At 73.1% G+C, this 94263-nt stretch carries 82 protein-coding genes and 2 pseudogenes; 48 read left to right on the top strand and 36 right to left on the bottom strand.

What is annotated here, in order from left to right; genetic code table 11:
- Window positions 1–146 precede the first annotated feature (146 nt).
- Complete coding sequence (locus JHAT_RS18425; RefSeq protein WP_077799298.1) at window positions 147–542, top strand: ATP-binding protein; 396 nt, start codon at window positions 147–149, stop codon at window positions 540–542.
- A 7-nt stretch (window positions 543–549) separates the two neighbouring features.
- Here JHAT_RS18425 and JHAT_RS34680 read toward each other — a convergent pair whose 3' ends face one another.
- The 4 genes from JHAT_RS34680 to JHAT_RS18450 form a co-directional block, all read right to left on the bottom strand.
- Complete coding sequence (locus JHAT_RS34680) at window positions 550–1524, bottom strand: sensor histidine kinase (RefSeq protein ID WP_171990961.1); 975 nt, start codon at window positions 1522–1524, stop codon at window positions 550–552.
- Window positions 1521–2414: an MEDS domain-containing protein gene (locus JHAT_RS18440; protein WP_077799299.1), complete on the bottom strand. Its 894-nt coding sequence runs from the start codon at window positions 2412–2414 to the stop codon at window positions 1521–1523. The genes JHAT_RS34680 and JHAT_RS18440 overlap by 4 nt, the downstream gene beginning before the upstream one ends.
- A gap of 160 nt (window positions 2415–2574) precedes the next feature.
- Window positions 2575–2934 carry an STAS domain-containing protein gene (locus tag JHAT_RS18445; protein ID WP_077799300.1) on the bottom strand — a complete coding sequence of 120 codons (360 nt, stop codon included), beginning with the start codon at window positions 2932–2934 and terminating at the stop codon, window positions 2575–2577.
- Window positions 2931–4256 carry a PP2C family protein-serine/threonine phosphatase gene (locus tag JHAT_RS18450; RefSeq protein WP_253195540.1) on the bottom strand — a complete coding sequence of 442 codons (1326 nt, stop codon included), beginning with the start codon at window positions 4254–4256 and terminating at the stop codon, window positions 2931–2933. The genes JHAT_RS18445 and JHAT_RS18450 overlap by 4 nt, the downstream gene beginning before the upstream one ends.
- A gap of 213 nt (window positions 4257–4469) precedes the next feature.
- On the opposite strand from JHAT_RS18450, the pseudogene JHAT_RS18455 reads away from it, so the two are divergent.
- The 4 genes and pseudogenes from JHAT_RS18455 (at window position 4470) to ggt (ending at window position 11529) form a co-directional block, all read left to right on the top strand.
- Window positions 4470–8577, top strand: a pseudogene (locus JHAT_RS18455) (SpoIIE family protein phosphatase).
- Window positions 8577–8873, top strand: coding sequence for an STAS domain-containing protein (locus JHAT_RS18460; protein WP_077799301.1), 297 nt, complete (start codon window positions 8577–8579; stop codon window positions 8871–8873). Before JHAT_RS18455 ends, JHAT_RS18460 begins: the two are co-directional and overlap by 1 nt.
- 104 nt (window positions 8874–8977) lie before the next feature.
- Complete coding sequence (locus JHAT_RS18465; protein ID WP_077799302.1) at window positions 8978–9466, top strand: hemerythrin domain-containing protein; 489 nt, start codon at window positions 8978–8980, stop codon at window positions 9464–9466.
- 260 nt (window positions 9467–9726) lie between these two features.
- Window positions 9727–11529 (top strand): gamma-glutamyltransferase, encoded by a 1803-nt coding sequence (ggt, locus tag JHAT_RS18470; RefSeq protein ID WP_077799303.1) that lies wholly within the window; start codon window positions 9727–9729, stop codon window positions 11527–11529.
- 6 nt (window positions 11530–11535) lie between these two features.
- On the opposite strand, the gene JHAT_RS18475 is transcribed toward ggt, so the two are convergent.
- Both JHAT_RS18475 and map read right to left on the bottom strand, forming a co-directional pair.
- On the bottom strand, window positions 11536–14064 hold the full coding sequence (locus tag JHAT_RS18475) for an ATP-dependent Clp protease ATP-binding subunit (protein WP_077799304.1): 2529 nt from the start codon (window positions 14062–14064) through the stop codon (window positions 11536–11538).
- Between the two features lie 326 nt (window positions 14065–14390).
- Window positions 14391–15167 (bottom strand): type I methionyl aminopeptidase, encoded by a 777-nt coding sequence (gene map / locus JHAT_RS18480; protein WP_077799305.1) that lies wholly within the window; start codon window positions 15165–15167, stop codon window positions 14391–14393.
- Window positions 15168–15230: 63 nt separating this feature from the next.
- Here map and JHAT_RS18485 point away from each other — a divergent pair, with 63 nt between their 5' ends.
- The 5 genes from JHAT_RS18485 (at window position 15231) to JHAT_RS18505 (ending at window position 20330) form a co-directional block, all read left to right on the top strand.
- On the top strand, window positions 15231–15482 hold the full coding sequence (locus JHAT_RS18485) for a helix-turn-helix domain-containing protein (RefSeq protein WP_077799306.1): 252 nt from the start codon (window positions 15231–15233) through the stop codon (window positions 15480–15482).
- A 178-nt stretch (window positions 15483–15660) separates the two neighbouring features.
- The gene (locus JHAT_RS18490) at window positions 15661–16503 is read left to right on the top strand and encodes a nitrilase-related carbon-nitrogen hydrolase (protein ID WP_077799307.1); all 843 of its coding nucleotides are present in this window, start codon (window positions 15661–15663) and stop codon (window positions 16501–16503) included.
- Window positions 16500–17783 carry an aspartate aminotransferase family protein gene (locus tag JHAT_RS18495; RefSeq protein WP_077799308.1) on the top strand — a complete coding sequence of 428 codons (1284 nt, stop codon included), beginning with the start codon at window positions 16500–16502 and terminating at the stop codon, window positions 17781–17783. Before JHAT_RS18490 ends, JHAT_RS18495 begins: the two co-directional genes overlap by 4 nt.
- A gap of 130 nt (window positions 17784–17913) precedes the next feature.
- Window positions 17914–19317, top strand: a complete 1404-nt coding sequence (gene hydA / locus JHAT_RS18500) for a dihydropyrimidinase (RefSeq protein ID WP_077799309.1) — start codon at window positions 17914–17916, stop codon at window positions 19315–19317.
- Window positions 19318–19328: 11 nt separating this feature from the next.
- Window positions 19329–20330, top strand: a complete 1002-nt coding sequence (locus JHAT_RS18505) for a TIGR03842 family LLM class F420-dependent oxidoreductase (RefSeq protein ID WP_077799310.1) — start codon at window positions 19329–19331, stop codon at window positions 20328–20330.
- A gap of 52 nt (window positions 20331–20382) precedes the next feature.
- Here the strand turns inward: JHAT_RS18505 and JHAT_RS18510 are convergent, their stop codons facing one another.
- Complete coding sequence (locus tag JHAT_RS18510; RefSeq protein ID WP_077799311.1) at window positions 20383–21279, bottom strand: CAP domain-containing protein; 897 nt, start codon at window positions 21277–21279, stop codon at window positions 20383–20385.
- Window positions 21280–21726: 447 nt separating this feature from the next.
- Here JHAT_RS18510 and JHAT_RS18515 point away from each other — a divergent pair, with 447 nt between their 5' ends.
- Window positions 21727–23253 carry an NCS1 family nucleobase:cation symporter-1 gene (locus tag JHAT_RS18515; RefSeq protein ID WP_077799312.1) on the top strand — a complete coding sequence of 509 codons (1527 nt, stop codon included), beginning with the start codon at window positions 21727–21729 and terminating at the stop codon, window positions 23251–23253.
- 16 nt (window positions 23254–23269) lie between these two features.
- Here JHAT_RS18515 and JHAT_RS18520 read toward each other — a convergent pair whose 3' ends face one another.
- A complete protein-coding gene (locus JHAT_RS18520; protein WP_077799313.1) occupies window positions 23270–23935 on the bottom strand; it encodes a hypothetical protein in 666 nt (221 codons plus the stop codon).
- Between the two features lie 131 nt (window positions 23936–24066).
- Window positions 24067–25131 carry a biotin/lipoate A/B protein ligase family protein gene (locus JHAT_RS18525; RefSeq protein WP_077799314.1) on the bottom strand — a complete coding sequence of 355 codons (1065 nt, stop codon included), beginning with the start codon at window positions 25129–25131 and terminating at the stop codon, window positions 24067–24069.
- A 218-nt stretch (window positions 25132–25349) separates the two neighbouring features.
- On the opposite strand from JHAT_RS18525, the gene JHAT_RS18530 reads away from it, so the two are divergent.
- The 7 genes from JHAT_RS18530 (at window position 25350) to JHAT_RS18560 (ending at window position 38257) form a co-directional block, all read left to right on the top strand.
- Window positions 25350–28058: a SpoIIE family protein phosphatase gene (locus tag JHAT_RS18530; RefSeq protein WP_077799315.1), complete on the top strand. Its 2709-nt coding sequence runs from the start codon at window positions 25350–25352 to the stop codon at window positions 28056–28058.
- 342 nt (window positions 28059–28400) lie between these two features.
- Window positions 28401–30239 carry a gamma-glutamyltransferase family protein gene (locus JHAT_RS18535; RefSeq protein ID WP_077799316.1) on the top strand — a complete coding sequence of 613 codons (1839 nt, stop codon included), beginning with the start codon at window positions 28401–28403 and terminating at the stop codon, window positions 30237–30239.
- A gap of 83 nt (window positions 30240–30322) precedes the next feature.
- Window positions 30323–31171, top strand: a complete 849-nt coding sequence (locus JHAT_RS18540; protein ID WP_077799317.1) for an inositol monophosphatase family protein — start codon at window positions 30323–30325, stop codon at window positions 31169–31171.
- Between the two features lie 116 nt (window positions 31172–31287).
- The gene (locus tag JHAT_RS18545; protein WP_077799372.1) at window positions 31288–32697 is read left to right on the top strand and encodes an NAD(P)/FAD-dependent oxidoreductase; all 1410 of its coding nucleotides are present in this window, start codon (window positions 31288–31290) and stop codon (window positions 32695–32697) included.
- A complete protein-coding gene (locus tag JHAT_RS18550) occupies window positions 32694–33203 on the top strand; it encodes an O-acetyl-ADP-ribose deacetylase (RefSeq protein WP_077799318.1) in 510 nt (169 codons plus the stop codon). Before JHAT_RS18545 ends, JHAT_RS18550 begins: the two co-directional genes overlap by 4 nt.
- Window positions 33204–33421: 218 nt before the next feature.
- Window positions 33422–37336 (top strand): glycoside hydrolase family 2 TIM barrel-domain containing protein, encoded by a 3915-nt coding sequence (locus JHAT_RS18555; RefSeq protein ID WP_077799319.1) that lies wholly within the window; start codon window positions 33422–33424, stop codon window positions 37334–37336.
- Window positions 37337–37375: 39 nt separating this feature from the next.
- Window positions 37376–38257 (top strand): DUF72 domain-containing protein, encoded by an 882-nt coding sequence (locus JHAT_RS18560; RefSeq protein WP_077799320.1) that lies wholly within the window; start codon window positions 37376–37378, stop codon window positions 38255–38257.
- Here the strand turns inward: JHAT_RS18560 and JHAT_RS18565 are convergent.
- A complete protein-coding gene (locus JHAT_RS18565; RefSeq protein WP_077799373.1) occupies window positions 38238–38600 on the bottom strand; it encodes a metalloregulator ArsR/SmtB family transcription factor in 363 nt (120 codons plus the stop codon). The genes JHAT_RS18560 and JHAT_RS18565 overlap by 20 nt on opposite strands.
- 83 nt (window positions 38601–38683) lie before the next feature.
- Here JHAT_RS18565 and JHAT_RS18570 point away from each other — a divergent pair, with 83 nt between their 5' ends.
- The 4 genes from JHAT_RS18570 to JHAT_RS18585 all read left to right on the top strand — a co-directional run bounded on the left by JHAT_RS18570 (window position 38684) and on the right by JHAT_RS18585 (window position 43686).
- A complete protein-coding gene (locus JHAT_RS18570; protein ID WP_077799321.1) occupies window positions 38684–40597 on the top strand; it encodes a heavy metal translocating P-type ATPase in 1914 nt (637 codons plus the stop codon).
- 67 nt (window positions 40598–40664) lie between these two features.
- Entirely contained in the window at window positions 40665–42140 is a 1476-nt protein-coding gene (locus JHAT_RS18575) for an AlkA N-terminal domain-containing protein (RefSeq protein WP_077799374.1), read from the top strand.
- Between the two features lie 19 nt (window positions 42141–42159).
- Window positions 42160–42651 (top strand): methylated-DNA--[protein]-cysteine S-methyltransferase, encoded by a 492-nt coding sequence (locus tag JHAT_RS18580; RefSeq protein ID WP_077799322.1) that lies wholly within the window; start codon window positions 42160–42162, stop codon window positions 42649–42651.
- Between the two features lie 183 nt (window positions 42652–42834).
- Window positions 42835–43686 carry an LLM class flavin-dependent oxidoreductase gene (locus tag JHAT_RS18585; protein WP_077799323.1) on the top strand — a complete coding sequence of 284 codons (852 nt, stop codon included), beginning with the start codon at window positions 42835–42837 and terminating at the stop codon, window positions 43684–43686.
- Here the strand turns inward: JHAT_RS18585 and JHAT_RS18590 are convergent.
- A complete protein-coding gene (locus JHAT_RS18590) occupies window positions 43629–44192 on the bottom strand; it encodes an NUDIX hydrolase (protein WP_077799324.1) in 564 nt (187 codons plus the stop codon). The genes JHAT_RS18585 and JHAT_RS18590 overlap by 58 nt on opposite strands.
- A gap of 152 nt (window positions 44193–44344) precedes the next feature.
- Between JHAT_RS18590 and JHAT_RS18595 the strand changes: the two genes are divergently transcribed.
- On the top strand, window positions 44345–45481 hold the full coding sequence (locus tag JHAT_RS18595) for a glycerate kinase (protein WP_077799325.1): 1137 nt from the start codon (window positions 44345–44347) through the stop codon (window positions 45479–45481).
- A 246-nt stretch (window positions 45482–45727) separates the two neighbouring features.
- Here the strand turns inward: JHAT_RS18595 and pssA are convergent, their stop codons facing one another.
- The 9 genes from pssA to JHAT_RS18640 all read right to left on the bottom strand — a co-directional run bounded on the left by pssA (window position 45728) and on the right by JHAT_RS18640 (window position 56566).
- Complete coding sequence (gene pssA / locus JHAT_RS18600; RefSeq protein ID WP_077799326.1) at window positions 45728–46546, bottom strand: CDP-diacylglycerol--serine O-phosphatidyltransferase; 819 nt, start codon at window positions 46544–46546, stop codon at window positions 45728–45730.
- A gap of 22 nt (window positions 46547–46568) precedes the next feature.
- Window positions 46569–47225 carry a phosphatidylserine decarboxylase gene (locus tag JHAT_RS18605; RefSeq protein WP_077799327.1) on the bottom strand — a complete coding sequence of 219 codons (657 nt, stop codon included), beginning with the start codon at window positions 47223–47225 and terminating at the stop codon, window positions 46569–46571.
- Between the two features lie 170 nt (window positions 47226–47395).
- Complete coding sequence (locus JHAT_RS18610) at window positions 47396–48601, bottom strand: acyl-CoA dehydrogenase family protein (protein ID WP_077799328.1); 1206 nt, start codon at window positions 48599–48601, stop codon at window positions 47396–47398.
- A complete protein-coding gene (locus tag JHAT_RS18615) occupies window positions 48602–49114 on the bottom strand; it encodes a MaoC family dehydratase (protein ID WP_073730559.1) in 513 nt (170 codons plus the stop codon). It abuts the gene before it with no gap.
- Between the two features lie 5 nt (window positions 49115–49119).
- On the bottom strand, window positions 49120–50085 hold the full coding sequence (locus tag JHAT_RS18620; RefSeq protein ID WP_077799329.1) for a CoA ester lyase: 966 nt from the start codon (window positions 50083–50085) through the stop codon (window positions 49120–49122).
- Window positions 50082–52109 carry a protein meaA gene (locus JHAT_RS18625; RefSeq protein WP_077799330.1) on the bottom strand — a complete coding sequence of 676 codons (2028 nt, stop codon included), beginning with the start codon at window positions 52107–52109 and terminating at the stop codon, window positions 50082–50084. Before JHAT_RS18625 ends, JHAT_RS18620 begins: the two co-directional genes overlap by 4 nt.
- 10 nt (window positions 52110–52119) lie before the next feature.
- Window positions 52120–53457: a crotonyl-CoA carboxylase/reductase gene (gene ccrA, locus JHAT_RS18630; RefSeq protein ID WP_171990964.1), complete on the bottom strand. Its 1338-nt coding sequence runs from the start codon at window positions 53455–53457 to the stop codon at window positions 52120–52122.
- Between the two features lie 351 nt (window positions 53458–53808).
- On the bottom strand, window positions 53809–54621 hold the full coding sequence (locus JHAT_RS18635) for a TetR family transcriptional regulator (protein ID WP_077799375.1): 813 nt from the start codon (window positions 54619–54621) through the stop codon (window positions 53809–53811).
- A gap of 139 nt (window positions 54622–54760) precedes the next feature.
- Window positions 54761–56566 carry a 3-hydroxyacyl-CoA dehydrogenase family protein gene (locus JHAT_RS18640; protein ID WP_077799332.1) on the bottom strand — a complete coding sequence of 602 codons (1806 nt, stop codon included), beginning with the start codon at window positions 56564–56566 and terminating at the stop codon, window positions 54761–54763.
- Window positions 56567–56950: 384 nt separating this feature from the next.
- Between JHAT_RS18640 and JHAT_RS18645 the strand changes: the two genes are divergently transcribed.
- On the top strand, window positions 56951–57544 hold the full coding sequence (locus JHAT_RS18645) for an adenylosuccinate lyase (protein WP_077799333.1): 594 nt from the start codon (window positions 56951–56953) through the stop codon (window positions 57542–57544).
- 21 nt (window positions 57545–57565) lie between these two features.
- On the opposite strand, the gene JHAT_RS18650 is transcribed toward JHAT_RS18645, so the two are convergent.
- The 3 genes from JHAT_RS18650 to JHAT_RS18660 all read right to left on the bottom strand — a co-directional run bounded on the left by JHAT_RS18650 (window position 57566) and on the right by JHAT_RS18660 (window position 60145).
- Window positions 57566–58093 (bottom strand): GNAT family N-acetyltransferase, encoded by a 528-nt coding sequence (locus JHAT_RS18650; RefSeq protein ID WP_077799334.1) that lies wholly within the window; start codon window positions 58091–58093, stop codon window positions 57566–57568.
- Complete coding sequence (locus tag JHAT_RS18655) at window positions 58090–58488, bottom strand: RidA family protein (RefSeq protein ID WP_077799335.1); 399 nt, start codon at window positions 58486–58488, stop codon at window positions 58090–58092. Before JHAT_RS18655 ends, JHAT_RS18650 begins: the two co-directional genes overlap by 4 nt.
- Before the next feature lie 79 nt (window positions 58489–58567).
- Complete coding sequence (locus tag JHAT_RS18660; protein WP_077799376.1) at window positions 58568–60145, bottom strand: alpha/beta hydrolase; 1578 nt, start codon at window positions 60143–60145, stop codon at window positions 58568–58570.
- A 251-nt stretch (window positions 60146–60396) separates the two neighbouring features.
- On the opposite strand from JHAT_RS18660, the pseudogene JHAT_RS35325 reads away from it, so the two are divergent.
- Window positions 60397–60552 (top strand): annotated as a pseudogene (locus JHAT_RS35325) (RidA family protein); the annotation flags it as partial.
- Between the two features lies 1 nt (window position 60553).
- Here JHAT_RS35325 and JHAT_RS18670 read toward each other — a convergent pair.
- Window positions 60554–61390: a helix-turn-helix transcriptional regulator gene (locus JHAT_RS18670; protein WP_171990963.1), complete on the bottom strand. Its 837-nt coding sequence runs from the start codon at window positions 61388–61390 to the stop codon at window positions 60554–60556.
- Window positions 61391–61715: 325 nt separating this feature from the next.
- Between JHAT_RS18670 and JHAT_RS18675 the strand changes: the two genes are divergently transcribed.
- Complete coding sequence (locus JHAT_RS18675) at window positions 61716–62885, top strand: MFS transporter (protein ID WP_253195542.1); 1170 nt, start codon at window positions 61716–61718, stop codon at window positions 62883–62885.
- A gap of 312 nt (window positions 62886–63197) precedes the next feature.
- On the opposite strand, the gene JHAT_RS18680 is transcribed toward JHAT_RS18675, so the two are convergent.
- Complete coding sequence (locus JHAT_RS18680; protein WP_077799338.1) at window positions 63198–64238, bottom strand: Rv2578c family radical SAM protein; 1041 nt, start codon at window positions 64236–64238, stop codon at window positions 63198–63200.
- A gap of 157 nt (window positions 64239–64395) precedes the next feature.
- Here JHAT_RS18680 and JHAT_RS18685 point away from each other — a divergent pair, with 157 nt between their 5' ends.
- The 7 genes from JHAT_RS18685 (at window position 64396) to JHAT_RS18715 (ending at window position 73327) form a co-directional block, all read left to right on the top strand.
- On the top strand, window positions 64396–64839 hold the full coding sequence (locus JHAT_RS18685; RefSeq protein WP_077799339.1) for an SRPBCC family protein: 444 nt from the start codon (window positions 64396–64398) through the stop codon (window positions 64837–64839).
- 149 nt (window positions 64840–64988) lie between these two features.
- Entirely contained in the window at window positions 64989–67391 is a 2403-nt protein-coding gene (locus JHAT_RS18690) for an MFS transporter (RefSeq protein ID WP_077799340.1), read from the top strand.
- Window positions 67392–67649: 258 nt separating this feature from the next.
- Complete coding sequence (locus tag JHAT_RS18695) at window positions 67650–68483, top strand: M55 family metallopeptidase (RefSeq protein WP_077799341.1); 834 nt, start codon at window positions 67650–67652, stop codon at window positions 68481–68483.
- Window positions 68476–69810, top strand: coding sequence for a M20/M25/M40 family metallo-hydrolase (locus tag JHAT_RS18700; protein ID WP_077799342.1), 1335 nt, complete (start codon window positions 68476–68478; stop codon window positions 69808–69810). Before JHAT_RS18695 ends, JHAT_RS18700 begins: the two co-directional genes overlap by 8 nt.
- A 49-nt stretch (window positions 69811–69859) precedes the next feature.
- Window positions 69860–71815 (top strand): prolyl oligopeptidase family serine peptidase, encoded by a 1956-nt coding sequence (locus JHAT_RS18705; protein WP_375603572.1) that lies wholly within the window; start codon window positions 69860–69862, stop codon window positions 71813–71815.
- Window positions 71812–72738 carry an LD-carboxypeptidase gene (locus tag JHAT_RS18710; RefSeq protein ID WP_077799344.1) on the top strand — a complete coding sequence of 309 codons (927 nt, stop codon included), beginning with the start codon at window positions 71812–71814 and terminating at the stop codon, window positions 72736–72738. The genes JHAT_RS18705 and JHAT_RS18710 overlap by 4 nt, the downstream gene beginning before the upstream one ends.
- A gap of 37 nt (window positions 72739–72775) precedes the next feature.
- Window positions 72776–73327, top strand: coding sequence for a GNAT family N-acetyltransferase (locus JHAT_RS18715; protein WP_077799345.1), 552 nt, complete (start codon window positions 72776–72778; stop codon window positions 73325–73327).
- On the opposite strand, the gene JHAT_RS18720 is transcribed toward JHAT_RS18715, so the two are convergent.
- The 3 genes from JHAT_RS18720 to JHAT_RS18730 all read right to left on the bottom strand — a co-directional run bounded on the left by JHAT_RS18720 (window position 73299) and on the right by JHAT_RS18730 (window position 75319).
- Window positions 73299–73646 (bottom strand): DUF6204 family protein, encoded by a 348-nt coding sequence (locus tag JHAT_RS18720; RefSeq protein WP_077799346.1) that lies wholly within the window; start codon window positions 73644–73646, stop codon window positions 73299–73301. The genes JHAT_RS18715 and JHAT_RS18720 overlap by 29 nt on opposite strands.
- A 279-nt stretch (window positions 73647–73925) precedes the next feature.
- The gene (locus tag JHAT_RS18725) at window positions 73926–74273 is read right to left on the bottom strand and encodes a VOC family protein (protein ID WP_077799347.1); all 348 of its coding nucleotides are present in this window, start codon (window positions 74271–74273) and stop codon (window positions 73926–73928) included.
- Window positions 74274–74356: 83 nt separating this feature from the next.
- Window positions 74357–75319 (bottom strand): LLM class F420-dependent oxidoreductase, encoded by a 963-nt coding sequence (locus JHAT_RS18730; RefSeq protein ID WP_077799348.1) that lies wholly within the window; start codon window positions 75317–75319, stop codon window positions 74357–74359.
- Between the two features lie 156 nt (window positions 75320–75475).
- On the opposite strand from JHAT_RS18730, the gene JHAT_RS18735 reads away from it, so the two are divergent.
- From JHAT_RS18735 to JHAT_RS18795, 13 genes are all read left to right on the top strand, one after another.
- The gene (locus JHAT_RS18735; RefSeq protein ID WP_077799349.1) at window positions 75476–77197 is read left to right on the top strand and encodes an NAD(P)/FAD-dependent oxidoreductase; all 1722 of its coding nucleotides are present in this window, start codon (window positions 75476–75478) and stop codon (window positions 77195–77197) included.
- Window positions 77194–79041 (top strand): transketolase, encoded by a 1848-nt coding sequence (locus JHAT_RS18740; RefSeq protein WP_077799350.1) that lies wholly within the window; start codon window positions 77194–77196, stop codon window positions 79039–79041. The genes JHAT_RS18735 and JHAT_RS18740 overlap by 4 nt, the downstream gene beginning before the upstream one ends.
- On the top strand, window positions 79038–79979 hold the full coding sequence (ligD, locus tag JHAT_RS18745) for a non-homologous end-joining DNA ligase (RefSeq protein WP_077799351.1): 942 nt from the start codon (window positions 79038–79040) through the stop codon (window positions 79977–79979). The genes JHAT_RS18740 and ligD overlap by 4 nt, the downstream gene beginning before the upstream one ends.
- 114 nt (window positions 79980–80093) lie before the next feature.
- On the top strand, window positions 80094–80501 hold the full coding sequence (locus JHAT_RS18750; RefSeq protein ID WP_077799352.1) for a gas vesicle protein: 408 nt from the start codon (window positions 80094–80096) through the stop codon (window positions 80499–80501).
- A gap of 49 nt (window positions 80502–80550) precedes the next feature.
- On the top strand, window positions 80551–80985 hold the full coding sequence (locus JHAT_RS18755) for a gas vesicle structural protein GvpA (protein ID WP_077799353.1): 435 nt from the start codon (window positions 80551–80553) through the stop codon (window positions 80983–80985).
- Window positions 80982–81755 carry a GvpL/GvpF family gas vesicle protein gene (locus JHAT_RS18760; RefSeq protein WP_077799354.1) on the top strand — a complete coding sequence of 258 codons (774 nt, stop codon included), beginning with the start codon at window positions 80982–80984 and terminating at the stop codon, window positions 81753–81755. The genes JHAT_RS18755 and JHAT_RS18760 overlap by 4 nt, the downstream gene beginning before the upstream one ends.
- Before the next feature lie 5 nt (window positions 81756–81760).
- Window positions 81761–82024, top strand: coding sequence for a gas vesicle protein GvpG (locus JHAT_RS18765; RefSeq protein WP_077799377.1), 264 nt, complete (start codon window positions 81761–81763; stop codon window positions 82022–82024).
- Window positions 82021–82662, top strand: coding sequence for a DNA primase (locus tag JHAT_RS18770; protein ID WP_077799355.1), 642 nt, complete (start codon window positions 82021–82023; stop codon window positions 82660–82662). The genes JHAT_RS18765 and JHAT_RS18770 overlap by 4 nt, the downstream gene beginning before the upstream one ends.
- Window positions 82662–83891: an SRPBCC family protein gene (locus tag JHAT_RS18775; RefSeq protein WP_077799356.1), complete on the top strand. Its 1230-nt coding sequence runs from the start codon at window positions 82662–82664 to the stop codon at window positions 83889–83891. The genes JHAT_RS18770 and JHAT_RS18775 overlap by 1 nt, the downstream gene beginning before the upstream one ends.
- Entirely contained in the window at window positions 83888–84214 is a 327-nt protein-coding gene (locus JHAT_RS18780; protein ID WP_077799357.1) for a gas vesicle protein, read from the top strand. Before JHAT_RS18775 ends, JHAT_RS18780 begins: the two co-directional genes overlap by 4 nt.
- Window positions 84211–85065, top strand: a complete 855-nt coding sequence (locus JHAT_RS18785) for a GvpL/GvpF family gas vesicle protein (protein ID WP_077799358.1) — start codon at window positions 84211–84213, stop codon at window positions 85063–85065. The genes JHAT_RS18780 and JHAT_RS18785 overlap by 4 nt, the downstream gene beginning before the upstream one ends.
- Complete coding sequence (locus tag JHAT_RS18790; RefSeq protein ID WP_077799359.1) at window positions 85062–85244, top strand: gas vesicle protein; 183 nt, start codon at window positions 85062–85064, stop codon at window positions 85242–85244. Before JHAT_RS18785 ends, JHAT_RS18790 begins: the two co-directional genes overlap by 4 nt.
- Before the next feature lies 1 nt (window position 85245).
- Window positions 85246–85539 (top strand): gas vesicle protein K, encoded by a 294-nt coding sequence (locus tag JHAT_RS18795; protein WP_077799360.1) that lies wholly within the window; start codon window positions 85246–85248, stop codon window positions 85537–85539.
- Between the two features lie 33 nt (window positions 85540–85572).
- Here the strand turns inward: JHAT_RS18795 and JHAT_RS18800 are convergent, their stop codons facing one another.
- The 3 genes from JHAT_RS18800 to JHAT_RS18810 all read right to left on the bottom strand — a co-directional run bounded on the left by JHAT_RS18800 (window position 85573) and on the right by JHAT_RS18810 (window position 88287).
- Entirely contained in the window at window positions 85573–85743 is a 171-nt protein-coding gene (locus tag JHAT_RS18800; protein ID WP_077799361.1) for a hydrophobic protein, read from the bottom strand.
- 53 nt (window positions 85744–85796) lie between these two features.
- Window positions 85797–86618 (bottom strand): class I SAM-dependent methyltransferase, encoded by an 822-nt coding sequence (locus JHAT_RS18805; RefSeq protein ID WP_077799362.1) that lies wholly within the window; start codon window positions 86616–86618, stop codon window positions 85797–85799.
- A gap of 154 nt (window positions 86619–86772) precedes the next feature.
- Window positions 86773–88287 (bottom strand): bifunctional phosphatase PAP2/diacylglycerol kinase family protein, encoded by a 1515-nt coding sequence (locus JHAT_RS18810; protein ID WP_077799363.1) that lies wholly within the window; start codon window positions 88285–88287, stop codon window positions 86773–86775.
- A gap of 123 nt (window positions 88288–88410) precedes the next feature.
- On the opposite strand from JHAT_RS18810, the gene JHAT_RS18815 reads away from it, so the two are divergent.
- A complete protein-coding gene (locus JHAT_RS18815; protein ID WP_077799364.1) occupies window positions 88411–90030 on the top strand; it encodes an ATP-binding cassette domain-containing protein in 1620 nt (539 codons plus the stop codon).
- 39 nt (window positions 90031–90069) lie between these two features.
- Here the strand turns inward: JHAT_RS18815 and JHAT_RS18820 are convergent, their stop codons facing one another.
- Window positions 90070–91191, bottom strand: a complete 1122-nt coding sequence (locus JHAT_RS18820) for a Vms1/Ankzf1 family peptidyl-tRNA hydrolase (RefSeq protein WP_077799365.1) — start codon at window positions 91189–91191, stop codon at window positions 90070–90072.
- Between the two features lie 60 nt (window positions 91192–91251).
- Between JHAT_RS18820 and JHAT_RS18825 the strand changes: the two genes are divergently transcribed.
- Entirely contained in the window at window positions 91252–91530 is a 279-nt protein-coding gene (locus tag JHAT_RS18825; RefSeq protein ID WP_077799366.1) for a DUF6158 family protein, read from the top strand.
- A 137-nt stretch (window positions 91531–91667) separates the two neighbouring features.
- Here JHAT_RS18825 and JHAT_RS18830 read toward each other — a convergent pair whose 3' ends face one another.
- From JHAT_RS18830 to JHAT_RS18845, 4 genes are all read right to left on the bottom strand, one after another.
- Window positions 91668–92210, bottom strand: coding sequence for a type 1 glutamine amidotransferase domain-containing protein (locus tag JHAT_RS18830; protein ID WP_077799367.1), 543 nt, complete (start codon window positions 92208–92210; stop codon window positions 91668–91670).
- Window positions 92211–92325: 115 nt separating this feature from the next.
- Window positions 92326–92766, bottom strand: coding sequence for a CBS domain-containing protein (locus JHAT_RS18835; protein ID WP_077799368.1), 441 nt, complete (start codon window positions 92764–92766; stop codon window positions 92326–92328).
- Window positions 92767–92786: 20 nt separating this feature from the next.
- The gene (locus JHAT_RS18840) at window positions 92787–93194 is read right to left on the bottom strand and encodes a DUF2795 domain-containing protein (RefSeq protein ID WP_077799369.1); all 408 of its coding nucleotides are present in this window, start codon (window positions 93192–93194) and stop codon (window positions 92787–92789) included.
- Between the two features lie 133 nt (window positions 93195–93327).
- Window positions 93328–94263 (bottom strand): VWA domain-containing protein (locus tag JHAT_RS18845; RefSeq protein ID WP_143660452.1); only part of this gene is annotated, 936 nt, incomplete at its 5' end.

Here is a 94263-nt window from a genome sequence, read left to right on the forward strand (position 1 = left end):
GATGAGCGGTCCTGTCGGTTCTGCGTCACAGGGACGGGTCGGCGTTCCGTGCTCCACGGGGGAGTCACGCGACGGACGTGCGGGATGGTGAGTTCGAACTGAACGGTCCACGGTTCCGGCAGACACCTGCCGGCGACGGTTCGCGGATGTCCTCCGTGACCTTCGAGCGGCACACCTTCCGCGTCGCCGACGCACGGAACTTCACGCTCCGGTTCCTTGGCGAGACGCGGACCGCCGGTGGACCGGCGCTGTCCGCACGCGGGGTGGAGGCGGCGCAGCTCGTGGTGAGCGAGCTGGTCACCAACGCGGTCAAGTACGGTTCCGGGCCCATAGGGTTGTCGTTGGCCCTGGCCGAGGACGTGTTGTCCGTCACCGTCCGGGACGGTGAGACGACGCTGCCGAGGGCCCGGCCCGCCGACCCGCGACGCGTCGGCCAGCACGGTCTGGAGATCGTCGCGGCGTTGAGCCGGGACGTCGAGGTGGTGCAGGAGGAGAGCGGCAAGCGCGTGACCGCGCGCATCGCACTGGACGAGCGTCGGTGACCGCCGTTCAGGCGAGGCTGATGTGGAGGCGCACCGTCGTGCTGTCCTGGTCCGTGTGGACCTCGAGCAGGTCGCACAACTGACGCACCACCCACATGCCGTGTCCGCGTCGCTGCCGCGGGTCGGGCGGGAGATACCCCAGGTACCAGTCCGGCCTGCCGGTTCCGGTGCTGGTGACGTCGCACACGATGCGCCGGCCCGCGCGACGGACCGTCAGGTGCCCCGTGCCCCCGCCGTGCTGGACGGCGTTGGTGGCGACCTCGTTGACCGCGAACACGAGACGCCGGGTGCCGTCGGGGGACAGGCCCATCCCGGCCGCGGCCTCGGCGACCGTGGAACGCACTGCCGAAAGGTCGGCTCCGAAGCGCATGGCGGCTTCCTCTCCTTCCCCGGACACGGGTGCCGGGGGCCAGTGCCAGCCGTCGTCGGTGGTGGGGTCCGCGTAGCGGCCGCTGGGACGGGAGGACGCCGCCACGGCCAGGTGCGGGTGTGTGCGCCGGGCGCCGGCCACGACGTCCTCCGGCAGGACCCGGGTGTCGTACGGGCAGATGATCCAGGCCGGGCAGGGGGCGAAGGCGACGTTGATCGCGGCTTCGTAGCGGCCCCACTCAACCGTCTCCAGCGAGTCCCTGCCGTGCCAGACCGGCTCGCCGATGACCCGGACCCGCTGGTGCCGCCCCGTGCGGGTGTGCCGGTCGACGTACCGGTGGTAGGCGCCGAGCGTGCGTCCGGGCGTCCGGTACCACGCGTCGGCGTCGACGAACTCGACCCGTTCGGACGCCTTCCCGAGCGCCCGGCGCAGCAGGTCGATGTTGGCGGGGGTGGTCACCGCCAGTACGGCGTCCCGCCGCTCGAGTCCCTCGAGGCAGAAGGGCACCGTGGTGGCCAGGAACTCCTGGTCGCTGCCGTACACCAGCGCCTGGTGGGTCAGGCCGCCGTCCCGGTGCGGCCGGGCCGGCGGTGCGGTCGGGCCGGCGGTCACGCGAGGGTCTCCCGTGCGGTGACGACCAGGGCGGGGGTCTCGTCGAAACCGACCATGCCGATCACCTGGCAGAGCAGGGGCGCCAGTTCCACGACGCGCAGGCGTCGGCCGTCCTCCAGCCGGGCGGCGGCGTGGGCCAGTGCCCGTACGCCGCCCAGGTCGATGAACTCCAGCTCCCGCATGTCCACCTGGACGTCGCCCGGCCAGGACATCGCCGTCTCCAGGGCGTCCGCCAGGGCCCGCGTGGTGCGGTGGTCCACACTGCCCACCACGCGCAGGCTGCGGCGCCCGTGCCGGAAGGAGGGCACGAGCCGCAGCGTGCCGTCGTGGTGGAGCGGCTCGGCCTCGACCTCTCCCGGATGGCAGCCGTGCAGGCGGTCCAGCTGCTCGGGAGTGAAGCGGCGGGCGTCGTACTGGCAGACGGCCGAGGCCGGACGGCCGGCGAACACCTCGTTGACCTTGGTCTCGTAGTCGGCGAGCCGCTCGGCCCCGGGCACCGGGCGGAGCGCCCAGCTCATCTCGCCGCTGACGCGGAACCCGGCGTAACCGGCCCGCAGGGACTCCTCGACCTCCCGCTGCAGGGCGGCCACCATGTCGTCGGGGTCGAACGAGCCCGCCGCCAGATAGCTGTCCTCCGCCGTCGTCACCACGAGCCGGCCCTCCTCCAGGGCCGGGCGGGGGTCCGTGCCCGATGCGGTCAGCCAGGAGAGGACCTCCCGGGGAGCACACTGGTCGGCGAAGTACACGACCCGTTCACCGCGGTCCAGACCGGCCGTCAGGTAGGACGTCACCACGCGGCGTTGCTCGGCGTCGTCGGCGAACGCCAGGCACAAGTGATCGCCGTGGTCCATGTCCTGGACCTGTCGGTCCGCACGCTCGTACGTGATCACCCCGGCCTCCCACTCTCCCCTGCCGAACCGGCCTGCCCCACCCGGACCGTGTGCCCCCGCCCGGCCGGGCGACCGTGCACCGGACACTGTATCCACGGCTGGGACCGCGGCGACACGGCGGTCGCCGGCCGACCGGAAACCGGGCGTGGTTTCTAGCCGTTCAGGGGCGCAGGGCGGAGACGGCCTCCTCGGCGGTGGCGTGGAAGGTGAAGACCTGGTCGAGTCCGACCACCTGGAAGACGCGCATCTGGTCGGGCCGGACGCCGACCAGGCTGAGCGGTGAGCCGGTCGTCTGCGACCGCTGGTAGGCGGTGATGAGCACCGTGATGCCGGTCGAGTCGCAGTACGTCAGCCCGGACAGGTCGATGATCACGCCGACGTCGTCGAAGGGGGCCTCCTTGACGGCCTGCGTGAGGATGGGGGAGCTGTGGTGGTCCAGTTCTCCGGTCACCTGGAGGACGTACGGACCGGCCGGGGTGGGTCGCGGGGTGACGGTCAGCAGGCGTTCGGGCTCGGTCACCGTTTCTCCTGGGAGGGTTCGGGCGGTGCGGGTACGGACAGGGCGAGCAGGGCGGTGTCGTCGCTGACGCCGTCGCCCAGGCGGTGCAGGAGTGCTTCGACGGACGCCAGTAACCCGTCGGCGGAGCGGTCCTCGGCGCGGGCGTACGTCGAGAGCAGGTACCGGGTGAGTCCGCTCTCGTCGAGCATGCTGCCGTCCGCGGTGCGCGCCTCGGTGAGACCGTCCGTGTAGAGCAGCAGGCTCTCGCCCGGCGACAACCGCGTGGTGGTCTGCACGAACTGGGGGTCGGGCAGCATGCCGACCAGCTGGCCGCCGACGGTGGAGATCGGCTCCACCGCCCCGTCGGCGCGCACCGCGAGGGCCGAGGGGTGCCCGCCACCCGCGAGGGCGACGGAGAACGAGCCGTCGGCCAGGGGCTGGAGCACGCCGAAGACCGCCGTGCAGTAGCGGGGGTCGCTGCCCTGGTACTCGCCCTTGAGGACACTGTCGAGGTTGGACAGTGCGGCGCACGGGTCCGGGTCGTAGATGGCGGCGGCGCGCAGGGTGTAGCGGGTCAGCGAGGTCAGAGCGGCCGCCTCGGCGCCCTTGCCGCACACGTCCCCGAGGAAGAACGCCCAGCGGCCGTCGTCGAGCGGGAACAGGTCGTAGAAGTCGCCGCCGACCTCGTGCGAGGAGGCCGTGTGGTAGGCGGCCGCCGCCTCGAGACCGGGGACCGTCGGCAGGGCCGGGGGCAGGAGGGTGCGCTGCAAGGTCCGGGCGAGGCGTTCGGCCTCGGTGCGCCGCTCACGTTCGGCGGCGACCGTGCGGATGGCCGAGAGACGCAGCTCCAGCTCGTCCATCACCAGCGCGGCCAGGTCCTGCAGGGCGTCGAGCTGGGCGTCGGTCGGGGTGCGCGGTCGGGTGTCGAGGACGTCCACCGTGCCCAGACGCTGCCCGTCGGCCGTGGTGATCGGCGCGGCGGCGTAGAAACGGACGCCGATGTCGCCCCGGACGAGGGGGTGGGCGTGCGTGCGGGCGTCCGTCGTGGCGTCGGTGACCACATAGGGCTCGCCGTGCAGGATGGCGGAGGAGCAGAGGCCGGGGTCGCGGCGCAGCTGCGTGACCCCGGTCAGTCCGTGGGCGGCCTTGAGCCACACCCGGTCGGTGTCCACGATCGACACGGTGGCCATGGGCGCGTCGAAGATCCGGGCGGCCAGCCCCGCGATCCTGTCGAACGCGCCGTCCGGCGGCGTGTCGAGGACCCGGTAGCGCCGGACCGCGTCGAGACGTCTCGCCTCGTCGGACGCCCGGGGCAGGGGAACCCGCAGCGGACTCGTCGTCACCCTTACCGCTCCCTGCTGTGCGTCCGTCGTGTGCACCGCCTGCCGGTGAGTCCCAGGGGCGGTCTGGCTTATCCTACGAAGCTGCCAGCGTTTCTGGGCAAGTCCAGCGGCGGCGACCTCGGTGAACGGTGCGACAGGGGGAAGAGTGGGAGGCGTCCGGTGACGCGTGCGCGAGAGGGCAGGAACGGGCCGGCGGTGACGGCCGGTTCGGACGTGTTCGCCGCCGATGCGGAGGTCGGCGGGGACCTCGCCCGGGTGGGCTGGGCGTCGACCCCCCTGGGCCCGCCGCGGCAGTGGCCCCAGAGCCTGCGGACGGCGGTCAGCATCCTGTTGTCGTCGCGGTTCCCCATGTGGATGGCGTGGGGCCCGGAGCTGACGTTCTTCTGCAACGCGGCCTACCGGCGGGACACGCTGGGCCGCAAGTACCCCTGGGCGCTGGGCCGGCCGGCGCGCGAGGTGTGGGCGGAGATCTGGGACGACATCGGCCCCCGGATCGACACCGTGATGACCACGGGACAGGCGACCTGGGACCAGGGCCTGTTGCTGTTCCTGGAACGGTCCGGCTACACCGAGGAGAGCTACCACACCTTCTCCTACAGTCCGCTGCGCGACGACGACGGCGCCGTGGTCGGCATGCTGTGCGTGGTCAGCGAGGAGACCGAACGCGTCCTCGGCGAGCGGCGGATGGCCACCCTGCGCGACCTGGGGTCGGACCTCAGCGTGGTCCGCACCGAGCAGGAGATGCTGACCTCGTGGACCAGCAGCTCGGCCGCAACACGCGCGACCTGCCGTTCACGCTGACGTACCTGTTCGAGCCCGACGGCTCCGCGGTGCTCGCCGGCGCGACCGGGATGCCCGCCGGGCACCCGGCCGCCCCCGCCGTCCTGCCCGCGTCCGGCGGCGTCTGGCCGCTGGAGGAGGCGGCTCGCGGCGAGTCCGCGCCCGTGCCGCTCGACGGCGCCCCGTTCACCGGCCTGCCGACCGGAGGCTGGCCGGAGCCGCCCGAGCAGGCCCTGGTGGTGCCGCTGCTCCGGTCGGGCAGCACGCCGTACGGATTCCTGGTGGCCGGACTGAACCGGTACCGCGCCCTGGACGAGGGCTACCGCGGCTTCCTCGAGCTGGTCGCGGGCCACCTCTCGTCCGGTGTCGCCAGTGCGCGCGACTACCAGAAGCAGCAGCGGCGGGCGGAGGAACTGGCCGAGCTGGACCGGGCCAAGACCACCTTCTTCTCCAACATCAGCCACGAGTTCCGCACCCCGCTCACCCTGATCACGGGGCCGCTGGAGGAGCTGCGCGCCCGCCTGGCGGACGCCGACGCGCCGGTGCGCGAGGAACTGGACGCCATCCACCGCAACGCACTGCGGCTGGGCAAGCTCGTCAACTCGCTGCTGGACTTCTCCCGCATCGAGGCCGGCCGGATGCGGGCGCACTACGAACCGGTCGACCTGGCCGCCGTCACGGCCGAACTGGCCAGCGTGTTCCGCTCCGCCGTCGACAAGGCCGGCCTGGACTTCGACATCGTGTGCCCGCCGCTGGCCGGCGAGGTGTACGTCGACCGCGGCATGTGGGAGAAGGTGATCCTCAACCTGCTGAGCAACGCGCTGAAGTTCACCTTCGACGGCGCGATCCGCGTCACGGTCCGCGGCGAGGACACCCACGCCGTCGTGGAGGTCGCCGACACGGGCGTCGGCGTGCCCGCGGCCGAGATGCCCCGGCTGTTCGAGCGGTTCCACCGGATCGAGACCGCCCGCTCCCGCTCCACCGAGGGCAGCGGCATCGGGCTCGCCCTGGTCAGGGAACTCGTCGCCCTGCACGGCGGCACGATCACCGCCGACAGCACCGAGGGCGAGGGCACCCGCTTCACGATCCGCGTGCCGTTCGGCTCGGCCCACCTCCCGCCCCAGGCCCTCGTGCCGGCCGACGACAGCCGCGCGGGGACCGCCGCCGACCCCTACCTCGTGGAGGCCCTGCGCTGGCTGCCGGACGAAGCGGACGACGCCGGGGAACGGACGGCCGCGGCGGTGGACGGGACCGGAGCACCGGCCCGGGCGTCCGCCCCGGCCGCGCAGGCGCGGATCCTGATCGCCGACGACAACGCCGACATGCGCGGGTACCTCGCCCGGCTCCTGCGCGGCGTCGGGTACCGGGTCGACGCCGTCGACGACGGCCCGGCGGCCTCCGGGCCGTGCGGGCGGACGCCCCGGACCTGGTGATCAGCGACGTCATGATGCCGGGCCTCGACGGCCTCGCCCTGGTCTCGGCGCTGCGCACCGACCCCCGGACCGCCTCCGTGCCGGTGCTGCTGCTGTCGGCCAGGGCCGGGCAGGAGGCGTCCGTCGAAGGGCTCCGGGCGGGCGCCGACGACTACCTCGTCAAGCCGTTCGCCGCGGCCGAACTCCTCGCCCGGGTACGGGCCACCATCGAGCTGGCGCGGCTGCGCAACCACCAGGCCCGCTGGCGCGACGCCCTGATCGACTCCCTCCAGGAGGCCTTCTTCGTCTGCGACGAGGACGGCGCCGTCATCGAGATCAACGCGGCCTTCACCGACATCCTCGGGTACGAGCCCGAGGGCCTGCCCTACCGTCCGGTCCACCCCTGGTGGCCGGACGCCGACACCGACCCCGAGGCGCACCGGCAGGTCCACGACGCCTTCGAGCAACTGCTGGGCGATCCCAAGGGCTCCTACACCATCCCCGTCAGCCATCGCGACGGGCACCGGCTGTGGGTGACGGCCACCTTCAACCAGGCCCGGGACCCCGACACCGGACGCCAGGTCACCGTCGGCACCTTCCGCGACGTCACCGCCGAGCACCACGCGATCCAGCGCAAGAGCGCCCAGGCCGCCCTGGGCATGCGGCTCACCCAGGCCACCAGCCTGCCGGAGGCGCTGGCGGGGGCGCTGGACGAACTGAAGCAGCTGTGGCGGGCCGAGCGCGTCCTGGCGACCGTCGTCGCACCCGGCCGGGAACCGGCGGTGACCGCGACCGACGCGCCCCTGCGCTGGGACGACCTGACCGCCGAACGCCGGGACGAGCTCACCGCCTGGCTCGAGCAGCCCCCGCTCACTCCGGTCGACGACGACACGGGGGCCGGCATCACCGTCAACCACCCCGAGGGCACGATGGTGCTCCGGATCGACCTCGGGGACCACCGGCCCTTCACCGACGAGGACCGGCTGCTGCTGTCCCTGCTGGCCGGTCAGCTCGCCCAGGGACTGGCCCGCGCCCACCAGATCGACCAGCAGCGCGAGACGGCCATCGCCCTCCAGCGGTCCATCCTCGGCCCGTCCGACCTGCCCGACGGCTTCGCCGTCCGCTACGAGCCCGCCACCCAGCCCCTGGAGGTCGGCGGCGACTGGTACGACACCGTACGGCTCCAGGACGGACGCATAGGCATCGTCGTCGGAGACTGCGTGGGACGCGGTCTCGAGGCCGCCACCGTCATGGGCCAACTGCGCAGCGCCTGCCGCGCCCTGCTCCTCCAGGACGCGAACCCCGCGCGGACCCTGATGGCGCTCGACCGCTTCGCCGCCGGCATCCCCGGCGCGGCGTGCACCACCGTCTTCTGCGGGGTCCTCGACCCCGACACCGGCCACCTCACCTACTCCAGCGCCGGGCACCCGCCCGGCATCCTCACCCACCCCGACGGCACCACCCGACTCCTCGACGAGGGACGCTCCGTCCCCCTGGCCGTGCGCCCCGGCACGCACCGCCCCGAGGGCTCCTGCACCGTGCCCGCGCGCGCCACGCTCCTGCTGTACACCGACGGCCTCGTGGAACGCCGGCGCCGCCCGCTGACCGCCGGCATCGACCAGGCCAGCGAGGCCGTCCAGGACGGCCGCAACGCCGCCGTCGACGACCTCGCCACCCAGGTCATGACACGCCTGGCGCCCACCAACGGCTACGACGACGACGTGGCCCTCCTGCTGTACCGGCACCCGGCGCCGCTGGACGTGGCCTTCCCGGCGGAGTCGTCCCAACTGGCACCGGTCCGCAAGGCCCTGCGCAGCTGGCTCGACCAGTGCGAACTGCCACCCCACACCGTCCAGAACGTCCTGGTGGCCGCGGGAGAGGCCTGCGCCAACGCCATCGAGCACGGGCACCGCGACGCCCCCGGGGACACGGTCCGGCTACGGGCCGAGGCCCTCGTCGACGACCTCCACCTGACCGTCGCCGACACCGGCCGGTGGAAGACCCCCCAGCCTGACCTCAACACCCACCGTGGGCGAGGCGTGGCCCTGATGCGCGCGCTGATGCACCAGGTCACCATCACCTCCGGCGCGGCCGGGACCACCGTCGACATGCACACGAGGATCGCCTGATGACCACCCCGCTCACCCTCACCCCCGGCCGGCGTCCCGACGGCGCGGCGCTGCTGACGGTCGTCGGCGAGATCGACATGAGCAACACCGACGCCCTGGCCGCGGCCATCGAGACGACCGACGGTCCCCTCGTCATCGACCTCACGGCCGTCGAGTACCTGGACAGCGCGGGCCTGAGCGTGCTGTTCACGCACACCGACCGCATCGAACTCATCGCCACGCCGCTGCTGGCCCCGGTGCTGAACATCTCGGGGCTCGCCGGCCTGACCACCGTGCACGGCCTCGACACGCCCTGAGAACGCGGGCGGCGCCGGACGGAGGCGATCGTCCAGGTCTCACCCGGGGGAACGGGGGTAATCGCGAGACCGGAACGCCCACCGCCCACAGACGAGGAGTCACCGTGTCGTCCCATGACGTCGTCGAGCTCATCCTGCGCGACCACCGCCGCATGGAGGACCTCTTCCGCACCATGCGCAACGTGGAAGCCGACCGTGCCGCCGCTCTCGCGGAGTTCGCGAACCTGCTGATCGCCCACGCCTCGGCCGAGGAGGACGAGGTCTATCCGGCCCTGCGGCGCTACAAGAACGTCGACGACGACGACGTCGACCACAGCGTGCACGAGCACCAGGAGGGCAACGAGGCGCTGCTCGCGCTGCTGGAGGTGGAGGACACCGCTTCGCAGGAGTGGGAGGACAAGCTCGAGGAGCTGGTCACGGCGGTCAACCACCACGCGGACGAGGAGGAGCGGACCCTGCTCAACGACGCCCGCGAGAACGTCGCCGACGAGCGCCGGGCCGAGTTGGGGCAGGCGTTCCGCGAAGCCCGTGCGAAGTACCTGGACTCCGACTGCGGCAGCGTGGAGAACGTGCGCAAGCTGGTGGCCGGGTAGCGGCCGGCCCCTCGGCGCGGTCACCGGGCGTGCCGAGGCGCCGGGCCCGGTACCGCCCCGATCCCGCAGGGACGCGTACGGGCGAGCCGGCCCAGCGTGGCGCCGGTGCCCGCCGCGGTCCCACCCCGCACGATGGTGCCCACGTCGTCGGTCACGGGCGCGCGTGCCGGCGGGCGTCGGCGTACCGGTGCTCCACGGACTCCTGACGCGGCCATGACGATGACTTAAGCTGCCCGAACGGCCCTTCCCTGGAGGTGCGGATGCGTCGCCCTGTCGCACGGAATCTGACGGTCCTGGCGGTCTCGGCCGCCGTGGTGTCGGTGGGAGCGGCGGCGCCACCCGCCGCGCAGCACAGACCGGCCTCCCCGAAGACCCCGGTCGCCGCCGGCTACGGCGGGGCCGTCGCCAGCGTCGACCGGGACGCCTCCGCCGCCGGCATCGAGGTACTGCGCAAGGGCGGCAACGCCGTCGACGCGGCCGTCGCCACCGCCGCCGCGCTCGGTGTCACCGAGCCCTACTCCGCCGGCATCGGCGGGGGCGGTTACTTCGTCTACTACGACGCCAAGTCCCGTACGGTGCACACCATCGACGGCCGCGAGACCGCGCCGCTGACCGCCGACGAGACCCTGTTCACCGAGAACGGCAAGCCGCTCGCCTTCGCCGACGCCGTCACCAGCGGCCTCGCCGTCGGCACCCCCGGCACGCCCGCGACCTGGCAGACGGCCCTCGACAAGTGGGGCAGCAGGAAGCTCGCCACCGTGCTGGAGCCCGCCGAACGCCTGGCCCGGGGCGGCTTCACCGTCGACGCCACCTTCCGCTCCCAGACCGCCGCCAACGAACAGCGGTTCCGCTACTTCCCGGACACCGCCGAGCTGTTCCTGCCGGGCGGCGAACTCCCGGTCGTCGGCTCCACCTTCAAGAACCCCGACCTGGCCCGCACCTACAAGGAGCTGGGCCGCAAGGGCGTCGACACGCTCTACCACGGCGAGTTGGGCGAGGACGTCGTCGCCACCGTCGACAAGCCGCCCGTCGACCCGGACTCCGGCTGGAACGCCCGCCCCGGCGACCTGTCCGCCAAGGACCTCGCGGCGTACGAGGCCGAGCTCCGGGCGCCCACCAGGACCACCTACCGGGGCCTGGACGTCTACTCGATCGCCCCCTCCTCCTCCGGCGGCACCACGGTCGGCGAGGCCCTGAACATCCTGGAGCGCACCGACCTGTCGAAGGCGAGCGAGGCCCGCTACCTGCACCGCTTCATCGAGGCCAGCCGCATCGCCTTCGCCGACCGCGGACGCTGGGTGGGCGACCCCGCCTTCGAGGACGTACCGGCGAAGGAACTGCTCTCGCAGCGGTACGCCGACTCGCGCGCGTGCCTGATCCGGGACGACGCGGTGCTCACCAGCCCGCTCGCGCCCGGCGACCCGAGGCACCCGGCCCCCTGCGCGGACGGCGGCACGGCGGCGCCGACGACGTACGAGGGCGAGAACACCACGCACCTGACGGTCGCCGACAAGTGGGGCAACGTCGTCGCCTACACGCTCACCATCGAGCAGACCGGCGGCAGCGGCATCACCGTGCCCGGCCGGGGCTTCCTGCTCAACAACGAGCTGACCGACTTCTCCTTCGCCCCCGCCGACCCGGCGGTCCACGACCCGAACCTGCCCGGCCCCGGCAAGCGGCCGCGCTCGTCCATCGCGCCGACGATCGTGCTGGACCGGCACCACGAGCCGGTCGTGGCGGTCGGGTCGCCCGGCGGCGCGACCATCATCACCACCGTGCTCCAGACCCTGACCGGCTTCCTCGACCGCGGCCTGCCGCTGGTCGACGCGATCGCCGCACCGCGCGCCAGCCAGCGCAACGCCGACCGGACCGAGCTCGAACCCGGCCTGTACGACAGCGGGGTGCGGGCGGAACTGGAGGCGCTCGGGCACGCGTTCAAGCCCAACCCGGAGATCGGCGCGGCGACCGGTGTGCAGCGGCTGCCGGACGGCAGGTGGCTGGCCGCCGCCGAGAAGGTACGGCGCGGCGGCGGCTCGGCCATGGTGGTCAGGCCCGCGCGGTAGCGCGCGTCACTGTTCGGGGGCGGGCCGCTCCGGCGTCCGGAACGCCAGCCGCCCGTCCTCGACGTCCACCGTGACCCGGCCGCCCTCCCGGACGCGGCCGTCGAGCAGCAGCCGGGAGAGCTGGTTGTCCACCTCGCGCTGGATGGTGCGGCGCAGCGGCCGGGCGCCGTACTCGGGCTGGTAGCCGCGCTCGGCGATCCAGTCCACGGCCGTGTCGGTGAAGTCGACGGTGATGTCCTGCGCCCGCACCATGCGCCGGGTCTGCTCCAGCAGCAGGCTGGTGATCTGCCGCAGCTGCTCGCCGCTGAGCTGGCGGAAGACGACGATCTCGTCGATGCGGTTGAGGAACTCCGGCCGGAAGTGCTCGCGCAGCGGGCGCAGCACCTGCTCGCGCCGGGCCTCCTCGTCCGCCTCCGTGCCGCCCGGGCCGAAGCCCAGGGTGGCGCCGCGCCGGTTGATCACGTCGGAGCCCAGGTTGCTGGTCATCACGACGACCGTGTTGGTGAAGTCCACCGTGCGGCCCTGCGAGTCGGTCAGGCGGCCGTCGTCCAGGACCTGGAGCAGGATGTTGAAGACGTCCGGGTGCGCCTTCTCCACCTCGTCCAGCAGCAGCAGCGAGTACGGGTGCCGGCGCACCACCTCGGTGAGCTGACCGGCCTCCTCGTGCCCGACGTAGCCGGGCGGGGCGCCGACCAGGCGGCTGACGGTGTGCCGTTCCTGGTACTCGCTCATGTCGAGGCGCACCATGCGGTCCTCGCTGCCGAACAGGGCCTCCGCCAGGGCCCGGGCCAGCTCGGTCTTGCCGACGCCCGTCGGGCCGAGGAAGAGGAAGGAGCCGATGGGCCGGTCGGGACTGGCGAGCCCGGCGCGGGAACGCAGCACGGCGTCGGACACCACCCGCACGGCCTCGTCCTGGCCGACCACCCGCTCGTGCAGGTGGGCCTCCAGGCCCAGCAGGCGGTCCTTCTCCTCCTGGGTGAGGCTGCTGACCGGGATGCCGGTCTGCCGGGACACCACCTCGGCGATGGACTCGGTGTCGACCACCAGGTTCAGGCCCTCGTCGGCCTGACCACCGCCGTCCGCCCGGGCGATCCGCTCCTTCAGCTCGGTGATCCGGTCGCGCAGCTGCATGGCCTGCTCGTACTGCTCGTCCGCGACGGCCTGGTCCTTGTCCCGGATCAGCTGGTCGACCTCGCGCTCCATGGCCCGTACGTCCGTGCCCTTGGTGCGCGCCTGCAACCGCACGCGGGCACCGGCCTGGTCGATCAGGTCGATCGCCTTGTCCGGCAGCCGCCGGTCGGTGAGGTAGCGGTCGGACATCTCCACGGCCGCCACCAGCGCCTCGTCGGTGTAGCGGACCTGGTGGTGCGCCTCGTAGCGGTCGCGCAGACCGCGCAGGATCTCGATGGCGTCCGCCGGGGTGGGCTCGGGCACCAGGATCGGCTGGAACCGGCGGGCGAGCGCCGCGTCCTTCTCGATCCGGCGGTACTCCTCCAGCGTGGTGGCACCCACGATGTGCAGCTCGCCGCGGGCCAGGGCCGGCTTGAGGATGTTCCCGGCGTCCATCGACCCGCCCTCGCCGCCACCGCCCGCGCCGACCACCGTGTGCAGCTCGTCGATGAAGATGATCAACTGGTCGGAGTGGGCGCGGATCTCGCCCACGATGTTGTTCATCCGTTCCTCGAAGTCGCCCCGGTAACGCGTGCCCGCGACCACACCGGTCAGGTCCAGGGCGACCACCCGGCGCCCGATCAGCACGTCGGGCACGTCGCCGTCGGCGATGCGCTGGGCCAGCCCCTCCACGACGGCGGTCTTGCCGACGCCCGCGTCACCGATGAGCACCGGGTTGTTCTTGCCGCGCCGGGAGAGCACCTCGACGGTCTGCTCGATCTCCTGCTCGCGCCCGATCACCGGGTCGATCCGGCCCTGCTGGGCCAGGTCGGTGAGGTCGCGGCCGTACTTGTCCAGCGTCGGCGTGTTGGTGGACCGGGGGGTCTCCGCCCGGCCCTTGGCGGCCTCCGGCGTCTCCGTCGGCAGGCCCGAGGGGGCGAACCGGGCCGCGTTCAGGATGTGCCCCGCGGCCGAGTCCGGGTTGGCGGCCAGGGCGCTGAGCACGTGCTCCGGGCCGATGTAGCCGGTGCCGGTCGACCGGGCCAGCTCGTGCGCGTCCAGCAGGGCGCGCTTGACGGCCGGGGTCAGGGAGAGCGAGGTGGGCGGCGGGACCTCGCCCGGCGGGTGCTGCACCGGTCCGGTCCGCTCGTCGATCTGCGACGCCAGCGCGTCGGGATCGGCGCCGGCCCGGCTGAGCAGGCCGCGGGTCGGCTCGGTGGCGAGCGCGGCCCGCAGCAGGTGCTCGGTGTCCAGGTCCCGGCTGCCGTGCTCGGCGGCGTACTGGGCGGCGCCGCGCACCAGCTCCCGGGCGGGCTGGCTGAGCAGCCGCCCGATGTCGATCTGCCTCGGCCTGGGCCCGCCGAAGAAGCGCGCCAGGAATTCCGCGAACGGGTCGCCCTCCGGGCCCATGAAGCCGCTGCTCATCGTGTACGGACCTCCGCTGCATCGCTGATCGACGTGCCGGGGCCGGGTAACCCGGTCGGGGCACGGTCATGCCCAACATGACACGTTCTGTTCCACCGGGCATGTCCGGACCCCGAGCGGGCGGACGGCTCCGGGGGAGTCCCCGGACGCGGAGTGGGGGGTACCGGGGGTGTCCCCGGGTGCGGGGACGGGGCGTACCGGACGCCCCCGGACATGAGGGCGGGGCGCACCCGGACCGTCCCCCGGTGTGCGGACGCGTCGCGACGGGGACGGGCCCTCCCCCGGACGGGGCTCCGGGCCGCTCGCCCCGTGTCACGCCCCCGGAGTCACAGGCCCTCCCGCGACGTCAGGACGCGCGGTCCCGCCTCCGTGATCGCCACCGTGTGTTCCACGTGGGCGGCCCGGGAGCCGTCGTTCGTGCGCAGGGTCCAGCCGTCCGGGGCGGGGTGGTAGTCGTCCCGGCCGCTGCCGATCAGCATGGGCTCGATGGCGAGGACCATGCCGTGCCGCAGGGGGAGTCCGCGGCCCGGCCGGCCCTCGTTGGGCACCCCCGGGTCCTCGTGCATGTGCCGGCCGATGCCGTGGCCGCCGAAGTCCTCCATGATCCCGTAGCCGGCGGCCCGGCACACCGTGCCGATGGCGTGCGCGATGTCGCCGATGCGGTTGCCGACGACGGCCGCCCCGATGCCCGCCGCGAGGGCCCGCTCGGCGGTCTCGACGAGCGTGACGTCCGCCGCCCGCGGGGTGCCCACGACGAAGCTGATCGCCGAGTCGCCGGCCCAGCCGTCCAGCGTCGCGCCGCAGTCGATGGAGACGAGGTCGCCGTCGCGCAGCCGGTAGCCGTCGGGGATGCCGTGCACGATCGCGTCGTTCACCGACGCGCAGATCACTCCCGGGAAGGGCGTCGGCGCGAAGGAGGGCCGGTAGCCGAGGAACGGCGAGCCCGCACCGGCCTCCCGCAGCACCCCGCGTGCCACCGCGTCCAGCTCCAGCAGGGACACGCCCACGTCGGCGGCCTGCCGTACGGCGGTCAGGGCGCGTGCGACGACCTGGCCGGCCGCGTGCATGGCGTCGATCGATGTGTCCGTCTTCAGTTCCACCATGACAATTACTATACCGGTATTTTAATTGGGTCCGATGTGGGGGACCGGTATTAGAATGACGCCATGGTGCGCACACCCCTGACCCCCGAAGAGCGCGAGCGCGGCGAGCGGCTCGGGCTGCTGCTGCGCGCCGCGCGCGGCGAGCGGAGCATGACCGAGGTCGCGGCCGAGGCCGGCATCTCCGCCGAGACCCTCCGCAAGATCGAGACCGGCCGCGCGCCGACCCCGGCGTTCTTCACGGTGGCGGCGCTGGCCCGCGCGCTGGGACTGTCCATGGACGAGCTGGCGGGACGGTGCACGCCGATCGCGATCTGAGGAGCGCACCAGCCGCCCCGTGAGCCCCACCGCTCACCCAGCGGAGTGCGAATGGCGCTCGACACCGCGTCGTGGCGACGATGCTCTTGGCAAGCCCCTCCGGCCGGGCATACCTTCGTCCCTCTACGTCCTGCTCTACGGGCGTAGAGGCTCTGACGTCGCGTCGAAGGAGCAGCTCATGGCCCACGTCGTACGTGCCGCTCTGGTCCAGGCCACCTGGACCGGCGACACCGAGTCCATGGTGGCGAAGCACGAGGAGCACGCCCGCGAGGCCGCCCGGCAGGGTGCCCAGGTCATCGGCTTCCAGGAAGTCTTCAACGCCCCCTACTTCTGCCAGGTCCAGGACCCCGAGCACTACCGCTGGGCCGAGCCCGTGCCCGACGGCCCCACCACCCGCCGCATGCAGGCCCTCGCCCGCGAGACCGGCATGGTGATCGTCGTCCCCGTCTTCGAGATCGAGCAGTCCGGCTTCTACTACAACACCGCGGCCGTGATCGACGCCGACGGCACCGTCCTCGGCACCTACCGCAAGCACCACATCCCCCAGGTCGAGGGCTTCTGGGAGAAGTTCTACTTCCGCCCCGGCAACCTCGGCTGGCCCGTCTTCGACACGGCCGTCGGCAAGATCGGCGTCTACATCTGCTACGACCGGCACTTCCCCGAGGGCTGGCGCCAACTCGGCCTCGGCGGCGCCCAGCTGGTCTACAACCCCTCCGCCACCCACCGCGGCCTCTCCGCCCACCTGTGGCAGCTCGAACAGCCCGCGGCGGCCGTCGCCAACGAGTACTTCGTCGCCGCGATCAACCGGGTCGGGCAGGAGGAGTACGGCGACAACGACTTCTACGGGACGTCGTACTTCGTCGACCCGCGCGGCCGGTTCGTCGGCGACGTGGCCAGCGACACCAAGGAGGAACTCGTCGTCCGCGACCTGGACTTCGACCTCATCGAGCAGGTGCGGCAGCAGTGGGCCTTCTACCGCGACCGCCGCCCCGACGCCTACGAAGGGCTGGTGCGGCCGTGACCAAGGACCTCTTCGCCCGTCACCGCGCCGTCCTGCCCGACTGGCTCGCCCTCTACTACGAGGACCCGCTGGAGATCACCCACGGTGAGGGCCGGCACGTCTGGGACTCCGCCGGCAACAAGTACCTCGACTTCTTCGGCGGCATCCTCACCACGATGACCGCGCACGCCCTGCCCGAGGTGACCAAGGCGGTGAGCGAGCAGGCCGGGCGGATCATCCACTCGTCCACGCTCTACCTCGACCGGCCCATGGTCGAACTCGCCGAACGCGTCGCCCAGGTGTCCGGCATCCCCGACCCGCGCGTCTTCTTCACCACCTCCGGTACCGAGGCCAACGACACCGCCCTGCTCCTCGCCACCACCTACCGGCGCAGCAACACGATCCTGGCGATGCGCAACAGCTACCACGGCCGCTCCTTCAGCGCCGTCGGCGTCACCGGCAACCGCGGCTGGTCCCCGACCTCGCTGTCCCCGCTCCAGACGCTGTACGTGCACGGCGGCGTGCGCACCCGAGGACCCTACGCCCACCTGGACGACCGCGACTTCATCGACGCCTGCGTCGCCGACCTGAAGGACGTCCTCGGCCACACCCGCCCGCCGGCCGCGCTGATCGCCGAACCCGTCCAGGGCGTCGGCGGCTTCACCTCCCCGCCCGACGGCCTGTACGCCGCCTTCCGCGAGGTGCTGCACGAACGGGGCGTCCTGTGGATCGCCGACGAGGTGCAGACCGGCTGGGGCCGCACCGGCGAGCACTTCTGGGGCTGGCAGGCCCACGGACGCAGCGGCCCGCCCGACATCGTGACCTTCGCCAAGGGCATCGGCAACGGCATGTCGATCGGCGGCGTCATCGCCCGCGCCGAGATCATGAACTGCCTGGACGCCAACAGCATCTCCACCTTCGGCGGCACCCAGGTCACCATGGCGGCCGGCCTCTCCAACCTCACCTACCTGCTGGAGCACGACCTCCAGGGCAACGCCCGCCGCGTCGGCGGCATGCTCATCCAACGGCTGCGGGCCGCCGCCGCCCAGGTGCCGCACGTGCGGGAGGTGCGCGGGCGCGGGCTGATGATCGGCGTCGAGCTGACCCGGCCCGGCACCGACGAGGCCGCCCCCGAGGCGGCGTCCGCCGTCCTGGAGGAGGCCCGCGCGGGCGGACTGCTCATCGGCAAGGGCGGCGGCCACGACACCAGCGTCCTGCGCATCGCCCCGCCGATGTCCCTCACCGTCGCGGAGGCCGAGGAGGGCGCCGCGATCCTCGAACGCGCCCTGCGCAGCCTGTGACGGCCGCGAGCCGGACCGGACGGGCCGCCTGAGGCCCGCCGACCGCCGACGGTCCTCCCGCGACCGGACACCGGGCTCCCGCCCCAGCTGACCGTGCCGTGACCGACCGCTCCTGACAGGAGGGACCAGCATGAGCAGCCGTACCGTCATCCGCGGTGGCCTCGTCGTCACCGCGTCCGACGAGACGCACGCCGACGTCCTGATCGAGGACGGGCGCGTCGCCGCCCTCGCCGCGACCGGCACCCCGGCCGCCGGGGCCTTCACCGCCGAGAGGGTGATCGACGCGAGCGGCAAGTACGTGATCCCGGGCGGCGTCGACGGCCACACCCACATGGAGATGCCCTTCGGCGGCACCTACGCCGCGGACACCTTCGAGACCGGCACCCGGGCCGCCGCCTGGGGCGGCACGACCACGATCGTCGACTTCGCGATCCAGAGCACCGGCCGCTCCCTGCGCGAGGGCCTGGACGCCTGGCACGCCAAGGCCGAGGGCAACTGCGCGATCGACTACGGCTTCCACATGATCGTCTCCGACGTGAACCAGGAGACGCTCAAGGAGATGGACCTGCTGGTGGAGGAGGGGGTGACCTCCTTCAAGCAGTTCATGGCCTACCCGGGCGTCTTCTACTCCGACGACGGCCAGATCCTGCGCGCCATGCAGCGCTGCGCCGAGAACGGCGGCCTGATCATGATGCACGCCGAGAACGGCATCGCGATCGACGTGCTGGTGGAGCAGGCCCTCGCACGCGGCGAGACCGACCCCCGCTATCACGGGGAGGTGCGCAAGGCCCTGCTGGAGGCCGAGGCCACCCACCGCGCCATCAGGCTCGCGCAGGTCGCGGGCGCCCCGCTCTACGTCGTGCACGTCTCCGCGATCGAGGCGGTCGCCGAGCTGGCCCGGGCGCGCGACGAGGGGCTGCCCGTCTTCGGCGAGACCTGCCCGCAGTACCTGTTCCTGTCCACCGACAACCTCGCCGAACCGGACTTCGAGGGCGCCAAGTACGTGTGCAGCACGCCGCTGCGCCCGCGCGAGCACCAGGCGGCCCTGTGGAGGGGCCTGCGGACCAACGACCTCCAGGTGGTCTCCACCGACCACTGCCCCTTCTGCTTCACCGGCCAGAAGGAACTGGGCCGCGGCGACTTCTCCAAGATCCCCAACGGCATGCCGGGCGTCGAGAACCGCATGGACCTGCTCCACCAGGCCGTCGTCGACGGGCACATCAGCCGGCGCCGCTGGATCGAGATCGCCTGCGCCACCCCGGCCCGCATGTTCGGCCTGTACCCGAAGAAGGGCACCCTCGCGCCCGGCGCCGACGCCGACGTCGTCGTCTACGACCCGCACGCCGAACAGGTCCTGTCCGCCGAGACCCACCACATGAACGTCGACTACTCGGCCTACGAGGGCAAGCGGATCACCGGCCGCGTCGAGACCGTCCTCTCGCGCGGCGAACCGGTCGTCACCGCGCGGGAGTACACCGGACGCAAGGGCCACGGCGTCTACACCCCGCGCTCCACCTGCCAGTACCTGAACTAGGAGCGGTGCCCATGGACTTCGGACTCGTCCTGCAGACCGACCCGCCGGCCTCCCGCGTCGTCGACCTGATGCAACGCGCCGAACGCAACGGGTTCACGCACGGCTGGACCTTCGACTCCGCCGTGCTGTGGCAGGAGCCGTTCGTGATCTACAGCCAGATCCTGGCCCGCACCACGAAGCTGAGGATCGGCACGATGGTCACCAACCCGGGCACCCGCACCTGGGAGGTGACCGCGTCCACCTTCGCCACCCTCAACGACATGTACGGCAACCGCACCGTCTGCGGCATCGGCCGCGGCGACTCCGCGATGCGGGTGGCCGGACGCAGACCCGGCACCCTGGCCCGCCTGGGCGAGGCGATCGACGTGATCCGCGACCTCGCCGAGGGACGCGAGGCCGAGGTCGACGGACGGCCGCTGCGGATCCCGTGGGTGCGGGACGGGAAGCTGCCCGTCTGGATGGCGGCGTACGGGCCGAAGGCACTCGCCCTCGCCGGACGGAAGGCCGACGGCTTCATCCTCCAGCTCGCGGACCCGTACCTGACCGAGTGGATGGTGAAGGCCGTACGCACCGCGGCCGCGGAGGCGGGACGCGACCCCGCCTCCGTCACCGTCTGCGTCGCCGCCCCGGCGTACGTCGGCGACGACCTGGCGCACGCCCGCGAGCAGTGCCGCTGGTTCGGCGGCATGGTCGGCAACCACGTCGCCGACCTGGTCGCCCGATACGGCGAGCACTCGGACCTGGTCCCCGAGGCGCTGACGTCGTACATCAAGGAGCGGCACGGCTACGACTACAGCCATCACGGACGGGCCGGCAACCCGTCCACGGACTTCGTCCCCGACGAGATCGTCGACCGGTTCTGCCTGCTGGGCCCGGTCGAGGCGCACATCGAGAAGCTGCGGACGCTGCGCGAGCTGGGCGTCGACCAGTTCGCCGTCTACGACATGCACGACGCCCAGGAGGCGACGATCGACGCGTACGGCGCGGAGGTCATCCCGGCGCTCGACCGCTGACGGGCGCCTCGTGACCGGTACCCCTGCCGACGGGCACGCCCCCGACCGCGACCTAGCGGGACGTACCGAAGTCCTGGGTCCAGTAGGAGCCGGGCTGCGCGAGTCCGACGCCGATCTCCTGGAACGAGCAGTTGAGGATGTTCTCCCGGTGGCCGGGGCTGTTCATCCAGCCCTGCATCACCTGCTCGGGGGTGGAGTAGCCGTAGGCGACGTTCTCGCCGTAGCTGCTCCAGCTGTAGCCGGCGCCGGTGATGCGGTCGGCGGGCGAGGACCCGTCCGAGCCGGTGTGCGACATGGTGCCGCTCGCCGCCATGTCCTCGCTGTGCTTCTGCGCGGCCTCGGTCAGGGTGGCGTTCACCTTCACCGGGGAGCAACCGGCCTTGCCGCGCTCGGCGTTGACGAGTTCCACGACCTCGGCGACGGCGCCGGAGGCCTCGGTGCCGCCCGTCGTGGCGGGGCTCGGAGCGCTCGCGGTGGGCTTCGGGGCGGCCGTCGTGGGCTTCGGAGCCGTGGTGGCGGGCTTCGGAGCGGCCGTGGTGGGCCTCGGGGCCGCGGTGGTGGGCTTCGGAGCCGCGGTGGTGGGCTTCGGGGCCGTGGTGGCCGGCTTGGACGTGGTGGTCCCGGGGGCCGTCCTCCTCGGCTTGTGCGGCGGCTCGGCGGCGCTGTGCTTCGACGCGTCGGCCTGCGGAGTGCTCGCGGTGGCGGTCGGCGTGGCCGACGGTGCCGCCGTGTGCCCGCCGTGCTGCCGGCCGTTCCACCGCTGATACCAGTCGGGACCGTCCCACTCGCTCTCGGCCGCGACCGAGGTGGCGGTGTCCCGGTCCTGCCGCTGTCCGCCGTCGGACCAGTCGGCGCAGGCCATGGCGGCGGTGGGTATGCCTATGACGCCCACGGCGACTGCCGCGATGACCGTCCGACGGTACGTGTGCTGGTGGCGGTGCTTTCCCATGCGTGACCTCACCCCTGATGTCCGGAGGCTGGTCATTCTTGGGACGCCCGGGCGCCGGGCGCAAAGGGCCGTCGTACTACCGCGCCTCGTAGGTCCGCGGGGGTCTTGCGGCGGACGGGAGAGCGTGCCAGCCTGCCCGCGACGGACCTCCCGGGGCGCCTGCCGCCTCGTCAGAAACCGTCGCACGGCGAAAGAGCCGTGGCTCCCGTCGTCCGACCGGACCACCGTCCGTCCCGGCCCGCCCCGTTTTCACGGCAAGCCGGACAAATCCCCTATGTCGTCGGAGCGGGTCCTACTAAGGGGCCCGCATAGATCGGGACGCGGCGTGACGGATGTCACGGAACCATGCATTCCGTTTCAGCGTGGGGGCCGGTGCGCCGACCACCCCGCGTCCCCTCGGCACCGCCCGCACGGCCTCTCCCGTCCCCTCGCACGATTGGCCTGCCCATGACCGACACCGCGCCCGCGGCCCAGCCGCCGTCCACCCAGGTCACCCTTCCCGACGGACGCGTGGAGCTCGCTCCGGGCTCCCCGCCGCCGAGCGGCCCCTACGCCAACGAGGACCTGCTGCCGGTCCCCGTCGAGGGGCGCACCTGGACCACGTACAACTTCTCCGCGCTGTGGGTCGGGATGGCCCACAACACGGCCTCCTGGACCCTGGCCTCCGGCCTGATCGCCGTCGGCATGGACTGGAAGCAGGCGGTGTTCACCATCGCCCTGGCCAACCTGATCGTGCTCGTCCCGATGCTGCTCACCGGACACGCGGGACCCAGGTACGGCATCCCCTTCCCCGTCTTCGCCCGCGCCTCCTTCGGCATCCGCGGCGCCAACCTGCCCGCCGTCGTACGGGCGTTGGTGGCGTGCGGCTGGTTCGGCATCCAGACCTGGATCGGCGGCGAGGCGATCTACTTCCTGGCCGGCAAGCTGATCGGCGACGGCTGGAGCGACGCCGCGACGGTCGGGGGCCACCCCTGGACCATGTGGCTGTCGTTCGCGATCTCCTGGGCGCTGCAGGTCGCCATCATCCACCGGGGCATGGAGACCGTCCGCCGCTTCGAGAACTGGGCGGCGCCCTTCGTCCTCGTCGGCGCCTTCGTGATGCTGTGGTGGATGACCGACAAGGCCGGTGGCCTCGGCCCGCTCTTCGACCAGCCGTCGAAGCTGGGCTGGGGCGGCGACTTCTGGAAGCTGTTCTGGCCCTCCCTCATGGGCATGATCGGCTTCTGGTCCACGCTGTCCCTGAACATCCCCGACTTCACCCGCTACGGGAAGAGCCAGAAGGCCCAGACCCGCGGCCAGGCCCTCGGCCTGCCGACCACCATGACCCTGTTCGCCTTCCTGTCCGTGATGGTGACCTCCGGCTCGCAGGCGGTCTACGGGGAACCGGTCTGGGACCCGGTGCAGCTCGCCGCCAGGACGGACAACGTGGCGGGGCTGCTCTTCGCCCTCGTCACCGTGCTGGTGGCGACCCTGTCCGTGAACATCGCGGCCAACCTGGTCTCCCAGGCCTTCGACTTCTCCAACGTCGCGCCCCGCAAGGTGAGTTTCCGGACCGGCGCCCTCATCGCCTGCGTCCTCGCCGTGCTGATCTTCCCGTGGAAGCTGTACTCCGACCCGCAGGGCTACATCTTCACCTGGCTCGGCCTGGTCGGCGGCCTGCTCGGCACGGTCGCCGGCATCCTCGTCGCCGACTACTGGATCCTGCGCCGCGCCCGCCTCGACCTCGTCGACCTGTACCGCGCGGGCGGACGCTACTGGTACACCGGCGGCTGGAACTGGCGGGCGGTCCTCGCCTTCGTCACCGGCGGTGTCCTGGCCGTCGGCGGCGCCGACTTCCACCCCCTGGTCGACGGCCGGCCCGTGCCGTTCCTCGAACCGCTGGCCGACTACGGCTGGGCGGTGGGCCTCGGCACCTCGATGCTGCTGTACCTGCTGCTGATGCTGCCGGGCGCCCGGAACGGGACGGTTCGCTGAGGCACCGCGAGGGCGGTCAGCCGGCCTGGCCGCCCCGCAGGGCGGCCACCGCCTCCTTGGCCGCCTTGATGGCCCCCTTGTTGATCTCGTCCGTACCGGGGGCCTTCTTGGTCTCGAAGTCGCTGCCGTTGTACGTGATCGTCACCAGGGCGTTGGCCGCGCGGACCACCACGGTGCCCTCCCGCGTCTGCTGCTTGTCCTCGGTGGTGAGGTTCACGACGGAGTACGCCTCGTCGCCGAGTCCCGGGACGCCACCGCCGCCGCTGCGGTCGGCGACCCGCTCCTTGTACGACTTCTGCGCCGCCTCGTTCGAAGCCATCACCTCGTAGGAGACGTCCAGCCAGCGGTAGTCGTACCCCTTGAGCGCGTTCCACGAGCAGGTGCGGCGCACCTTCGTGTCCGTCGACGGGATCTCCTTGCCCGCCGCCTTCGCCCCCGGCACCAGCGACGTGATCGTCTTCTCGGCCAGGCTCCCGCAGGGCGCCGGGGCGGAGGCGTACGTCTTCGTCTCCGCCTGCGTCGCCGGGACGGAGGCGGACGGACGCCCGCCGTCGGGCGGCGTGCTGTCCTCGGCGGCCGGTGTCGTGTCCGGTCCGGACGACATCACCCAGCCCGCCGTGGCGAGCACGGCGACCGGGGCCAGGCGTGCGGTCAGGGCGAGCGGCAGGGGAAGGGAACGCACGGCGCACTTCTCGTGGGGGACGGTGCGGAAGGTGCCCGCACTGCGGACGGGGACGCCAGTGTCACACGAGTACCTGTGGGGCGGAAGGGCCGAACTCGCTGCGTGCCCGTCCGGTGACGCAGACGGACCCGTCAGGGCACCCGGGCCGTCCACCGCGGTGAGGAGAACTTCGTGCGGGCCAGCTCCTCGGCCCGCGCCAGTTCCCCGTCGGTCACCTTGCCCCGGGTGATCCCGTACCGGGCGCCGAAGGAGGCGATCATCCGCTCGATCACGGCCTCGCGCGGCAGGCCGGTCTGACGGCGCAGCGGATCCACCCGCTTCTTCGCGCTCCTGATGCCCTTGTCGCTGAGCTTCTCCCGGCCGATGCGCAGCACCTCGAGCATCTTGTCGGCGTCGATGTCGTACGACATGGTCACGTGGTGCAGCACCGCGCCGGGGCTGCCGCCGTGTCCCACGAGCCGTTTCTGCGCGGCGCCCGCGATCTTGCCCTGGTCGGTGGCGATGTCGTTCAGCGGCTGGTACCAGGCGCGGACGCCCATGTCGCCGAGGGCGCCGAGCACCCAGTCGTCGAGGTAGGCGTAGCTGTCCTGGAAGGACAGGCCCTGCACCAACGCCTCCGGCACGGACAGCGAGTAGGTGATCGTGTTGCCGGGCTCCACGAACATGGCGCCGCCGCCGGAGATCCGGCGCACCACCTCGACGCCGTGGCGCTCGGCGGCCTCGGCGTCGACCTCGTTGCGCAGGGACTGGAAGCTGCCGATGATCACCGCGGGGGAGCCCCACTCCCACACCCGCAGCGTCGGAGGACGCCGGCCCGCCGCGACCTCGGCGGTCAGCACCTCGTCCAGGGCCATGTGCAGGGCGGGGGACTGCGGGGCCTCGTGGATCAGCTGCCAGTCGTAGTCCGTCCAGTCCGTGGCGTGCGCCAGGGCCCGGCGCACGGCGATGCCGACGCCCTCGGACGTCAGCCCGTACATCACGGTGCCCCCGGGCAGGGCGGCGTCGATACGCGCGGCCAGTCCCGCGGCGTCGGTGTCGGCCGGGGCGCCCTCCAGCGCACGGTTCACGGCGTCGAGCGCCTCGTCCGGCTCGAGGAAGAAGTCGCCGGCCACGCGCACGTGCCGCAGCACCCCGTCCTCGGCCTCCACGTCCACGACGACCAGCTTGCCGCCGGGGACCTTGTACTCACCGTGCACCGTTCCGCCTCCGTTTCCGCACACGGGGGGCAACAGCGGGAACGCCGACGGTGTTCCCCGCCCGGGCGCGGCCGGGGGATCACCCGGCCGCGGCACCCGCGGCTCGCCGCGGACCGTCCGTCCCGGCGCGTCCCATGACGGCGGGCCCTGAACCGGTGTCGCGGAGTACCCTTTGCCCAGCCGTGACCATAATGAGTTTTATGTCCGGAATTCGCGTCATGCGGGAGTGGGCCTCCGGGCTCTTTCACGGGATCCGAGCGCCGGGGACGCGGCCGGGTCCCCCCGGACGCGGACCGACGGTGCGGACCGTCGCCGGCCAGGTGTTCCTGCTGCAGGTGGCCCTGGTCGTGCTGCTCGCGATCGCCGCGGTGGTGGCTCTGGTGCTCCAGGCCCGTCGGGACAGCACCCAGGCGGCACGGGAGCGGACCCTGTCGGTCGCGCAGACCTTCGCCAACGCGCCCGGGACCGTCGAGGCGCTGGACGGCCCCGACCCGACGGCCGTGCTCCAGCCCCGGGCCGAGGCCGCCCGCAAGGCGGCGGACGTGGCGTTCGTCGTCGTGGCCAGCACACGGGGGATCCGCTACACGCACCCCGACCCGGACCTCATCGGGAAGCACGTCCTCAGCTCCGTCGACAAGGCGTTGCAGGGCATCCCCGTGACGACGGAGCTCAGCGCCAGCGTCGGACCGGCCGTCGACTCGACCGTGCCCGTCCTGCGCGGTGACGGTTCGGTCGCCGGGATCGTCGCCGTCGAGATCACGCTCAGCGACGTCCAGCAGTCCACCGACCGCCAGCTGCCCGTCATCCTCGGCAGCGCCGCCGGCGCGCTGCTCCTCGCGCTGGGCGGATCGGCGCTGGTCAACCGGCGGCTGTCCCGGCAGACCCGCGGCCTCGGCCCCGCCGAGATGACGCGCATGTACGAGCACCACGACGCGGTGCTGCACTCCGTGCGGGAGGGCGTACTGATCGCCGACGGCACCGGGCGGCTGGTACTGGCCAACGACGAGGCGCGCAGGCTGCTCGGTCTGAGGCCCGAGGCGGAGGGGCGGCCGGTCGCCGAGGCCCCGCTCCCCCCGCGGATCGCCGAACTCCTCGGGGCCGGCGGGCCCGTCACCGACGAGGTGGTGCCGGTGGGGGACCGGCTGCTCGTGGTCAACCTGCGGACCACCGGCGACCACGGCGGCCCGCCCGGTGTCGTCGCCACCATCCGCGACACCACCGAACTGCGCGCGGTGATCGGGCGGGCCGAGGCCGTGCGGGAGCGCCTCCTGCTCCTGTACGAGGCCGGCGCACGGATCGGCAGCACCCTCGACGTGACCACGACCGCGCGGGAACTGACCCGGGTGGTCGTCCCGCGGTTCTCGGACTTCGCCACGGTGGACCTGGCCGAGGCGGTGTTCCGCGGGGAGGAACCGGGCGAGTCCGACAGCACGCTCGCACCGATGCGGCGCGCCGCGGTCGCCGGCCTGCACGACGACCACCCCCTGCACCCGCCGGGCCGGTCGACCGGCACCGTTCCCACCAGCACCGACTCCCTCGGCGGCAGCGAGCGCCACTCCTTTCCCGAGGGGAACGCGGAGGCCGCGCTCGCCCGGTACGAAAGGGACCCCGAGCACGCCCGGCGCCTCCTCGACTACGGCTTCCACAGCGTCCTCGGCATCCCCCTGCACGCACGGGGCGTGGTGCTCGGCACGGTCAACTTCTGGCGATCGCAGAACCCGGCCCCGTTCGACGCGGACGACGAGGAGTTCGCCCGGGAACTGGTGGCCAGGGCGGCGATGTGCGTCGACAACGCCCGCCGCTACACCCGGGAGCACGAGACGGCCGTCGCCCTGCAGCGCAGTCTCCTGCCGAGGGAGGTCCCCCGGCAGAACGCCCTCGACGTCGCCTACCGGTACCTGGCGGCGGAAGCCGGGGTGGGCGGGGACTGGTTCGACGTCATCCCGTTGTCGGGGGCCCGTGTCGCCCTGGTGGTCGGCGACGTGGTGGGGCACGGTCTGCACGCCTCCGCCACCATGGGGCGGCTGCGCACCGCCGTCCACAACTTCGCCGCCCTCGACCTGCCGGCCGACGAACTCCTCGCGCGCCTCGACGAACTGGTCCTGCGAATCGACCAGGAGGGCGCCCCGGACAGGTCCGAGATCGCCGGGGTCACCTGTCTCTACGCGATCTACGATCCGGTGGCGGGCCGGCTCTCCCTGAGCCGGGCGGGACATCCCAGCCCCGCGCTGGTGCTGCCCGACGGGACCGTGTGCTTCCCGGACAGTCCCGCGGGACTGCCGCTCGGTGTCGGCAGCGGCCTGCCGTTCGAGGCGGTCGGGATCGACGTGCCCGAGGGCAGCCGGCTCGTGCTGTACACCGACGGCCTGGTGGAAGCCCGCGGCCAGGACATCGACGAGGGCATGGAACTGCTGCGGCGGAGCCTCGCCCGGGCCGGGCGCACGCCCGAGGAGACCTGTGCCCGGGTCCTGGCGGACGTACCGGTCCGCCCGCCCCAGGACGACGTGGCGCTCCTCGTGGCCGGCACCCGCCTCCTCGACCCGGCCAGGGTGGCCGTCTGGGACGTGGACCGGGACCCGGCCGTCGTCTCCCGCGTCCGCCGCGAGGTCACCGACCGGCTCTCCGAGTGGGGCCTGGACGAGGAAGCCTTCGTCACGGAACTGATCCTCAGCGAACTGCTCACCAACGCGGTCCGCTACGGCGCCGACCCCGTCCGGGTGCGGCTGCTGCTCGACCGGGCCCTGATCTGCGAGGTCTCCGACGGCAGCAGCACCGCCCCCCACCTGCGCTACGCGGCCACCACCGACGAGGGGGGCCGTGGCCTGTTCCTGGTGGCTCAGCTCGCCGACCGCTGGGGGACCCGCTACACCGAGACCGGAAAGGTCATCTGGTCGGAGCAGACGCCTTCACCGCACCCGGGACCGTGAGCCGCGGGGAGCAGAGCGGAGCGGGGCGTGGACGCCGCCGTCGCGGTGGACGGCACCGCCGGACCGGCCCCGGACCCTCCGCAGGGCCGGGGGCGGCCCTCGGACCCGGTCGGCCGGATCCGTAAAGGGGGGACGCGTTCGGCCTGGTGAGGAGGGTGGCGCCGGTCGGTGGCGGGCGTCTACCCTGCGTGCGGCAGTGGCCGGTGCCGGGGCAGCCCGGGCCGGTGGCCCGAGGCGGGCGACGTGGAGGAGACGGCCCCGCGCGCGTTCTTCCCGGATTCCCCCGGTGGCCCGCCCCGCTGCCGCACGGTCCTTCGACGTCCCCACACCCCGAGGACAGGTATGCAGTTCACGACGCGCCCCACCCTGAGCGGAACCTTCGGCATGGTGTCCTCCACCCACTGGCTGGCGTCGCAGTCGGCGATGGCGGTGCTGGAGGACGGCGGCAACGCCTACGACGCCGCCGTGGCCGGCGCGTTCGTGCTGCACGTCGTCGAACCGCACCTCAACGGGCCCGCCGGAGAGGTGCCGATACTCCTCGCGCCGGCGGGCGGCGAGGTGCGGGTGCTGTGCGGGCAGGGCGTCGCCCCGGCCGGTGCGACGGTCGCCCACTACCGGGGACTCGGCCTGGACCTCGTGCCCGGCACCGGTCCGCTCGCCGCCGCCGTGCCCGGCGCCTTCGACGCGTGGATGCTCCTGCTGCGCGACCACGGCACCAGGCGCCTCGCCGACGTGCTGAAGTACGCCATCGGCTACGCCGAGCACGGGCACCCGCCCGTGGAACGCCTCACGGAGACCGTCGAGACCGTCCGCGAGCTGTTCGAGACGGAGTGGACGTCCTCGGCCGCGGTCTACCTGACCGACGGGCGACCGCCCCGCCCGGGCGAGCCGTTCCGCAACCCCGCCCTCGCCGCCACCTGGAAGCGCCTGCTCGCCGAGGCGGCCGGGGCGGGGAGCCGGGAGGCGGAGATCGAGGCGGCCCGCGAGGTCTGGCGCACCGGGTTCGTCGCCGAGGCGTTCGTACGGCAGGCCGCCCGGCCCACCCTGGACACCAGCGGCCGGCACCACACCGGCACCCTGACGGCCGCCGACCTCGCCGGCTGGTCCGCGTCCTACGAGGCGCCGGTGACGTACGACTGGAACGGCTGGACCGTGTGCAAGGCCGGCCCCTGGAGCCAGGGCCCCGTCCTGCTCCAGCAGTTGGCGCTGCTCCCGCCCGAGCTGCCCCGGTACGGCTCTGCCGACTACGTCCACCTGCTGGTCGAGGGCTGCAAGCTCGCCATGGCCGACCGGGAGGCCTGGTACGGGGACGCCGCCGGCGCGGCCGAGGTGCCGCTCGCCGACCTGCTGTCACCGGCGTACAACGCGGCCCGGCGCGAGCTCGTGGGGGACAAGGCCTCCTTCGACCTGCGGCCGGGCGGTCCGGGCGGGCGCACCCCGCGGCTCAGCGCCCACGCGCGCGTGGCGGCCGTCGAGGGGGAGGGGCTCGACGCCCTGGGAGTCGGCGAGCCGACCGTCGCCAAGGGCCCCACCTCCCCGGTGCCCGGCGAGCCGGCCGTCGGCGCCGACGGCGGCACCCGTGGGGACACCTGTCACCTGGACGTCGTGGACCGCTGGGGCAACATGGTCTCGGCCACGCCCAGCGGCGGCTGGCTCCAGTCCAACCCGGTCGTGCCCGAACTCGGCTTCCCGCTCGGCACCCGCCTGCAGATGACCTGGCTGGAGGAGGGCCTGCCGAACTCGCTCACCCCGGGCCGCCGGCCGCGCACCACCCTCACCCCGTCGATCGCCCTGCGCGACGGCGTGCCCGTCATGGCGTTCGGCACCCCCGGCGGGGACCAGCAGGACCAGTGGCAGCTGCACTTCTTCCTGGCGGTCGCCCTGCGCGCCCGGGTGCGCGGCGGCCTCGACCTCCAGGGCGCCATCGACGCCCCGAACTGGCACAACGACAGCTTCCCCGGCTCCTTCTTCCCCCGCGGCATGCGGGCGGGAAGCCTCACCGTGGAGTCCCGGATGCCCGAGGAGGTCGTCGAGGAGCTGCGCCGCCGCGGCCACGACGTCACCGTCGGCGAGGCGTGGTCGGAGGGGCGGCTGTGCGCCGTCGCGAGGGACCCGGAGACGGGCGTGCTGTCGGCGGCGGCGAACCCGCGCGGCGCGCAGGGGTACGCGGTGGGACGCTGAGGCCGACCACGTGTTCACGCCGATTCCACCCGGAGCACACCGCACGGGTGGGGACCGTCAGTGGCGCGTGCTCTCATGGAGCCATGATCGAGGACAACGAAACCATCGACGAGTTTCTCGCCCGGCACGCCGACGACGTGGAGGAGGCCGTCCGCAAGGCGGCCGCCCAGGAGATCATGCCGCGCTGGCGCCGGCTCGCGGCCCACGAGGTCGACCAGAAGTCCGGCCCGCACGACCTGGTGACGGACGCCGACCGCAAGGCCGAGCGGTGTCTGACCGAGGCGCTGCCCGCCCTGCTGCCCGGCTCGGTCGTGGTCGGTGAGGAGGCGGTGCACGCCAACCCCGCCTCGTACGAGGCGCTCCGGGGCGAGGCGCCGGTGTGGATCGTCGACCCCGTCGACGGGACGCGGCAGTTCGTGCACGGCGACGAGGGATTCTGCACGCTGGTCGCCCTGGCCCACCGCGGCGTGGTGCACGCCTCCTGGACCTACGCGCCCGTCCGCGACCGGCTCGCCACGGCCGTGCGGGGCCGGGGCGCCTTCCTGGACGGCGAGCGGCTGTACGCCGGGCCGCCCGAGCCCGGGCACGACCTGCGGGTCGCCACCTCCCACCCGGACTACACGACGGACGAGCAGAAGCGCGCCCTGCTCGGCCTGCGCACCCCGGGCGTGGCCCCCCGCGCCTGCGGCTCGGCGGGCCTCGAGTACCTCGCCGTCGCGCGCGGCGAGTCGGACGCCACGGCGTTCTCCTGGGAGGCGGCCTGGGACCACGCGGCGGGGCTCCTGCTGGTCGAGGAGGCGGGCGGTACCCACCTGACCCGGGCGGGCGAACCCTTCCGCATCACCGGTGGCAACGACCTTCCGTTCACCGCGGCCCGCGACGCGGCCACGGCCCGGCGGGTGGTGGCGCTGCTCGCGGGGGAGGCCGCCTGACCCCGTGCCCCCGGCCGCCCGCCGCCGGCCGTCACCCGCGCGCGGGGGCCGTCGGCGGACCGGCATATCCTGACCCGAGTGGCCTCGGCTGACGAAGGAGTCCGAAGGTGCCGTCGATGCTCGATGCGGTCGTGGTGGGTGCGGGACCGAACGGACTGACGGCTGCCGTGGAGCTGGCCCGCCGGGGCTTCTCCGTCGCCGTCTTCGAGGCGCGGGACACCGTGGGCGGCGGCGCCCGCACGGAGGAGCTGACCCTCCCCGGCTTCCGCCACGACCCCTGCTCGGCCGCGCACCCCCTCGGCGTCAACTCCCCCGCGTTCCGCGCCCTGCCGCTGGAGCGGTACGGCCTCGAGTGGCTGCACCCCGAGCTGCCCATGGCCCACCCGTTCCCCGACGGCTCGGCCGCCGTGCTGTCCCGGTCGGTCGGCGAGACCGCCGCATCCTTCGGCCCGCGTGACGCGGGCACGTACCGCAGGCTGGTCGAGCGCTTCCTGCCCCGGTGGGACACCCTGGTCCGCGACTTCATGTCCCTGCCGCTCACCGCGCTGCCCCGCGACCCGGTCACCCTCGCCCGCTTCGGCCTGGTCGGCCTGCCGCCGTCGACGTGGCTGATGCGCCGCTTCCGCGACGAGAAGGCGCGGACCCTCCTCGCGGGCCTCGTCGCCCACGTCATGGCCCCGCTCGGCGGCTTCGCCACCGGTGCCATCGGCCTGGTCTTCGCCCTCGCCGCCCACGCCCGCGGCTGGCCCGTGGCCCGCGGCGGTTCCCAGGCCATCTCCGACGCGCTCGCCGCGTACCTCGCCGACCTCGGCGGCACCGTCCACACCGACTACGAGGTCAAGCGCCTCGACGACCTGCCGCCGGCGCGCGCGTACGTCTTCGACACCTCGCCCACGGCCCTGGCCCGCATCGCCGGCCTCGGCAACCACTACGAGCACTACCGGTACGGCCCCGGCGTCTTCAAGATCGACTACGCGCTGGACGGCCCGGTCCCGTGGACGGCCGAGGCACCCCGCACCGCCGGGACGGTGCAGGTCGGCGCCGACAGCACGGAGATCGGCGCCGCCCTGCACGCCGCCTCGCGCACGGACCGCGCACCCGACCGGCCGTTCCTCATCACCGTGCAGCCCGGCGTCGTCGACCCCGGCCGGGCCCCGGCGGGCAAGCACGTCTTCTGGGCGTACGGACACGTCCCCCACGGCTGGACCGGCGACCTCACCGACGCCGTCGAACGCCAACTGGAGCGCTTCGCCCCCGGGTTCCGCGACCGCGTCCTCGCCCGCGCCACCGCCGGCCCGCCCGAGATCGCCGCCCGCAACGCCAACTACGTCGGCGGGGACATCGCCTCCGGTGCGGTCTCCGGGCTCCAGCTCCTGCTGCGCCCCAAGCTCTCCCTGTTCCCGTACGCCACCCCGCACCCGGCCGTCTTCATCTGCTCGTCGGCCACCCCGCCGGGCCCCGGCGTGCACGGCATGTCCGGACACAACGCGGCGAAGGCCGTCTGGCGGAGACTGAGGCAGACATGACCGTCATCACGCTGGTCCGGGGCGACATCACGCGCCAGAGCGCCGACGCGATCGTCAACGCGGCCAACTCCTCCCTGCTCGGCGGCGGCGGCGTCGACGGCGCCGTCCACCGGCGCGGCGGCCCCGAGATCCTCGCGGAGTGCCGCAGGCTCCGCGCCGGTCGCCTCGGCGGGGGTCTGCCCACCGGCCGGGCGGTCGCCACCACCGCGGGCGACCTGGACGCCCGCTGGGTGATCCACACGGTCGGCCCGGTCTGGTCGGCCGACGAGGACCGCTCCGGCCTCCTCGCCTCCTGCTACCGCGAGTCCCTCCGCATCGCCGACGAACTGGGCGCCCGCACGGTCGCCTTCCCGGCGATCTCCACCGGCGTCTACCGCTGGCCCGTGGACGACGCGGCCCGCATCGCCGTCGAGACGGTGCGCGGCACCACGACGTCGGTGACGGAGGTCCGGTTCGTCCTGTTCGACGACCGGGCGTACGAGGCGTTCGCCGCGCAGGCCGGCTGACGGACCCGAACCCGCCCGCGCGCCGGGCGGAACCGGTGACCGTTCATCAGGAACCAACAAAGTCCGACGGGGTAATTGATTCGGTTGTGTTCGAGTCCTAGGGTGACCCTGATCCAGTAGCCGCTCCATCACCGGCAGTTGACCTCCGCACCACCGTCAACGGCCGGTGCCGCACCGTGCGTTGAGCCGCCCCCGAAGCCATACGGAAGGCCACGGTCATGCCGCACTCACCCGTGTCACCCGCCGGTATCCCGGCCCCCCGCCCCCGCCCGGTCGTCAGCCGCCGCCGTCTCCTGGAGGGCGGCGCCGCCGTCCTCGGGGCGCTCGCCCTGTCCGCGCCGTCCGCCAGCGCGCTCGCGGCCGGACGGCGTGCCGCGTCCGACGCACCCCCCGAGTGGAACGACTTCGGCGTCTTCCGGCTCGGCACCGAGCCGCCGCACACCACGCTCATGCCGTACGCGGACGTCAGACAGGCCCTGGCCGGCGACCGCACCCGCTCGCCCTACCGCCTCAGCCTCGACGGCACCTGGAAGTTCGCCTACGCCGACCGCCCCGACGACCGGGACGCCGACTTCCACCGCACCGACACCGACGACAGCGACTGGGAGACCATCCCGGTCCCCTCCGTCTGGCAGCTGCACGGCCACGACTTCCCGATCTACCTGAACATCACCTACCCGTACTGGGGCCCCAACGGCCGCGGCGAGGAGCCGCAGCCGCCCGCCGCGCCGACCCGCTACAACCCCGTCGGCCAGTACCGGCGCACCTTCACCGTGCCCCGTGACTGGAAGGGCCGCCGCACCTTCCTCCACTTCGAGGGCGTCAAGTCCGCGCACTACGTGTGGATCAACGGCGAACTGGTCGGCTACGACGAGGACTCCTACACCCCGTCCGAGTACGACGTCACCGACCACCTGAAGCCGGGCACCAACCAGATCGCCGTGGAGGTGTACCGCTACTCCGACGGCGACTGGATGGAGGACCAGGACATGATCCGACTGAGCGGCATCTTCCGCTCGGTCTACCTCTACTCCACCCCGGCCGTGCACCTGCGCGACTTCAAGCTGGACACCCCGCTGGACGACACCTACACGAACGCCGAGCTCAAGGTCACCGCGCACGTGCGCGCGTACGGCGGCGGCGACGCCGGGCGGTACACGGTGGAGACCCAGCTGTACGACGCCCGCGGCCACGCCGTCTGGTCCCGGCCGCTCCAGCAGGCCGCCGACCTCGCCACGGTCCGCGCCGGCGAGGACGTCACCGTGAGCGCGGCGAAGGCCGTACCGGCGCCGAAGCTGTGGTCGGCCGAGCACCCGGACCTGTACACCGCCGTCCTGCGCCTGCGCGACCCGTCCGGCAGGATCGTGGAGACCCTCTCCCACCGGGTCGGCTTCCGCGAGTTCGCCCTCAAGGACGGGCTGATGCGGATCAACGGCAAACCCGTCTCCCTGCGCGGTACCAACCGGCACGAGATGCACCCGGCCCGCGGCACGGCCCTGACCCGCGAGGACATGGTCCAGGACATCACGGTCATCAAGCGGATGAACATCAACAGCGTCCGCACCTCGCACTACCCGAACAACCCGTACTGGCTGGAACTGGCCGACGAGTACGGCCTCTACCTCGTCGACGAGACCAACCTCGAGACCCACGGCATCCGCGACGAGTACCCGGGTGACCACCCCGACTGGACCGCGGCCTGCGTGGCCCGTGCCCAGAACATGGTCCACCGCGACAAGAACCACGCCTCGGTCGTCATCTGGTCGCTCGGCAACGAGGCCGGCGGCGGCAGCACCTTCACCGCCATGCACGACTGGATCCGCTCCTACGACGACACCCGCGTCATCCAGTACGAGGGCGACGACCGCCCCGGCATCAGCGACATCCGCTCGGAGATGTACGACAGCCCGCAGCGCGTCGAGCAGCGCGCGAAGGACACCGCCGACACCCGGCCCTACGTCATGATCGAGTACGCCCACTCGATGGGGAACTCCACCGGCAACCTCAAGAAGTACTGGGACCTCGTCCGCCGGTACGACGTCCTCCAGGGCGGCTGGATCTGGGACTTCGTCGACCAGTCCCTGTACACGCCCGTCCCGGCCCGCACCCTGCTGACCGAGTCGGGCCCGGCCGGGCTGCGCGGCGAGATCCTCGCCACCCGCGGCACCCTCGACCGGGACGAGGGGCTGTCCGGCATCACGGTCTTCGAGCGCCACGACAGCCTCGACCTCACCGGCTCCCTGACCCTGGAGGCCTGGGTCACCCCGCGGTTCACCGGCTACCACCAGCCCATCCTGGCCAAGGGCGACACCCAGTACGCGCTGAAGCAGACCGACCGCAGGCTGGAGTTCTTCATCCACTCGGCCGGCCAGTGGATCACCGCGAGCTGGGAGGTGCCGGACGACTGGACCGGCCGCGAGCACCACATCGCGGGCGTCTTCGACGCGGACGCGGGCACCCTGACCCTGTACGTCGACGGCGCGGTGAGGGCCACCCGCACCACCGACCGGCGCCCCAGCAGCAACACCGCGCCGCTGTCCCTGGCCGCCGACGCCGACTCCCAGACCCGCGAGTTCAGCGGCACCGTCCGCCGTGCCCGCGTCTACGCCCGCGCCCTCGCCGGCGCGGAACTGGCCGACGACGGGCGCGGCCCCGGCGACGACGGCGTGCGGTTCTGGTTCGACGCGGCCACCGTGCGGACCGAGACGAAGCGGCCGAAGGACAGGACCTTCCTCGCCTACGGCGGCGACTGGGGCGACAACCCCAACGACGGCGCCTTCGTCGCCGACGGCATCGTCACCGCCGACCGCGGCCACACCGGCAAGGCCACCGAGGTCAAGCACGTCTACCAGGCGATCAACGCCGCCCCCGTCCCCGGCGGCGCCCCGGGAGCCGTCACCCTCACCAACGAGTTCCTGTTCACGAACGTCCGCGAGTTCGACGCCCGGTGGGAACTGGTCGCCGACGGCAGGGTCGTCCGGCACGGCAGGCTGACCCGCGACCAGACGGACGTCCCGCCGCTGTCCGCCAAGGACATCACCGTCCCCGTACGCCTGCCCGACGACCCGGAGCCGGGCACCGAGTACTTCCTCCAGCTCTCCTTCACCACCAAGGAGTCCACGCCGTGGGCGAAGGCGGGCTTCGAGGTGGCCCGGCAGCAGCTCCCGCTGGACGCCGGCGGCCCGGCCGTCACCCCCGTCCCCCTGGGGCGCGTCCCCGCCCTGCGCCACGACGACCGCGACCGGGACGTCACCGTGCGCGGCAAGGGCTTCTCCCTCACCGTCGACAAGCGCAGCGGCACCATCACCTCGTACGAGGCGAACGGCACCCGTCTGATCACCTCGGGGCCCGTGCCCAACTTCTGGCGGGCGCCCACCGACAACGACAAGGGCAACGGCCAGCACACCCGCAACCAGACCTGGCGCGACGCCGGCGCCCGCCGCAGGGTGACGGACGTCGCGGTGCGGGCCCTGGGCGACCGCGCCGTCGAGATCAAGGTCAGCGGCACCCTGCCGACCACCGTCGAGTCGGCGTACTCCACCACCTACACGGTGTTCGGCAACGGCGAGATCAAGGTCGACAACACCCTGCACCCGGGCGCCGCGAACCTGCCGTACATCCCCGAGGTCGGGACGATGCTGTTCCTGCCCGGCCGCCTGGACCGGCTGCACTACTACGGGCGCGGCCCCGACGAGAACTACTGGGACCGCAACACCGGTTCCGACGTCGGCCTGTACTCCTCGACCGTCGACGAGCAGTGGACCCCCTACATCCGCCCGCAGGAGAACGGCAACAAGACCGACGTCCGCTGGGTCGCGCTCACCGACTCCCGCGGGACCGGGCTGCTCGCCACCGGCGAACCCCTGCTGGAGGTCAACGCCTCCCGCTTCACGCCGGAGGACCTGTCGGCCGGCGTGCGCCACGACTACCAGCTCACCCCGCGCGACGAGGTCGTCCTGCGTCTGAACCACCGGCAGATGGGCGTCGGCGGCGACAACAGCTGGGGCGCGCACACCCACGACGAGTTCAAGCTGTTCGCCGACCGGGACTACACGTACACCTACCGGCTGCGCCCGCTCACCGACGTGCGGGACGCGACGGCCGCCTCGCGGCGGCCCACGGCGACCGAGTAGGAGGGGGACGAACGGGGAGCCCGGGGTACCCGGGCCCCCATGGGTGACGTACTGGTCGGGGCCTGCTCGTGGACGGACCGGCACCTCGTCTCGAGCGGCTGGTACCCGCGCGGACGGCGGGACGCCGAGGGACGGCTGCGGTACTACGCCTCACGGCTGCCCGTCGTCGAAGTGGACGCCGGGTACTACGCGTTGCCGAGCCGCCGCAACAGCGAGCTGTGGGTGGAGCGCACGCCGGACGGCTTCCGCTTCGACGTGAAGGCCTTCTCGCTGCTGACCGGGCACCCCACGCGGCCGGAGGCGCTCCCCGCCGACCTGCGCGGGGCGGCCGGCACCGGCCCGCTGCGGCGCGGCCAGGCGGACGAGGGGCTGCTGGACGAGGTGTGGGGGCGTTTCACCGACGCGGTCGAGCCGCTGCGCGAGGCCGGGCGGCTCGGCGCCGTGCTGTTCCAGTTCCCGCCGTGGTTCGCGCCCGGCGACCCGGCCGAGGCGGCGCTCGAGGCCTGTGCCCGGCGCGCGGGGGAGTGGCCGCTCGCCGTGGAGTTCCGGCACCCGGACTGGTGGGCGCCGCACCGGGCGGACGCGACCCACGCCCTGCTGTCCGCGCTGGGCGTGTCGGCCGTCGGCACCGACATGGCCCAGGACCTGTCCGCGTCCCTGCCGCCCATCGCGCCGGTCACCCGCCCCGCCCTCGCCGTCGTCCGCTTCCACGGACGCAGCCCGGCGTGGGGGAGGGGCAGCAAGGAGGACCGCTTCCGGTACGACTACTCCACCGCCGAGCTGGCCGCCTGGGTGCCCCGGCTGCGCCGCGCCGCCGCACGGGCGGACGAACTGCACGTGCTCTTCAACAACTGCTGCGCGGACGCCGCCGTGCGCGCCGCCGAGACCATGCGGGGGCTGCTCACCCCGCCGCGTCGCTGATCCCCAGCCGCAGGTGCTCCACGTGGTAGACGGCCTGGTCGAGCAGCTCGGCGACATGGTGGTCGTGCAGCGCGTACACCACCGACCGGCCGCGCCGTTCGCCGACGACGAGCCCCAGGTTCCGCAGCAGGCGCAGCTGGTGGGAGCAGGCCGACTGCTCCATGCCGACCTCCGCCGCCAACTCGGTGGCGGGCAGAGGGCCTTCGCGCAGCCGCGCGAGGATCAGCAGCCGGGAGGGCGTGGACAGGGCCTGGAGCGTGGTGGCGACCTTGGCGACGTTGTCCGCGTCCAGGCGCACGCGCTCGGTCGCGTCCTGCGCGGTGGTGGCGGCTCCATGACCCATGCCGGTCATCTTACGCACCCGTCCGCACGCATGAACGGATGAATGCATGAACGAGTCTTCATGTGTTCCTGTATGGTGGCCGCGTGTCCACCACCCTCGCCCCCGCCCCCGTCCCCACGCCCGCCCGGCACGCGCCGGCCCGCCGCACCCGCGTGCTCGCCCTGCCGGAGGCACGCTGGGCCCTCGCGTCGCTGCTCGCCTTCCTCGCCGCGCTCGCCCCGGACCTCGCCGGCGCCCCCGCCTGGACGTACGGCCCCCTGTACGCGGCCGCCTACGCCGCCGGCGGCTGGGAGCCCGCACGGGAGGGGCTGCGGGCGCTGCGCGAGAAGACCCTGGACGTCGACCTGCTGATGATCGTCGCGGCGCTCGGCGCGGCGGCCATCGGACAGGTCCTCGACGGCGCCCTGCTCATCGTCATCTTCGCCACCTCCGGCGCCCTGGAGGCCCTGGCCACCGCCCGCACCGCCGACTCCGTGCGCGGCCTGCTCGACCTCGCGCCCACCACCGCCACCCGGCTCACCGGGGACCGCGAGGAGACCGTCCCGACCGCCGAGCTCGCCGTCGGCGACCTCCTCCTGGTCCGGCCCGGGGAGCGCATCGGAGCCGACGGCACGGTGACCGACGGCACCGGCGAGGTCGACCAGGCCACCATCACCGGCGAGTCCCTCCCGGTCCCCAAACGCCCCGGCGACGACGTCTTCGCCGGCACCCTCAACGGCACCGGCGCCCTGCGGGTCCGCGTCGACCGCGACCCCGCCGACTCGGTGATCGCCCGCATCGTCACCCTGGTCGAGGAGGCGTCCCGCACCAAGGCGCCCACGCAGCTGTTCATCGAGAAGATCGAGCAGCGCTACGCGGTCGGCGTGGTGGCCGCCACCCTCGCGGTCTTCGGCATCCCCCTCGCCTTCGGCGTCGGCCTCACCGACGCCCTGCTGCGCGCCATGACCTTCATGATCGTCGCCTCGCCCTGCGCGGTCGTCCTCGCCACGATGCCGCCCCTGCTGTCCGCCATCGCCAACGCCGGCCGGCACGGCGTCCTCGTGAAGTCGGCGGTCGCCATGGAACGCCTCGGCGAGATCGACGCCGCGGCCCTCGACAAGACCGGCACCCTCACCGAGGGCGCCCCCGAGGTGACCGCCGTACGCCCCCTGCCCGGCTCCGGCCTCGACGAGGACGCCCTCCTCGCCCTCGCGGCCGCCGCCGAGCACCCCAGCGAGCACCCGCTGGCCCGCGCGATCGTCGCCGCGGCCCGCGCACGGGGGCTGCGCATCGCGCCCGCGGAGGACTTCGCGGCGACCCCGGGCCGCGGTGTGACGGCCGTGGTCGAGGGCCGCAAGGTGCACGTCGGCCGCGCCGAGGCGCCCCAGGGGGCCGAGACCACCGTCCAGGTCACCCGCGACGGCACCCCGCTCGGCACCCTCGCCCTCACCGACCGCCTGCGCGCCGACGCCGCCGGGGCCACCGCCGCGCTCACCGCCCTCACCGGCGCCGCCCCCGCCCTGCTCACCGGCGACAACGCCCACGCCGCCGCCCGCGTGGCCGGCGCGACGGGCCTGACCGACGTCCGCGCGGAGCTGCTGCCCGACGACAAGGTCGAGGCCGTACGGGAGAGGCAGCGGGCCGGCCGCAAGGTGCTCTTCGTCGGCGACGGCGTCAACGACGCCCCCGCCCTCGCCGCCGCCCACGCCGGGATCGCCATGGGCCGCGCGGGCTCCGACCTGGCCCTGGAGACGGCGGACGCGGTCGTGGTCCGCGACGAGCTGGCGGCCGTGCCCGCGGTCGTCCGCCTGTCCCGGCGCGCCCGCCGACTGGTGCTGCAGAACCTGGTCGTCGCGGGCACCTTCATCACCGCGCTCGTCCTGTGGGACCTGATCGGCCACCTCCCGCTGCCGCTCGGCGTCGCCGGACACGAGGGCTCGACCGTGCTGGTCGGCCTCAACGGGCTGCGGCTGCTGCGCGAGTCGGCGTGGCGATCCGGCGGGGCGCAGGAAGCGTGAGGTCCATGTCGGAAACTCGCCAGCCAGGGCCCGCACGGTGGATCACCATGGACGCATGCAGACGGCCATGCACACCGACACCGAGGGCTGCGTACGCGCCGTCCGGTCGAAGGACGCGCGCTTCGACGGCTGGTTCTTCACCGCCGTCCTGACCACCCGCATCTACTGCCGGCCCAGCTGCCCCGTGGTGCCGCCCAAGCCGGAGAACATGATCTTCTACCCGAGCGCGGCGGCCTGCCAGCAGGCCGGGTTCCGGGCGTGCAAGCGCTGCCGCCCGGACACCAGCCCCGGCTCCCCCGAGTGGAACCAGCGGGCCGACCTGACCGCCCGCGCCATGCGCCTGATCGCGGACGGCGTCGTGGACCGCGAGGGCGTCCCCGGCCTCGCCGCCCGCCTCGGCTACAGCACCCGGCAGATCGAACGCCAGCTCCTCGCCGAGGTCGGCGCGGGCCCCCTCGCCCTCGCCCGCGCGCAGCGCGCCCAGACCGCCCGGCTGCTCATCGAGACGACGCCGCTGCCGATGGCGGACATCGCCTTCGCGGCCGGCTTCTCCTCCGTGCGCACCTTCAACGACACGGTCCGCGAGGTCTTCGCCCTCTCCCCGAGCGAGCTGCGCGCCCGCCGCCCACCCGAGGACCGGTCCGCCGGGACCCCCGGCGGTGCGCCGGCCCTCCGCCTCCCCTTCCGCGCCCCCCTCAACCCCGACAACCTCTTCGGCCACCTCGCCGCCACCGCCGTACCCGGCGTGGAGGAGTGGCGGGACGGCGCCTACCGCCGTACCCTGCGCCTCCCCCACGGTCACGGCATCGTGGCCCTCACCCCCGCCCCCGACCACATCGACTGCCGCCTCACCCTCACCGACCTGCGCGACCTGACCGTCGCCATCAGCCGCTGCCGCCGCCTGCTCGACCTGGACGCCGACCCGACGGCCGTCGACGACCAGCTGCGCACCGACCCGCTGCTCGCGCCGCTGGTCGACAAGGCCCCCGGCCGCCGCGTGCCGCGCACCGTCGACGAGGCGGAGTTCGCCGTACGGGCGGTCCTGGGCCAGCAGGTCTCCACCGCCGCCGCCCGCACCCACGCGGCCCGCCTGGTCACGGCGCACGGCGACCCGGTGGAGGACCCGGAGGGCGGCCTGACCCACCTCTTCCCGTCGACCGAGGCCCTGGCGGAGGTGGACCCGGACACGCTGGCGATGCCCCGCACCCGCCGCGCCACCCTCACCACCCTCGTCCGCCACCTCGCCGACGGCTCACTCGTCCTCGGCGTCGAGACCGACCGGGCGGACACCCGCGCCCGCCTCCTCGCGCTCCCCGGCTTCGGCCCCTGGACCGCCGACATCATCGCGATGCGCGCCCTCGGCGACCCCGACGCCTTCCTCCCCACCGACCTCGGCGTCCGCCGCGCCGCCCGCGACCTGGGCCTGCCCTCCACCCCGGCGGCGCTCACCGCCCGGGCGGCGGCCTGGCGGCCCTGGCGGGCGTACGCCGTCCAGTACCTGTGGGCGACCGACAGCCACCCGATCAACTTCCTGCCCGCCTGAGCCCGCGCGAGGTACCGACGTGAGACAGCACACCGTGATCGACAGCCCCTACGGCCCCCTCACCCTGGTCGCCGAGGACGGCGTCCTGTGCGGCCTCTACATGACCGACCAGCGCCACCGCCCGCCGGAGGAGACCTTCGGCGCCCACGACGCACGGCCCTTCGCCGAGGCCGCGGAACAACTCGAGGCCTACTTCGCCGGCGACCTGCTGGACTTCACCCTCCCCCTGCGCCTCGACGGCACCGCCTTCCAGCGCACGGTCTGGGAGCAGCTCCGGAAGATCCCCTACGGCGAGACGCGCACCTACGGCGAACTCGCCGCCGCCCTCGGCAACCCCGCCGCCTCCCGGGCCGTCGGCCTCGCCAACGGGCGCAACCCGATCGGCATCGTCGTCCCCTGCCACCGCGTCATCGGCGCGAGCGGCGGCCTCACCGGCTACGGCGGCGGCCTGGAACGCAAGCAGCGGCTGCTGGACTTCGAACGCGGAACGGCGGGCGCGGCGCTGTTCTGAGCCCGGCCCGGACCGGGCGGAAAAGGCGTTGCCGCCGCCCGGCGGGGCGGGCTAGCCTCGCCCCACTCTGAAGATCCACGCTCTCTCGAACGATGCCGCAGAACGGGAGCAGGCCCGCGCACGGCCGCGCGGTGCCAGGAGGGGCGGCGCCACAGTCAGGCACGCCCTCCTGAGGAGACTCCCATGAAGATCGGCCTCGGCCTCCCCATCGACGACCCCGCCCAGCTGCTGACCTGGGCCCGGCGCGCCGACACGGGACCGTTCAGCACGCTCGGCCTGCTCGACCGGCTCGTCTACGACAACCCCGAGCCCCTGGTCACGCTCGCGGCCCTCGCCGGCGCCACGTCCCGCATCCGGGTCCAGACCGAGGTGCTGATCGCCCCGGTCCACGGCACCGCGCTCCTCGCCAAGCAGACCGCCACCCTCGACCGCCTCTCGGGCGGCCGCTTCACCCTCGGCATCGGCGTCGGCGGCCGGGAGGACGACTGCCTCGCCGCCGGCGTCGACATCCACCGGCGGGGCCGGCGCCTCGACGAGCAGATGACCCTGCTCCGCCGCGTCTGGGCGGGCGAGCCCTACGCCGAGGACGTCGGCGCCATCGGCCCGCGCCCCGCGACGCCCGGCGGGCCCGAGGTGCTGTTCGGCGGTTTCGCCCCGGCCGCCCTCGAACGCGTCGGCCGCTTCGGTGACGGTTTCCTCGGCGCCGCGCTGCCGCCCGCGCACATGGCCGGCCTGTTCCGCGCCGTCGAGGCGGTCTGGCGCAGGCACGACCGCCCCGGCCGGCCCCGCCTGGTGGCCCAGGCGAGCGTCGCCCTCGGCCCGGACGGCACGGCGGACCGGGCCCGGCGCACCATGAGCGACTACTACGCCTTCACCGGCCGCGCCGAGTACATGACGAAGGGCCTGCTCACCACGGCCCGCGAGATCCGCGCCGCCGTCGACGCCTTCGCCGACATCGGCGCCGACGAGGTCGTCCTCTACTGCTGGTCCTCGGGTCCCGACCAGGTCGACCGCCTCGCCGACGCCCTGTTCTGATCCGTCGCCGCCTGCCGGCCGACCCGGACACCGTTCTCCAGCTCCGCGGTCCCCGAGCCGTCCTCGAGCACGTCGAGGGCGGCCAGGACCCGTCCGTGCAGGGAGCCGAGGAGGTGGTCGGCCAGGTCGGCGCGCGGCACCAGGCGCCAGGACAGCAGCTCCTCCTCCTGGAGGCGGATCGCCCCGAGGTCCTCCTCGCCGAGGACGCCGCCGTCGTAGACGTACGACACCAGCGGCGGCCGGCCGAGGCCCGGCACCCAGTCCACCGCGAGCAGCCGGCCGGGCGGGACGTCCAGGCCGATCTCCTCGAGGGTCTCGCGCCGGGCGCCCTGGCGCGGGGTCTCGCCGTCGTCCGACTCGATGGTGCCGCCCGGCAGGGTCCAGCCCTCCCGGTAGTTCGGCTCCACGAGCAGCACGCTGCCCGCGGCGTCCCGGAACAGCACGGCGGCGCCGGCGAGCACGCGGGGCAGTCCGGCGATGTACGTGGCGTAGTCGAGCGTCGTCATCCTGGCAGGGTATGTCCGTCCGGCGGGGGTGTTCCACGGAGCGGTCGGGGCATGACGGCGGGGGCGCGCTCCGGTTAAGGTCGCAGCGGCGCGACTGCCTTGACGTGCGCAAGGCTCGAAGAGCAAGGGGAGACAAGGTGGCTGACGCTGCAGTGGACGGGGCCCGCCGGGTGCTCGTCGCCGCGGACAAGTTCAAGGGTTCGTTGACGGCCGTCGAGGTCGCCGAGCGGGTCGCGGCCGGGCTGCGCCGCATCGTGCCGGACGTCGACGTCGAGGCGCTGCCCGTTGCCGACGGCGGCGACGGCACCGTGGCCGCGGCGGTCGCGGCCGGGTTCGAGCGCCGGGAGGTGCGGGTCGCCGGGCCCCTCGGCGACGAGGTCACGGCGGCGTTCGCGCTGCGCGGTGACACCGCGGTCGTGGAGATGGCCGAGGCCAGCGGGTTGCAGCGGTTGCCCGCCGGTGTCCTGGCCCCGCTGACCGCCTCCACGTACGGCTCGGGCGAGCTGCTGCGGGCCGCGCTGGACGCGGGCGCGCGGACGATCGTGTTCGGGGTCGGCGGCAGCGCGACCACGGACGGCGGCGCGGGGATGCTGTCCGCGCTGGGCGCGCGCTTCCTGCGCGGGGACGGGGAGCCGGTGGCGCCGGGCGGCGGGGGTCTCGCCGACGTCGCCTCGGCCGATCTGTCCGGCCTGGACCCGCGGCTGGCGGACGTCGAGCTGGTGCTCGCGAGCGACGTCGACAATCCGCTGACGGGGCCGAAGGGCGCTCCGGCCGTCTACGGCCCGCAGAAGGGCGCCTCCCCGGAGGACGTGGAGACGCTGGACGCGGCCCTCGCGCACTTCGCGAAGGTCCTGGAGGGGCCGGTGGGGGCGCGGGCCGCCGAGCACGCCGCCTCGCCGGGCGCGGGTGCCGCGGGCGGCATCGGGTACGGCGCGCTGCTGATCGGGGCGCGGTTCCGGGCCGGCATCGAGGTGATGCTGGACGTGCTGGGCTTCGCGCCGGCGCTGGCGCGGGCCGACCTGGTGATCACGGGGGAGGGCTCGCTGGACGAGCAGACCCTGCACGGGAAGGCGCCGGCCGGTGTCGCGGCGGCGGCCCGGAGCGCGGGCAAGGAGGTCGTCGCGGTGTGCGGACGGCTGGCGCTGCCGGCGGAGGCGCTGGGGCGGGCCGGGATCCGGCGGGCGTACCCGCTGACGGACGTGGAGCCGGACGTGGCGAAGTGCATCGCCGATGCGGGGCCCGTCCTGGAGCGGGTCGCGGAGCGCATCGCCCGGGACTTCCTGGCGTAGGCGAGTCTCGTCCCCCGGGGGCTGCCGCCCCCGGACCTCCGCTTTCGGCCCTTCGAACGGGCCTCGTCCTCACTCGCCGGACGGGCTGAGTGTCTCACCTGTATCCCGACCGAGTCGGGTGGTGGGTGGGCGTAGGCCCGGGGGTCTGGGGGGCGCAGCCCCCGGCGAGGCCCGCACCGACGCCGGGCACCGGGCGAACGAAAGGGCCCCGAACCCAACCAGGTCCGGGGCCCTCACAACGCACCGCTACGGCAACTGCGCCGCCCGCGCCTCCCGCCGGTTGCCACGGAAGTTGTTCACCCGCCGGGCCGTCGCGAACAGCGGGATCACCGCGCCCATCACCAGCTGGAGCGCGCACCCCGTCTGCAGCAGCAGCTGCCCGCTCGGCGCGTCGAACGCCCAGCCGGCCAGCAGGCCCATCGACAGGACGATCCACGACAGCATCGCCACCGCGAGGCGCCCCCGCGGCTTCGGGTACTCGACCCGGCTCACCATCAGCCAGGCCGTGCCGATGATGGCGAGGAGCGTCGCCACGAAGGGCAGCTCCAGCAGCACGATCGAGACCACCGTCAGCGCACCGAACGGCGAGGGCATGCCCTGGAACGTGCCGTCCTTCACGGTGACGCAGGAGAATCTCGCGAGTCTCAGCACCACCGCCAGCAGCACCACGATCGCGCCCACCGCCGCGACCCGCTGGTACGCGTCGTGCGCGACCATCCCGTAGACCAGGACGAAGTACGCCGGCGCCAGCCCGAAGCTGATCAGGTCGGACAGGTTGTCCAGCTCGGCGCCCATCGGCGAGCTGCGCAGCTTGCGCGCCACGAGCCCGTCGAACAGGTCGAAGATCGCCGCGCAGAGCATCAGGATCACCGCGGTGGCCGCGCTGTGCCGGGCCATGCCCGACTCCTCGCTGCCCGTCAGGTGCGGGATCAGGATGCCGGTGGTGGTGAAGTACACCGCCATGAAGCCGCACGTGGCGTTGCCGAGGGTGAGGGTGTCCGCTATCGACAGGCGCAGCGAGAGCGGCATCTCCTCCTCGTCGTCCACCTCGTCGGCCTCGGGCACCCACCCGGCCTGGGTCTGTGGATCAATCACGGTCAATGCGAGTCACCCCAGCCACCGTCTTCTGCCCCACCTCGACCGCGACCTCCACGCCCTCCGGCAGGTACAGGTCGACGCGCGAGCCGAAGCGGATCAGGCCGATCCGCTCGCCCTGCTCGACCTTCGTGCCCTGGGGCAGGTAGGGAACGATGCGGCGGGCCACCGCGCCGGCGATCTGGATCATCTCGATGTCACCGAGCTCGGTGTCGAAGTGCCACACCACCCGCTCGTTGTTCTCGCTCTCCTTGTTGAAGGCGGGAACGAAACCACCGGGGATGTGCTCGACCGACGTCACCGTGCCGGCCAGCGGCGCGCGGTTGACGTGGACGTTGAGCGGGCTCATGAAGATCGCGACGCGGGTACGGCCGTCCTTCCACGGCATGATGCTCTGCACCACACCGTCGGCGGGCGAGATGACCCGGCCCCGGGTGATCTCGCGCTCGGGGTCGCGGAAGAACCACAGCATCCCCGCCGCGAGCGCGGTGGCGGGGACGGCGACGGCCTTGGCCGCGCCCGAGCGGCGGGCGCGGAGCAGGCTGACGGCTGCGGTGGCGACGGTCGGCAGAAGCCACGGCGATGCTCCGCGCGCGAGGCGTACGCCGACGAGGCTGTCGCGAGGTGCAGAGGTTTGGCTGTGGGGCATGGATGACCTTCGTAGCGGATGATGCCGCACTCTGACGGGGGACGGCGGCTTTTCGGCGATCGTAGCGGCTATCAGTCGTAACTGGGTAAGCCAGGAAGCTGAGTCGACGGCCGAACAATGCCTACGGGGTGTGACCTTCTTCTCCAAGAAAACACCCCGTATCCGGACATCTAACCCTGGAATCGATACTCTTCGAGCAGCCTGCGGCCGATGATCATTTTCTGGATCTCGGCGGTGCCTTCACCGATCAGGAGCATCGGAGCCTCGCGGTAGAGCCGCTCGATCTCGTACTCCTTGGAGAAGCCGTACCCGCCGTGGATCCGGAAGGCGTCCTCCACGACCTCCTTGCAGTACTCGGAGGCGAGGTACTTGGCCATCCCCGCTTCCAGGTCGTTTCGTTCGCCCGAGTCCTTTTTGCGTGCAGCGTTCACCATCATCGCATGCGCCGCCTCCACCTTGGTAGCCATCTCGGCCAGCTTGAACTGGATGGCCTGGTGCTGGGCGATCTGCTTGCCGAAAGTGTGACGCTGCTGGGCGTACCGGACACCCAGCTCGAAGGCACGCTGAGCGACGCCGCAACCACGCGCCGCCACGTTGACGCGGCCGACCTCGACGCCGTCCATCATTTGGTAAAAACCTCGGCCGGTGACGCCGCCGAGCACCCGGTCGGCCGGAATCCGCAGGCCGTCCATGATGAGCTCGGTCGTGTCGACGCCCTTGTAGCCCATCTTGTCGATCTTGCCGGGGATGGTGAGGCCGGGCCGGACCTCGCCGAAGCCGGGCTCCTTCTCCACCAGGAAGGTCGTCATCGACTTGTGGGGTGCCGTGCCCTCGGGGTGACCCTCGTCACTCCGGACGAGAACGGCCACCAGCGACGACGTGCCGCCGTTCGTCAGCCACATCTTCTGGCCGTTCAGGACGTACTCGTCGCCGTCCTTCACCGCCTTCGAGGAGATGGCGGAGACGTCCGAGCCGAGCGCCGGCTCCGACATGGAGAACGCGCCGCGGACGTCGCCGGCGGCCATGCGGGGCAGGAAGTGGTCCTTCTGCTCCTGCGTGCCGTGCTGCTTGAGCATGTACGCCACGATGAAGTGCGTGTTGATGATGCCGGACACCGACATCCAGCCGCGGGCGATCTCCTCCACGCACAGCGCGTAGGTGAGGAGCGACTCGCCCAGGCCCCCGTACTCCTCCGGGATCATCAGGCCGAACAGGCCCAGCTCCTTCAGCCCGTCCACGATGTCCTGCGGGTACTCGTCCCGGTGCTCCAGCTCGGTCGCGACCGGGATGATCTCCTTGTCCACGAAGTCCCGGACGGTGGAGAGGATCTCCCGCTGGACGTCCGTGAGGCCGTGGGTCTGGGCGAGGCGGCTCATCTACTTCCCCTGTTCCTTCAGCTCGGGCCGGCCGGGCTGCTCGCCGCCGCGCTCCTTGATGTACGTCTCGGTGGGCACCATCACCTTGCGGCGGAAGACGCAGACCAGCGTGCCGTCCTGCTTGTAGCCCTTGGTCTCCACGTGCACGATGCCGCGGTCGTTCTTCGACTTCGACGGCCACTTGTCGAGCACGGTCGTCTGCCCGTAGATCGTGTCGCCGTGGAAGGTCGGCGCCACGTGCTTGAGCGACTCGATCTCCAGGTTGGCGATCGCCTTGCCGGAGATGTCCGGGACCGACATGCCGAGCAGCAGGGAGTAGACGTAGTTCCCGACCACCACGTTCTTGCCGAAGTCCGTCGTCTTCTCGGCGTAGTTCGTGTCCATGTGGAGCGGGTGGTGGTTCATGGTGAGCAGACAGAAGAGGTGGTCGTCGTACTCCGTGACCGTCTTCCCGGGCCAGTGCTTGTACGTGGCCCCGACCTCGAACTCCTCGTAGGTGCGTCCGAACTGCATCGCGCTCAGGCCTCCGGGATCTCGAACTTGCTGGTGCGCTGCATGCCGGCGGCGCGGCCCTTGCCCGAAATGACCAGGGCCATCTTGCGGCTGGCCTCGTCGATCATCTCGTCGCCGAGCATCGCGGAGCCCTTCTTGCCGCCCGCCTCGGACGTGTAGTAGTCGTACGCGTCGAGGATCAGCTCGGCGTGGTCGTAGTCCTCCTGGGACGGCGAGAAGATCTCGTTGGACGCCTCGACCTGGCCCGGGTGCAGCACCCACTTGCCGTCGAAGCCGAGGGCGGCGGCGCGCTGCGCGACCTCGCGGTAGCCCTCCACGTTGCGGATCTGGAGGTAGGGGCCGTCGATCGCCTGGAGGTTGTTGGCGCGGGCGGCCATCAGGATCTTCATCAGGATGTAGTGGTAGGCGTCCGCCGGGTAGCCGGGCGGCTGCTCGCCCACGACCAGCGACTTCATGTTGATGGACGCCATGAAGTCGGCCGGGCCGAAGATGATCGTCTCGACGCGCGGGGAGGCCTGCGCGATCTCGTTGACGTTGTTCAGGCCCTGCGCGTTCTCGATCTGCGCCTCGATGCCGATCCGGCCGACCTCGAGGCCCATCGTCTTCTCGATCTGCGTGAGCAGCAGGTCCAGCGCGACGATCTGCCGGGCGTCCTGGACCTTCGGCAGCATGATGCAGTCGAGGTTCTGCCCGGCGCCCTCGACGACCGTCACGACGTCCCGGTACGTCCACTCGGTCGTCCAGTCGTTGACGCGCACGACGCGGGTCTTGCCGGTCCAGTCGCCCTCGTTGAGGAACTTGACGATGGTGTGCCGCGCCTCCGGCTTGGCGAGCGGCGCGCAGGCGTCCTCCAGGTCCAGGAAGACCTGGTCCGCCGGGAGGCCCTGCGCCTTCTCCAGGAAGCGCGGGTTGCTTCCCGGGACCGCCAGACACGAACGCCGGGGGCGGAGACGGTTGACGGGCGTGCTCATGCGGGGACCTCCAGGGGGTCGAGCTTGTTCGCGTTGCGGATCTCGTCGACGATCCGGCCGATGATGCCGGTGATGTCGAAGTCCTTCGGGGTGAAGACCGCGGCCACTCCCGCGGCCCGCAGTTCTTCGGCGTCACCGTTCGGGATGATGCCACCGGCGATCACCGGTATATCTGTGGCACCGGCCACACGGAGCCGTTCCAGCACGTCGGGGACGAGCTGGGCGTGCGAGCCGGACAGGATGGACAGGCCCACCGCGTGCACGTCCTCGGCGAGCGCGGCGTCCACGATCTGCTCCGGGGTGAGCCGGATGCCCTGGTAGACCACCTCGAACCCGGCGTCGCGGGCCCGCACGGCGATCTGCTCGGCGCCGTTGGAGTGGCCGTCCAGGCCGGGCTTGCCGACCAGGAAGCGGAGCTTGCCGACGCCCATCTCCTCGGCCGTCAGATCCACCTTGCGGCGGACCGCGGAGAGCGCCGAGCCCTCCTGCGCGGTGACCGCGACCGGCGCCGACGACACACCCGTGGGGGCGCGGAACTCGCCGAACACCTCGCGCAGCGCCCCGGCCCACTCGCCGGTCGTGACGCCGGCGCGGGCGCACTCCAGGGTGGCCTCCATGAGGTTGTCGGTGCCCTTGGCGGCCTCCTTCAGCCTCTCCAGCGCCTTGCAGGGGCGCGGGTGGTTGAAGGGCGGCTGGTAGCGGGTGTCCCGCCAGTTCTGCAGCGAGGCGATGACGCGGGCCTCCACGGCCGGGTCGACCGTCTGGATCGCGGTGTCCAGGTCGGCGGTCAGCGGGTTGGGCTCGGTGCCCTCGAAGGCGTTGACACCGATGATCTTCTCCTCGCCGGACTCGATCCGGGCCCGGCGCTCGGCGTGCGAGGCGACCAGCTGCGACTTGAGGTAGCCGGACTCGACGGCCGCCATCGCGCCGCCCATCTCCTGGATGCGCTCGATCTCGGCGAGCGACTCCCGGACCAGCTCGTCCACCTTCGCCTCGACCACCTTCGAGCCCTCGAAGAGGTCGTCGTACTCCAGCAGGTCGCTCTCGTACGCCAGCACCTGCTGGATGCGCAGCGACCACTGCTGGTCCCAGGGACGGGGCAGGCCGAGCGCCTCGTTCCAGGCCGGCAGCTGCACGGCGCGCGCGCGGGCGTCCTTGGAGAGGGTGACCGCCAGCATCTCCAGGACGATCCGCTGGACGTTGTTCTCCGGCTGGGCCTCCGTCAGCCCGAGGGAGTTGACCTGGACGCCGTAGCGGAAGCGGCGGTGCTTGGGGTTCTCGATGCCGTACCGCTCGCGGGTGAGGGTGTCCCAGATCCGCCCGAAGGCGCGCATCTTGCACATCTCCTCGATGAAGCGGACGCCCGCGTTCACGAAGAAGGAGATGCGGCCGACCACGTCGCCCATGCGCTCCTGCGGCACCTGGCCGGAGTCGCGCACCGCGTCGAGCACGGCGATCGCGGTGGACATCGCGTACGCGATCTCCTGCACCGGCGTGGCGCCCGCCTCCTGCAGGTGGTAGCTGCAGATGTTGATCGGGTTCCACTTCGGCATGTGGGAGACCGTGTACGCGATCATGTCCGTCGTCAGCCGAAGGGACGGCCCCGGCGGGAAGACGTGCGTCCCGCGGGACAGGTACTCCTTGACGATGTCGTTCTGGGTCGTGCCCTGGAGCCGGGTGATGTCCGCACCCTGTTCCTCGGCCACGACCTGATAGAGCGCCAGCAGCCACATGGCCGTGGCGTTGATGGTCATCGAGGTGTTCATCTGCTCCAGGGGGATGTCCTGGAACAGCCGGCGCATGTCACCGAGGTGCGCGACGGGCACGCCGACCCGGCCGACCTCGCCGCGGGCGAGGACGTGGTCCGAGTCGTAGCCGGTCTGGGTCGGCAGGTCGAAGGCGACCGACAGACCCGTCTGCCCCTTGGCGAGGTTGCGCCGGTACAGCTCGTTGGACGCCTCGGCCGTGGAGTGACCGGCGTACGTGCGCATGAGCCACGGCCGGTCCTTCTGACGCTCACTCATCCGGCGCTCCTCAGATGTTCCGGAAGCGGTTGATGGCGTCGATGTGCCGCGCGCGCATCTCGTGGTCGCGCACGCCGAGTCCTTCCTCGGGGGCCAGGCACAGCACGCCGACCTTGCCCTGGTGGAGGTTGCGGTGGACGTCGTAGGCGGCCTGTCCGGTGTCCTCCAGGGAGTAGACCCTGGAGAGGGTCGGGTGGATCCTGCCCTTGGCGATGAGGCGGTTGGCCTCCCAGGCCTCGCGGTAGTTGGCGAAGTGCGAGCCGATGATGCGCTTCAGCGACATCCACAGGTAGCGGTTGTCGTACTCGTGCATGTAGCCCGAGGTCGAGGCGCAGGTGGTGATGGTGCCGCCCTTGCGGGTGACGTAGACGGAGGCGCCGAAGGTCTCGCGGCCGGGGTGCTCGAAGACGATGTCGATGTCCTCGCCGCCGGTCAGCTCGCGGATGCGCTTGCCGAAGCGCTTCCACTCCTTCGGGTCCTGGGTGTTCTCGTCCTTCCAGAACCGGTAGTCCTCGGCGTTGCGGTCGATGATGTGCTCGGCACCCATCTTCCGGCAGATCTCGGCCTTCTGCTCGCTGGAGACGACGCAGATCGGCGTGGCGCCGCCGGCCAGGGCGAACTGGGTGGCGTAGGAGCCGAGGCCGCCGCTCGCGCCCCAGATGAGCACGTTGTCGCCCTGCTTCATGCCGGCGCCGTTGCGGGAGACCAGCTGCCGGTAGGCGGTGGAGTTGACCAGGCCCGGGGCCGCGGCCTCCTCCCAGCTGAGGTGGCCCGGCTTGGGCATCAGCTGGTTGGACTTGACCAGGGCGATCTCGGCGAGGCCGCCGAAGTTGGTCTCGAAGCCCCAGATGCGCTGCTCGGGGTCGAGCATGGTGTCGTTGTGGCCGTCGGACGACTCGAGTTCGACGGACAGGCAGTGCGCGACGACCTCGTCGCCGGGCCGCCAGGCGTTGACGCCCGGGCCGGTGCGCAGGACGACGCCCGCGAGGTCGGAGCCGATGATGTGGTACGGCAGGTCGTGGCGCTTGGCGAGGTCGCTGGTGCGGCCGTAGCGCTCCAGGAAGCCGAACGTCGACAGCGGCTCGAAGATCGAGGTCCACACCGAGTTGTAGTTGACCGAGGAGGCCATGACGGCCACCAGGGCCTCACCGGGGCCCAGCTCGGGCAGCGGCACCTCGTCGAGGTGGATCGACTTGCGCGGGTCCTTGGCGCGGGTCTCCATGCCCGCGAACATCTCCGTCTCGTCCTTGTGCACGGTGATCGCGCGGTACGACTCGGGGAGCGGCAGCGCGGCGATGTCGGCCGGCGTGGAGTCCGGCGACTGGATCGCGTCCAGGATGTCCTTCACGGTCACGGTGTTGCCTCCGGCGGTGAGCGCCCCGAGGGAGGGGCGCTGAGGGGTACGTCGGTGCTGCAGAGGGTTGGGTGAAAGTGCCTGTGACGCAGGCGCCGGGCGCGCAGGGGATGGGTGCGGGGACAGCCCGGACACCTTCAACGTATGACACCGCGTGTCACCCCGCAAGGCACTGAGTGCCAGAAACTGCACTCAGATGAAATCTTTACGCAACAGATGAGCGATGATCGATCGAACGGGGTCCCGCGGTGGGGGGAAAAGGGGCACTGACGTGCAAAAACGGCCACCCGGTGGGTGGCCGTCGTCACAGAACGGAAAAGGGGGTCCAGGAGCGGGGAGGGGGCCTCAGCGCTCCTTGAGCACCTGCTCGATGGTGCGCATGATCTCGTGCAGCGGCGCGTCGGTGCGGGCGACCGTCACCAGCACCTCGCCCTCCACGGAGGCCGCGGAGGACTCCGGCCGCGAGGACGCCGTGCTGCGCCCGGCGCCGATGCCCGTGCCGAACGTCTTGCGCACGATCGCGAAGGCGTGGTCGAGCTGCGCCTCCACGTCGCCCTGCCCGCCCGCCCTGAGCCAGCGCCGCAGGACGTGGTTGTGGGCGGTGACCACGGCGGACGCGGCGACCTCCGCCAGCAGCGGGTCGTCGTTGGCGTCGTCGTCGTGCGCGTGCTCGTCGAAGTGGCCGAGCAGGTAGCGGGTGAAGAGGCGCTCGTAGCGGGCCACCGACGCGATCTCCGCCTCGCGCAGGGTGGGCACCTCGCGCGTGAGCTTGTAGCGGGCGACCGAGATCTCCGGCCGGGCCGCGTACATCTTCATGACCTCCTTGATGCCGCGGCACACCGTGTCGAGCGGATGCTCGTGCGCGGGCGCCGCGTTGAGCACCGCCTCGGCGCGGACCAGGGTGTCGTCGTGGTCCGGGAAGATCGCCTCTTCCTTGGAGCGGAAGTGGCGGAAGAAGGTGCGGCGTGCGACGCCGGCCGCGGCCGCGATCTCGTCGACGGTGGTCGCCTCGTACCCCTTGGTCGCGAACAGCTCCATCGCCGCGGCCGCCAGCTCCCGGCGCATTTTGAGCCGCTGGGCGGCGGCCCTGCTGCCGGCCGCGCTCTCCGGCGCGTCGGGCGTAGCTGGTGTACGTGAGGACTTGGCGGGCTGGGACATGACCCGAACGTACTGCATGTGCGCGGATCGATGTGCACCACCGGGCGTTCCCCCGCCCGCGGGGGGCGGGGGAACGCCGGCCGGATCGAGCAGTCCGCCCCAGTCCTCCTCGGACCGGAACCAGTCGCCGGGACGGGGCTCAGCGGCGGGCATGTTCGCGGAAGCCGCGGCCCGTCTTGCGGCCGAGGCAGCCCGCGGCCACCAGGTGCTCCAGCAGCGGCGCCGGGGCCAGACCCGGGTCGCGGAACTCGCGGTGCAGCACCTTCTCGATGGCCAGCGACACGTCCAGCCCGACCACGTCCAGCAGCTCGAACGGGCCCATCGGGTAGCCGCCGCCCAGCTTCATCGCCGCGTCGATGTCGTCGAGCGTCGCGTAGTGCTCCTGCACCATCTTGACCGCGTTGTTGAGGTACGGGAACAGCAGCGCGTTCACGATGAACCCGGCCCGGTCGCCGCAGTCCACGGCGTGCTTGCGGACCTTGGCGCAGACCTCGCGGACGGTGGCGTGCACGTCGTCCGCCGTGAGCACCGTGCGGACCACCTCGACCAGCTTCATGGCCGGCGCCGGGTTGAAGAAGTGCATGCCGATCACGTCCTGCGGGCGCGAGGTGGCGCGGGCGCAGGCGACGACGGGCAGGGAGGAGGTGGTGGTGGCCAGCACCGCGCCGGGCCTGCAGACCTTGTCCAGCGTGGCGAACAGCTGCCGCTTGACCTCCAGGTCCTCCGCGACCGCCTCCACGGCCAGGTCGACGTCGGCGAAGTCGTCGTACGTCCCCGTCGGCGTGATCCGCTCCAGCGTCTGGGCGGCGGCCTCGGCGGTGAGCCTGCCCTTGTCGACGCCGCGCGCCAGGGACCTGCCGATGCGGGCCTTGGCCGTCCGCGCCTTCTCCGCGCTGCGGGCGGCGAGGACGACCTCGTACCCGGCCTTGGCGAACACCTCCGCGATGCCGGACGCCATGGTGCCCGAGCCCGCGACGCCCACGGAGCGCACGGGCCGGCCGGCGACGGGGGTACCGTCCGCACGCGGGGTCAGGGCGTCCGGCACCACGACCGCGCTGCCGGGCGCCTCGTACGTGTAGAAGCCGCGGCCCGCCTTGCGGCCGGTCAGGCCGGCCTCGCCGAGCTGCTTCAGAATGGGCGCGGGGGCGTGCAGACGGTCGTGCGAGGCCGCGTACATGGCCTCCAGGACCGTGCGCGCGGTGTCCACGCCGATCAGGTCCAGCAGCGCCAGCGGCCCCATCGGCAGCCCGCAGCCGAGCCGCATCGCGGCGTCGATGTCCTCGCGGGAGGCGTAGTTCGCCTCGTACATCGCCGCGGCCTGGTTGAGGTACCCGAACAGCAGCCCGTCGGCCACGAAACCGGGCCGGTCGCCCACCGCGACGGGCTCCTTGCCGAGGTCCAGGGCGAGATCGGTGACCGCCGTGACGGCGGCCGGCGCGGTCAGCACGGAGGAGACGACCTCCACCAGCCTCATCGCCGGCGCGGGGTTGAAGAAGTGCAGGCCCAGCACCCGCTCGGGGCGGGCCGAGTCGGCGGCCAGCCGCGTCACCGACAGCGCGTTGGTGCCGGTCGCCAGGATCGCCTCGGGGCGCACGATCCCGTCCAGCTCCCGGAAGATCTGCTGCTTGATCTCGTACGACTCCGGCGCCACCTCGATGACGAGGTCGGCGTCGGCCGCGGCCCGCAGGTCGGTGGCGGTACGGATCCGGGCGAGGGCGTCGGCGCGCTCGCCCTCGGTCAGGCGGCCGCGCTCCACGGCGCGGGCGGTGGACGCCTCCAGCGCGGCGACGGCCTTCGCGGTCTGCGCCTCGCCGATGTCGATGCCGACCACGTCACGGCCGGCCCGGGCGAGGACCTCGGCGATACCGGTGCCCATCGTGCCGAGGCCGACGACGGCGACGGTGCGGAGCGGGGACAGAGGGGTGTCGGACTGGGGAGCGGCCATCGCGGGACTCCAGGAATGAGGGGTGACGACGGAACGCCCGGGTGCGCCGGGCGGCGCACCGGGTGCGTACGGAAGGGGAAGTGCGGAGTGCGGGTGTCGCCGGGCTGCATGCGCACACGCCCGGTGCCGTCCGCCGGGCGTGCACACGCCCGGGCGGCGGCGGGGTCCGACCGGCCCTGTCCCGAGGCCGGATCGCACGGCGGTGCCCGAGGCACCGAACCTGCCGATCTGTCCCACGAAGGCCGCGTCACCAGACCGTCGTGAGGGGTGCTGCGGGTGGGTGACCCGCTCGTCTGAGATTAACTCGCGGGTAACGAGCGCGCCAGCCCCCGGTGTTCGTGATGTAGCTCCCACACGGCGTGTGACCCGCCTAACCTCGGTGCCATGGACGAAGAGTTGCGAACGCTCACGGAGCGCTTACGGGCCGAGGCGGCCGCCTCCGGGACACCGGACGCCGTGGCGGCGTGCGACCGGCTCGCGGCGGCCGGGGACCACGACGCGCTGGCCGCGGTGCTCACCGAGCCCGGACAGCCGCTGTGGGCCCGGGAGCTGGCCGCGTTCCGGCTGGGGGTGGCGGGGGACCGCCGGGCCTTCGAGTCCCTGGTGCTGCTCCTCAACCACCGCGACCCGCCGCGCTGCGCCGCCGCCGCCCACGCCCTCGCCCGACTCGGCGACCCGCGCACCGCCCGCGCCGCCGCCGCCCTCGCCACCAACGAACTGCGCGTCGCCTACGCCCTGCACCCGGTGCGCCTGCTGGTCGAACTGCGCGCCCCGGAGGCGGTGCCCGCGCTGATCACCACCCTGCAGCGCCGGCTGCGCCCGCACGACCCGTACCGGCGCGTGGCACTGGCCTGCGTCGAAGGGCTCGGCTCGCTCGGCGACGAACGGGCCGCGCCCGTGCTGAAGGACGCCCTCGCCCACCCGGCGCTGGCCGAGGCGGCGGTGCGGGCGCTGGCGCGGATCCCGGGGCAGCGGTGAGCCGCCGGCCGGTGCGTGCCGTCAGCCGGTGAGCGGCCTGGCGTACCGCACCTCGGGCACCGCGACGCCGTCCACGTCGGACGACTCCACGGCGCCGTCGGCGCGGAAACCGGCCCGCTCGTAGAAACGCCGGGCGCGGGCGTTGCCCTCGAGCACCCACAGCAGCATCCGCGGGTGCCCGGCGGCGGCGCACCGGCGCACCGACTCACCGAGCAGGGCCCGTCCGACACCGCTGCCGAGACGCCCGGAGTCGACGTAGATCGCGTACAACTCGGCGTCCTCGGTGCGCCGTTCGCCCTCCCGGTACGGTCCGTGGCAGGCCCAGCCGACGAGGTCGCCGGCGTCGTCCTCCGCGACCAGGTTCACCGGGCCGGCCGGTGCCCGGGCGAAGAGGGCGCGGCGCCGCCCGGCGTCCTCGGCGACGCTGAGCCCGTCGAGGTGGGACTGCGGCATCAGTCCCCGGTACGCCGACTGCCAGCCCCGCACGCGGATCTCGGAGACGCGGTCGCAGTCGGCGAGCGTCATCTCCCGCACGCGCGGCCCGCTCACGGGGCGACCACCGCGAACGCCTCGATCTCCATCAGGAACTCCGGCCGCACCAGCGAGGCGACCTGCACCGCCGAGGCGGCCGGCAGCCGGTCGTCGGGTATGTGCTCGGCGCGGGCCGCGCGGATCGCGGGCAGGTGCGCCATGTCCGTGACGAAGAAGGTCAGCTTCACCACGTCGTCGAAGCCGGCACCGGCCGCGGACAGGCAGCGCCGCAGGTTCTCGAAGACCTGGCGGGCCTGGGCCGCCGCGTCGCCCTCGCCGACGATCCGGCCCTCCTCGTCCAGCGCGAGCTGGCCGGAGACGGCCACGAACCGCCCCGTGCCGAGGACGACGTGGCTGTACTGGGCGGCGGGCGCGACGCCGTCGGGGGCGGCGATCCGGGTCAGCTCGTTCATGCCTCCATGGTGGACCATGGCACCGACAACGCCCCGACGGCCCGTCAGCCGCCCTCGGCGCCCTGTCCCGCCGGACCGCTCACCCCCGGAAGCCGAGCAGGCCGTGCAGCGTGGAGCCGCGCGAGGACGTCGACGCCGCCTTGGAGTCCAGCGGCTCCGGGGCGGGCAGCGCCGCGCACACGGCGTCGGCCTCGCCGTCGCCGCGCGGCACGGTGCCGTCGGCCAGGTAGGCGGCCAGATGCTCGTCCAGGCAGGCGTTCCCGCTCAGCGTGATGCCGTGGTTGCCGCCGCCCCGCTCGACGACCAGGCTGGAGTCGCGCAGCAGCCGGTGCACCGTGACGCCTCCCTCGTACGGGGTGGCCGCGTCACCCGTCGCCTGGAACAGGAGCGCGGGCGGCAGCTGCTGGTTGGCGACGTCCACCGCCTGCCGCGAGGCCGTCGGCCAGAAGGCGCACGGCGCGTTGTACCAGGCGTTGTTCCAGGTCATGAACGGCGCCTTCTCGTACACGTCCCAGTTGTCCTCGCGCCACCGGTCCCAGTCACGCGGCCAGTCGGCGTCGCGGCACTGCACCGAGGTGTAGATGCTGTAGCCGTTGTCGCCGGAGGCGTCCGGGGCGCCGAAGTCCTCGTACGCCTCGACGAGCGGGGCGGCGTTCCGGTCGTTGACGTACGCCGCGAACGCCTCCGCCAGGTAGGGCCAGTAGCCGTTGTAGTAGCCGCCCGGCAGGAAGGTGTCCTCCAGTTCCGCGGGGCCCACCCTGCCCCCGGCCGGGTTCTTCGCGAGCGCCGCCCGCATCCCGTACCACGCGGCCTCGATCCGCTCCGGGTCGGTGCCGAGCCCGTACGTCGAGTCGTACGTGGCGATCCAGGCCATGAAGGCGCGGTGGCGGTCATTGAAGGCGAGGTCCTGGTTGAGGTTGGCGTCGTACCAGACGTCGGTCGGGTCGACGACCGAGTCCAGGACCAGGCGCCGCACCCGCTCCGGGTGCAGCTTGGCGTAGACGGCGCCCAGGTAGGTGCCGTAGGAGTAACCGAAGTAGTTGATCCTCTCCGCGCCCAGCGCCTGCCGGATCACGTCCAGGTCCCGCGCGGCGCTGACGGTGTCGAGGTGGGGCAGGACGTCCGCGTACTTCGCGCCGCAGGCCCGCGCGAAGGACTCGGCGCGGGTGAGGTTGGCCCGCTCGACGGCCGGTGAGGTGGGCAGCGTGTCGGGGCGCACCGCGGCGAAGTGACCCGGACGGCAGTCCAGGGCCGGCTCGCTCCTGCCGACCCCCCTCGGGTCGAACCCGATGACGTCGTACTGGGCGGCCACCTTCTTGGGCAGCGACGACGCCACGAACCCGGCGAGCGTCAGACCGCTGCCGCCGGGCCCGCCGGGGTTGACCAGCAACGGCCCCTGGTACGTCTTCGCCGTGTGCGGAACGCGGGACAGGGCCAGGGTGATCCGCCTCCCGTCCGGGCGGGCGTGGTCGAGCGGCACCGTGAGCGACGCGCACTGGAGGGCCGGGTAGTCGTCCGTGCCGCACTTCTTCCAGGTGAGCCCCGTCGCCCGCGGGGTGGGGGCGGGCAGCGGGGCACCGGCCTCGGCGGGGACGGCCGTGACGGCACCGGCCGCGAGGACGGCGGCGCCGCACAGCACGGCTGCGCGTTGTCTCATGGAGGCTCCCAGGACGGAGAGGCTGACGGAGAGGCCGCGGTCCGCGTGGCTCACGGTCCTCGCCGCATCGTCCCGGGGAACGCCCCCGGAGGAACGCGTTCCGTCCGTACGTGACCCGATTGGGCCGCCGGATGCCCTCGAATGCCCCCGGAGGCCGCGTGTGCCGCAGGGGGCGGCGACCGCGGCGGCGCGGTCGCGCGGGGGACGCGCAGCCACTGCGGGGCCAGGACCTCCGCGTCCGTCCCGCCGGGGCCGGCACGTCCCTCGCGCACCTCGTCCGGCTCGACGTCCGCACGACCGACGTCGACCTGCTCCCGCGGCACCACGGCGTGCCGGCGGCAAGGCCGGGCGCCGCCGCGGTCGCCCCCACGACCACGGTGCCCGGCGTGACCCGACCCCCTGCGCCGCTCACCCGCTCGCCTGCAGCAGGCGCAGGGCCTCCTCGGAGTCCCGGTCGTCGGGCAGGTAGGCCAGGAAGTGGTGACCGGGCTCGTCCACGGCGGCCAACTTCACGTACCGCAGGCGTAGTTCCCCCACGTCAGGGTGGTGGAAGCGGCGGACCGAGGGATGGAACCCGGCCGTTTCCCGGCGCTCGTACCAACGGGCCGCGTCGTCGTCCGCCAGCAGTTCGCCGATGAGTTCGGCGAACCGCGGATCGTCCGGCCGGCGGGCGGCCCGGGCCCGGAACTGGCCGAGCAGGGCGCGGGCCTCGCGCTCCCAGTCGGGGAGCAGGGTGCGCGCCGGCGGCCAGCGGAACACCAGCCAGAGGAGGTTGCGCTGCTTGGGGCGCAGCCGCGCCGGATCGGTCAGCAACGCCGCGTACCCGGCGTTCCACGCCAGCAGGTCCCAGTGCGGGTCGAGCACCACGGCCGGGTGCGGCGCCATGGACTGCACCAGAGTGAGCAGGTTGCGCGACACCCAGGTGGGGACGTCGGCGGGTGGCCCGCTCTCCTCCACGAACGACAGGACGTGTGCGGTTTCCGCGGTGTCCAGCCGAAGAACCCGCGACACCGCGCGCAGCACTTGCTCCGAGGTGCGTACCCGGCCCTGTTCGAGCCACGTGTACCAGGAGACGCTGACGCCCGCGAGCTGCGCGACCTCGGCCCGCCGCAGCCCCGGGGTCCGGCGGCCCGGGGCGTCCGCCAGGCCCATGTCCTTCGGCGTCAGCCGTTCACGGCGGGACCGCAGGAAGGCCCCCAGTTCATGGCGGGGGGACTCGCCCGGCGGCAGGGGCGCGGCGGTCACCGGCCACCCCGCCCTCGGCCGGCCCCGGCCGCCGAGGAACCACGGTCCGCAAGGGCCGGTGCGCACCTGTCCGAGGGCGACAGCCCGCCGCGCGTCATCATGCTCCCCTCGGGCGACGGGCGTCCGCCCGAACGCGGGCGCCCTCCTGTGATGCTGCCGTCAGCGGGCGCGATGCCGAACCGGCAGGCTGTGAGTGAGGGTAATAGCCGGCGCACCCCGTCCGGCGGGGCCCGGTGCTGGACTGATGACGGACCGCGTCCGCCCGGAACCGGTCCCCTCGGCCACCCGCTCTCGTCGGACCCTCCCGGAAGGAAGCGCCCACCCCGTGACCACCACAGCGCCGGTACCGGCGGCAACCCTGCCCGCGTCCTCCTTGCGGCTGTTGCGCGCCGCCGGATTCGTCAGCAACTTCGACCGCTTCTGCATCGCGCCCATGCTGGTCCTCATAGGCCCTGGGCTCGGGGTCCCGCTGCCCACCGTGGTGCTGGCCGCGAGCGGCTACTACCTCGCGTACGGACTGATGCAGCCGGTGTGGGGGGTGGCCGGCGACCGCTGGGGCCGCGTACGGGTGATGCGGATCTCGCTGACCGGCGCGGCCCTGGCCGCGTCGGCCTCGGCCCTCGCTCCCGACGCCTCCGTGCTGATCGGAGCCCGCGCCTCGGCCGGCGCCTTCTTCGCCGCCTCCATCGCCGCCTCCCTGACGTACGTGGGCGACACGGTGCCCCCCGAGATCCGGCAGCGCCCCCTCAGCGAGCTGATGACCGCCTTCGCGCTGGGCACCGCCGTGGCCACGGTCGTCGCCGGGGCGCTGGCGCACTACCTCACATGGCGACTGGTGTTCGCGCTGCCAGGTCTCCTCGCCGCCTGCCTGGTGGTGGCCCTGCGCCGCCTGCCCGAGCCCGAACGCGCCCCCTGCGGATCGCTGCTGGCGCCCTTCCGCGTGGTCCTGTCGTCGCCGTGGCAGTGGTACGTCATGGCCGTGGCGATGCTGGAGGGGGCGGTGCTCCTCGGCTTCCTCACCTACCTGGCCCCGGCTCTGGAGGCACGGGGAGTTCCCCCCACCTCGGCCGGCGCGGTCGCGGCCCTCTACGGGGTCGGCTCCATGGCCGCGGCCCAGGTGGTGAAGCGGCTCGTCGGCCGGTGGCCCCCGGCCGGCCTGATCGTGGCCGGCGGGGTGCAGATGGCCGGGGCGTACCTGCTCGCCGGCTACAGCCAGTCCACCGGGGCGCTCGTCGTGGTCGCCCTGCTCCTCGGAGGCGGCTGGTCCTTCATGCACTCCACGATCCAGTCCTGGGCGACGACGCTGTCCCCGGCGGCCCGTGCAACGGGCGTGGCCATGTTCGGTGTCGCCCTGTACGTGGGCAGCGCGGTGGCCGGCGGGCTGGCGGCCTCCACGGCTCAGGCGCACGAGTACCGCTCCTTGTTCTGGCTGGCGGCGCTCCTGACCGTGCCCTTGACGGTGGCCGCGGCGGTGGGCCGGGCGCGCTGTCGCTGAGAGAGGCCGGCACGTCGGCCGGGACGCCTGTCGCGGGCCTCGATCTCCGATCCCGCCCACACGACGACGTCGGCCGATGCGCGGAGGGTGCGCGCCGGGCGTCCCGGTACCGGTACCGGTCCTCCTGCCGACGCCGGAGCCCGGGGTGCGGACCAGCGCGCTCGACGGGGCCGGGCCGCGCACGCCGGTGGAACGTGGCGTCGTCCGGTCCGGTCGGGACCCGGTGCGCGGGCGGTCCGTTCGGTGTGCGCTCACGAGGGAGAGGGGCTCGGGCCCGAGGGCGCGGCCGCGTCCGTTCCCCTCACATGCCCCTCACATGAACGACAGCTGGACGGGCTCCGTCGCAGCAGGCGTGCCCGCGTGCTCCGCCCCCTGGATCCGGCGCGGCATCCCCGGACGCGTCGGACCGATGCCGTACTCCTGGGCGAGGGCGTGCACCTGGCCGGTGATGCGGCGCTGGTACCACTTCGGGGCGTAGGCGCCCTCGGCGTACAGGCGTTCGTAGCGGCGCACCAGGTGCGGGTGGTGCCGCCCGAGCCAGGTCATGAACCACTCCCGTGCGCCCGGGCGCAGATGGAGGACCAGGGGGGTGACCGAGGTGGCGCCGGACGCGGCGACGGCGCGGACCGTGGCGCGCAGCTGCGCCGGTTCGTCGCCGAGGAAGGGGACGACCGGCGCCATCAGCACCCCGCAGTCGATGCCGTGCTCGGTCAGGGTCCGGACGACGTCCAGCCGGCGTTCCGGTGCGGGTGTGCCCGGCTCCACCGTGCGCCACAGGTCGGCGTCGGTGAAGCCGACCGAGACGGAGATGCCGACGTCCGTGACGCGTGCCGCCCGGGTCAGCAGGTCCAGGTCGCGCAGGATCAGCGTGCCCTTGGTGAGGACCGAGAAGGGGTTCGCGCGTTCCGTGAGGGCCTCGATGATGCCCGGCATCAGGCGGTAGCGGCCCTCGGCGCGCTGGTAGCAGTCGACGTTGGTGCCCATCGCCACGTGCTCGCCCTGCCAGCGGCGGGAGGCCAGCTGACGGCGCAGCAGGTCGGGGGCGTTCACCTTGACGACGATCTGCGAGTCGAAGCCGAGGCCCGTGTCGAGGTCCAGGTAGCTGTGCGTCTTGCGCGCGAAGCAGTAGACGCACGCGTGCGAGCAGCCCCGGTACGGGTTCACCGTCCATTCGAACGGCATCCGCGAGGCGCCCGGCACCCGGTTGAGGATCGAACGGGCCCTCACCTCGTGGAAGGTGATGCCGTGGAACTCGGGCGTGTCGAAGGTGCGGGTGACCACCGCGTCCGCGCCGAACAGGGCCGGGTCCGCGACCCGGGCGTGGTCGGAGTCCGTGAGGTTCTCCCAGCGCATGACGCCTCCTCGGTAGCACTCCGCACAGAATAGAACACTTGTTCCCTTGATCGTGCGGACGAGTCGCGCGGGGCCGGTTCGCGCCCCCCGATTTGGTGGCCGGGCAGCGGGGTGGTTGGCTTGCCCCGATCCCGAGAACCAGCCCTGGAGGAACCCGATGGCGCAGGTCGAGGCCACGACGGAGCGGATCGTCGCCGCGGACGCGGAGACGGTGTTCGACGCTCTCGCCGACTACAGCGGCACGCGCGAGAAGCTGCTCCCCGAGCACTTCAGCGAGTACGAGGTCCGCGAGGGCGGTGACGGCGAGGGCACCCTCGTCCACTGGAAGCTCCAGGCCACCAGCAAGCGCGTCCGCGACTGCCTGCTGGAAGTCGCTGAGCCGAACGACGGCGAGCTCGTCGAGAAGGACCGCAACTCCTCCATGGTCACCACCTGGCGGGTCACCCCGGCCGGCGAGGGCAGGTCCCGGGTCGTGGTCACCAGCACCTGGAAGGGCGCCGGCGGCATCGGCGGCTTCTTCGAGAGGACCTTCGCGCCCAAGGGGCTCGCCCGGATCTACGACGCGATGCTCGCCAAGCTCGCCGCCGAGGTGGAGAAGTAGTCAACAGGCCCTTCGAATAAGGGTGTTGGCGGTCTCACCGGTTCGAGTGATCCTCGGCTGATCGCGTCGTACGCCGTAACTTGTCGCACTTGCTCGTAGTTGTCGCCTCCGGCGGCAAAAGTGAGCAGGTGCGACGAGGGGAGCGGGACGTGGGCGGGATCACTCTGGTGCAGGACGAACCGGTCACCGCACCACCCCCGGAGGCCCTCGAGGCCCCCACTCCCGAGCCGGAGCGGGAGGACGGGCTCAGCCCGCGCCGGGTACGGCTGGTCTTCGTCGGACTGATGCTGGCGCTGCTGCTCGCCGCGCTGGAGCAGATGATCGTCGCCACCGCGCTGCCGAAGATCGTCGGCGAGCTGCACGGCCTGGACAAGATGTCCTGGGCGATCACCGCCTATCTGCTCACCTCCACCGTCGGACTGCCGATCTACGGCAAGCTCGGCGACCTCTTCGGCCGCAAGGGCGTCTTCCAGTTCGCCATCCTGGTCTTCGTCGTCGGCTCGGCCCTCGCCGGGCGCGCGCAGACCATGGACCAGCTGATCGCCTTCCGCGCCGTGCAGGGGGTCGGCGCCGGCGGCCTGATGATCGGCGTGCAGGCGATCATCGCCGACATCGTGCCGCCCAGGGAGCGCGGCCGGTTCATGGGCCTGATCGGCGCCGCCTTCGGACTCGCCTCGGTCGCCGGACCCCTGCTGGGCGGTTACTTCACCGACCACCTCTCCTGGCGCTGGTGCTTCTACGTCAACGTGCCCTTCGGCCTGGTCACCATGGCCGTCGTCGCCGTCGTCCTGAAACTGCCCAGGCCCCGCGTCAAGCCCCGCCTGGACTTCCTCGGCGCCCTGCTGCTCGCCGCCGCCTCCACCTGCCTGGTACTGCTCACCAGCTGGGGCGGCACCGAGTACGCGTGGGACTCGGAGGTCATCCTCGGCCTGGCCGCCGGCGCGGTCGCGACGGCCGTCCTCTTCCTGGTCGCCGAGCGCTTCGCGCCCGAACCGCTGATCCCGCTGCGGCTGTTCCGGGACTCCGTCTTCAACGTCACCGCGCTGGTCGGCCTCGTCGTCGGCGTCGCCCTGTTCGGTGCCGCCAGCTACCTGCCGACCTTCCTGCAGATGGTCGACGGCGCCACCGCCACCGAGTCCGGCCTGCTGATGCTCCCCATGATGGGCGGCATCGTCGGCGCCTCGATCGTCTCCGGGCAGCTCATCAGCCGCACCGGCCGCTACAAGGTCTACCCGGTCCTCGGCGGCGTCCTGTCCGTCCTCGGCATGTGGCTGCTCTCCCGCCTCGACGCCGACACGCCCCGGTCGCACTACAGCGTCTGGATGGCCGTCCTCGGCGCCGGCATCGGCATGGTGATGCCGGTCCTGGTCCTCGCCGTGCAGAACTCCGTGCGCCCCACCGACCTCGGCACCGCCACCAGCGCCAACAACTACTTCCGGCAGATCGGCGGCAGCGTCGGCGCCGCGGTCTTCGGCACGCTCTTCGCCGGTCGGCTCACCGACGCCCTGGCCGACCGCGTGCCCGCCGGCGCGGGCACCGGCCTGCCCGACGCCGAGTCCATCACCCCGCAGCTCGTCCGCACCCTGCCCCCGGCGCTGCGCGACGCCTACATCGAGGCGTACGCCGACGCCATGCCGCGCATCTTCCTGTACCTGGTGCCGGTCCTCGTCCTCGGCCTGCTCATCGCCTTCTTCCTCAAGGAGAAACCACTGGTGTCCCACAACGCCCCCGTCACCGAGCCCGAGACCACCCAGCCCACCGCCCAGGTCCCCCAGGCCCGCTCGCCGTACACCGCCGGCATCCCCGTCTGCGGCACGGTGCAGCACCCCGACGGCACCGTGGTGCCCCGCGCCGCGCTCACCCTCATCGACGTCGGCGGCCAGCAGATCGGCCGCGGCGCCAGCGGCGACGACGGGCGGTACGCGCTGGCCACGCCCGGCTCCGGGTCGTACGTCCTGATCGCCGCCGCCGGCGGCCACCAGCCGCAGGCAGTCTCCGTGACCGTGGGCGAGCGGCCGGTCGAGCTGGACGTGGTCCTCGGCGGCGCCGGGCGCCTGGCCGGCTGTGTCGTCACCGCCGACGGCAGCCCCGTCCGGGACGCGATCGTCACCCTCACCAACGTCCACGGCGAGGTCGTGGCCACCACCCGCAGCGCCCGCGAGGGCGGTTACGTCATCACCGAGCTGGTCGCCGGCGAGTACACCCTCGCCGCCAGCGCGCCCGCCTTCCGCCCGGCCGCCCTGCCGGTCAGCGTCCAGGCCGCCCGCGAGACCCGGCAGGACGTCGAACTGGCCGGCGGGGCCGTCCTGCGGGGCACCGTGCGGGCCAGCGGCGGACGGGCCGTGGAGGACGCCAGGGTGACGCTCCTCGACGCGGCCGGGAACGTCGTGGACACGCTGACCACCGGCCCCGACGGCACCTTCCGCTTCGTCGACCTGTCGTCCGGCGAGTACACCGTCATCGCCGCGGGCTACCCGCCCGTCGCCACCGTGCTCCAGGTGGCGGGCGGCGGCCGCACCGAACGCGACCTCCAGCTCGGGCACGAGGACTGACACCCACGGGCAGCGCCGGCGCGGGGCGTGACGTGGCCCGCCCGGCGACGACCCACGGGTGCGGTCCCGTGCCGGCCCACCGGGGCGACCGGACGGAAGAGGTCGCCCGTGGGCCCTACGGGGTGAGTTCAGTGGTCCGGACCACCGACAGTTGTCCACAGGCCTGGCCGAGGCGGCCCGGCAGCGCGTACGGTTTCGGGGCATGAAGATCCACGCCGCTCTGCGGCACGCCCCTGACCTGCGAACGGACCACGCTTCGTGAAAATCCTGATCAGCGCCGACATGGAGGGCGCCACCGGCGTCACCTGGCCGGCCGACGTGCTGCCGGGGACCCCGCAGTGGGAGCGGTGCCGGTCGATGTTCACCTCCGACGTGAACGCCGCCGTGCAGGGCTTCTTCGACGGCGGCGCCGACGAGGTGCTCGTCAACGAGGCGCACTGGAGCATGCGCAACCTGCTCCTGGAGCGGCTCGACGAGCGGACCGAGATGCTCACCGGCCGGCACAAGGCCCTCTCCATGGTCGAGGGCGTGCAGCACGGGGACGTCGACGGCATCGCCTTCATCGGCTACCACGCCGGCGCCGGCATGGAGGGCGTCCTCGCGCACACCTACCTCGCCAACCAGATCACCGGCGTGTGGCTGAACGACGTACGGGCCAGCGAGGGCCTGCTCAACGCCCACGTCGTCGCCGAGTACGGGGTGCCCGTCGTGCTGGTCACCGGGGACGACGTGGCCTGCGAGGACGCGCTCGGCTACGCGCCCGGGGCGCTGAAGGTCGCGGTCAAGGACCACGTCTCACGGTACGCGGCCGTGTGCCGCACCCCCGCCAGGACCGCCGCCGACATCCGGGCCGCGGCCGAGAAGGCGGTGACGCTCGCGGTGCGGCACGAGCCGGTGAACGGCGGCCCGTTCACCGTCGCCGTCGAGTTCGACGCCGAGCACCTGGCGGACGCCGCGACCGTCGTGCCGGGCGTGGCCCGCGTCGGGGAGCGCAAGGTGGCGTACACCCACGACACGATGTTCGAGACGATCCGCACCTTCAAGGCGGTCACCACGATCGTCTCGTCCGCGGTGGAGGAGCAGTATGGCTGAGCAGTCCGGGAGCGGATCCGAGGGCACGGACGCGCGGGCGCTGGACGAGGTCGTCCGGTTCACCTCCGACCTCATCCGGATCGACACCACCAACCGGGGCGGCGGCGACTGCCGGGAACGCCCTGCCGCCGAGTACGCCGCCGAGCGGCTCGCCGAGGCCGGGATCGAGCCCACGCTCCTGGAGCGCACCGAGGGCCGGACCAACGTCGTCGCCCGGATCGAGGGCACCGACCCGTCCGCCGACGCGCTGCTCGTCCACGGCCACCTGGACGTGGTGCCCGCCGAGGCCGCCGACTGGAGCGTCGACCCGTTCTCCGGGGAGATCCGCGACGGCGTCGTCTGGGGGCGCGGCGCGGTCGACATGAAGAACATGGACGCGATGATCCTCGCCGTCGCGCGCGACTGGGCCCGGCGGGGCGTACGGCCGCGGCGGGACATCGTGATCGCGTTCACCGCCGACGAGGAGGCCAGCGCCGAGGACGGCTCCGGCTTCCTCGCCGACCGGCACGCCGCGCTGTTCGAGGGCTGCACCGAAGGCATCAGCGAGTCCGGGGCGTTCACCTTCCACGACGGCTCCGGCCGGGAGATCTACCCGATCGCGGCGGGAGAGCGCGGCACCGGCTGGCTGAAGCTCACCGCACGCGGACGCGCCGGACACGGCTCCAAGGTGAACCGGGAGAACGCCGTGACCCGGCTCGCGGCGGCGATCACCCGGATCGGCGAGCACAAGTGGCCGCTGCGCCTGACCCCGACCGTCGGCGCCGCCCTCACCGAACTCGCCGCCCTGTACGGCATCGACACCGGCCTCCGCGACGTCGACGTCCTGCTGGACAAGCTCGGACCGGCCGCCACCCTGGTCGAGGCGACCGTCCGCAACAGCAGCAACCCGACGATGCTGGACGCCGGTTACAAGGTCAACGTCATCCCCGGCCAGGCCGTGGCCTACGTCGACGGGCGTTTCCTGTACGGCTGGGAGGACGAGTTCCGCGCCACCCTCGACCGGCTCACCGGTCCGGACGTGGACTGGGAGTTCGCCCACCGGGAGGTCGCCCTCCAGGCACCGGTGGACTCGCCGACGTTCGCGGGGATGCGCGCCGCCGTCGAGGAGTTCGCCCCCGAGGGGCACGTCGTGCCGTACTGCATGTCCGGCGGCACGGACGCCAAGCAGTTCTCGCGGCTCGGCATCACCGGCTACGGGTTCGCGCCGCTGAAGCTGCCGGAGGGCTTCGACTACCAGGCCCTCTTCCACGGCGTCGACGAACGCGTCCCCGTCGAGGCGCTGCACTTCGGTGTCCGCGTCCTCGACCGGTTCCTGCGCACGGCCTAGTACACCCGCTCGACAAGGCTCTGGAGAGAAGAAGGTGGGGAGGAAGTCGGTGCAGACCCTGGCGTACGGATCGTGGCCCTCGCCGATCGACGCGGCGCTCGCCGCCGCACACGACGGGCGGCCCGAGGACGTGGGTTTCGTCGGCGACGAGGTGTGGTGGACCGCGCCCAGACCCGCCGAGGGCGGCCGACGCACCCTGGTCCGACGGCACCCGGACGGCACCGAGGAGCCGGTGCTGCCCGCGCCGTGGAACGTGCGCAGCCGCGTCATCGAGTACGGCGGCCGGCCCTGGGCCGCGCTCATGACCGACGCGGGGCCGCTGGTGGTCTTCGTGGACTTCGCCGACCAGCGGCTGTACGCCTGGGAGCCGGGCGGCGCCGAGCCGCGTCCGCTGACGCCCGTCTCCCCGGTGGGCGGCGGGCTGCGCTGGGCCGAGCCCGACCTGCGCCCGGAACGCGGCGAGGTGTGGTGCGTGCTGGAGGAGTTCACCGGCGACGGGCCGAGCGACGTGCGTCGCGTCCCGGTGGCGGTGCCGCTGGACGGATCGGCGGCCGGCGACCGGGACGCGGTGCGTGAACTCACCGGTGAACGGCACCGGTTCGTCACCGGGCCGCGCGTCTCGCCCGACGGGCGACGCGCCGCCTGGCTCGCCTGGGACCACCCACGCATGCCGTGGGACGGCACCGAGCTGATCGTCGCCGACATCGGCCCCGAGGGCACCTTCCGGGACGCCCGGACCGTCGCCGGCGGCCCCGAGGAGTCGATCGTCCAGGCCGACTGGGCCCCCGACGGCGCCCTGCTGTACGCCTCCGACCGCACCGGCTGGTGGAACCTGTACCGCGACGGGCGGCCACTGTGCACCCGCGAGGAGGAGTTCGGCGGGCCGCTGTGGAAGCTCGGGCAGCGCTGGTTCGCCCCGCTGGACAACGGCCTGATCGCCGTCGTGCACGGTCGCGGCGCCGCCGCCCTCGGCATACTCGACCCGGAGACCGGCGAGGTCGTCGACGTGGCCGGACCCTGGACCGAGTTCGCGGCCACCCTCGCCGCCCACGGCGAGCGCGTGGTGTCCGTCGGCGCCGGCCCGCGCAGCGGCTACGAGGTGGTGGAGCTGGACACGCGCACCGGCCGGGCCCGCGTGATCGGCGCCCCGCACCACGACGCCGTGGACCCCGCCCACTACCCCGAACCGCAGGTCCGCACCTTCACCGGCCCCGGCGGACGCGACATCCACGCACACGTCCACCCGCCGCGCCACCCCGACTGCGCCGCCCCCGACGGCGAACTGCCGCCGTACGTGATCTGGGCGCACGGCGGCCCCACCAGCCGGTCGCCCCTGGTCCTGGACCTGGAGATCGCCTACTTCACCTCGCGCGGCATCGGCGTCGCGGAGGTCGACTACGGCGGCTCGACGGGGCACGGCCGGGAGTACCGCAACCGGCTGCGCGGGCAGTGGGGCGTCGTCGACGTCGAGGACTGCGCGGCCGTCGCCCTGGCCCTCGCCGACGAGGGCACCGCGGACCGCGCACGGCTCGCCGTACGCGGTGGCAGCGCGGGCGGCTGGACGGCGGCCGCGTCGCTCACCGCCACCGACGTCTACGCCTGCGGCACGGTCGTCTACCCGATCCTCGACCTGACCGGCTGGGGCACGGGGGAGACCCACGACTTCGAGTCGCAGTACCTGGAGAGCCTGATCGGGCCCCTCGCCGAGGTGCCCGACCGCTACACCGAACGGTCGCCCGTCGAGCACGCCGACCGCGTCAGGGCACCGTTCCTGCTGCTCCAGGGCCTGGACGACGTGATCTGCCCGCCCGTCCAGTGCGAGCGGTTCCTCGCCCGCATCGCGGGGCGCGGGGTGCCGCACGCCTACATCGCCTTCGAGGGCGAGGGACACGGCTTCCGCCGCGCGGAGACCATGGTGCGCGCCCTGGAGTCCGAACTCTCCCTCTACGCCCAGGCCTTCGGCCTGGACGTGCCCGGCATCCCGACCCTGGAGCTGACCGAGTGAAGTCCCTGCTGCGTCCCGCCCGGCTCGGACCGGGCGCCCGCGTCGCCGTCGTCGCACCCAGTGGACCGGTGCCCGAGGAGCGGCTGCAGGCCGGCCTCGACGTCCTGCGCGGCTGGGACCTCGACCCCGTCGTGGCGCCGCACGTCCTGGACCGGCACGCCACCTTCGACTACCTCGCCGGCGCCGACGCCGATCGCGCCGCCGACCTCCAGGCGGCCTGGTGCGACCCCGCCGTGGACGCCGTGCTGTGCGCCCGCGGCGGGTACGGCGTCCAGCGCATGATCGACCTGCTCGACTGGGAGGCGATGCGCGCGGCCGGCCCGAAGGTGTTCGTCGGCTTCAGCGACATCACCGCACTGCACGAGGCGTTCGCCCGCCGGCTGGGCCTGGTCACCCTGCACGGGCCGATGGCCGCGGGCGTCGACTTCCTCAAGAACGCGCGGGCGCAGGACCACCTGAAAGCCACCCTGTTCGCCCCGGAGACGGTCCGCGTCATCGCCTCCGGCGGCAGCACGCCGATGGTGCCCGGCCGCGCCCGGGGCGTCACCCTCGGCGGCTGCCTCGCCCTGCTCGCCGCCGAGCTGGGCACCCCGCACGCCCGGCCCTCCGCCCGCGGCGGGCTGCTGTGCCTGGAGGACGTGGGGGAGGAGCCGTACCGCATCGACCGCTACCTCACCCAGCTGCTGCGCGCCGGATGGCTCGACGGCGTCGCCGGGGTGCTGCTCGGGTCGTGGGAGCAGTGCGAACCCGCCGAGCCGCTGCGCCCGCTGCTGGCCGACCGGCTCGGCGGCCTCGGCGTGCCGGTCGTCGACGGCTTCGGCTTCGGGCACTGCGCGGGGGCGCTGACGATCCCCTTCGGAGCGGCTGCGGAACTCGACGCGGACGCGGGCACCTTGACGCTGGACGAGCCGGCGCTGCGCTGACCGGGCACCTCGCCCCGGACCGCCGTAGAGTGGCGGGATGCCGCACACCGCCTCCCGCCACCTCGCCGAGGGCCCCCGCGTGGGCATACGGCACTTCACGTACGACGACGGCGCCGAGTTCACCGCCCGGGTGCGGGAGAGCAAGGACCTGCACCATCCGTGGCTCTTCCCGCCGGACAGCGCCGCGGCGTACGCCGCCTACGCGACCCGGCTCATCGAGGACCCGACCAAGGCCGGGTTCCTGGTGTGCGAGAAGGACGGCGGGGGCATCGCCGGATTCATCAACATCAACAACATCGTCCACGGCGGCTTCCTCAGCGGAGCCCTCGGCTACGGCGCCTTCGCGCACGCGGCGGGCCGGGGCCTGATGCGTGAGGGCCTGGACCTCGTCGTACGGTACGCGTTCGGGCCGCTGCGGCTGCACCGCCTGGAGATCAACGTGCAGCCGGGCAACGCCGCCTCGATCGCGCTGGCCCGCGCCTGCGGGTTCCGCCTGGAGGGCTTCTCGCCGAGGATGCTCCACATCGACGGGGCCTGGCGCGACCACCAGCGCTGGGCGATCACCGCCGAGGACGTGTCTTCCGGTTGATCTTCATGGTGTCCAGGTCCGTCACCGTCGACCTCAGGCCGCCGAACCCGTAGCCGAGCCCGCGCAGCACCGTCTCCGCCCGGTCCTCGGCGATCGCGCCCGCCATCTCCTCGCCGTCCGCCGCGTCCGACACCACGACGAACCGCATCGAGAAGTGCTTCAGCGGCGACGGCTCGTACGACAGCGAGCCCTCCTCGGTGAACCGCATGCTCGCCATCCCGTGGTCGGCCGCCTCGGCGAGCAACCGGGCACGGGTCTCTTCGGTCAGGTCCTCCCAGGTGCCCCGGACGATCACCCGGTAGGTGTGCCGCTCGCTCACGCTCTGCTCCTCCGTCACGTACGCCGACCGACCGACTGTATGCGGTCCCCGGCACGGCCCCCAGCGAATAAACGTGAGTCACGTCCCGCGAACGCGGTCGGCACCGCTCCTGCTCACCGCCCTTGCTCACCGCGCCGGCGAGCGGCTCCCACGGGGAAGCGTGACGACGATCCGACGCGAGGTACGGACGCCGCCCGCCGAGGGCCGGCGCGCCGCTCCCGGCCCGCCACGGCTTCCGGATGCGGCCGGGCGGGGGACGACCCCGCCGCCCGACCGGTCCTAGGCGCGCCGGTCCACGTACTCGTACACCGCCCCGTCCGGGTGACGGGCGATCAGGTTGCGGCCCGCGGGCGTGGGCACCGGGCCCGCGATGATGTCCGCGCCCAGCCCGGCCAGGACCCGGTGGGTCTCCTCGACGTCCGTCACGGCGATCGTCGCCGCCACCTTGCGCAACACCTCGAGCTGGGACTCGGGGCCGCTCATCAGCAGGAAGCAGCCGATCGCGGCGACCTGGACGCCACCGCGCTCGAAGCGCTGCGCCGGGCCGCCGGCCAGGCCTTCGTAGAAGGGGATCGCCCTGTCCAGATCGTCGACGCAGATACGCAGTGTGGCTCCCAGAATCTCCATACGGACGAGCCTAGTTGGCGGCTGACGGGCGCGGGGCCCATGGGCCGCGGGGCGCGGTCGTCGCGCGTACGGGGAGCCGCGGGTCAGCTGCCCTCCTGGAGCTGCGGCAGCACCTTCGTACGGTAGAAGTCGAAGAAGCCGCGCAGGTCGGGGCCGATCTGGTTGACGTAGACGCGGTCGAATCCGGCGTCGGCGAACTTCTTCAGCTCCGCGACGTGCTCGTCCACGTCCTCGCCGCACACCCGGTTCTCGCGCACCATGTCCTCGGTGACCAGCGTCTGCGCCTGCTCGAAGTGCTTCGGCGAGGGCAGCACCTGGCCCAGCTCGCCCGGCAGCAGCTCGTTGGCCCACAGCCGGTGCACGGTCCGCACCGCCGCGTCCCGGTCGGTGTCGTAGCAGACCTTCGTGCCGCCGCTGACCAGCTTGCCGCCGCCCCCGCCCTTGCGGTACTGCTCCACCATCGAGGCGTCCGGCATCATCGTGATGTAGCCGTCGCCCACCCGGGACGCCAGCGCCGTCGCCGCCGGACCGAAGCCGGAGACGTCGATCGGGACGGGCTCGTCGGGGACCGTGTACAGGCGGGCGTTCTCCACCGTGTAGTGCGTGCCGTGGTGGTTGACCTCCTCGCCGGACAGCAGCCGCCGGATGATCAGGATGGCCTCCTCCAGCATCTCCAGGCGCACGTGCGCGGCCGGCCAGGCGTCGCCGAAGATGTGCTCGTTCAGCGCCTCTCCGCTGCCGACGCCCAGCCGGAAGCGGCCCTCGGTCATCACCGCGCTGGTCGCCGCCGCCTGGGCCACCACCGCCGGATGGATGCGCACGGTCGGACAGGTCACCGCCGTCTCGATCGGCAGGGACACGGCCTCCGCCAGGGCGCCGATCACGGACCACACGAACGGGCTCTGTCCCTGCGCGTCGTTCCACGGGTGGTAGTGGTCGGAGATCCACAGCGCCTGGAAGCCGGCCTGCTCGGCCATCCGCGCCTGCTCGATCAACTCGGCGGGACCGTACTGCTCGCACGAGAGGAAATAGCCGTACTCGGGCATGGGCTGCCTCCAGGACACGGGGCGGGTGGGTCCCGGCCCGAGTTACCCGGGCGCCGGTCCGGAAACCGGCGGCGCGGGCCCCGCCCGGACGTTTGGGGCCCCTGGCCGAGGGGACGCGGGAAGCTCACGAGGTACGCGACAGCCCGGAGGCGAACCGTGAGCCGACCCCGCATCGTGATCGTCGGCGCCGGCTTCGCCGGGTACCGGACGGCCCGCACCCTGTCCCGGCTCACCCGGCACCAGGCCCACATCACCCTGCTGAACCCGACCGACTACTTCCTCTACCTGCCCCTGCTGCCGCAGGTCGCCGCCGGCATCCTCGAACCGCGCCGGGTCAGCGTCTCCCTGTCGGGGACCCTGCCGCGCGTCCGGCTGGTCCTCGGCGAGGCCGACGCCGTCGACCTCGACGGACACACCGTGCACTACACCGGCCCGGAGGGCGAGGAGGGCACCCTGCCCTTCGACCGGCTGGTGCTCGCCGCGGGCAGCGTCAACAAGCTGCTGCCGATCCCCGGCGTCGCCGAGCACGCCCACGGCTTCCGCGGTCTGCCCGAGGCGCTGTACCTGCGCGACCACGTGACCCGGCAGGTGGAGCTGGCCACCGCGGCCCGGGACCGCGCGGAGTGCGCCGCCCGGTGCACCTTCGTCGTGGTCGGCGCCGGATACACCGGCACCGAGGTCGCCGCGCACGGCCAGATGTACACCGACGCCCAGGTCCGCCGGCACCCGATGCGCACCGGCATGCGGCCCCGCTGGATGCTGCTGGACGTCGCGCCGCGGGTCCTGCCCGAGCTGGACGAACGGCTCTCCCGCACCGCCGAGCGGGTGCTGCGGCAGCGGGGCGTCGACGTACGGATGGGCACGTCGGTGAAGGAGGCCACCCACGAGGGGGTCGTGCTGACCGACGGCACGACCGTCGGCACCCGCACGGTGGTGTGGTGCGTGGGCGTGCGGCCCGACCCGCTCGTGGAGTCCCTCGGGCTGCCCCTGGAGCACGGCCGGCTGCTGGTCGACCCCCACCTCCAGGTGCCGGGACGCCCCGAGCTGTTCGCGTGCGGCGACGCGGCGGCGGTGCCCGACCTCGACAACCCCGGCGCGTACACGCCGATGACCGCGCAGCACGCCTGGCGGCACGGCAAGGTCTGCGCCCACAACGTCGCCGCGTCGCTCGGCATCGGCGACGAGCGGCGGACCTACCGCCACCGCGACCTGGGCTTCGTCGTGGACCTCGGCGGCACCCAGGCCGCCGCCAACCCGTTCGGCGTCCCGCTGTCCGGCCCGGTGGCGGGCGCGGTCACCCGCGGCTACCACCTCGCTGCGATGCCGGGCAACCGCGTGCGGGTCGCGGCGGACTGGCTGCTGGACGCGGTGCTGCCCCGGCAGGCCGTGCAGCTGGGCCTCGTGCGGTCCTGGTCGGTCCCCCTGGAATCGGCGTCCCCCGAGCTGGCACGGGTCCCGGCGGGGGCGGCGCCTCCGGGGGCGGGCGGCCCGGAGACCGGCTCCGGGCGCCGGGAGGGCCCGGCCCGACCGGACGCCGGCCCCGCACCGGACGCACCACGCGACGACCCCGCGGCAGGCCGGCCGACGAGGAAGCGGCCCGGCGGCGAACCGGCGAAGCAGCAACCCGGAGGTGAACCGGCGAAGCAGCAACCCGGAGGTGAACCGGCGAAGCGGCAGCCCGGCGGCGAACCGGTGAGGAGCCGCCCCGTCGACGCGCCGGCCGCGCCGCCGTCCGCTGGCACGTCCGCCCCGTCCCGTTCCGCCGGCAGCCCTCCCGACCCCGGACCCGAACCGCCGGCCGACCAGCCGCCGCCCGGCCCCGGCATCGCCCCCGGCCCGGTCAGGCGCACCGACGGACCCCACGAAGGAGACTCATGAACACCGGTGAACTCGTCGAACTCGGACAGCAGTTGCGCGTCGACAGCGTGCGCGCCTCCGCCGCCGCGGGCTCCGGGCACCCCACGTCCTCGATGTCCGCCGCGGACCTGATGGCGGTCCTGTTCGCCCACCACCTCCGCTACGACTTCCAGCACCCCGACCACCCCGGCAACGACCGCTTCGTCCTCTCCAAGGGCCACGCCTCGCCCCTGCTGTACTCCGCCTACAAGGCGGTCGGCGCCATCGACGACGAGGAACTGCTCACCTTCCGCAAGCTGGGCAGCCGCCTGGAAGGGCACCCCACGCCACAGCGGCTGCCGTGGGTCGAGACGGCCACCGGCTCGCTCGGTCAGGGCCTGCCCGTCGGCGTCGGCATCGCCCTGGCCGGCAAGCGGCTGGACCACGCCGACTACCGGGTGTGGGTGCTGTGCGGCGACAGCGAGATGGCCGAGGGATCGGTGTGGGAGGCCGCCGAGCACGCCGGGTACGAGCGCCTCGACAACCTCACCGTGATCGTGGACGTCAACCGGCTCGGCCAGCGCGGTCCCACCCGGCACGGCCACGACCTCGACGCCTACGCCCGCCGCTTCCGCGCCTTCGACTGGCACACGATCGAGATCGACGGCCACGACGTCGACGCCGTCGACCGCGCCTACGGCGAGGCCCTGTCCACCACGGGCCGGCCCACCGCGATCATCGCCCGCACCCTCAAGGGCAAGGGCGTCGAGGCCGTCGAGGACCGCGAGGGCCGGCACGGGAAGCCGGTGCCGGACGCCGACGAGGCGATCGCCGAACTCGGCGGCCCCCGCGACCTCACCGTCCGGGTGCACGAGCCGCCGTCCGCGCGGGCCCTGCACTCGGCCGGCTCCGGGCAGCTCGAACTGCCGCGGTACGAGATCGGCGACGAGCTGGCCACCCGCAACGCCTTCGGCGAGGCGCTGGCCGCGCTCGGCACCGCCCGCGGCGACGTCGTCGCCCTCGACGGCGAGGTCGGCGACTCCACCCGCGCCGAGTTCTTCGCCGAGAAGCACCCCGAGCGCTACTTCGAGTGCTACATCGCCGAGCAGCAGATGGTCGCCGCCGCCGTCGGCATGGCGGCGCGCGGCTGGGTGCCGTACGCCACGACGTTCGCGGCCTTCCTCACCCGTGCCCACGACTTCGTCCGCATGGCCGCGATCAGCGGCTCCGGCCTCAACCTCGTCGGCTCCCACTCGGGCGTCGCCATCGGCCAGGACGGGCCCAGCCAGATGGGCCTGGAGGACCTGGCCATGATGCGGGCGATCCACGGCTCCACCGTGCTCTGCCCGTGCGACGCCAACCAGACCGCCCGCCTCGTCGCCGAGATGGCGGGCCTGGAGGGCATCCGCTACCTGCGCACCTCCCGCGGCGAGAGCAAGGTGATCTACGGACCCGACGAGGAGTTCCCCGTCGGCGGCAGCAAGGTGCTGCGCTCCTCGGACCGCGACCGGCTGACCGTCGTCGCGGCGGGCGACACCGTGCACGAGGCGCTGGCCGCGGCCGACGCCCTCGCCGGGGAGGACATCGCGGTCCGGGTGATCGACCTGTACTCGGTCAAGCCCGTGGACCGGGAGACCCTGCGGACGGCCGCCGAGGAGACCGGCTGCCTGCTGTCCGTGGAGGACCACCGGGAGGAGGGCGGCATCGGCGACGCGGTCCTCGACGCGTTCACCGACGGGCGCCCGGTCCCGCGTCTGGTCCGGCTCGCCGTACGGACGATGCCCGGCTCGGCGTCCCCGGACGAGCAGTTGCGCGCGGCGGGCATCGACGCCGACTCCATCGCGGCGGCCGGCCGGCTGCTGGTGGGGGAGGCGGTCGTCGCGTGAGCCAGGACGCCGTACGGACCGTCCGGGCCGGCCGGCGCACCGTGGAGGTCCACCGGCCCGGCAAGGTGCTGTTCCCCGCCGGGAACGGCCGGGACGGGAACGGCGGCGAGGAGTACACCAAGGGCGACCTCGTCGACTACCACCGGGCCGTCGCGCCGTTCATGCTGCCGCACCTGCGGGGTCGCCCGCTCATGCTGGAGCGGCACCCGGACGGCGTGGACGGCCCCCGGTTCATGCAGAAGAACACCCCGGAGCACTACCCGGACTGGATCTCCCGCACCGAGGTGGTCAAGGAGGGCGGCACCGTCCGCCACACCGTCTGCGACGACACCGCCACCCTCCTGTACCTCGCCGACCAGGCCGCCCTCACCCTGCACCGCTGGCTGTCGCGGTCCGGGCGGGCCGACCGGCCGGACCTGATGGTCTTCGACCTCGACCCGGCCGGCGACGACTTCCCCCGGGTCCGTGAGGCGGCCGGGCTGCTGGGCGAACTGCTCGACGAGCTGAAGCTCCCCTCGGCCCCGATGACCACCGGCTCCCGCGGCCTGCACGTGGTCGTTCCCCTCGAGCCCCGGCAGGACTTCGACGAGGTGCGGGAGTTCGCGCGGGACGTCGCCGACGTCCTGGCCGCGGCCCATCCGGACCGCCTCACCACCGCCGCCCGCAAGAAGGACCGGGGGGACCGCCTCTACCTCGACATCCAGCGCAACGCCTACGCGCAGACCGCGGTGGCGCCCTTCACCGTCCGCGCCCTGCCCGGCGCGCCGGTGGCCACCCCCCTGTCCTGGGACCAGCTGGACGACCCCGGCCTGCACGCCCGCCGCTGGACGGTCGCGAACGCCGTCGAGCAGGCACGCGCCCGGCCCTGGGACGGGATCATGAGCCGCCCCCGGGCGCTGGGGCCCGCCCGGCGCCGGCTGGAGGCCCTGCGCGGCTGAGCACCTCGTCGGCCGGACCGCCCGCCGCCGCGGTTGCGCGCACGCGCGGCACATGCATGCGCTCGTGGAGGTTTGGCGAACACACTTGCGGCCACACGGGGAGGAGAGGTGGCCATGTCGAACACGAACAACACGTCCGAATCACAGACCGCACAAGAGACTTCACGCACATCACGGAACTCTCGGAAGTCCCAGGACTCACAGGGTTCACAGGACTCACAGGAAACACCACAGGAACCGAAGGCGCGTCGGCCGCGGCCGATGGAGGTCCTGCGCGAGGCGCGTACCCAACTCGCGGAGCTCACCGGAATGACCGCGGAGTCCGTGTCGTCCTTCGAGCAGACGGAGGACGGCTGGTCGTTGGAGGTCGAGGTCCTCGAGCTGGAGCGGGTGCCCGACACGATGAGCCTGATGGGCAGCTACCTGGTGGAACTCGACCCGGACGGGCAGCTCACCGGCTACCGGCGGGTCAGGCGCTACGAGCGCGGGCGGGCCGACGCGCGCGGCTCCGGCGGACGCTGAAACGCGTCCGTACGGACACACACCACACCATGGATGGAGGACATCCGGAATGACTGTCGTACCGGCACAGCAGACCGGCGGCGGAGGCGGCAGCAGCGGCCTCTACGACGTTCTCGAGCTCGTACTGGACAGGGGGCTCGTCATCGACGCATTCGTGCGCGTCTCCCTGGTCGGCATCGAGATCCTCAAGATCGACGTCCGCGTCGTCGTCGCCAGTGTCGACACCTACCTGCGCTTCGCCGAGGCGTGCAACCGGCTCGACCTGGAGGCCGGACCGCGCAAGAACCCGGGCCTGCCCGACCTGGTCGGGGAGATGACCGAGTCCGGAGCCCGCGGCAAGTCCAAGGGGGCGCTGTCCGGCGCCGCCGAAACCATCTCGGACGCGTTCAAGCAGGGCCGCGACGAGAGCGGCTCCGAGCGGGAGACGGCCTCCCGTCCCCGTGCCCGCAAGCCCGTGTCGCGCCGTAAGGAGGAGCAGGAGTGAGCACGTACGTCTACGGCATCACCGCCGCGTCCCACCCCCCGCTCCCGGAAGGGCTGACGGGTGTCGGCAACCCGCCGGGCGAGGTGCGGATCCTCACGGAGGGCGACCTGGCGGCGGTCGTCAGCGACGCCCCCGAGGACCTGCGCCCCAAGCGCAGGGAACTGCTCGCCCACCAGAGCGTGCTCAGCGAGGCGGGCGCGGAGGGCTGTGTGCTGCCCATGCGGTTCGGCAGCGTCGCCCCGGACGACAGCGCGGTCACCGGTGTCCTCGCGGAGCGCGCCGAGCACTACCGGGAACGCCTGCGGGCCCTGGACGACCGGGTCGAGTACAACGTCAAGGCCAATCACGTCGAGGAAGCCGTACTGCACCACGTGATGGCCGAGAACCCGCAGATCCGCGCCCTCGCGGAGGCGAACCGGAAGTCCGGCGGCGGGAGTTACGAGGACAAGATCCGGCTCGGCGAGATGGTCGCCGCCGCCGTCAAGGACAAGGAGTCGCAGGACGGCGAGGCGGTGCGGCGCGCCCTGGAGCCGGCCGCCGACGACGTCAGCGTGGGCCCCGAGTCCACCGGATGGCTCGCCAACGTGTCGTTCCTGGTGAAGCGGGACGAGGCCGAGGAGTTCCTGGCCGCCGTGGAGCGGGTCCGCGCGGAGATGCCGCACCTGGAGGTGCGGGTCAACGGACCGCTGCCGCCGTACAGCTTCGTCGAGCCCGGCCCGGCCGAGCCCGCGGGCACCGCGGCCGGTGGTGCGGACGCCGGAGCGGGGTGACGACCGTGGGACTCCTCTCGGAGATCCTCCTGCTGCCGCTCGCTCCGGCGCGCGCCGGCGGCTGGGCGATCAGGCAAGTGCTCACCGAGGCCGAGCGCATCTACTACGACCCCTCCACGATCCGGGCCGAACTCGCCCGTCTGGAGGAGCGGTTGGAGGCCGGGGAGATCACCGACGAGGAGTTCGACCAGGAGGAGGACGCCCTCCTGGACCGGCTGGAGATCGCTACGCGCCACAGCGCGGGATTGGGCAACGGGACGGCACCATGAATCGAACGGGACTGGGCCTCGCCGTAGGGGCGGGCTATCTGCTGGGACGCACCAAGAAGCTGAAACTGGCGGTCGCCGTGGGCACCATGGTGGCCGGCAGGAAGCTGAACCTGACCCCCAAGGGCATAGCCGAACTGGTCTCCACGCAGATGCAGAACAACCCGCAGTTCAAGGAGATCGGGGACCAGCTGCGCACGGACCTGCGCGGCGTGGGCAAGGCCGCGTCGGGGGCCATGGTCGAGCGGCAGATCAACGCGCTGGCCGATCGTCTCCAGGGGCGCACCGCGCAGGTGCGCGACCAGCTCTCCGGCGGCTCCCGTGACTCGAAGGACTCGGAGTACGAGGACGACGAGCCGCGCGACGAGGAGGAGCGCGACGAGGAGGAGCGCGCGGACGAGCCGGACGAACGGCGGGAGTCCGGGCGGAGCCGCGAGCGGCCCGCGAAGAAGGCGTCCGAGGCGGCGCGCGGGGCGGCGAAGAAGGCCCCCGCGAAGCGGCCGGCCAAGAAGGCCGCCGCGAAGGCGCCCGGGCGCAGGGCGGCCGCCGAGCGGGCGCAGCCGGCCAAGAAGGCGGCCGGCAAGAAGACGGCGTCCGCGCGCGGTGCGGGGTCCCGGCAGTCGAAGGGCGGTGACGAGTGATGGCAGGCACCCCCGGTTCCGCGGCCTCCACGGCAGGCGAGGCCGCCAAGAAGAACCCGCTCGCCGACGTGGCCCGGAGCGAGGCGGCCGACCGTCTGAAGGCGGAGGTCCAGGACTACCTCGCCGCCCAGGCCACACGGATGCTGACCGGCGTCGGCCGCAAGCTCGGCGAGACCACCGGCAAGCTGAACGACATAGCCGAGGGCAACAGCCCCGGCTTCGCCAAGCTCGCCCTCGACGGCGGACGCAAGCTCGCCGAGGGCAAGAGCCCGATGCGGGCCGCGTTCGAGGTCGGCGCCGGCAAGGTGAAGGACAACGTGGTCGGCGCCTTCAAGAACCTCGGCGGCGGCAAGGGCAAGAAGAAGGGCGGCGGCGGCCAGAAGCCGACCGTCATCATCGAGTACGTCGACGTCGGCGTGCCCCTGCGCACGGCCTACGACCAGTGGACCCAGTACCAGGACTTCAGCACCTTCGCCAAGGGCGTCAAGAGCGCGAACCGCGCCGACGACACCACGTCCGACTGGCAGCTGAAGGTCTTCTGGTCCAACCGCAGCTGGAAGGCGAAGACCACCGAGCAGGTGCCCGACGACCGGATCTCCTGGACGTCGGAGGGCGCCAAAGGCACCACCAAGGGCGTCGTCAGCTTCCACAAGCTCGCCGACAACCTGACCCGCGTCATCCTGGTCATCGAGTACTACCCCAGCGGTCTGTTCGAGAAGACCGGCAACATCTGGCGCGCCCAGGGCCGCCGGGCCCGCCTCGACCTGAAGAACTTCGTCCGCCACATCACCCTCAAGGGCGAGGCGGAGGACGGCTGGCGCGGCGAGATCCGCGACGGCGAGGTCGTCCGCAGCCACGAGGACGCGGTCGCGGAGGAGGAGCGGGAGAACCAGGAGGGCGAGGAGGACCACGAGGGCGAGGAGCCGGAGGCCCGGGAGGGCGACGGGTCCGAGGACTCCGAGGAGGCGGAGGAGGCCTACGACGAGGACGACGAGGACGCTCCGTACGCCGAGGACGAGACGGAGGAGGACTCCGACGAGCCCGAGGACTCCGAGGACTCCGAGGAGGACGGCTACGAGGAGGAGCCCGAGGACGAGTACGAGGAGGACGAGGAGGACGAGGAGGACGAGGAGGAGCCCGAGGACGAGTACGCGTCCCGCGGTGAGTACGAGGACGAAGGCGAATACGAGGACGAGTACGAGGACGCCGACCGCGGGAGCCGTCGATGACGACTCCCAGCCGGCTGCCCGATCCCTACGGCCAGGGACAGAGCGCCAACCTCGCCGACATCCTGGAGAGGGTGCTCGACAAGGGCGTCGTCATCGCGGGCGACATCCGCATCAACCTGCTCGACATCGAGCTGCTCACGATCAAGCTGCGGCTCATCGTCGCCTCCGTCGACAAGGCCAAGGAAATGGGCATCGACTGGTGGGAGAGCGACCCGGCGCTCTCCTCGCGCGCCCGGCGCGACGAACTGACCCGGGAGAACGCGGAGCTGCGGGCACGGCTGAGGGAGCTGGAGTCGGGCCGCGTACCGAAGGAGGAACGATGACGGGACTGCGGTACGTCTACGCCGTCTGCCGGCCCTTCGACGTCCCCCTCCAGTCCCAGCTGACCGGGGTGGCGGGCGATCCGCCCAGGCTGTTGCCCCACCACGGCCTGATCGCCGTGGTCAGCCACGTGCCCGAGGCCGACTTCTCGGAGGAGGCGCTGCGGGCCCACCTGGAGGACCTGGACTGGCTCGCCGGGACCGCCCGCGCCCACCAGCAGGTCATCGACGCGCTCACCGTCGTCACCACGCCGCTGCCGCTCCGGCTGGCCACCGTCTTCCGGGACGACAGCGGCGTCCGCGTGATGCTGGAGGAGCGGGAGGAGGACTTCCGGCGCACCCTCGACCGGCTGGAGGGCCGGGTGGAATGGGGTGTGAAGGTGTACGTCGAGACGGAGGCCGGGCAGCCGGACCGCTCGGCGGAGCCCGCGCCGAAGCCCGTCTCGGGCCGTGACTACCTGCGGCAGCGCCGCATGCGGACGCGCGCGCACGAGGACCTGTGGGCCAGGGCCGAGGAGTTCGCGACGCGTCTGCACGCGAACCTGTCCTCCCGGGCCGACGACACGCGACTGCACGCGCCGCAGAATCCCACGCTCTCCGGCGCCGCCGGACGGAACGTCCTCAACGCCGCCTACCTGGTGCCCCGGAACGTCTCCGAGGAATTCGTGGAAATGGTGGACCGTACGAAGGACGACACTCCCGGAATGCGTGTGGAACTCACCGGCCCGTGGGCCGCCTACTCCTTCGCGGGAGAGGAAACCGCCGGCGAGAAGGCGGCGGGCGCGGAAACAGCGGGCGTCGAAACAGCGGGCGCGGAAACAGCGGGCGTCGAAACAACGGGGGAGGAGTCATGACCGTCGTCGAACGCCGTGAGATCGCCCTCGTGGACCTGCTCGACCGGCTGCTGGCCGGCGGAGTGGTCATCACCGGTGACATCACGCTGCGCATCGCGGACGTCGACCTGGTCCGCATCGACCTCAACGCGTTGATCAGCTCGGTCAACCGCAACGTGCCGTCACCGTTCGGGGACTGACGTGAGCGATCTTCCCGAACGCCGCAAGAGCCTCGACCTGGAACCCGACACCGTCGAGCGCGACCTGGTCAAGCTGGTGCTGACCGTCGTGGAGCTGCTGCGCCAGCTCATGGAACGCCAGGCGCTGCGCCGCGTCGACGAGGGCGACCTGAGCGAGGAGCAGGAGGAACGGATCGGGCTCACGCTGATGCTGCTCGACGACCGGATGACCGAGCTGCGCGACCGCTACGGACTGCGGCCCGAGGACCTGAACCTGGACCTCGGGCCGCTGGGACCGCTGCTGCCCCGGGAGTGAGCCTCCCGGGGCAGCAGCCTCACCGCCTGTCGTTCACCACCTGTACCAGCGGCCTCGGCCGCCGCCTGCGGACGTCCCGCGTACCAGGAATCCCAGCAACCACAGGATGATGACCACGAGGGCGACCCACCAGAGCACCTTCAGTGCGAATCCGGCGCCGAACAGAATGAGCGCGAGAAGCAGCACGAGGAGAAGCGGAACCATGATGTGTACCTCCTACCGTACTGATTTCCCGTAATGCGCCGATCAGACGTCCGTCAGGATTCCTTCCGGCACAGGATCTCCCCGTGCAGGACGCCGAACCAGCCCTCCGGCCGCTTCCCCCATTCCCGCCAGGCCTCCGAGACGGCCCGCAGCTCCTCCGCCGTCGCGTGGCCGCCCCGCACGGCCCGCTCTGCGTAGGCCGAGGCCAGGGTGCGGTCCGCCCACAGGCCGCTCCACCACTCCCGTTCGTCCGGTGTCGAGAAGGTCCAGGTGTCCGAGGTCGCCGTGACGTCCGTGAACCCGGCCTCCAGCGCCCACGCCTTCAGCCGGCGCCCGGCGTCCGGCTCGCCCCCGTTGGCGCGGGCCACCCTCTGGTACAGCTCCAGCCAGTCGTCCATGCCCGGGGAGGCGGGATACCAGGTCATGGCGCCGTAGTCGGCGTCGCGGACGGCGATGAACCCGTTCGGCTTCGCCACCCGCTTCATCTCGCGCAGCGCCTGCACGGGGTCGCCCACGTGCTGGAGCACCTGGTGGGCGTGGACCACGCAGAACGTGTCGTCGGGGTAGTCCAGGGCGTGCACGTCCGCCACGGCGAAGTCGGTGTTGGACAGGCCCCGCCCGGCGGCGGTGGCGCGGGCCCGTTCCACGATCTCCGGGGCCCGGTCCACGCCGGTCACGTGCCCGTCGGGCACCAGTTCCGCCAGGTCCGCGGTGATGGTGCCGGGGCCGCAGCCGATGTCCAGGATCCTCATGTGCGGCTTCAGGTGGCCGAGCAGGTACGCGGCCGAGTTGGCGGCGGTGCGCCAGGTGTGCGAGCGCAGTACGGACTCGTGGTGCCCGTGCGTGTACACGGCGGTCTCCTGCTGTCCGGACATGACTGGTCCCCTCTTCGTGACGGCCCGGCGCGCCGGTGCGCGGGGTGCGGCGCCCCCGCCCGGCGGCAGGATCACCGTACGCCCGCACATCACATGGTGAGACCAGCGTTTTGAAATGTGGACTGATGGTTCGTCAGGAAAAGCTGACGACAGGTCAGGAGGAGTGGTCGACCAGGTGGTTCCCGGTGAGGGGGCGGTAGACGGTGAGCGCCTCCGGGAGCTTCTCCAGGACGAGGTCGCCCTGCGTCTCGGTGATCTCCCCGTCGAACGCCAGGAGCGTCCCCGGCGCGACACCGGTCAGCCGGAGCCGGCCCACCTGCACCGCGGCGTGGGCGGGGGAGCGGGTCAGCGGTCCGGCCAGGGCCGCCGAGAGCAGCCGCAGGGCCGGCCGGCGGCCGCCGTGCACCACCCGGATGTCCAGCTGCCCGTCCGCCAGGTCCAGCCGGCGGCCCGGGGCCAGGCCCATCCGGTGGTACGTGCCGTTGCCCGCGAACAGCATCCACAGCGGACGCCTGCGCCCCTGGACCTCGGCCTCCAGCGGATGCCGGTCGGCGCGCAGCACCCGCACCGCCGCGAGCACCCCCGCCGGCCAGCCGCCGATCCGGGGCGACCAGTGCTCCCGCTCGCGCACCAGCTCCGGGTACACACCGAGGCTGAAGGTGTTCAGGAAGGTGCCGCGCCGGTCACCGGAGGTGAACCGGCCGACGTCCACCCGCACGCCCTCGCCGCCCTCCAGCGCCCGGCACAGGTCCTTGGCGTCCTCCACGCCCAGGTCGTGGGCGAAGTGGTTGAGCGTGCCGCCCGGCAGTACCGCCAGGGGCACACCGTGACGCATGGCGATCTCCGCCGCGGCGTTCACGGTGCCGTCGCCGCCGCAGACGCCGAGCACCACGGCCCGTTCCGCCGCCTTCTCCAGCTCCGCGCCGACGTCCTCCGGATCGCACTCCACGACCTCGGCCCGGGGCAGCGCGTCGCACAGCGCACGCACCCGGTCCGCCGTGCCGGACGCGGTGTTCGCCACCATCACCAGGCCCTCGCCGCCGGGCAGCGCCGGAACGTCGGCGCGCGGCCTGGCCGGCGGGATCAGCTGGGCACGCGTCGGCACCATGCCCCGTACGGCGAACGCGGCGACGGCGCCCAGCGCGGCCCCGGCGAGCACGTCGCTCGGGAAGTGCACACCGGTGTAGACCCGCGAGAGGGCCACCGCGCCGGCCAGCGGGGCCACCGCGGCACCCCACGCCGGTGACTCCAGCGCGACGCCGGTCGCGAACGCGGCGGCCGACGCGGCGTGCCCCGACGGGAAGGACGTGGTGATCGGCTGCCGCTTCAGCTGCCGGGCCAGCGGCACCGGGTCCAGCACGGGCCGCGGCCGGCGGACCGAACGCTTGCCGAGCGTGTTGATCGTCAAGGAGGCCAGGCTCAGCGAGGCGAGGCCGCGGACGGCGGCGCGCCGGGACCGCGGGGTGCGGGCCGCGGCCAGCGCGGCGGCCGCCGCGAACCACAGCACGCCGTGGTTGGCGCCGCGGCTGAGCCGGGGCAGCACGGAGTCGGCGCCGGGCCAGTGCCGGGCGGCGACCGCCTCGAACACACGCTGGTCCAGCCGCAGCAGGCCGTCGCGCACCGGGTGCGGGCCGGGCGTCGGGGCGGTGAGGTCTACGTCGGGGCTCATTCCCCCCGCCTACCCGGCGGACGGGGTTTCCTGCCGGGGGGCGTGCCGCCCGCGCCCCCGCCCGGCTCGTACCCGGGGATAAGCATTTGCCCGGACGGCGTCCGGAGCCGCAGAATCCGGCCCATGGGTCATCTCGAAGCCGCGCACCTGGAGTACTACCTCCCCGACGGGAGGGCGCTGCTCGGCGACGTCTCCTTCCGGGTGGGGGAGGGCGCCGTCGTGGCCCTCGTCGGACCCAACGGGGCCGGCAAGACCACCCTGCTGCGCCTGCTGTCCGGGGAGCTCAAGCCGCACGGCGGTACCGTCACCGTCGGCGGCGGCCTCGGGGTGATGCGCCAGTTCGTGGGCTCCGTCCGCGACGAGACGACCGTGCGCGACCTGCTGGTGTCCGTCGCGCCGCCCCGCATCCGCGAGGCCGCGCGCGCCGTCGACGCCGCCGAGCACGCGATCATGACGGTGGACGACGAGGCCGCCCAGATGCGCTACGCGCAGGCCCTCGCCGACTGGGCCGAGGTCCAGGGCTACGAGGCCGAGACCCTGTGGGACATCTGCACCACGGCCGCGCTCGGCGTCCCCTACGACAAGGCCCAGTGGCGACAGGTGCGCACCCTCTCCGGCGGCGAGCAGAAACGCCTCGTCCTGGAGGCGCTGCTGCGCGGCACCGACGAGGTGCTGCTGCTCGACGAGCCGGACAACTACCTCGACGTGCCCGGCAAGCGCTGGCTGGAGGAGCGGCTGGGGGAGACCCGCAAGACGGTCCTCTTCGTCTCCCACGACCGCGAACTCCTCACCCGCGCCGCCCAGAAGATCGTCTCCGTCGAACCCGGCCCCGCGGGCGCCGACGCCTGGGTGCACGGCGGCGGGTTCGCCACCTTCCACGAGGCCCGCCGCGAGCGCTTCGCCCGCTTCGAGGAACTGCGCCGCCGCTGGGACGAGAAGCACGCGCAGCTGAAGAAGCTGGTGCTGACGCTGCGCCAGGCGGCCGCGGTCAGCCACGAGATGGCGTCCCGGTACGCGGCCGCCCAGACCCGGCTGCGCAAGTTCGAGGAGGCCGGCCCGCCGCCCGAGCCGCCCCGCGAGCAGGACATCCGGATGCGCCTGAAGGGCGGACGCACCGGCGTGCGCGCCGTCACCTGCGAGGGCCTGGAACTCACCGGCCTGATGAAGCCCTTCGACCTGGAGGTCTTCTACGGCGAGCGGGTCGCCGTCCTCGGCTCCAACGGCTCCGGCAAGTCCCACTTCCTGCGGCTGCTGGCCGGCGACGACGTGGCGCACACCGGGAACTGGAAACTGGGCGCGCGCGTGGTGCCCGGACACTTCGCCCAGACCCACGCCCACCCCGAGCTGCAGGGCCGCACCCTCCTGGACATCCTGTGGACGGAGCACGCCCAGGACCGGGGCGCCGCCATGTCCCGGCTGCGCCGCTACGAGCTGACCCAGCAGGCCGAGCAGTCCTTCGACCGGCTCTCCGGCGGCCAGCAGGCCCGCTTCCAGATCCTCCTGCTGGAACTCCAGGGCGTCACCGCCCTGCTGCTCGACGAGCCGACCGACAACCTCGACCTGGAGAGCGCCGAAGCCCTCCAGGAGGGCCTGGAGGGCTTCGAGGGCACCGTCCTCGCGGTCACCCACGACCGCTGGTTCGCCCGTTCCTTCGACCGCTACCTCGTCTTCGGCAGCGACGGCCGGGTCCGCGAGACACCGGAGCCGGTCTGGGACGAACGGCGGGTGGAGCGGGCCCGGTAGCCGGCCGCCCGGAACACCGGAGGCCGCCGGGCGGGTGCGTCAGCGCCAGCGCAGCAGGGCGCCCAGACCGCCCACCGGCGCGTCGTCCGCCGCCTCCTGCGGCAGGGCCGACGTCACCGAGATCGCCGGGGCACCGGTCATCACCGCCGAACGCAGCAGCGCGTCGTCCGCGCGAGCCGACCAGGAGTTCTGCTCGCCCAGCGTCTTCAGTTCCGTACGGCGCACCGCCAGCTGGTCGGCGTCCTCGCCGATCCACACCTCGCGGTGCGTCTCGGGCCCGTCGGGGATGATCAGCAGTTCGTCGATGCGGTGCTCCCGGGCGGCCTCGATCAGCGCCGGTACGCCCTCCACCGCGGCGGCCCGGCCCTCGCCGTCGGGCGTGCGCGCGGCCAGGAACCTCTCCAGGTCGTCCCGCGTCCGCGTGCGCACGTGTTCGTCGCGCAGCCGTTCCACGTCCTCGTCCAGCAGCCGGCTGCCCGCGCCGTGCGCGGCCTCCACGGTCCGGTCCTGCAGCCGCTTGGGCAGCCGCTCGTGCACGGACCGCCGCTCGCGGTCGTCACCCACCAGGATCAGCAGGTCGGCGCCCGTCTCCTCCTGGCACACGGCCAGCGCGTCGGCGATCTCCGCCGCGTTGTGCTCCCAGGTGTTCTCCACCCGCAGCTGGAAGTGGCGCTCCGACCAGTCGACGCTGCTCGTGCGGTGCACGGGCCACTGCCGGCCGGTCACCGAACCCGCGTCCCGGCTGCCCAGGGCGCTGCGCAGCTCGAAGTCGGCGCCCCTGCGGTCGATGTACGCCACGACGCACACCGGGTCCTCGCCGGCCAGCTCCAGCAGCGGCGCCACGTGCGGCAGCGGCGCCCAGCAGGTCTCCGTGCCGCCCCGCGGGGCGCGTGCCAGCGGCGGGTCGAGGACCACCCGCCCGGCACAGGCGAACAGCGCCCGCCCGTGCGGGTCGGTGGAGTGCCGCAGCGCTTCCACCGCCTCCCGCACGGCCCGGCAGGTCGCGTCGTCCGCGCCCTGCGCCGCCAGCTCCCGGGCCACCGCGGCGGCCGTCAGCTCACGTTCGTGCGCGGTGTCCTCCGCGTGCCGGGAGAGGTCGACGTACACGGAGGCCCAGGGCCCCTGATGTTCGTAGAGGGGATGCAGAAACGAGAGATCCATGGCTCCCTCCCGGATGCCGCTCGGGGGTGGTAGTGCTTCCGGTGCGGGTACCCGGACCGCATGAACGAACACGACACGCGGGACGACACCACGACCGGGGTGGACCCGGGCCGACTGGACGACCAGCAGCTCATGAAGGAGCTGGAGACCATCCACCGCACGCGCCACGACACCCTGCTGTACGGGTCGAACGACGCGCTGCGGGCCCACAACGAGCGCATGGCGCAGCTGGAGGGCGAATGGCTGCGCCGCAACCCGCGGCGCCCGGTCGCCGCGGGCCGCACCCGCGAGGGCGCCCGGGAGCGGCACTCCGGAGAAAACGCCGCCCCCGGCGCCTGAGCGCCGCGGGTCGCGCCCGGTACGACGCCCGCGCGTGCCGGGCGCGTGCGACGCCCGTACCGGGGCCCGGCCGCCCGACGCGTTCGGTACGCGTCGGCCGGCCGGGCCCCGGGAACGCCGGGTGCCGCCCTGAAGGCTCAGCCCCCGGCCTTGGCGAACTCCGCGAGGAAGGTCTCGCAGAACGCCTCGAGATCGTCCGGCTTCCGGCTGGTGACCAGGGTGTTGTCGCCGTGGTCGCAGACCTTGACCCGTTCGTCCACCCAGGTGGCGCCCGCGTTGCGGAGGTCGGTCCGCAGGCTCGGCCAGGAGGTCAGGACCCGGCCGCGTACGACGTCCGCCTCCACGAGCGTCCACGGGGCGTGGCAGATGGCGGCCACCGGCCGGCCCTGCGTGAAGAAGTCCCTGACGAACGCGACGGCCTTCTCGTCCATCCGCAGGAAGTCCGGGTTGGCCACGCCTCCCGGCAGGACCAGCCCGCCGAACGAGTCGGCGGACGTGTCGCCCACCACCTCGTCCACCGGGAACGTGTCCGCCTTGTCGAGATGGTCGAAGGCCTGGATCTCACCGGACCGCGTGGAGACGAGCACGGGCTCGTGACCCGCGTCCTTCGCCGCCTGCCACGGTTCGGTCAGCTCGACCTGTTCCACACCCTCGGGTGCGGTCAGAAATGCGATGCGCATGGGGTTTCGGATTCCTTTCCCGGCGCGCCGCGGCTGTCACCGCCCGGCGCGCGTGTCTCGTTCGGCCACGAGGCCGTTCCGACGGCCCCGCGGACTCCTCGGGGCGCCGCCGGCGTCAGGCGCCGCCCCCGGTCTCCCCGGTGTCGGGCCGCGCGCGGCTGATGTCGGCGAGCACCGAGTCGGGGTCCCGGGCCTCGGCCAGGTCGCCGAGGCTCACCATCCCCACCGGCAGCCCGTCCTCCACGACCGGCAGCCGGCGCACGGCGTGCTCACGCATCAGCGTGACCGCGTCCGCCACCGGGTCACCGGGGGAGACCGTCAGCGGATGGGGGGTGCAGACCGTGCGGACGCTCACCGCCATGGGGTCGATGCCGTCCGCCACGGCCCGCACCGTGATGTCCCGGTCGGTCAGCACGCCCACGACGTCCTGGCCGTCCGCGACCACCACATCACCGATGTTCTGCGTGCGCATCAGCTGCGCCGCCTCGACGAGGGAGGAGTCCGGACGGACGGCGGCCACACCCGCGGTCATGACGTCCCTCACGTACTCGGCCATCACGGCCCGTCCTTCCGTGCCTAGGCGCCCTGTGGCCCGGCGTTCCCCGGCCCGCCGCTCTCGGTCAGGGCGACGGCCAGTTCCTGCACGTTGTCGTAGCGCGCCTTCTGCGGCAGCCGTTCCAGTCCCTCGACGAGGGCGTCGGGCGCGTTGCCGTGGCGCAGGGCGCGGCTCAGCTCCCGAGGGCCCGCGGGGAAGGTGCCCCGGGTCAGGTTCCGGGCCAGCTCCAGCCGGAGCGACTCCAGGTACGTCGGCCCGCGGCCCGGGGTCACCGGCCCGTGCATGACCTCCGGATCGTCGTCCGCGATCGGTTCCGGGTCGTTCCACTCCTCGCTGCGGGTGGGGTGCCCGGACCTGAGCAGACCCTGCAGTTCGTGCTTCATCTCGTCGTCGCGGTGGACACTCATCCGGTCGCTGCCTCGCTGCATGTCTCCCTCCACATCCTCAGGGGGTGCGGACCGCGTACCCGGCCACCGGCGGCCGACACGGATTCACCCGGACGGGTCCGACCCGATGTGTCCGGACCCGTCGGCCCGCGCGGAGACCGCCGGACCGGCGGGATCAGATCAGACGGAAGAGGTCGGCGGCGGCATGGACGTCCGTGAGGTCCTCGACGGTCCGGAGGTTGTCGCACAGGGCCTCCAGCACCGAGCCGTCCTCCGCGGCACGCGGGCTGCCGACGGCGACGCCGAACACCCGGAAACCCAGCCGGTGCTTCGCGGCGTTCCAGCCGCGCATCCACTCCTCGGTGACGCCGCAGTCGTCGTCGGTGATCAGGACGATGTCGCCGCGCATGCGGGCGGTGTCGTCGAACTCCTCCTCCAGCAGCTCGCGGGCCGCCGTCAGCGGCGTCTGATAGCTGGTACCGCCACCGAGGAAGGTCTCCGCGAAGTCGACGACCCGGTCGGTCCCGGCGGGCGAGCCGGCCGGAAAGCGGAAGACCCGTATCTTGTCGGCGGCGGAGAACACGATGCCGACGAAGTCGCGCCCCGCGTGCCGGGCCTGGTCCAGCAGCGCCAGGGCGCACCCCTTGGCCCACGCCTCCCGGGTGACCCCGCCGGGCCCGTCCGCGTACATGGAGTGCGAGGTGTCCACGCACGCGACGACGGCACCCCGGCCGGTGGCCCGCTCCCCCCGGCTGTCGTAGAGCATCAGCTCCCCGGCGGCGTAGCGCGCGGCGAAGACGGCGCGCAGCTCGGGCAGGCCGAGGCCCGCCAGCTCGGAGGGGACGATGCGGGAGAGGTCGTCGCCGAGCGTCACGCCGACCAGCTCTCCGGGGGCGTTTTCCACCTTGCGGGCACGCTCGCCGTCGGCCATCTGCCGGAAGCGGCCGATCAGCTCGGCCCACCGGGCGAGCCGGCCGGTGCGCAGCCGCTCGGCGAGCCGGGCCCGCGGCCCGAACGGCATCCGCTCCAGCTCGCCGGCACCGACGCCCCAGGCCCGCATCAGCGCCGCCTCCTGCCGCACGGCCGCCGCGGCCTGCGCCGCCGCGTCGCG

The organism is Streptomyces sp. JHA26 (genome assembly GCF_002005565.1).
In the GTDB taxonomy this organism is placed as follows: domain Bacteria; phylum Actinomycetota; class Actinomycetes; order Streptomycetales; family Streptomycetaceae; genus Streptomyces.

Excerpts from the sequence above, each read along its gene's own strand:
- JHAT_RS18425 (WP_077799298.1), top strand. The coding sequence starts at position 147 with ATGTCCTCCGTGACCTTCGAGCGGCACACCTTCCGCGTCGCCGACGCA.
- JHAT_RS18460 (WP_077799301.1), top strand. The coding sequence starts at position 8,577 with ATGACCACCCCGCTCACCCTCACCCCCGGCCGGCGTCCCGACGGCGCG.
- ggt (WP_077799303.1), top strand. The coding sequence starts at position 9,727 with ATGCGTCGCCCTGTCGCACGGAATCTGACGGTCCTGGCGGTCTCGGCC.
- JHAT_RS18475 (WP_077799304.1), bottom strand. The coding sequence starts at position 14,064 with ATGAGCAGCGGCTTCATGGGCCCGGAGGGCGACCCGTTCGCGGAATTC.
- map (WP_077799305.1), bottom strand. The coding sequence starts at position 15,167 with ATGGTGGAACTGAAGACGGACACATCGATCGACGCCATGCACGCGGCC.
- JHAT_RS18485 (WP_077799306.1), top strand. The coding sequence starts at position 15,231 with ATGGTGCGCACACCCCTGACCCCCGAAGAGCGCGAGCGCGGCGAGCGG.
- JHAT_RS18490 (WP_077799307.1), top strand. The coding sequence starts at position 15,661 with ATGGCCCACGTCGTACGTGCCGCTCTGGTCCAGGCCACCTGGACCGGC.
- hydA (WP_077799309.1), top strand. The coding sequence starts at position 17,914 with ATGAGCAGCCGTACCGTCATCCGCGGTGGCCTCGTCGTCACCGCGTCC.
- JHAT_RS18505 (WP_077799310.1), top strand. The coding sequence starts at position 19,329 with ATGGACTTCGGACTCGTCCTGCAGACCGACCCGCCGGCCTCCCGCGTC.
- JHAT_RS18510 (WP_077799311.1), bottom strand. The coding sequence starts at position 21,279 with ATGGGAAAGCACCGCCACCAGCACACGTACCGTCGGACGGTCATCGCG.
- JHAT_RS18515 (WP_077799312.1), top strand. The coding sequence starts at position 21,727 with ATGACCGACACCGCGCCCGCGGCCCAGCCGCCGTCCACCCAGGTCACC.
- JHAT_RS18530 (WP_077799315.1), top strand. The coding sequence starts at position 25,350 with ATGCGGGAGTGGGCCTCCGGGCTCTTTCACGGGATCCGAGCGCCGGGG.
- JHAT_RS18535 (WP_077799316.1), top strand. The coding sequence starts at position 28,401 with ATGCAGTTCACGACGCGCCCCACCCTGAGCGGAACCTTCGGCATGGTG.
- JHAT_RS18540 (WP_077799317.1), top strand. The coding sequence starts at position 30,323 with ATGATCGAGGACAACGAAACCATCGACGAGTTTCTCGCCCGGCACGCC.
- JHAT_RS18545 (WP_077799372.1), top strand. The coding sequence starts at position 31,288 with ATGCTCGATGCGGTCGTGGTGGGTGCGGGACCGAACGGACTGACGGCT.
- JHAT_RS18550 (WP_077799318.1), top strand. The coding sequence starts at position 32,694 with ATGACCGTCATCACGCTGGTCCGGGGCGACATCACGCGCCAGAGCGCC.
- JHAT_RS18555 (WP_077799319.1), top strand. The coding sequence starts at position 33,422 with ATGCCGCACTCACCCGTGTCACCCGCCGGTATCCCGGCCCCCCGCCCC.
- JHAT_RS18560 (WP_077799320.1), top strand. The coding sequence starts at position 37,376 with ATGGGTGACGTACTGGTCGGGGCCTGCTCGTGGACGGACCGGCACCTC.
- JHAT_RS18565 (WP_077799373.1), bottom strand. The coding sequence starts at position 38,600 with ATGGGTCATGGAGCCGCCACCACCGCGCAGGACGCGACCGAGCGCGTG.
- JHAT_RS18575 (WP_077799374.1), top strand. The coding sequence starts at position 40,665 with ATGCACACCGACACCGAGGGCTGCGTACGCGCCGTCCGGTCGAAGGAC.
- JHAT_RS18585 (WP_077799323.1), top strand. The coding sequence starts at position 42,835 with ATGAAGATCGGCCTCGGCCTCCCCATCGACGACCCCGCCCAGCTGCTG.
- JHAT_RS18590 (WP_077799324.1), bottom strand. The coding sequence starts at position 44,192 with ATGACGACGCTCGACTACGCCACGTACATCGCCGGACTGCCCCGCGTG.
- JHAT_RS18605 (WP_077799327.1), bottom strand. The coding sequence starts at position 47,225 with ATGCCCCACAGCCAAACCTCTGCACCTCGCGACAGCCTCGTCGGCGTA.
- JHAT_RS18610 (WP_077799328.1), bottom strand. The coding sequence starts at position 48,601 with ATGAGCCGCCTCGCCCAGACCCACGGCCTCACGGACGTCCAGCGGGAG.
- JHAT_RS18615 (WP_073730559.1), bottom strand. The coding sequence starts at position 49,114 with ATGCAGTTCGGACGCACCTACGAGGAGTTCGAGGTCGGGGCCACGTAC.
- JHAT_RS18620 (WP_077799329.1), bottom strand. The coding sequence starts at position 50,085 with ATGAGCACGCCCGTCAACCGTCTCCGCCCCCGGCGTTCGTGTCTGGCG.
- JHAT_RS18625 (WP_077799330.1), bottom strand. The coding sequence starts at position 52,109 with ATGAGTGAGCGTCAGAAGGACCGGCCGTGGCTCATGCGCACGTACGCC.
- JHAT_RS18635 (WP_077799375.1), bottom strand. The coding sequence starts at position 54,621 with ATGTCCCAGCCCGCCAAGTCCTCACGTACACCAGCTACGCCCGACGCG.
- JHAT_RS18640 (WP_077799332.1), bottom strand. The coding sequence starts at position 56,566 with ATGGCCGCTCCCCAGTCCGACACCCCTCTGTCCCCGCTCCGCACCGTC.
- JHAT_RS18645 (WP_077799333.1), top strand. The coding sequence starts at position 56,951 with ATGGACGAAGAGTTGCGAACGCTCACGGAGCGCTTACGGGCCGAGGCG.
- JHAT_RS18655 (WP_077799335.1), bottom strand. The coding sequence starts at position 58,488 with ATGAACGAGCTGACCCGGATCGCCGCCCCCGACGGCGTCGCGCCCGCC.
- JHAT_RS18660 (WP_077799376.1), bottom strand. The coding sequence starts at position 60,145 with ATGAGACAACGCGCAGCCGTGCTGTGCGGCGCCGCCGTCCTCGCGGCC.
- JHAT_RS18680 (WP_077799338.1), bottom strand. The coding sequence starts at position 64,238 with ATGCGCTGGGAGAACCTCACGGACTCCGACCACGCCCGGGTCGCGGAC.
- JHAT_RS18685 (WP_077799339.1), top strand. The coding sequence starts at position 64,396 with ATGGCGCAGGTCGAGGCCACGACGGAGCGGATCGTCGCCGCGGACGCG.
- JHAT_RS18700 (WP_077799342.1), top strand. The coding sequence starts at position 68,476 with ATGGCTGAGCAGTCCGGGAGCGGATCCGAGGGCACGGACGCGCGGGCG.
- JHAT_RS18715 (WP_077799345.1), top strand. The coding sequence starts at position 72,776 with ATGCCGCACACCGCCTCCCGCCACCTCGCCGAGGGCCCCCGCGTGGGC.
- JHAT_RS18725 (WP_077799347.1), bottom strand. The coding sequence starts at position 74,273 with ATGGAGATTCTGGGAGCCACACTGCGTATCTGCGTCGACGATCTGGAC.
- JHAT_RS18730 (WP_077799348.1), bottom strand. The coding sequence starts at position 75,319 with ATGCCCGAGTACGGCTATTTCCTCTCGTGCGAGCAGTACGGTCCCGCC.
- JHAT_RS18740 (WP_077799350.1), top strand. The coding sequence starts at position 77,194 with ATGAACACCGGTGAACTCGTCGAACTCGGACAGCAGTTGCGCGTCGAC.
- JHAT_RS18750 (WP_077799352.1), top strand. The coding sequence starts at position 80,094 with ATGTCGAACACGAACAACACGTCCGAATCACAGACCGCACAAGAGACT.
- JHAT_RS18755 (WP_077799353.1), top strand. The coding sequence starts at position 80,551 with ATGACTGTCGTACCGGCACAGCAGACCGGCGGCGGAGGCGGCAGCAGC.
- JHAT_RS18770 (WP_077799355.1), top strand. The coding sequence starts at position 82,021 with ATGAATCGAACGGGACTGGGCCTCGCCGTAGGGGCGGGCTATCTGCTG.
- JHAT_RS18775 (WP_077799356.1), top strand. The coding sequence starts at position 82,662 with ATGGCAGGCACCCCCGGTTCCGCGGCCTCCACGGCAGGCGAGGCCGCC.
- JHAT_RS18780 (WP_077799357.1), top strand. The coding sequence starts at position 83,888 with ATGACGACTCCCAGCCGGCTGCCCGATCCCTACGGCCAGGGACAGAGC.
- JHAT_RS18785 (WP_077799358.1), top strand. The coding sequence starts at position 84,211 with ATGACGGGACTGCGGTACGTCTACGCCGTCTGCCGGCCCTTCGACGTC.
- JHAT_RS18790 (WP_077799359.1), top strand. The coding sequence starts at position 85,062 with ATGACCGTCGTCGAACGCCGTGAGATCGCCCTCGTGGACCTGCTCGAC.
- JHAT_RS18800 (WP_077799361.1), bottom strand. The coding sequence starts at position 85,743 with ATGGTTCCGCTTCTCCTCGTGCTGCTTCTCGCGCTCATTCTGTTCGGC.
- JHAT_RS18805 (WP_077799362.1), bottom strand. The coding sequence starts at position 86,618 with ATGTCCGGACAGCAGGAGACCGCCGTGTACACGCACGGGCACCACGAG.
- JHAT_RS18810 (WP_077799363.1), bottom strand. The coding sequence starts at position 88,287 with ATGAGCCCCGACGTAGACCTCACCGCCCCGACGCCCGGCCCGCACCCG.
- JHAT_RS18815 (WP_077799364.1), top strand. The coding sequence starts at position 88,411 with ATGGGTCATCTCGAAGCCGCGCACCTGGAGTACTACCTCCCCGACGGG.
- JHAT_RS18820 (WP_077799365.1), bottom strand. The coding sequence starts at position 91,191 with ATGGATCTCTCGTTTCTGCATCCCCTCTACGAACATCAGGGGCCCTGG.
- JHAT_RS18825 (WP_077799366.1), top strand. The coding sequence starts at position 91,252 with ATGAACGAACACGACACGCGGGACGACACCACGACCGGGGTGGACCCG.
- JHAT_RS18830 (WP_077799367.1), bottom strand. The coding sequence starts at position 92,210 with ATGCGCATCGCATTTCTGACCGCACCCGAGGGTGTGGAACAGGTCGAG.
- JHAT_RS18835 (WP_077799368.1), bottom strand. The coding sequence starts at position 92,766 with ATGGCCGAGTACGTGAGGGACGTCATGACCGCGGGTGTGGCCGCCGTC.
- JHAT_RS18840 (WP_077799369.1), bottom strand. The coding sequence starts at position 93,194 with ATGCAGCGAGGCAGCGACCGGATGAGTGTCCACCGCGACGACGAGATG.